Annotated in this window: 109 protein-coding genes and 4 tRNA genes (1 of these 113 cut by a window edge); 43 read left to right on the forward strand and 70 right to left on the reverse strand. The window is 33.0% G+C overall.

All coding sequences use genetic code 11. The features are described from left to right. Nucleotides 1-1,907: 1,907 nt before the first annotated feature. Nucleotides 1,908-3,569: a T9SS type A sorting domain-containing protein gene (locus ASE40_RS11575; RefSeq protein WP_057117127.1), complete on the reverse strand. Its 1,662-nt coding sequence runs from the start codon at nt 3,567-3,569 to the stop codon at nt 1,908-1,910. 420 nt (nt 3,570-3,989) lie between these two features. On the opposite strand from ASE40_RS11575, the gene ASE40_RS11580 reads away from it, so the two are divergent. From ASE40_RS11580 to ASE40_RS11590, 5 genes are all read left to right on the forward strand, one after another. Next, nucleotides 3,990-7,211 (forward strand): hypothetical protein, encoded by a 3,222-nt coding sequence (locus ASE40_RS11580; RefSeq protein ID WP_057117128.1) that lies wholly within the window; start codon nt 3,990-3,992, stop codon nt 7,209-7,211. Between the two features lie 364 nt (nt 7,212-7,575). Further along, nucleotides 7,576-7,731, forward strand: coding sequence for a hypothetical protein (locus ASE40_RS22125; RefSeq protein ID WP_166669266.1), 156 nt, complete (start codon nt 7,576-7,578; stop codon nt 7,729-7,731). A gap of 141 nt (nt 7,732-7,872) precedes the next feature. Further along, nucleotides 7,873-8,088 (forward strand): PRC-barrel domain-containing protein, encoded by a 216-nt coding sequence (locus ASE40_RS22360; protein WP_241774359.1) that lies wholly within the window; start codon nt 7,873-7,875, stop codon nt 8,086-8,088. 114 nt (nt 8,089-8,202) lie between these two features. Continuing rightward, nucleotides 8,203-8,379, forward strand: coding sequence for a hypothetical protein (locus tag ASE40_RS22365; RefSeq protein ID WP_241774360.1), 177 nt, complete (start codon nt 8,203-8,205; stop codon nt 8,377-8,379). A 388-nt stretch (nt 8,380-8,767) separates the two neighbouring features. Then, nucleotides 8,768-8,839: transfer RNA gene (locus ASE40_RS11590), tRNA-Glu, on the forward strand. A 110-nt stretch (nt 8,840-8,949) separates the two neighbouring features. Here ASE40_RS11590 and ASE40_RS11595 read toward each other — a convergent pair. Then, nucleotides 8,950-9,255: a hypothetical protein gene (locus ASE40_RS11595; protein ID WP_057117129.1), complete on the reverse strand. Its 306-nt coding sequence runs from the start codon at nt 9,253-9,255 to the stop codon at nt 8,950-8,952. Nucleotides 9,256-9,779: 524 nt separating this feature from the next. On the opposite strand from ASE40_RS11595, the gene ASE40_RS11600 reads away from it, so the two are divergent. Both ASE40_RS11600 and ASE40_RS11605 read left to right on the forward strand, forming a co-directional pair. Further along, the gene (locus ASE40_RS11600; RefSeq protein WP_057117130.1) at nt 9,780-10,268 is read left to right on the forward strand and encodes a DUF1761 domain-containing protein; all 489 of its coding nucleotides are present in this window, start codon (nt 9,780-9,782) and stop codon (nt 10,266-10,268) included. A gap of 118 nt (nt 10,269-10,386) precedes the next feature. Beyond that, nucleotides 10,387-11,532 (forward strand): GNAT family N-acetyltransferase, encoded by a 1,146-nt coding sequence (locus tag ASE40_RS11605; RefSeq protein WP_057117131.1) that lies wholly within the window; start codon nt 10,387-10,389, stop codon nt 11,530-11,532. Between the two features lie 12 nt (nt 11,533-11,544). Here the strand turns inward: ASE40_RS11605 and ASE40_RS11610 are convergent, their stop codons facing one another. Beyond that, nucleotides 11,545-12,414 carry a diacylglycerol/lipid kinase family protein gene (locus ASE40_RS11610; protein ID WP_057117132.1) on the reverse strand — a complete coding sequence of 290 codons (870 nt, stop codon included), beginning with the start codon at nt 12,412-12,414 and terminating at the stop codon, nt 11,545-11,547. Between the two features lie 61 nt (nt 12,415-12,475). Between ASE40_RS11610 and ASE40_RS11615 the strand changes: the two genes are divergently transcribed. Then, nucleotides 12,476-13,438: an App1 family protein gene (locus tag ASE40_RS11615; RefSeq protein WP_057117133.1), complete on the forward strand. Its 963-nt coding sequence runs from the start codon at nt 12,476-12,478 to the stop codon at nt 13,436-13,438. Nucleotides 13,439-13,657: 219 nt separating this feature from the next. Here the strand turns inward: ASE40_RS11615 and ASE40_RS11620 are convergent, their stop codons facing one another. The 18 genes from ASE40_RS11620 to ASE40_RS11710 form a co-directional block, all read right to left on the reverse strand. Then, on the reverse strand, nt 13,658-15,571 hold the full coding sequence (locus tag ASE40_RS11620; RefSeq protein WP_057117134.1) for an ABC-F family ATP-binding cassette domain-containing protein: 1,914 nt from the start codon (nt 15,569-15,571) through the stop codon (nt 13,658-13,660). A gap of 233 nt (nt 15,572-15,804) precedes the next feature. After that, complete coding sequence (locus ASE40_RS11625; RefSeq protein WP_057117135.1) at nt 15,805-16,803, reverse strand: TerC/Alx family metal homeostasis membrane protein; 999 nt, start codon at nt 16,801-16,803, stop codon at nt 15,805-15,807. A 30-nt stretch (nt 16,804-16,833) separates the two neighbouring features. Continuing rightward, the gene (locus ASE40_RS11630) at nt 16,834-18,345 is read right to left on the reverse strand and encodes a helix-hairpin-helix domain-containing protein (RefSeq protein WP_057117136.1); all 1,512 of its coding nucleotides are present in this window, start codon (nt 18,343-18,345) and stop codon (nt 16,834-16,836) included. Nucleotides 18,346-18,347: 2 nt separating this feature from the next. Beyond that, nucleotides 18,348-19,757 carry a PP2C family serine/threonine-protein phosphatase gene (locus ASE40_RS11635; protein WP_057117137.1) on the reverse strand — a complete coding sequence of 470 codons (1,410 nt, stop codon included), beginning with the start codon at nt 19,755-19,757 and terminating at the stop codon, nt 18,348-18,350. Nucleotides 19,758-19,762: 5 nt separating this feature from the next. Further along, the gene (locus ASE40_RS11640) at nt 19,763-20,815 is read right to left on the reverse strand and encodes a TerY-C metal binding domain-containing protein (protein WP_057117138.1); all 1,053 of its coding nucleotides are present in this window, start codon (nt 20,813-20,815) and stop codon (nt 19,763-19,765) included. Between the two features lie 249 nt (nt 20,816-21,064). Next, nucleotides 21,065-21,556, reverse strand: a complete 492-nt coding sequence (locus ASE40_RS11650; protein ID WP_057117140.1) for a hypothetical protein — start codon at nt 21,554-21,556, stop codon at nt 21,065-21,067. Between the two features lie 2 nt (nt 21,557-21,558). After that, nucleotides 21,559-22,194 carry a vWA domain-containing protein gene (locus ASE40_RS11655; RefSeq protein WP_057117141.1) on the reverse strand — a complete coding sequence of 212 codons (636 nt, stop codon included), beginning with the start codon at nt 22,192-22,194 and terminating at the stop codon, nt 21,559-21,561. An 81-nt stretch (nt 22,195-22,275) separates the two neighbouring features. Beyond that, a complete protein-coding gene (locus ASE40_RS11660; protein ID WP_057117142.1) occupies nt 22,276-22,914 on the reverse strand; it encodes a vWA domain-containing protein in 639 nt (212 codons plus the stop codon). Nucleotides 22,915-22,926: 12 nt separating this feature from the next. Beyond that, a complete protein-coding gene (locus tag ASE40_RS11665) occupies nt 22,927-23,340 on the reverse strand; it encodes a hypothetical protein (RefSeq protein WP_057117143.1) in 414 nt (137 codons plus the stop codon). Next, nucleotides 23,340-23,999: a TerD family protein gene (locus tag ASE40_RS11670; RefSeq protein WP_057117144.1), complete on the reverse strand. Its 660-nt coding sequence runs from the start codon at nt 23,997-23,999 to the stop codon at nt 23,340-23,342. Before ASE40_RS11670 ends, ASE40_RS11665 begins: the two co-directional genes overlap by 1 nt. Nucleotides 24,000-24,020: 21 nt before the next feature. Beyond that, on the reverse strand, nt 24,021-24,572 hold the full coding sequence (locus ASE40_RS11675; RefSeq protein WP_057117145.1) for a TerD family protein: 552 nt from the start codon (nt 24,570-24,572) through the stop codon (nt 24,021-24,023). Between the two features lie 8 nt (nt 24,573-24,580). Next, a complete protein-coding gene (locus ASE40_RS11680) occupies nt 24,581-25,546 on the reverse strand; it encodes a hypothetical protein (protein WP_057117146.1) in 966 nt (321 codons plus the stop codon). A gap of 28 nt (nt 25,547-25,574) precedes the next feature. After that, a complete protein-coding gene (locus ASE40_RS11685; RefSeq protein ID WP_057117147.1) occupies nt 25,575-26,660 on the reverse strand; it encodes a toxic anion resistance protein in 1,086 nt (361 codons plus the stop codon). Between the two features lie 4 nt (nt 26,661-26,664). Further along, nucleotides 26,665-27,273: a TerD family protein gene (locus ASE40_RS11690; protein ID WP_057117148.1), complete on the reverse strand. Its 609-nt coding sequence runs from the start codon at nt 27,271-27,273 to the stop codon at nt 26,665-26,667. Between the two features lie 3 nt (nt 27,274-27,276). Next, complete coding sequence (locus ASE40_RS11695) at nt 27,277-27,831, reverse strand: TerD family protein (protein ID WP_057117149.1); 555 nt, start codon at nt 27,829-27,831, stop codon at nt 27,277-27,279. Nucleotides 27,832-27,834: 3 nt separating this feature from the next. Continuing rightward, a complete protein-coding gene (locus ASE40_RS11700; protein WP_057117150.1) occupies nt 27,835-28,641 on the reverse strand; it encodes a phosphoribosyltransferase family protein in 807 nt (268 codons plus the stop codon). Nucleotides 28,642-28,643: 2 nt separating this feature from the next. Beyond that, on the reverse strand, nt 28,644-29,309 hold the full coding sequence (locus ASE40_RS11705) for an HAD family hydrolase (protein ID WP_057117151.1): 666 nt from the start codon (nt 29,307-29,309) through the stop codon (nt 28,644-28,646). 72 nt (nt 29,310-29,381) lie between these two features. Next, nucleotides 29,382-29,957: a TerD family protein gene (locus tag ASE40_RS11710; protein WP_057117152.1), complete on the reverse strand. Its 576-nt coding sequence runs from the start codon at nt 29,955-29,957 to the stop codon at nt 29,382-29,384. Between the two features lie 311 nt (nt 29,958-30,268). On the opposite strand from ASE40_RS11710, the gene ASE40_RS11715 reads away from it, so the two are divergent. Further along, nucleotides 30,269-30,652: a DUF983 domain-containing protein gene (locus ASE40_RS11715; protein ID WP_057117153.1), complete on the forward strand. Its 384-nt coding sequence runs from the start codon at nt 30,269-30,271 to the stop codon at nt 30,650-30,652. On the opposite strand, the gene ASE40_RS11720 is transcribed toward ASE40_RS11715, so the two are convergent. From ASE40_RS11720 to topA, 8 genes are all read right to left on the reverse strand, one after another. Then, nucleotides 30,633-31,706, reverse strand: coding sequence for an NAD(P)/FAD-dependent oxidoreductase (locus tag ASE40_RS11720; RefSeq protein ID WP_057117154.1), 1,074 nt, complete (start codon nt 31,704-31,706; stop codon nt 30,633-30,635). The genes ASE40_RS11715 and ASE40_RS11720 overlap by 20 nt on opposite strands. Before the next feature lie 71 nt (nt 31,707-31,777). After that, nucleotides 31,778-32,767, reverse strand: a complete 990-nt coding sequence (gldN, locus tag ASE40_RS11725) for a gliding motility protein GldN (RefSeq protein ID WP_057117155.1) — start codon at nt 32,765-32,767, stop codon at nt 31,778-31,780. Nucleotides 32,768-32,955: 188 nt separating this feature from the next. Next, entirely contained in the window at nt 32,956-33,945 is a 990-nt protein-coding gene (gldN, locus tag ASE40_RS11730) for a gliding motility protein GldN (protein ID WP_057117156.1), read from the reverse strand. A 44-nt stretch (nt 33,946-33,989) separates the two neighbouring features. Next, the gene (gene gldM, locus ASE40_RS11735; RefSeq protein ID WP_057117157.1) at nt 33,990-35,531 is read right to left on the reverse strand and encodes a gliding motility protein GldM; all 1,542 of its coding nucleotides are present in this window, start codon (nt 35,529-35,531) and stop codon (nt 33,990-33,992) included. A 51-nt stretch (nt 35,532-35,582) separates the two neighbouring features. After that, a complete protein-coding gene (gldL, locus tag ASE40_RS11740; RefSeq protein ID WP_057117158.1) occupies nt 35,583-36,230 on the reverse strand; it encodes a gliding motility protein GldL in 648 nt (215 codons plus the stop codon). 60 nt (nt 36,231-36,290) lie between these two features. After that, nucleotides 36,291-37,691, reverse strand: a complete 1,401-nt coding sequence (gene gldK, locus ASE40_RS11745; protein WP_057117159.1) for a gliding motility lipoprotein GldK — start codon at nt 37,689-37,691, stop codon at nt 36,291-36,293. Nucleotides 37,692-37,954: 263 nt separating this feature from the next. Continuing rightward, on the reverse strand, nt 37,955-39,106 hold the full coding sequence (locus tag ASE40_RS11750; protein WP_057117160.1) for a formimidoylglutamase: 1,152 nt from the start codon (nt 39,104-39,106) through the stop codon (nt 37,955-37,957). Between the two features lie 6 nt (nt 39,107-39,112). Further along, nucleotides 39,113-41,629 (reverse strand): type I DNA topoisomerase, encoded by a 2,517-nt coding sequence (gene topA / locus ASE40_RS11755; RefSeq protein WP_057117161.1) that lies wholly within the window; start codon nt 41,627-41,629, stop codon nt 39,113-39,115. Nucleotides 41,630-42,009: 380 nt separating this feature from the next. Here topA and miaB point away from each other — a divergent pair, with 380 nt between their 5' ends. From miaB to ASE40_RS11800, 9 genes are all read left to right on the forward strand, one after another. Then, on the forward strand, nt 42,010-43,455 hold the full coding sequence (gene miaB / locus ASE40_RS11760; protein ID WP_057117162.1) for a tRNA (N6-isopentenyl adenosine(37)-C2)-methylthiotransferase MiaB: 1,446 nt from the start codon (nt 42,010-42,012) through the stop codon (nt 43,453-43,455). Between the two features lie 98 nt (nt 43,456-43,553). Beyond that, nucleotides 43,554-44,813 (forward strand): sigma-54 interaction domain-containing protein, encoded by a 1,260-nt coding sequence (locus tag ASE40_RS11765; protein ID WP_057117163.1) that lies wholly within the window; start codon nt 43,554-43,556, stop codon nt 44,811-44,813. A 96-nt stretch (nt 44,814-44,909) separates the two neighbouring features. Beyond that, nucleotides 44,910-45,416: an LptE family protein gene (locus ASE40_RS11770; protein WP_057117661.1), complete on the forward strand. Its 507-nt coding sequence runs from the start codon at nt 44,910-44,912 to the stop codon at nt 45,414-45,416. An 85-nt stretch (nt 45,417-45,501) separates the two neighbouring features. After that, nucleotides 45,502-47,184 carry a tetratricopeptide repeat protein gene (locus tag ASE40_RS11775; RefSeq protein WP_057117164.1) on the forward strand — a complete coding sequence of 561 codons (1,683 nt, stop codon included), beginning with the start codon at nt 45,502-45,504 and terminating at the stop codon, nt 47,182-47,184. Nucleotides 47,185-47,187: 3 nt separating this feature from the next. Then, a complete protein-coding gene (secG, locus tag ASE40_RS11780; RefSeq protein WP_057117165.1) occupies nt 47,188-47,529 on the forward strand; it encodes a preprotein translocase subunit SecG in 342 nt (113 codons plus the stop codon). Between the two features lie 142 nt (nt 47,530-47,671). Then, nucleotides 47,672-47,947 (forward strand): co-chaperone GroES, encoded by a 276-nt coding sequence (groES, locus tag ASE40_RS11785; RefSeq protein WP_012023920.1) that lies wholly within the window; start codon nt 47,672-47,674, stop codon nt 47,945-47,947. Nucleotides 47,948-48,028: 81 nt separating this feature from the next. After that, nucleotides 48,029-48,385, forward strand: a complete 357-nt coding sequence (locus tag ASE40_RS11790; RefSeq protein WP_057117166.1) for a four helix bundle protein — start codon at nt 48,029-48,031, stop codon at nt 48,383-48,385. A 128-nt stretch (nt 48,386-48,513) separates the two neighbouring features. Then, nucleotides 48,514-50,145: a chaperonin GroEL gene (gene groL / locus ASE40_RS11795; RefSeq protein WP_057117167.1), complete on the forward strand. Its 1,632-nt coding sequence runs from the start codon at nt 48,514-48,516 to the stop codon at nt 50,143-50,145. 301 nt (nt 50,146-50,446) lie between these two features. Beyond that, nucleotides 50,447-51,646 carry an ectonucleotide pyrophosphatase/phosphodiesterase gene (locus ASE40_RS11800; protein ID WP_057117168.1) on the forward strand — a complete coding sequence of 400 codons (1,200 nt, stop codon included), beginning with the start codon at nt 50,447-50,449 and terminating at the stop codon, nt 51,644-51,646. A gap of 253 nt (nt 51,647-51,899) precedes the next feature. Here the strand turns inward: ASE40_RS11800 and ASE40_RS11805 are convergent, their stop codons facing one another. From ASE40_RS11805 to ASE40_RS11825, 5 genes are all read right to left on the reverse strand, one after another. Beyond that, nucleotides 51,900-52,739: an oxidoreductase gene (locus ASE40_RS11805; RefSeq protein ID WP_057117169.1), complete on the reverse strand. Its 840-nt coding sequence runs from the start codon at nt 52,737-52,739 to the stop codon at nt 51,900-51,902. A gap of 91 nt (nt 52,740-52,830) precedes the next feature. Next, nucleotides 52,831-53,739: a helix-turn-helix domain-containing protein gene (locus ASE40_RS11810; RefSeq protein ID WP_057117170.1), complete on the reverse strand. Its 909-nt coding sequence runs from the start codon at nt 53,737-53,739 to the stop codon at nt 52,831-52,833. Between the two features lie 361 nt (nt 53,740-54,100). Next, the gene (locus ASE40_RS11815) at nt 54,101-55,630 is read right to left on the reverse strand and encodes a SulP family inorganic anion transporter (protein WP_057117171.1); all 1,530 of its coding nucleotides are present in this window, start codon (nt 55,628-55,630) and stop codon (nt 54,101-54,103) included. Nucleotides 55,631-55,873: 243 nt separating this feature from the next. Further along, entirely contained in the window at nt 55,874-56,113 is a 240-nt protein-coding gene (locus ASE40_RS11820; protein ID WP_241774361.1) for a hypothetical protein, read from the reverse strand. Nucleotides 56,114-56,121: 8 nt separating this feature from the next. After that, nucleotides 56,122-57,111: a hypothetical protein gene (locus tag ASE40_RS11825; protein WP_057117172.1), complete on the reverse strand. Its 990-nt coding sequence runs from the start codon at nt 57,109-57,111 to the stop codon at nt 56,122-56,124. Between the two features lie 87 nt (nt 57,112-57,198). Between ASE40_RS11825 and ASE40_RS11830 the strand changes: the two genes are divergently transcribed. Beyond that, nucleotides 57,199-58,284 (forward strand): sensor histidine kinase, encoded by a 1,086-nt coding sequence (locus ASE40_RS11830; protein WP_241774362.1) that lies wholly within the window; start codon nt 57,199-57,201, stop codon nt 58,282-58,284. Next, on the forward strand, nt 58,257-58,970 hold the full coding sequence (locus ASE40_RS11835; protein ID WP_057117173.1) for a LytR/AlgR family response regulator transcription factor: 714 nt from the start codon (nt 58,257-58,259) through the stop codon (nt 58,968-58,970). Before ASE40_RS11830 ends, ASE40_RS11835 begins: the two co-directional genes overlap by 28 nt. A 74-nt stretch (nt 58,971-59,044) precedes the next feature. Here the strand turns inward: ASE40_RS11835 and ASE40_RS11840 are convergent, their stop codons facing one another. Then, on the reverse strand, nt 59,045-59,461 hold the full coding sequence (locus ASE40_RS11840) for a hypothetical protein (protein WP_057117664.1): 417 nt from the start codon (nt 59,459-59,461) through the stop codon (nt 59,045-59,047). A 288-nt stretch (nt 59,462-59,749) separates the two neighbouring features. Here ASE40_RS11840 and ASE40_RS11845 point away from each other — a divergent pair, with 288 nt between their 5' ends. The 6 genes from ASE40_RS11845 (at nt 59,750) to ASE40_RS11880 (ending at nt 64,272) form a co-directional block, all read left to right on the forward strand. Then, complete coding sequence (locus ASE40_RS11845; RefSeq protein ID WP_057117174.1) at nt 59,750-60,214, forward strand: hypothetical protein; 465 nt, start codon at nt 59,750-59,752, stop codon at nt 60,212-60,214. A gap of 398 nt (nt 60,215-60,612) precedes the next feature. Next, entirely contained in the window at nt 60,613-61,842 is a 1,230-nt protein-coding gene (locus ASE40_RS11855; protein ID WP_057117176.1) for a TMEM143 family protein, read from the forward strand. Nucleotides 61,843-62,182: 340 nt separating this feature from the next. Continuing rightward, nucleotides 62,183-62,698 carry a DUF2199 domain-containing protein gene (locus ASE40_RS11865; RefSeq protein ID WP_057117178.1) on the forward strand — a complete coding sequence of 172 codons (516 nt, stop codon included), beginning with the start codon at nt 62,183-62,185 and terminating at the stop codon, nt 62,696-62,698. 47 nt (nt 62,699-62,745) lie between these two features. Beyond that, nucleotides 62,746-63,210 (forward strand): DUF962 domain-containing protein, encoded by a 465-nt coding sequence (locus tag ASE40_RS11870; protein WP_057117179.1) that lies wholly within the window; start codon nt 62,746-62,748, stop codon nt 63,208-63,210. A gap of 80 nt (nt 63,211-63,290) precedes the next feature. Next, on the forward strand, nt 63,291-63,824 hold the full coding sequence (locus ASE40_RS11875; protein ID WP_057117180.1) for a hypothetical protein: 534 nt from the start codon (nt 63,291-63,293) through the stop codon (nt 63,822-63,824). A gap of 253 nt (nt 63,825-64,077) precedes the next feature. Continuing rightward, nucleotides 64,078-64,272, forward strand: a complete 195-nt coding sequence (locus ASE40_RS11880; RefSeq protein WP_057117181.1) for a hypothetical protein — start codon at nt 64,078-64,080, stop codon at nt 64,270-64,272. 38 nt (nt 64,273-64,310) lie between these two features. Here ASE40_RS11880 and ASE40_RS11885 read toward each other — a convergent pair. The 16 genes from ASE40_RS11885 to mraZ all read right to left on the reverse strand — a co-directional run bounded on the left by ASE40_RS11885 (nt 64,311) and on the right by mraZ (nt 81,721). Then, nucleotides 64,311-64,384 (reverse strand) — tRNA-Arg (locus ASE40_RS11885). Between the two features lie 94 nt (nt 64,385-64,478). Continuing rightward, on the reverse strand, nt 64,479-64,928 hold the full coding sequence (locus tag ASE40_RS11890; RefSeq protein ID WP_057117182.1) for a GatB/YqeY domain-containing protein: 450 nt from the start codon (nt 64,926-64,928) through the stop codon (nt 64,479-64,481). 204 nt (nt 64,929-65,132) lie between these two features. Next, the gene (gene ftsZ, locus ASE40_RS11895; RefSeq protein WP_057117183.1) at nt 65,133-67,109 is read right to left on the reverse strand and encodes a cell division protein FtsZ; all 1,977 of its coding nucleotides are present in this window, start codon (nt 67,107-67,109) and stop codon (nt 65,133-65,135) included. Between the two features lie 86 nt (nt 67,110-67,195). Next, the gene (ftsA, locus tag ASE40_RS11900; protein WP_057117184.1) at nt 67,196-68,605 is read right to left on the reverse strand and encodes a cell division protein FtsA; all 1,410 of its coding nucleotides are present in this window, start codon (nt 68,603-68,605) and stop codon (nt 67,196-67,198) included. Nucleotides 68,606-68,611: 6 nt separating this feature from the next. Then, on the reverse strand, nt 68,612-69,334 hold the full coding sequence (locus ASE40_RS11905) for a cell division protein FtsQ/DivIB (RefSeq protein ID WP_057117185.1): 723 nt from the start codon (nt 69,332-69,334) through the stop codon (nt 68,612-68,614). Then, the gene (murC, locus tag ASE40_RS11910; RefSeq protein WP_057117186.1) at nt 69,321-70,670 is read right to left on the reverse strand and encodes a UDP-N-acetylmuramate--L-alanine ligase; all 1,350 of its coding nucleotides are present in this window, start codon (nt 70,668-70,670) and stop codon (nt 69,321-69,323) included. The genes ASE40_RS11905 and murC overlap by 14 nt, the downstream gene beginning before the upstream one ends. Nucleotides 70,671-70,872: 202 nt before the next feature. Further along, a complete protein-coding gene (murG, locus tag ASE40_RS11915) occupies nt 70,873-71,958 on the reverse strand; it encodes an undecaprenyldiphospho-muramoylpentapeptide beta-N-acetylglucosaminyltransferase (RefSeq protein WP_057117187.1) in 1,086 nt (361 codons plus the stop codon). Between the two features lie 42 nt (nt 71,959-72,000). Beyond that, the gene (locus tag ASE40_RS11920) at nt 72,001-73,311 is read right to left on the reverse strand and encodes an FtsW/RodA/SpoVE family cell cycle protein (RefSeq protein ID WP_057117188.1); all 1,311 of its coding nucleotides are present in this window, start codon (nt 73,309-73,311) and stop codon (nt 72,001-72,003) included. 78 nt (nt 73,312-73,389) lie between these two features. Further along, complete coding sequence (gene murD / locus ASE40_RS11925; RefSeq protein ID WP_057117189.1) at nt 73,390-74,721, reverse strand: UDP-N-acetylmuramoyl-L-alanine--D-glutamate ligase; 1,332 nt, start codon at nt 74,719-74,721, stop codon at nt 73,390-73,392. A gap of 63 nt (nt 74,722-74,784) precedes the next feature. Continuing rightward, nucleotides 74,785-75,135, reverse strand: a complete 351-nt coding sequence (locus tag ASE40_RS11930) for a four helix bundle protein (protein WP_057117190.1) — start codon at nt 75,133-75,135, stop codon at nt 74,785-74,787. Between the two features lie 52 nt (nt 75,136-75,187). Continuing rightward, nucleotides 75,188-76,423 carry a phospho-N-acetylmuramoyl-pentapeptide-transferase gene (gene mraY, locus ASE40_RS11935; RefSeq protein WP_057117191.1) on the reverse strand — a complete coding sequence of 412 codons (1,236 nt, stop codon included), beginning with the start codon at nt 76,421-76,423 and terminating at the stop codon, nt 75,188-75,190. Nucleotides 76,424-76,535: 112 nt separating this feature from the next. Further along, nucleotides 76,536-77,999: a UDP-N-acetylmuramoyl-L-alanyl-D-glutamate--2,6-diaminopimelate ligase gene (locus tag ASE40_RS11940; RefSeq protein WP_057117192.1), complete on the reverse strand. Its 1,464-nt coding sequence runs from the start codon at nt 77,997-77,999 to the stop codon at nt 76,536-76,538. Continuing rightward, nucleotides 77,996-80,005: a penicillin-binding protein gene (locus tag ASE40_RS11945; RefSeq protein WP_057117193.1), complete on the reverse strand. Its 2,010-nt coding sequence runs from the start codon at nt 80,003-80,005 to the stop codon at nt 77,996-77,998. The genes ASE40_RS11940 and ASE40_RS11945 overlap by 4 nt, the downstream gene beginning before the upstream one ends. Continuing rightward, entirely contained in the window at nt 79,996-80,343 is a 348-nt protein-coding gene (locus ASE40_RS11950; protein WP_057117194.1) for an FtsL-like putative cell division protein, read from the reverse strand. Before ASE40_RS11950 ends, ASE40_RS11945 begins: the two co-directional genes overlap by 10 nt. A 21-nt stretch (nt 80,344-80,364) precedes the next feature. Beyond that, nucleotides 80,365-81,273, reverse strand: a complete 909-nt coding sequence (rsmH, locus tag ASE40_RS11955) for a 16S rRNA (cytosine(1402)-N(4))-methyltransferase RsmH (RefSeq protein ID WP_198530118.1) — start codon at nt 81,271-81,273, stop codon at nt 80,365-80,367. After that, nucleotides 81,248-81,721, reverse strand: a complete 474-nt coding sequence (gene mraZ / locus ASE40_RS11960; protein WP_057117195.1) for a division/cell wall cluster transcriptional repressor MraZ — start codon at nt 81,719-81,721, stop codon at nt 81,248-81,250. The genes rsmH and mraZ overlap by 26 nt, the downstream gene beginning before the upstream one ends. A 377-nt stretch (nt 81,722-82,098) precedes the next feature. Here mraZ and ASE40_RS11965 point away from each other — a divergent pair, with 377 nt between their 5' ends. Next, nucleotides 82,099-82,863, forward strand: a complete 765-nt coding sequence (locus tag ASE40_RS11965) for an alpha/beta fold hydrolase (RefSeq protein ID WP_057117196.1) — start codon at nt 82,099-82,101, stop codon at nt 82,861-82,863. Nucleotides 82,864-82,906: 43 nt separating this feature from the next. Further along, nucleotides 82,907-83,539: a ribosome biogenesis GTP-binding protein YihA/YsxC gene (gene yihA / locus ASE40_RS11970; protein WP_057117197.1), complete on the forward strand. Its 633-nt coding sequence runs from the start codon at nt 82,907-82,909 to the stop codon at nt 83,537-83,539. 929 nt (nt 83,540-84,468) lie between these two features. On the opposite strand, the gene gldC is transcribed toward yihA, so the two are convergent. Both gldC and gldB read right to left on the reverse strand, forming a co-directional pair. Further along, nucleotides 84,469-84,807, reverse strand: a complete 339-nt coding sequence (gene gldC / locus ASE40_RS11980) for a gliding motility protein GldC (protein WP_057117199.1) — start codon at nt 84,805-84,807, stop codon at nt 84,469-84,471. Continuing rightward, nucleotides 84,807-85,763 (reverse strand): gliding motility lipoprotein GldB, encoded by a 957-nt coding sequence (gene gldB / locus ASE40_RS11985; RefSeq protein ID WP_057117200.1) that lies wholly within the window; start codon nt 85,761-85,763, stop codon nt 84,807-84,809. Before gldB ends, gldC begins: the two co-directional genes overlap by 1 nt. Nucleotides 85,764-85,863: 100 nt before the next feature. On the opposite strand from gldB, the gene nadE reads away from it, so the two are divergent. After that, nucleotides 85,864-86,670: an NAD(+) synthase gene (nadE, locus tag ASE40_RS11990; protein WP_057117201.1), complete on the forward strand. Its 807-nt coding sequence runs from the start codon at nt 85,864-85,866 to the stop codon at nt 86,668-86,670. Between the two features lie 93 nt (nt 86,671-86,763). After that, nucleotides 86,764-87,393, forward strand: coding sequence for a response regulator transcription factor (locus ASE40_RS11995; protein WP_008467169.1), 630 nt, complete (start codon nt 86,764-86,766; stop codon nt 87,391-87,393). Between the two features lie 98 nt (nt 87,394-87,491). On the opposite strand, the gene dnaG is transcribed toward ASE40_RS11995, so the two are convergent. The 4 genes from dnaG to ASE40_RS12015 form a co-directional block, all read right to left on the reverse strand. After that, on the reverse strand, nt 87,492-89,558 hold the full coding sequence (gene dnaG, locus ASE40_RS12000; protein WP_057117202.1) for a DNA primase: 2,067 nt from the start codon (nt 89,556-89,558) through the stop codon (nt 87,492-87,494). Nucleotides 89,559-89,686: 128 nt separating this feature from the next. Next, nucleotides 89,687-90,715 (reverse strand): hypothetical protein, encoded by a 1,029-nt coding sequence (locus tag ASE40_RS12005; RefSeq protein WP_057117203.1) that lies wholly within the window; start codon nt 90,713-90,715, stop codon nt 89,687-89,689. A 113-nt stretch (nt 90,716-90,828) separates the two neighbouring features. After that, the gene (locus ASE40_RS12010) at nt 90,829-91,569 is read right to left on the reverse strand and encodes a hypothetical protein (RefSeq protein ID WP_057117204.1); all 741 of its coding nucleotides are present in this window, start codon (nt 91,567-91,569) and stop codon (nt 90,829-90,831) included. Then, on the reverse strand, nt 91,556-92,116 hold the full coding sequence (locus tag ASE40_RS12015; RefSeq protein WP_057117205.1) for an RNA polymerase sigma factor: 561 nt from the start codon (nt 92,114-92,116) through the stop codon (nt 91,556-91,558). The genes ASE40_RS12010 and ASE40_RS12015 overlap by 14 nt, the downstream gene beginning before the upstream one ends. A 301-nt stretch (nt 92,117-92,417) precedes the next feature. Here ASE40_RS12015 and ASE40_RS12020 point away from each other — a divergent pair, with 301 nt between their 5' ends. Then, complete coding sequence (locus ASE40_RS12020) at nt 92,418-93,029, forward strand: hypothetical protein (protein ID WP_057117206.1); 612 nt, start codon at nt 92,418-92,420, stop codon at nt 93,027-93,029. 126 nt (nt 93,030-93,155) lie between these two features. Further along, a complete protein-coding gene (locus tag ASE40_RS12025) occupies nt 93,156-94,052 on the forward strand; it encodes a hypothetical protein (RefSeq protein ID WP_057117207.1) in 897 nt (298 codons plus the stop codon). Between the two features lie 4 nt (nt 94,053-94,056). On the opposite strand, the gene ASE40_RS12030 is transcribed toward ASE40_RS12025, so the two are convergent. Further along, the gene (locus tag ASE40_RS12030; RefSeq protein ID WP_057117208.1) at nt 94,057-95,034 is read right to left on the reverse strand and encodes a polyprenyl synthetase family protein; all 978 of its coding nucleotides are present in this window, start codon (nt 95,032-95,034) and stop codon (nt 94,057-94,059) included. A gap of 161 nt (nt 95,035-95,195) precedes the next feature. On the opposite strand from ASE40_RS12030, the gene ASE40_RS12035 reads away from it, so the two are divergent. Continuing rightward, nucleotides 95,196-96,056 (forward strand): hypothetical protein, encoded by an 861-nt coding sequence (locus ASE40_RS12035; RefSeq protein WP_057117209.1) that lies wholly within the window; start codon nt 95,196-95,198, stop codon nt 96,054-96,056. Nucleotides 96,057-96,347: 291 nt separating this feature from the next. Here ASE40_RS12035 and rlmN read toward each other — a convergent pair whose 3' ends face one another. Next, nucleotides 96,348-97,394, reverse strand: a complete 1,047-nt coding sequence (gene rlmN / locus ASE40_RS12040) for a 23S rRNA (adenine(2503)-C(2))-methyltransferase RlmN (protein WP_057117210.1) — start codon at nt 97,392-97,394, stop codon at nt 96,348-96,350. Between the two features lie 318 nt (nt 97,395-97,712). Here rlmN and ASE40_RS12045 point away from each other — a divergent pair, with 318 nt between their 5' ends. The 3 genes from ASE40_RS12045 to ASE40_RS12055 all read left to right on the forward strand — a co-directional run bounded on the left by ASE40_RS12045 (nt 97,713) and on the right by ASE40_RS12055 (nt 99,653). After that, nucleotides 97,713-98,111 carry a hypothetical protein gene (locus tag ASE40_RS12045; RefSeq protein ID WP_057117211.1) on the forward strand — a complete coding sequence of 133 codons (399 nt, stop codon included), beginning with the start codon at nt 97,713-97,715 and terminating at the stop codon, nt 98,109-98,111. A 112-nt stretch (nt 98,112-98,223) separates the two neighbouring features. Beyond that, nucleotides 98,224-98,865, forward strand: coding sequence for an O-methyltransferase (locus ASE40_RS12050; protein WP_057117212.1), 642 nt, complete (start codon nt 98,224-98,226; stop codon nt 98,863-98,865). Nucleotides 98,866-98,930: 65 nt separating this feature from the next. Then, on the forward strand, nt 98,931-99,653 hold the full coding sequence (locus ASE40_RS12055; protein ID WP_057117213.1) for a phytanoyl-CoA dioxygenase family protein: 723 nt from the start codon (nt 98,931-98,933) through the stop codon (nt 99,651-99,653). A 165-nt stretch (nt 99,654-99,818) separates the two neighbouring features. On the opposite strand, the gene ASE40_RS12060 is transcribed toward ASE40_RS12055, so the two are convergent. The 7 genes from ASE40_RS12060 to ASE40_RS12090 form a co-directional block, all read right to left on the reverse strand. Continuing rightward, the gene (locus ASE40_RS12060; RefSeq protein ID WP_057117214.1) at nt 99,819-100,382 is read right to left on the reverse strand and encodes a phosphatase PAP2 family protein; all 564 of its coding nucleotides are present in this window, start codon (nt 100,380-100,382) and stop codon (nt 99,819-99,821) included. Continuing rightward, the gene (locus ASE40_RS12065) at nt 100,382-100,729 is read right to left on the reverse strand and encodes a twin-arginine translocase TatA/TatE family subunit (RefSeq protein ID WP_057117666.1); all 348 of its coding nucleotides are present in this window, start codon (nt 100,727-100,729) and stop codon (nt 100,382-100,384) included. Before ASE40_RS12065 ends, ASE40_RS12060 begins: the two co-directional genes overlap by 1 nt. A 153-nt stretch (nt 100,730-100,882) precedes the next feature. After that, entirely contained in the window at nt 100,883-103,126 is a 2,244-nt protein-coding gene (locus ASE40_RS12070) for a M1 family metallopeptidase (RefSeq protein WP_057117215.1), read from the reverse strand. A gap of 65 nt (nt 103,127-103,191) precedes the next feature. Then, the gene (locus ASE40_RS12075) at nt 103,192-103,698 is read right to left on the reverse strand and encodes a DUF6702 family protein (protein ID WP_057117218.1); all 507 of its coding nucleotides are present in this window, start codon (nt 103,696-103,698) and stop codon (nt 103,192-103,194) included. Beyond that, the gene (locus ASE40_RS12080) at nt 103,695-104,450 is read right to left on the reverse strand and encodes a hypothetical protein (RefSeq protein ID WP_057117221.1); all 756 of its coding nucleotides are present in this window, start codon (nt 104,448-104,450) and stop codon (nt 103,695-103,697) included. Before ASE40_RS12080 ends, ASE40_RS12075 begins: the two co-directional genes overlap by 4 nt. After that, the gene (locus ASE40_RS12085) at nt 104,440-105,069 is read right to left on the reverse strand and encodes a carboxypeptidase-like regulatory domain-containing protein (protein ID WP_241774363.1); all 630 of its coding nucleotides are present in this window, start codon (nt 105,067-105,069) and stop codon (nt 104,440-104,442) included. The genes ASE40_RS12080 and ASE40_RS12085 overlap by 11 nt, the downstream gene beginning before the upstream one ends. Nucleotides 105,070-105,154: 85 nt before the next feature. Next, nucleotides 105,155-105,925 (reverse strand): carboxypeptidase-like regulatory domain-containing protein, encoded by a 771-nt coding sequence (locus ASE40_RS12090; RefSeq protein WP_057117224.1) that lies wholly within the window; start codon nt 105,923-105,925, stop codon nt 105,155-105,157. A 162-nt stretch (nt 105,926-106,087) separates the two neighbouring features. Between ASE40_RS12090 and pepE the strand changes: the two genes are divergently transcribed. Further along, nucleotides 106,088-106,795: a dipeptidase PepE gene (pepE, locus tag ASE40_RS12095; RefSeq protein WP_057117227.1), complete on the forward strand. Its 708-nt coding sequence runs from the start codon at nt 106,088-106,090 to the stop codon at nt 106,793-106,795. A 147-nt stretch (nt 106,796-106,942) separates the two neighbouring features. On the opposite strand, the gene ASE40_RS22035 is transcribed toward pepE, so the two are convergent. Together ASE40_RS22035 and ASE40_RS22040 are read right to left on the reverse strand one after the other, a co-directional pair. Next, a tRNA-Gly gene (locus tag ASE40_RS22035) sits at nt 106,943-107,001 on the reverse strand. A 109-nt stretch (nt 107,002-107,110) separates the two neighbouring features. After that, nucleotides 107,111-107,168, reverse strand: a tRNA-Gly gene (locus ASE40_RS22040). Between the two features lie 129 nt (nt 107,169-107,297). On the opposite strand from ASE40_RS22040, the gene ASE40_RS12100 reads away from it, so the two are divergent. Continuing rightward, nucleotides 107,298-107,735, forward strand: a complete 438-nt coding sequence (locus tag ASE40_RS12100) for a GNAT family N-acetyltransferase (protein ID WP_057117229.1) — start codon at nt 107,298-107,300, stop codon at nt 107,733-107,735. Nucleotide 107,736: 1 nt separating this feature from the next. Then, nucleotides 107,737-109,320, forward strand: a complete 1,584-nt coding sequence (locus tag ASE40_RS12105; protein WP_057117230.1) for a murein L,D-transpeptidase — start codon at nt 107,737-107,739, stop codon at nt 109,318-109,320. Here the strand turns inward: ASE40_RS12105 and ASE40_RS12110 are convergent. After that, complete coding sequence (locus tag ASE40_RS12110) at nt 109,309-110,034, reverse strand: murein L,D-transpeptidase catalytic domain family protein (RefSeq protein WP_057117231.1); 726 nt, start codon at nt 110,032-110,034, stop codon at nt 109,309-109,311. The genes ASE40_RS12105 and ASE40_RS12110 overlap by 12 nt on opposite strands. A 541-nt stretch (nt 110,035-110,575) precedes the next feature. Here ASE40_RS12110 and gpmI point away from each other — a divergent pair. Then, nucleotides 110,576-112,093, forward strand: a complete 1,518-nt coding sequence (gpmI, locus tag ASE40_RS12115; protein WP_057117233.1) for a 2,3-bisphosphoglycerate-independent phosphoglycerate mutase — start codon at nt 110,576-110,578, stop codon at nt 112,091-112,093. 133 nt (nt 112,094-112,226) lie between these two features. Here gpmI and ASE40_RS12120 read toward each other — a convergent pair whose 3' ends face one another. Then, a complete protein-coding gene (locus ASE40_RS12120) occupies nt 112,227-113,480 on the reverse strand; it encodes a DUF445 domain-containing protein (protein ID WP_057117237.1) in 1,254 nt (417 codons plus the stop codon). Between the two features lie 255 nt (nt 113,481-113,735). On the opposite strand from ASE40_RS12120, the gene map reads away from it, so the two are divergent. The 3 genes from map to ASE40_RS12135 all read left to right on the forward strand — a co-directional run. Continuing rightward, nucleotides 113,736-114,554, forward strand: a complete 819-nt coding sequence (gene map, locus ASE40_RS12125) for a type I methionyl aminopeptidase (RefSeq protein ID WP_057117239.1) — start codon at nt 113,736-113,738, stop codon at nt 114,552-114,554. Between the two features lie 72 nt (nt 114,555-114,626). Next, nucleotides 114,627-115,001, forward strand: coding sequence for a GxxExxY protein (locus ASE40_RS12130; RefSeq protein WP_057117242.1), 375 nt, complete (start codon nt 114,627-114,629; stop codon nt 114,999-115,001). Between the two features lie 82 nt (nt 115,002-115,083). Beyond that, nucleotides 115,084-115,343: the 5' end (the start) of a class I SAM-dependent methyltransferase gene (locus tag ASE40_RS12135; protein WP_057117668.1), read on the forward strand. Its footprint extends 514 nt past the window's final position; only the first 260 of its 774 coding nucleotides appear in the window; it begins with the start codon at nt 115,084-115,086; the stop codon falls past the right edge of the window.

Below are 115,343 nucleotides of genomic sequence, written 5' to 3' on the forward strand. Positions count from 1 at the left end.
CCGTATTTGGATTTAATGAGCTGTCTGCATCATTGCAATCGTAATTATTACTTACAAAACCTCCAGGCATATAACTGTAATACACATAAACAGATGGATTTCCGTAACCATCCCCATCTGCATCCTGATAGAAATAGTTTGGAGCAACATTGGTTATGTTTGCTGTAGAATCATTATAGTCAGCTGCGTTTCGGACATATCCTGCAGGTTGCATACAAGAATGCGTATAGGCACTTGCGTTTCCGTAACCATCTCCGTCTGCGTCCTGATACCAAACTGTATTTGGATTTAAGGAACTGTCTGTATCATTACAATCTGCATTGTTGTTAACAAAACCTCCCGGCATATAACTATAGTAAACGTAGATCGATGGATTTCCGTAACCATCCCCATCAGCATCCTGATAGAAATAGTTTGGAGCAACATTAGTTATGTTTGCTGTAGAATCATTATAATCAGCAGCGTTTCGAACATATCCTGCCGGTTGCGTACAGGATGGTGTTGATACGCTTCCGTTTCCATAACCATCCCCGTCAGCATCCTGATACCAGTGTAAATCCGGATTCACAACTACATCGGAATCATTGCAATCTAAATTATTAGTTACATAACCTCCCGGCTTATAACTATAATAGACATAATCCGAAGGATTTCCGTAACCATCACCGTCATAATCCCTAAAAAAATATTGCGGTGCAATGTTTGTAATATTCGAAGTTCCATCATTATAATCTGCAGCATTTCGGACATATCCATAAGGCTGTCCACAACTTATCGTGGTAACCGCTCCATTTCCATAACCATCTCCATCGGCATCCTGATACCAGACTGTATTTGGATTAACGGATACATCATAATCATTACAATCGTAATTATTGGTAACATAACCTGCCGGTTTTGCACTAAAGTAAACACTACTGCTAGGATTTCCATAACCATCTCCGTCAACGTCCTGATAAAAATACTGCGGTGCTATGTTGGTAATATTGGAATTATTGTCATCAAAATCTTCAAAATCCAAAACATATCCGGATGGTTGTGTACAGCTTTTTTTAGTCACTGCGTACCATCCAAAACCATCCCCATCAGCATCCTGAAACCAGACTGTATTAGGATTAATGCCCGAATTTGAATCGTTACAATCTGATCCATTTGTAACATAGCCGCCTGGCATATAACTATAATAGATATATGCAGATGGGTTTCCATATCCGTCACCATCAGCATCCCGATAGAAATATTGCGGTGCCACATTGGTTATATTGGGTGTAGAATCATCATAATCAGACGCATTTCGGACATATCCTGCCGGCTGCAGACATTGCTTAAGAGTTGCTGATGCGGCTCCATATCCATCTGCATCTGCATCCCGATACCACATAGTATTAGGATTAATTGTCGCATCAGAATCATTACAATCTGAATTGTTTGCTACATAACCAGTAGGCTTTACACTATAAAGTCGCCCATCGGTACCACCAAATGTATCCTGATCCGAATCCCTGTAATACATAACAGGTGGGATATTAGTAATCCTATAATCATTATCATCTATGTCAAGATTATTTGAAACATAACCTGGGGGCTGATTTACACTGGTAATAGGTGGTGCATCAATTTCACTTGCTCCATAACCATCACTATCTGCATCCTGATACCATTTTGACGAACCTCCAGGTCCAACTGCTGGTGCTGCCATAATTGAAGATGGAGCCTGAATTGAGTCGTTTTTAACCTGACTGTAGCAAAAACTTATAATTAAAAATAAGATACCTGAGAATAATTTTCTTTTCATAAATAAGCGAATCTAATTTTTATTAAATCTCAATTCATCTTGTTGTTTTCTTCTAAAAACAGAATTGTTTTTTATATTTATTAAAACTATTCCTAAAATTGAATGCTTCATTTTATTTGCCTGTTATTCTTTTAATTACTTTAACCGATTCGGTTTTAACATCTGTTTTTATGACAATAAGATATACACCTTCCGAATACCTGCTTAAATCTACCGGAACTGTTCTGCTTGAGATTTCAAAACTCTGAAGCGTGCGCCCTAACATATCCACAACACTTGCAGTTCCTTTATTGAAATCATAACCAATTATAACATTGGTATAAGTAGATACTGGGTTAGGTATGGCTTCTATACTGGCTTTGACTTTTTCTAACTTGGTTTTATCTTTTAACTTTACAACCCAAAAATCATTGGAGCCAATATTCGAATTTTTATCTTTTGATGTCCCATTAGATGTTCCTGCCATTAAATAACCGCCGTCTCTTGTTTCTATTAACTTTCTAAGGATATCTTCTCCGCCGCTTCCCACGGTTTTACTCCAGATTTCTTCTCCCTTCTCATTAATTTTCAAAGCGATGTAATCGTTTATACCATCTTTTTCTTTTACAACTAATCCTACTGCTTTTGAAGCCAAACCGCCTCCACCAGCTCTTGTTGCTGAATTTCGGGCATGTCCTCCAATCAAAAAAGTATCATCATTATTTTCCACCAAAGACGTTAAAATGTCAACTTTCCCAAAATCGAATGTTTTACTCCATACCACACTTCCTTCCTCATCCAGTTTAAGAATCCAGTAATCTGTACCATTTCCAACAATCCCTCCTTCAGTTGTCAAAGCGTTAGAACTGTTTGAATTTCCACCAACTATATAACCTCCGTCTTTTGTCTGATGAATAACATAGGGCTGGTCATCACCATCTCCTCCATAAGTTTTCTGCCATTGAATAACTCCTTTGTCATCTATTTTGAGAATCCAATAATCTCCAACCCCTTTTCCAGATTCTGTCTTGTCTCCTGAAATTGGAGAATTAGAATAACCTGCCAGAACATAGCCGTTATCAGAAGTCTGTTCCATACTTCTGAGTATATCAGAATATTGGCCACCATATGTTTTTTGCCATTCAACAGCACCTTCTTTATTTAATTTGACGATCCAGTAATCCATATTTCCTCTGCTCTTTTCCGATTTAGTATAGAGATCAGTAGTCAATGATTTTTCGTCAATTTTCGAAGTTGTAATAGAATGCGGGCTCGAACTTGAAGATCCGCCCAGGATATATCCACCATCTTTGGTCTGAAAAGCACAAAGTAATTCTTCCTGACCATCGCCGCCAATAGTTCTCTGCCATTGTTCATCTCCGGCAGCGTTAAGTTTTATTACCCAAAAATCAGAGAGACCTTTACAATTTTCTTTCTTTTGAGATCCCTTAGATGAGCTTGAAGTTCCGGCAAGAATAAACCCGCCATCGCTGGTATTTTTTATACTTTGAAGAAGATCAAAACCGGAACCCCCAAAACTTTTTTGCCAGTCCATTTCTCCATTTTCTTTCATTTTCCAAATCCAGTAATCTAAATCACCATGATTGTCTTCTGCCTTATTACCTGTTTTATTAGACAAGGAGCTGCCTGCCAGAATAAATCCGTAATCGGCTGTTGGCTGGGCATCAAAAAGATAATCGGAATGTGTACCTCCGTAAGATTTCTCCCAAAGAATATCCTGGGAATGTGTAATGATTGATACTAAAAAAGAAGTTAGTAAGTAAAATTTCCGCATAAGCCGTTTGGAATTTGATAATTATTTTATTGCAATGGCGAAACTAACAGTTTTTTTTATCACTTCTTTACGGCATTCCGTAATAATTTAACTTATGTTTATTTTATCTTTGGCATCGAAAAAATAAAACAGATAATATTCCTGTAAACTCATTGAGTATGTAATTAGATATAACAGCAAATATCCATTTACACATAATAGTTTCAATAAAACATCACAAATATTAGTAAATATTTAAAGATTTGAAAAGACAAACCAAGTAGAAAAAAACAAGAAAAAGTCATTGAAACATATTGAACGATAGTTAAAAAAAATACAAATTTTATAAGAATTACAATTTTGAATTACCTAATAAAACAAAAGAAGCCCCTTTCTTTCAACACAAAAAAAAGAACAATCCTATTTTTAGCACTTTCAACTATGTGGGTGCACTTATTATCTGCACAAGTTGGAGACAAAGACAGTTGGGCAACTATTTCAGATTTTACCCCAAAATCTCCAGAGGCGCAGGCATTTCAAAAATATGGAGATTATAACGTCAATTTAGCGAAAGGTTTAGTGAACATTTCAGTTCCAATTCACACATTAGAAACAAGCGATTATAAACTGCCAATCAGTTTAAGTTACAATCCGACAGGAATAAAAGTAAATCAGGAAGCTACATGGGTAGGACTCGGGTGGAGTCTTCAGGCTGGTGCCCAAATTACACTCGATGTAAGAGATACGCCTGACGAAGCTGTTGACGCCACTATGCCTTCTTTCGAAACAATAGAAAACTATTTAGGTCAGGCAGAGCCATGGGATTATTGCGATGAGTACATGTCCTTTCTTAGGAATAATTCCTGGATCAAAGATGTTTATCATTTTAGTTCTCCTACTGCACAAGGTAAATTTATAATTGGAAATTCTCAGGGAGATGGTATTATAGTATACCCTCCCGACGCTTTTAAAGTAGAAAGCTCCGGAGGTAAGCATGATAGAAAATTTAAAATCACTGATGCACAAGGAAATATTTACTTTTTCAATGATACACGTGAAATTTCATGCTCAGTTGGTGTTCAACATAATACAAGTTACTATACCACTGCATGGTATGTTGATCAGATTAAAACCCCTTCCAATAATACTATTGATTTTGGTTATACCAATGATGGCTGGCACTCTAATACCAACATTAATGATCAGATAAGCATATCGAGAAGTTTCAGCGATTGTCCTCAGGGATCAGATCAAAGTGAAACAATGACCACATCTCCCCGAAACTCTATAAATGCAACAAAAACCTATAAGTTGAGCGCTATTAGCCACAAAGATTTTAGAATTTTGTTTATTCCACAAAGCGGAAGATTGGATTTAGCCTCACCTAATTTGGTAGATAAGATACGTTTTCCAGACATATATGCTGTACCTTCTTATCTAAAATTTATCAAAATTCAAAGTTTTGACAATGGTACATATGTTGATAATAAAAGATATGAATTAAAATATAGTTATTTTGATCCGGGAGGAATACAACTGGACTATATAAGGAAAAGGCTTAAACTTGAAGCCGTAGTTGATATGATCGATGAAAACATCGCTACAAAATTCACTTACTCGGATGCTGTTTTACCAACTAAAAATGCAAAGAGTATGGATGCCTGGGGATATTGCAACGGCGCAGATAACTTAACTTTGATACCTCCGCAGCATATTTGGTTCAATAACGGAAAAATAACCTTAGGATCGGCTAATCGTAACGTAAACACAAATGCTCTGATGGCTGGAATGCTTACGGAGATAAAATATCCGACCAAAGGCAAAACAAAATTTAATTATGAATCCAATAGTTACTTTGGAATTGATGAACTAAGCAGAAACAGAGAAGTAAATATTAATTCGCACATCGTTCAGGGAAGTGGATTACCCGATAGTGACCAAGAAAGTAGTTGTGGACCAACATGTCTTGTTGAAAATGTTATTCCTTATAATTTAAATGGAACTGCCAGTGCCAGATTAATTTTCGATATAGTATATAGTGGAGCTAACTATTTAACCATTAACAAGTATCAATATGCAAGAGTAACTGTTTTTAAAGATGGATCCAGCACTCCATTTTTTGATAGTTCTAAAATAAAAGACAACAGGTCTTTTGATAAATCAGTTGAATTGAGTGGATCTGGACAGATTATACTTGAGGCTTATGGACAGTATATGAGTGTTAATAATTTCCAATGCAAATACATTAATATAGATGACACTCAAAAAAATGTTCTTGGACCAGGACTTAGAATTGAATCTGTAGAAAACTATGATGACAATTCTAAATTAGTTACTAAAAAACAATATTCGTACACTATTCCGGGACAAGGAGATAAGAGTAGCGGCAGGTTGGTTTTCGATGCTGTTCGTAAATATGATCCGGAAACATTTCATTCTTATCAGACAACAAAATGTGAGGGTTTTTACGGAGTATTTTGGATTACTAGTAATACAACTGTATACAATGGTCAATCTCCTTATAATTTGATGAACGAAGTCTATTACACAGATGTAAAAGAAGAAACTATCGATTTTACAAATATGTTGAAGAATGGTTACACTACTTACAATTACGATTTCACGCCTTCATTTAGCAGTCAGGAAGGTTCTGTAAATGTAGAATTTGATTGGCTCCGAGGCAATTTATTAAATAAAAAAATATTCAATTCTAATAATAAAATAATACAGGAAGAAGTTAGTAATTACAATGATGATACCTCTAAAACCGCAACTGTTTCAGGAATCAAAATCTTCACAAGAGAAACTTTTATCACGTGTCCTAACATTAATGCTCCGCCACCAAATTTAGTACCTTACCAAAATATGGGATATAGACATATCATCCCATGGCGATATTTAAAATCTAAAATGGTTACTGAGACATTCTATGACAAATCTAATGCTGTCAGCGGAACACTTGTAACTAATACAGTTTATAATTATAACAACCCTGTTCATATGCAGTTAACCAGTCAGACAACTACATCCTCTAAAGGAGAAACTTTGGAAAACAGATTTTTTTATCCTGGCGATACTGATACAGCAGGAGAACCTCTGATGAACATCTTATTAGAAAATAATAGACTAACTCCTGTAAAAACTCAGAGTTTTGTAGATACAAATAAAACATCTGAAAGTAAAAAAATATTCAAGGACTGGGGGAATGGACTCATACAGCCTGAAATCATTCAAACCTCTAAGGGTTCAGCAACGCTTCAAAACCGTATAAAAGTAGTTGAGATAGATAATACCAATGGGAATTTGTTGCAGCAAAAGATGGAAAATGGAATGGATATAACTTATTTATGGGGGTATATCGGTACATATCCTATAGCTAAGATAGAAAATGCATCTTATGCAGATGTAAAATCTGTTCTGGGAATAAATGATGAAGCCATTAGATTATTAACCGAGGTGCCACAAAATTTAAGAACGCTTTTACCAAACGCTTTTATTACGACTTATACTTATAAGCCTGGTGTGGGAATAATTTCAACAACAGATCCTAAAGGAATAACCAGCAAGTTTGAGTACGATGTTTTGGGTCGTCTAAAACTTACTAAAGATCAAAACAATAAAATAATTTCAGAAAATCAATATAATTACAAACATGAAAATTGATTTAAGAAATTTAAATGTTTTAAAAATATTTATTATAATTTAAAATAGATCATCTAGTGTTATACTATTAAATTTATTTTTTTTCAAATCACCTGCAAAACGGTTCGAGAATTGTCCCGTTAGGACTACAAGGTAAAAGCTTCAGAGAAATCTGGAGCTTTTTTTGTTTATATTATTTTATAATTTATTCACTTAAAAGAATTAAGTATCATCTTTACTCAAAACAAACACCTTGCCTTCTGATAATCAATTACTCTACTGGGAATTGTGTAACATCCTGCTGAAATTAAATACTTTCGAATCTTTTCTCATTTGTACCTTTAATAGTAATTAAAAACTATTCTATAATCAAAAAAAATACGTTATGGCAGAGATTAAAATTGAGAAAAAGAAGCCGATATGGCCATGGATTGCAGTAGTGCTAATCATAGCAGCGCTTGTTTACTACATATTTGTACAAGATCATGAAACTACAACTGAAAACAATGTAGAAGTTGAAAACACTACAAGTGGACAATAAACATTATTAAGAAAAAGCAGGAATTAATTGCTTTGTACATCTATTAAAGCTTTGTACAAGACATTTTTTACATATCTGCTAAAAGTTTGTTGCAGTTATATGTAGCATACATATGAATATATAATATTAAAAAAAGAATTTATGGAAAATAAACATAGAAATTTATACAGACTCGACGAACTCTCTGATTATAAGATTGCTTCCAATTATTCAGACGTAAGAGGATGGAAAATTGTAGACTCTGATAACCGCACCATAGGTACAATTGATAATTTGTGGGTTAATAAAGATATGCAGCGCGTTGTCTACTTAGACGTAAAAATCGATAAAACACTAATAGACGATAGCCGAAATTAAGTACACGATGCTATAGCAAACGACAATGGAAAGGAATTTATCTATCAAGATGGAGACAGTCACATTATTGTACCTATTGGATCTGTAAGCATTAATAAAGACACGAAAACTGTAATGGCCAATACCATAGGATATGATACATTTAGACATACAAGCAGATATAGCAGACAGCATAATTTTGACAGAAATTACGAAAGAAGTGTAATGAAGTCTTATTATCCTGAAAATGACTCCAGTTTCCTATCCGATGATGATACTTTTTACAACCGCAGGGAGTTTGACAGCAAATAGCACTAAGACTATTTTATGAAATATTACAAAGATCAAACGTTAAAAATGTTTGGTCTTTTTTTATGGATAGAGACTGTCTCTAAATTATTTGAATACTTTGGCTAGAACTTTTCAAAAGGAAGACACTAAATTCTAAAAGAATATTCTTTCAAAACATAAAAAGGCAAATATTTTTTAATCATAACAAAAATATTTCTTTGATAAATATCTTTTTTCCAAACAAAAAACAACCAATTACTAATCAAACAAATACACTTTAATTAATTCCATTTATTTACAATTGATGATCTAAAATCTGAAATTATCGAAATAAGAGAATATTTTTTTTGCAAAAGACACTTGTATATTTGAAAATTAGTTATAGTTTTGCACCCGCATTACAAAAGCAGGTCCGTTCGTCTATCGGTTAGGACGCCAGGTTTTCATCCTGGTAAGGGGGGTTCGATTCCCCCACGGACTACTTACCAAAATAAAAGCTTCAGAGAAATCTGGAGCTTTTTTTGTTTCTATTTAAAACAAAAAAAGACCTCTTTTCAGAAGGTCTTTTTCATATTAATATTTTGAGAAAAATTATGCTCTAAACAAAGCATATTTATTGTAGTTATACAAAACCTTATCATACGGAACATAAAGCGAAACAATCTTTTCTGTTGATTCATCAAATTTGATTCCGTTATGTTTTCTGAACAAATAAATCTCTTTTAAACAATTAGAAAGACTTTGGTGAATTTCACTTGTAAAAGTTGGCAGTTTTTTATCTCCAACCAAAAGGTCAATTTGATAATTTGAACTGCTTTTTGATAAGTTATTACCAATAATTCTTATTGTAAAAGTTGTTGACTTTCCGTATTGTTCACCTTGGTATTGTAGTGTCATAATTTCTGTTTATTAAGTGATTAATAATACCGACCATCAATCGGTTTTTGCTTCTTGGAATAGTTATATTAAAGTTATAAAAAATTTGGACAAACATAAAAAATCCTTTCTAAATTAAATGTTATTTTTTTTAATACCCTTTAAATTCTAAAAACAAAAAACCGTAACGAATTACGGTTTCAGCAATTAACTAAATATATTTAATCAACTTTTTTAACGAGTGTAAAATTCATTCATAAGCACGATTAATTTTGGGTAACTATTGTAATTTATTTTCAAGATTTATGGATTTCGACTGAATAAAACAAAAACTAGCGTATTGGTAAAAAACGCTAAAGTTTAATGATAGATTTTAGTTTTTAATTCTTCGACTAAATTATGCATTTCATAGATATAATGCACATAATGTCGACAAACTGTTAATAAGTAAATAATTAATACGATTTATTCTTCCTTTATTAAATAATAGATGTGAATTATTTTTTTGATTACATTTGACTAACTAATTCTAAAAACCTCATATTATGGAAATTAACTTCGTTGCACTTCTTTTAGCAGCAATTGTCACTCTTGTTGTTGGATTTATTTGGTATAATCCGAAAGTATTCGGAACGATCTGGATGAAAGAAAATAATCTTACTCAAGAAGAATTAAGAAAAGGCAGTATGATTAAAATCTTTGGATTAACGTACATTTTTTCTTTAATGATTACGATGACTTTAATGTCGTTGACAATTCATCAGTCTGGCGCGGTGGGTATGGTTGGCGGACCACCGTTAATTGACAGTGCAAAACCATCATTCGCTGCTTTTATGGCAGATTACGGAATGGCGTACAGAACTTTCAAACACGGCGCGCTTCACGGATTTATGTCTGGGTTGTTTTTTGCGTTTCCCCTAATTGGAATTAATGGTTTGTTTGAAAGAAAATCTTGGAAATACATATTTATTCACGCTGGTTATTGGATAGTTACGCTGACTTTAATGGGCGGAATTATCTGCGGTTTCGCATAAATAAAAAAATATATAACCCGTTTGAAACCTAAAGTCAAACGGGTTTTTCTTAATAATAACTTAAAGAAAATGAGTTATTGCAAATATTATCTAATTTTGACGAAATTAGTTCACTCTCTTGAATACAACCTATTCTTTCCAGATTTACAAAAGCGCTTCATTACTGCCTGTAGAATGGAATTTGCTTGCTGCTGATAATATTTTTTTAACGCGAGAATATCTCGAAGTTCTGGAAAACTCTTCTCCAGTTAATATGACTTGTCATTTTATCGGAATTTTTGAAGAAGAAAAACTGATTGGAATTGTTTTAACGCAGTTTTTATTTGCCGAAAAACTAGAATCGTTTGGGGAGCGTGATAAATGCTTAAAAACATCTGTTCGAAATTTTGCTTTAAAGAATTTTGCATCGCATGTTTTATTCATTGGCAATAATATGCTTACTGGTCAGAATGCTTTTGTTTTTGATAAAAATATCAAGCAGTCAAAAGCTATTAAAACACTTCATAAAGCTATCAATCAGCTTAAAAAAGATTTAAAGGAAAGCGGAAAAAAAGTTCATATAACGAGTATAAAAGATTTTACTGCGAAAGAAATAGAACCTTTACAAGCTGAATTCAAAAATAACTATACGTTTTCGACACAGCCGAATATGATTTTTGAAATTCCTAAAAATTGGGAAACAGAACAAGATTATATTGATGCTTTATCTAAAAAATACCGTGACCAATACAAACGCGCCCGAAAAAAATCTGACGGTATCTTGAAACAAAAAATGTTTTTAGATGACATTAAAAAATATGAAGATGTTATTTATGACTTGTATTTTCACGTTGCCAAAAACGCTCCTTTCAATACTTTTTTTCTAGCTCGAAATCATTTTAGCTTTTTTAAAGAAATAATGGGTGAGAACTTTTTGCTATATGGTTATTTTTTAGACGAAAAATTAATTGGTTTCAACACTTTGATTAAAAACGGCGATGTAATGGACACCTACTTTTTAGGCTATGATGAAAGTGTACAGCGCGAAAAAATGCTGTACTTAAATATGCTGTACGACATGATTGCCTATTCTATTAAAAAAGGTTTCAGAGAAATTGTTTTTGCTAGAACGGCACTTGAAATTAAAAGTTCTGTTGGAGCAAAACCTGTAAAAATGTATGGTTTAATTACACATAGCAATGCATTGATTAACCATAACATTTCTAGGTTTTTTAATTATCTGGAACCAAAAACAGAATGGCAGGAAAGAAATCCTTTTAAATAATACACTTTACCGCTAAGGAACAGCCAATTTCATTTGCTTGTGCAAAATATGAATTTCTAAAGATTTCTGTGCCCCGCAATATTCTCCGTCAATCTGAAAATTTACTGGATAATCTGTTTCTATAGTGGCTTTGTCTGTTGAAATAATGACAATATCATCAGAATCAATTGGCATATTTCCCGTAATAATTTTTCCAATTAAAAGTAAATCCAGGCTTTTTAAAATTACCAATTCAAACTTTCCGTCATTCATAGAACCATTAGGATTTATGATTACTCCTGTTCCATATTTCTGCGAGTTGGCAACTACAATCATTCTTGCAACGTGCTGAACTGTTTTGTTGTTTGCCGTAATAGTTGCTACAAATGGTTCTTCTGCCTCTTTAAGAGTTGTAAAAGCTTGTAATGCATATCCCCAAAAACCCCTCACATCACTTTCTTCGTAGTTTTTTACCAAGTTTGCGTTTAAACCAAGATCGCTTAAATGAATACTTTTTTTGCCATTGATGCAAATCATGTCCATTTCGATATAGTTGTTTAAAAAGGCTATTTTAAGGTTCTCTTCGATTCCAGCCGGAAGATCTAGATCTACCGAAAGTCCGTTTGCAGAGCCAGCTGGCAGAATACCGATTATGACGTCGTGATCTTCCATTGCTTCTGCAACCATTTTTATAGTTCCATCGCCTCCTGCTACAACAATTCGTTCAGGATTATGCTGATTATATATAGTTTGTATTGCTTTCAAATCGTTTTTCCCTGTGGTTTCATAAACCTCCAGATTAAAATGATGTGTCGACGCAAATTCTTCAACAGATTCGATTAAATCCGATTTGTCTAAATCTCCAGATATCGGATTTACAATAAATAGTATATTCTTTTTCAAAATTTTATTTTTAAAACCAATTAATTTAAGTAATTTACAGTTACCTAAATATACGTAATTAATGAAACCAATTCTACAATTATATCGAGGTTATGCAAATGAGCAAGAATTAATTGTGATGGGGCATGTTTTAAGAAGGGAACACAATTACGATTTTGAAAAAAAGAAGTTAAAAAATGCCACCTCGATTCTCAAATTATTCCGAATAAAAACCATTAAAAATTTTGATGTTTATCTTCATTATAATGAGGAAATAATTCACACCAAAACTTTAGATGATGGTTATTTTAAATTTTGTATTCCGCTTGAAAAGGAAACGCATTTTGGCTGGATGCCTTATGAAGTAAGCCTGAAATACAATGACATAAAAACGAGCTGCAAAGGCAGTTTTATAAGACCTCATAAAGGCAAACTCGGAATTATATCAGATATCGATGATACTTTTTTGATCTCGCACACCAATAATTTCTTTAGAAAAATCTATATTTTACTTTTTAGAAATGTAAACGACAGAAAGGTTTTTAAAGATGTTGTTTCGCATTATCAGGCGTTGAGCCAGTCAGGAAGAGAGAATCCAGAAGAGGCAAATGCTTTTTTCTATGTTTCGAGCAGTGAATGGAATTTATATCGATTTATTGCAAAATTTACCCGAATTAATAAACTGCCAAAGGCGGTTGTGCTGCTTAAAGATATCAAAAGAGGAATTACGGATTTTTTTATGAGCGGAAGAGGGAATCACGATCATAAATTTGAAAAAATAAAACACGTTGTAGAATTCTACCCTACTCTCAAATATATTTTAATGGGCGATGATTCCCAGCATGATCCTGTATTGTATGAACGAATCTGCAAAATATTTCCCGTTACCGTGATCGCTGTTTACATTAGGCAGACTGGTAAATATCAGAAAAAAGAAGTTCAAAAAATTCTTAAAAACCTTGAAAGCCTAAATGTCTCAGTTTGCTATTTTAAAGACAGCAGTAAAGCGATTGAGCATTCGAGGTCTATTGGGATCATTAAGTAGTTTGTTTTAGGTTTTAGGTTTTAGGTTTTTGACCAACTTGAAACCTGAAACCTGAAACTTTTTCTAGCCCAGATTGCAGTGGAAAGCCCGGAATAAAAAAAGCAAAAGTTTCTTGTTCTAAAAAAGCGACCAACGGAAGCTCTTTTTAGAACATTAGAAACTTTGCTTTTTTTATGAGGACTTGAAACAGAAAGCTGGATCAGCTGCCGAAAAATTATATTATGCAGTAAAATTATCAATTTCTTCTTGAACGACTTCCCAATCTAAAAGTAACTGATCTAAATCTTTTTTCTTTTTGTTGTAAGCTGTAAAAAATGAGGCGTCTTCTATATGTTTATCATAATTAGAAGCCAGCAGTTTATCGTCGTGCTGAATGTCTTTTTCTAATTGCTGAATCTGACTTTCAATTTTACTTAATCTGTTTTGAAGTGCTTTTCCTTTTTTCTGGTCTTCGTATGATGTTTTGTTATTTTCTTTTGGAGCTGTTGTTTTTACAACATCTTTTTTCTCTACTTCGCGCATGTTTTCTAGATTACGCTGTTCTAAGAAAAAGTTGATGTCTCCCAAATATTCTCTGATTTTTTGATCTTTGAATTCGTAAACAATGTTCGACATTCCTTGAAGAAAATCCCTGTCGTGAGAAACCAATAACAGTGTTCCTCCAAATTTTTGAAGTGCGGCTTTTAAAACATTTTTAGATTTGATATCTAAGTGGTTTGTCGGCTCATCCATCAGCAATACGTTGATTGGCTGTAACAGTAATTTACAAAGTGCCAAACGGTTACGTTCTCCTCCAGAAAGTACTTTTACTTTTTTCTCGACATCGTCTCCACGGAATAAAAACGAACCTAACATATCGCGAACTTTCATACGATTTGTATCAGTCGCAGCATCTTCCATAGTTTGCAGCAAAGTGATTTCGCCATCTAAGTATTCGGCCTGATTTTGTGCGAAGTAACCCAATTGAACATTATGCCCTAATTTGATGTTTCCTTCGTACTCAAACTCGTTTACAAGTGCTTTGATGAAAGTAGATTTACCTTGTCCGTTTTGACCAACAAATGCAATTTTACTGCCTCGTTCTACCAATAAACTAATATCTTTTAGAATCGTTTTGTCTCCGTAGCTTTTGGTAACATTTTCTGCTTCGATTACAACTTTTCCCGGCTCTTTTGAAACTGGGAAAGAGATATTCATTACAGAGTTATCATCTTCGTCAACTTCGATTCTTTCTACTTTATCTAATTTTTTAATCAACGACTGCGCCATCGAAGCTTTTGAAGCTTTGGCACGGAATTTCTCGATTAATTTTTCTGTTTCTTCAATTTTTTTCGCCTGATTTTTTTGAGTTGCTAATTGCTTTTCGCGAATTTCATGGCGTAATTCTAAATATTGAGAATAGGGTTTATTAAAGTCGTATGCTTTTCCTAAAGAAATTTCGATTGTTCGGTTGGTAACATTATCCAAAAACATTTTATCGTGCGATACAATAACCACAACGCCAGGATAATTACGAAGGAAACTCTCTAACCAAATAATACTTTCGATATCTAAGTGGTTGGTTGGCTCATCCAGAAGCAATACGTCATTTGACTGCAAAAGTAGTTTTGCCAATTCGATACGCATTCTCCAACCTCCAGAAAATGTTTCGGTTTGATTATTAAATACTTCTCTTTTAAAACCTAAACCTAAAAGGATTTTCTCTGTATCTCCAACATAATTATAACCGCCTAAAAGCTCAAAGCGATGTGTATAATCAGATAAGTCTTCGATAATCTGGCTGTATTCTTCACTCTCATAATCGGTTCTTGTAACCAATTGATGATTGATTTCTTCTAATTTCTTTTCTACAATTTTGATCTCTGTAAAAGCCTCATATGCTTCTTCCAGCACAGTTCTTCCCTGCTCAAAATCAATATCCTGACGTAGAAAACCCATTCTGATATCTTTCTCTTGCGAAATAACTCCTGAGTCTGGTTTAAAATCTCCTGCCAGCATTTTTAGCATTGTAGATTTACCTGCTCCGTTTTTACCCACAAGACCAACTCGGTCTCCTGCACCTAAACGAAAAGTAACTTCTTCAAATAAATATGTTCCTCCAAAAGAAACCGAAAGATTGTGTATGTTAAGCATAATTTGAGCAAAAGATAAAGGCTGAAAAACCTTTATTTTATTAATAAAAAAAACAAAATGTAAATAAACTTAGGTTTTACAATTTTGAAAGTGCAAAAGTATAACTTTTAATTGAAGTTTTTACATTGAAAAACAATAGCTTTACAGTATTCGAAAACAAAAAACGGATTAAAAATTACGTTTAATTTTCAATCCGTTTTAAATTTTAATTTTTTAGGTTAAAAAACCTTTATTTATGCTTCTTTAGGTTCTGGCATTAAGATCGAAGCTAAAACCGAAATTAAAAGAACGCCTCCTATTACCAATAAAGAATAAATTGAATCTATATGATAGAATGGAGAAATGATCATTTTTATTCCGATAAATGATAAGATAATTGCCAAACCATATTGTAATTTGCTGAACAAGTGAATAAAGTTATCCAAAAGGAAGAACAACGCTCTAAGTCCTAAAATTGCAAAAATATTAGAAGTATAAAGAATAAATGGATCGCTTGATATTGCAAAAATTGCAGGAATAGAATCTACCGCGAATAGTAAATCTGTAAACTCAATTACAGCTACAACTACTAAAAGCGGTGTTGCTATTTTTTTTCCGTTTTCTATCGTAAAAAATTTGTCTCCATCATATTTATCGCTGACATTGAAAAACTTTCTAATCAATCTTGCTCCTCTTGTGTTGTTGTAATCTTCCTCATCATCATCGTCTCCAGAAGACCATGATTTAATACCTGCGTAAACAAGGAACAATCCGAAAGCGGTCATGATTAAGTTAATATCATATTTAAATCCTTCTAATCCTGCAAGGCCTAAAAGTTTGTTTAAATAGGTAAGTTCGATTAAGAAAGCTCCAGAGAATATAAAAATAGCTCTTAAAACTAATGCTCCAATAATTCCCCAAAACAGAACTTTATGTTTGTTTTGATTAGCAACATCAAAAAACTTAAACACTAAAATAAATACAAAAAGGTTATCAACAGATAATGCTTTTTCAATCCAATAGGCCGATTGGAATTCGTAGAATTTTGCAGGTCCAGCAAAATAATACACTAAACCGCTAAAAAGCATTGCTAAACTAATCCAAACTAATGACCAAGTAATAGCTTCTTTATTTGTTACGACATGGCTTTTTTTGTTGAAGATTCCTAAATCCAGCAACAGCATGATGACTACTGCAACCGCAAAAACGATAATTAAACCGGGATGTTCCGAAAAAATTGGGTGTTGATTCATTTGAAATATTAATTAAGTTAAATTTTAAAATTATGTATTAGCCATTGTAACCATGATTACTCTTCCTCCTTCTTCATTAGAAAGCAGTATTTTTTTTCCGTGTGTAAGTTCCACCATTGTACCAATTGGAATTTCTTTGTCTTCGGTTAAATCTTTTAGTGAAGTCAATTTTTGATTAACCAGCACCCACTTACCATTGAAAAAAGTAAAATAGCCCACTGGTACCTTTTGCTGCTGGGTTAATTTCTCATTTCTCGCAATATTACGATTAACATGCCACTGAAACAAATACTGGTCATTATAGACCATTAGCCTATGATTCTCGGGCTTCCAAGTAGTTTCTTGAAACTGATAATACAAGTCTAAAATAGGAAGTGTCCCTTGATGTGCCGTACCGCAGAAAGGACATTTTGGAGTATTTGTATTGTCAAAAACATACCATTTCTGCTCACATGCTATGTTGTGGCATTTCTGCATCAAATCGGTTGTTTTGAGGAGTGCTATTTCCCATTCTTCCGCATTTGGGCGCTGCATCGGATTGTGTAATCCATCTACAAACACTTTATCGAATAATGTTTTTAAATAGGGTCCAGCTATGGTGTATGGTAATTTAGTTATATCTGCCCACGGCAGATCCCATTTAGAAACCTGATTCAGTTTTGGTCTATTTGTGTCATCTGTTGGGTGTTCAATAAACATTGCTTTTTCACCCATAGATAATAAATCGTCTTTTTCGGTATCTAAATCATGGACTTTCCCTCCTTTTAAAGGATGTCTGTGCAATAGAAACATATAGATAAGTACTGGAAGCGCATGCAGATCTGTCAACCTATTGGGCAGTTTTCTGTTTGGATCATTTTTATCTAAGTGTTTGGTCGAAAGCACTTCTGGAGCAATAAATTCTGCAGTACCAATTACTTCTGCTTGAAATAACCCTGGTACAACCAACCCGTCCAAATCTATCATGCAGGCAGATCGTTCAATAGGATCTATCAATACATTATTGTACGATAAATCAGAGTGCGCCAATCCCATAGCGTGCATTTTTTTTACTCCTCTGGAAAGATTGACACAAACCTGAAAATAGCTTAACCAATCTCCCAACTCAGAATTTGCAATACGGAGTGGAAAATGCGGATTTCTAAATTTCGGCCCTGCAAACCATTTTCCATTTTTTTCTTTTCCAAGAATTAGTTCGCTAGTTTGATACCCTTTCTTAAAGAAAAATTTAGATTTATAAATGGGCACGATTATTCCAGTCGAATTATTATATTCTATAACATCTGTCGGCCATCTAAAAACTTCATTTAAATAGTAATCTCCTGCCTCTCCGTTCTGGATTTGAGCATAATATTTATTAGTTATTTTTTGAAGTCTTTCTTTTTGGTTAAAGTCTAATTTGTCTCTAAAAATAGCAACAACATATTTTCTATCTGGACTAAAATAAACATCTTTCACACCACCGCGCATGGGTTCGCCATTATCAACAAATTGATAAGTTTTTGCGGGGTCGTTTATCGATTTTACTGTAACTACACTCATATTTAATAAATTATAGCAAGAGTTCTATCATCATGATTTCCGGGACTCCAAAAATCCATCCAATTAGAAAGCTGGGCTGCAACATCTCCGTTTTCATCATCAAAATCAACTTTAGAATTGTCTTGATTATTCCCTTTTAAGTCAGATAAAAACTCGTTCCATTTTTCAATTTTTTCCAAATTGGCCTCAACTACAAATTTTGGATCGTAAATTCCATCAGTCATTAGCATTAAATAAGAGAAATCATCAACTAATTTAAAGCCGAATCGGGAAGAAAGTTTCTCACTTTGAAAAATCTCCGGCATAGTAATAAATCTTGTACCGCCCCCAAATTCGCCAACGTCTATAAAATTCATTAATGTCACTTCAGTCAAATCTTTATTTAATAAACCTATCGGACAATCTCCAACTCCAAAAGTTAAGATGGCATATCCGAAATCATATTTTTTAACTAAAGCGAAAATTAAAGTCGCATGAAATTTTTTCAGTTCTTCATCAATATTACCAGCAAATTCTTCGATTTTCTGATTGACGAAATGAGTTGCTTTTAATAAAGTGTTATAGACAAAATGACTTATTTTTTTTGATGTTTCTAAATCTGTTTTTTTATAGTGCTCTAGCAAAATTTCGTCAAAATCCTTTAGATTTTCCTTATCAAGATTTTGTTCAAAATAGTCAACTACAGTATCGCAAGCCAATTTTGAACCTTTTCTGGATAACGCTGCAGAACCTGCTCCATCAGAAACTGCTAAGACACTCCAGCCATTTGAATCTAAATTTTTGAATGCAAAATCGTCTTCTCTAAAAGAGCCGACATTTGCATGACTTCTTCCTCTTTTTGAGGCCACAACAATTTTTTTATCTAAAAAAGTGCTCGAAATTGCAACATGATCATCTTTGGCAAAAGGAGCATTTTTATCGCTTTCTATATTTTTCCAAAGGGATTTTGGATCTGGATTTACAATAACCGTCAATATCTTTTCATGTGATGGCGTTTCCTCAGATTCGCCTTCAATTTTAAAAAGGAGTTTTATTTTTAAATCACCACTTATTTTTGGGCTTCCAAAAAGCAATTTACTCTCATGGTCAAAAGTAAGTCCCGTTTCTTCTAAATTTTGAATTTCGAAAGAAGTAAAATCAATCCAGCCCAGCTGCGCAAAATCAATTTTAGCCTCGTATATTTTATTTACAGTACCGTTTGGCAGAAAAACAGATTGATGTGTAATATCATCAATTCGATTTTTTAAATTCCAATTTTGCATAATCATCCGCTGTTTTTCTTTAATTATTTTTACTGCTGTGATATTGTTTTCATTATTAATGAAATCTTCAAAAAGAGTTTGTTTACTTTCGGGAATATCGATTTTATTTTGGAATAATAAAGACTGCAGGTATCTTTTGGTCTCCTCCATACGTATTATCCTTGTGTTCTGTTTACATCAAAACCGCCTTCTCCATATCCATAAGATCCTTGATTATTACACCATGGACATGTACTGATTTGCTCGTCGCCAATACAATGAATTTTTTGACATACACAAACTGCAAAAGCAATTTGATTGCCGCAGCAAGGACAGGTTGGCGCTCCAAATAGTTCTTCGGTATTTACTTTATTGTTGAAATTAGAGTTATCTGCCAATTCAAAATAATTATTATCAACCTGATAAGCCCCTACTAGTTTGTAATTTTTTGAAGCCAGCTCAATTCCTGCATATATTGAAGGCGCAATGTTCTTGCGGTATTTCATCAAATAAGGTCTCTTTGTATTTTGGCATTTCCCACTAAGAACAACGTAATTATCATCAACATACTGTTTGTTTGGTTCTTCTTTCGTTAAATCAATTTTAGAAAGTGTTTCTCCATCTAATTTTGCCAATTCAAATCCAGATGAGTTATTTTCAACACTAATACTGCTTGTTTTAATAGAATCTGTAACCCATTTAAAAAACTCTTTATACGATTGAACGTTTGTATTTTTAAAGTGAAGTACATTTTCTGTAAGCTGTCCCAATAGTTTTGTATCTGTTTCGTTTCCAAATGAAACCGCAATTAAATTTGCAGTTCGCTGCCAATTATTTTTCCATTCGTTTATTGCTGCCTGCGTATCATCTGTCGGAACTCCATCTGTAAATAAGAATACTATTGGTTTCCAATCTCCTTTTACTTCATAAGTGGTTTTAACGATATTACTTCTTAATTCATACATTAAATGTCCAAGCCCCTTACTTAGTGATGTACCGCTTCCTATTGGGAATTTAGGAGGATAAAAACTCACTATTTCTTGTAAAGGCACCAATGTTTTAGGCTGTCCGGCAAAGACGATAATGGAGACATAAACGGTTTCCAGCGCATGCGGATCTGTTTTTAATGCCTGAATTATAGTGGCCAATCCTTCTTCAACCTGTTGAATTGGTTCTCCAACCATTGATTCAGAAATATCGATTAAAAAATATATTGGTAATCTTCTCATTTTAAAGGAATTTTAATAGCATTAAAAAAATAATTAATAGTACGATCTGTGTCATATCAACTGCAAGACCTACACCTACTTGAAAAGGTTTTATTGTGGTTTTTAAGAAATTGAATATGGGAGAAAATATACTATTGAAAAAATCAAAAACCGTTTTGTATTGAGGATTCAATTTATCTTTATAAGGCAATAATTTTGAATATAAAAACAGACCGACAATTAAAACGTTGATAAATATTTTAAATAAAATCATCTTGAAAGTGTGGCTAATAATTCCGTTGAAATAGCTTTAAAAGCTGCAACTTCTTCTTTATTTATTTTGTCCATTCCATAGACAGAAAAACTATTATTTGGCTCCATATAATTGATAGAGAAAGCCGCTCCATAACATTTATTCCATTCTGAAAATGGTATTGCATGCATTACTTTTACATAAATACAATTTCTTCGCACAATGATATCTTTTATTACCAAATCGCTTTGGTGGATATTATAAGTTAACGATTGCACAGCGCTTTTAATTGAATGATTAGCAGCAATAGTTGAATTATAGCAAACAACTAAATTATCAATATTCATATTGTCTAATTTTTCCTCTTCGCTAAATTCATAATTATCTAAATAATGATTGCTTGTATCCACATGACGATGCGAACTGCCACTATCTGAAGCTTCACTTATTGAAGAAATTATTTTGTACAATAAGGATACAACAGATATTATTGTTAAAATTACTTCCATAATTAAACCACAACTGTTATTTCGCTTGGCGGTGGCGGCAGCGTTACACTTTCTCCCGTTCCCTGACTTTTATTTCCTTGTTCGATGGTTTCAGAAACCCATTTAAAAAATTGCTTCAAAGTAGAACTATCAGCAGAATCTAAATGCACAACATTGTCTGTAAGCTCTTTTAAAATACTGTCGTTTGCCATATGTCCGGCCGCACAACCTACAACTGCACCAAAATTTAAGGCTTTTATTTCTTGAATTTTTTCTCTGTAGAATTGAATATCTGATGGTTTTCCATCAGTAAAAACGAATAATAATGGTTTCCAATCACCTTTTAGAGTTGCAGATCCTTTTATAACTTCTGTTTTTACTTTCTGAATTACAAAATCTAAACCTGCGCCCGTATTGGTCGGACCACTTTGCGGACAAGTTATTTCAGGAAGCTGAAAATGAACCAATTCTGTCAAAGGAACAATTTCTTTTACTTCTCGATCGTAAGTTATAATACTAATCCAAAGCGAATCAAGAGCCTGGGCATCTGAACGCAATGTGTTAATCATACCGCTTAAAGCATTATTCAAGGCTTGAATCGGTTCTCCATACATTGAACCTGAAGTATCTAGCAAAAAATATACTGGTAGTCTTCTCATAATGATTTATAAAAACTAGTAAACAATAAATTACCGAACTATTTTATTAAGACGGTATTATAAACTCCGCCTTCCCTAAACTTAAACTACAATGTTTAGTTCAGATGGCGGCGGAGGTAATTCTTTTACATTTGTAAATTCTCTGCCTAAATCTTCAATTTTTGTAGATGTTACACCAATTGAAGCTGTTACCCATTGAAAAAACTTTCCAATACTAGCGCTATCTGCGTTTTCTAAACTTACTACAGTATCTGTTATTTGTTTCAATACACTGGTATCTGCTCCGCCCCCTGCAGCGCATGCAACAGTAAAAGCTGTTTTTACTTTTTTAAATTCGGCTAGACCACTTTCCCAGTTATCGGTCGGAATTCCATCGGTCATAATAAAAACTAATGGTTTCCAGTCACCTTTTTGCTCTGTTGTTGTTTTTGCAACTTCAGTTTCTATTTTCTGTGCAGTTAATTTTAAAGCTTCGCCTAAAGCAGTTACTCCAGTTGCTTTTAAATCAACCATTTGAAAAGAGGCTAAATCCGTCAACGGAATAATTTGCTGTGCAGTACTGTCAAAAGTAATCACACTCAAAAAAGCAGTTTCAATAGCTTGTGGATTTTGACGAAGTGAACTAATCATTATCTGCACGCCGTTTTTAACAGCTTCGATGGGCTCACCAGTCATTGAACCAGATGTATCTAATAGTAAGTAAACAGGCAGTCTTCTCATGGTATAATTTATTTAAACAGGGATATTATAAGTTGGTGTTTCAGAGGCATTACTGCCCTGATTAGAGCTTTCAACTCCACCAATATTATAAGTACTTGTATTAGCTTCAGGATCATTTTGTATCAATTCACTCATTACTAATTGAGTAAGGTCTTTACCTCCTACTATATGATGATAAAGTGAGCCAATTGTATAAATTGGTCCCCATGGAAATCCCCACCATCCGATAAAGAAATTTAATAAAACATATCCATAAGAATACTTGAAAGTATTTTCGTCAGGTCTGATAAAATAGATATCAGAGCTTCTTTTTAAAGTCATTATAACAAATGAAATGGTGTACGGAAAGATCACAAACTTCCCGCCTTGATCGACTAGGTCTCTTACCTGAGAAACTCTTAGTCCTTCGATATTTTTGATTTGCATTATAGGTAAGACTGAACGATTTTGTGAATAGTTTGTCCTAAAAACGTATCATCTGTTGGATCACCAATTGCGCTGAATTTCCATTCTCCGTTACGTTTGTACAATTTACCCATAATAATAGAACGCTTATTTACGTATTGACGGTCTGCGGCTACATTATACGAAGCAAATTCAGAAACTACTCTTGTTGGAGTACCTTCATACATTCTGATTTTTGCATATGGAATTTGAGAGAAATCTTCTTTTCCTGCATTATTCAAAAAGAAAAATATTTGATTCACTTTGGCATCAACTTTAGAAAGGTCAACTGTGATAATTTCATTATCTAATCCGTCATCCCCTCCAGTATCTCCTGCAAGGTCATCGCCAGTATGCTTTAAAGCTCCGTCAACACTAACTAATTTACCTTTTGGTAAACCAAATTGTTGTAAAACTTCCACTCTATACAAAGGAGAATATAGGTGATCACAAAGTTTATTTTGATCATCGATCAATACGCAGCTTAAATCTAAATCGATATCTACTACATTTTTTGATAATCCTAAAAAGCCTTTCGTTTCGATTGCTCCCCAATTTACTCCAACACAGAAGTTTGTTAAAGTTTCTCCACTCGTTTTTCTTAAATCAATTTTTTGACCTTTGGTTAAGTTAATTGCCATTTTGAGTTAATGTTTTTTAAATTAATTATATTTATTTAAGTAATCTTGTAAACCGCCTTTCATTCCGATACCAACAGCTTCAAATTTCCATTCGTCATTTCTTTTGTAAATTCTTCCAAATTCAACCGCCGTTTCTATAGAAAAATCTTCATCAAGTTCATACTTAACCAACTCAACGTTAGACTGATCCAAAATTCTGATAAATGAATTTCTGATTTGACCGAAGTTTTGTCTTTTTGTATCTGCATGATGAATTGTAACTACAAAACAGATTTCATAAACGTCTGGAGAAATTTTAGACAAGTCGATGTAAATTTTTTCATCATCGCCGTCGCCATCTCCTGTTAAATTGTCACCTGCGTGAGTAACTGCCTGATCTGGAGATTTTAAATTATTGTAATAAATAAAATGATTGTCATTTGGAATTTTTCCATTTGCACCAACTAAAAAAACTGAAGCATCCAAATCAAAACTTGATCCTGTGCTGCTTGAATTACTATCCCATCCTAATCCTACAGTAAATTTTGGAGCATCGATACTTTGTCTTTGTCCTTTCTCTAAGTTAATTGCCATTTTATTCTTTAATTAATATTAATATTCAACATTGTTTTTAAAATATTGGTCTGTTCATCAACATTCTGTAATTCATCCAGAAAATCTACAGACGAAATTTTTTCAAGATATTCACTTAACACCTCCAGCACACTTTCTGGCAGAGTTGTTTTTATTGTACTAAGCTCATTTTTCAACTCAGCATTTTTATTTTTAAGGCTTTTTATAATTGTTTTTTTAGAAGAATCATTTTTTGAAATATCGATTCCTTTAACTGCTTCTTCATTTAGAAAATAAAATGCTTTTTCGTTTGCTACAAAAACAAACTTATCATTAGAATCCCTAAACTCATAAACCTCAATAATTTCATTATTACAAACCAAACCGCAGGAAAATTTAATTTTAAAACCCAGGATATTTAATCGTCCTAAAAGTTTCCTTTCGAATTTAGCATATTCATTTTCGTAAACGCTTTTATTAAACTGCGAAAGCTTTTCGTACTGATCAATTGTTATTTCTCTGTAATACTCAGCCTGAACACTTTGTGAGAATGCTAACAAATCATTCCAATTAAAAAAAACATCATTTTCTGTTACGAATAACTGATAGAGTTCTTCTATCTTTTTTGACATATTCTGAGCGTGCAGCTGCATTTGTTTTGCCAGCTTTGTCTCTCCCATCTCTAATTTTAATTTCGACAGAATATCATCATTAATATAAATCTCATCCGAAATTAAAACGTACTGCTGTTCTTTTGATTTTTTAATTTTTTGAAATAAATCAATAAGACTATTTGTATACTGAATATGAAATAATTCCAGCTTATTAATATCCAGTATTCTATTGTTTTGAAAGAGTGTGTGAATGATTTTTGTCCTTACCAATACTCCAACAAGATCCTTGTGATTAAAGAAATTGGATAACAATTCTAAAATCACAAGCTTTCTGTTGCTTTCTTTTATTATTTGAAGATATCTTTCCTCTTCCTCCTGCATTAGTTTTACAAATATTTTACGCTTATTTTTAGCTTATAACGCCTTTTTTCAATTCTTGTTCAAGACTTTGTAAACCAGCATCAAGCTGTCTTCTAGTTTCCGTACCCTGCTCGTGAATTTGTTTTACTTCTGTCAAAGTATCAATCAAAGATTTCGTTGTCATTTTAAGAGTTTCAAGAGAAACGATAGTATTTTCGTTTTCTTTGGCAACTTCAATACTGTTTTGTTTCAGCATTTCTGCATTTTTCTGTAAAATAGTATTTGTCGTTTCTGACACTCTTCTTTGTACTTCAATATTTTGCTTTTGTCTTTGTAAAGCAACCGCCAATGTCAGCTGATTTTTCCAAACCGGCATTGTTGTCGTTAGTATAGACTGCGCTTTTTCGGCAATAGAGGTATTGTTATTTTGTACAACTCTAATTTGCGCCAAAGATTGAAGCATAATAAAACGTACAATTTTCATATCGGCAAGACGCTTGTCTAGACGATTAATGAAAGTTCTTTTATCAGAAATTTGATAATCCTGATATTGTGCACTATTACCTTCCATTACAGCAAGTTCTTCGTTCAATTCTTTAAAACGAATTTGACCTGCAATAATGTGTTTTTCCATTTCTTTAATAAGGTTCACATTCCCATCAAACATTGTTTGAAGAGCGCTGTTGTCTTTTACAGAATTAATCATTCCTGCCTTAACTTTATTACTGATTTTGTCAATGTTTACAGTAATTCTATCGTATTCTTGGAATAATTTTTTTACATCTATAATAAACTTATTAAGCAATGGAATTTTTGATAAGAATCTTTTAAAGGGACCTTGATCTAATTGATCAACATCTACATAATTTAATTCTGTCAATAAATCATTAATCAAAGAGCCTACTTCTCCTGAATTGTAAGTTCTTACATTCGTTAAGAAATTATCACTTTGTTTAGCTATAGAATTTTGAATTTCTGCACCATAATTCAAGATTGAATTGGCATCATTTTCATTTAACTGATTTGAAATGCTTTTATAGCTGTTTACTTCTGCTTCTGTAATTGAAGCCAAGTTCACATTTCCATCTTTATCAATTAAAGCAGAATTCTCCTGAGTAACTAATTGGTTTTCCATAATTTTATAGGTGATTCTCTTGAATCGTAACAATAGTTTGTTCTAGTTTTTTATCGTTTGTTGGTACTCCAACTGCGTTAAATTTCCATTCGTCGTTTCTTTTATAAAAAACGCCTAAAACCATCGATACATTTCCTGCAAAAGAAGCATCGTTTGCAATATCATAACGAGCAAATTCTTGACTTACCCTTGTTGGAGTTCCTTCGTAAATTCTAATAGATGCGAAAGGAATGTCTTTAAAATCCTGGCCTCTAAAACTATTTATAAAAAACGCAACATAACTTGCAGCAGGTGTTAACTGAGAAAAATCTAACGTAATAACTTCATTATCTAATCCGTCATCACCATTTAAATCTCCTGTTAAATCGTCCCCGCTATGTTTAATAGCACGGTCATTAGAAATTAATTTTCTAAAGTTTACCGAATCGATATGATTTTTTTTGTCATCATAAACGGCGCAACTTGCATCTAAATCTACTGCTTCTTTTTTACTGCCAAAAAATCCTTTTTTTTCGATTGCTCCCCAATTCACACCAACACAAATGTTTACTAGTTTTGAACCGTTACTTTTTTCAAGATTAATACGTTGTCCTTTTTCTAAATTAATTGCCATATCTTAGTTATATTTATTTAAGTAATCCTCTAATCCGCCTTTCATTCCCACACCCATTGCTTCAAATTTCCATTGGCCTTCTTTATTGTAAATTCTTCCAAATTCAACTGCAGTTTCAATTGAGAAATCCTCTTCTAATTCATACTTAACCATTTCAGTATTATTAGAATCATCTACAATACGAATGAATGAATTACGCACTTGTCCAAAATTCTGTTTTCTGTCTTGAGCATCATGAATAGTAACAACGATACAGATTTCTTTTACAGCACTGTCAATTTTAGTTAGATCGATTTTGATTTGTTCATCATCTCCATCCCCATCTCCTGTTAAATTATCTCCTGTATGAATAACCGATTCGTCTGGAGCTTTTAGATTATTATAAAAGATAAAATGAGCATCAGATAATATTTTTCCATTTGCACCTACAATAAAAGCTGAGGCATCAAGATCGAAACTAGTGCCTGTGCTGCTAATGTTTGTATCCCATCCTAAACCAATGGTAAATTTTGGTGCATTAATATTTTCTCTTTGTCCTTTCTGCAAATTAATGGCCATAATCTAATCTATTTTTATTACGTTAATATTGTTTTTGTATTCTAAAATTTGATGATAATTATTACTGATAGCCAGATGAAATAACTCATTGCTTTTTTTTCTGGAAATGTTCGATATTAAGTACGCAAACTGCTTATTTTCGAGACTTAATATGTACTTTACAATTCTTGTGTTGTATTGGAAATCTTCGCTGTTTACAATAGATACGATATCTTCTACGTTTTTTACAGCAAAATAATTGTAATGATTTTCTATTTTTGGATGAACCTCTTTATTGACTAATTCTGCATAATAAACAAACAGAAAATCACCCTTTACTTCATATTGATTTAATATTTTATTGACAGTGTGCTCATGACTTCCCGTAATTTTAATATCATCTACAAAAACGCATAATTTGTCTTCAATAAAATTACGATCGATATAATAGGTATCATTCGATATTAATTTTACTCTTTGTTCAAAATCTAAATTTCCGTAATCTGTTACATAGGTTTGGTTCCTGTAAATCTTAGATTCAATACAAGCTTTTTTTCCATTTTTAAACAAAAAGCTATTCAGCTCTTTTTTAAAATAGTAGCATAAAAAGTTGGATGCTGTTGGAATAGATAAATAAGGACTTGGCAGGATAACGATTTCTTTATCTGATAAAATTAAATCTCTATGTTGATCAACAAACCCGTCAAAGAGTTCTTCAGCAAATTTCTCTGCATAAAATTTATCTCCAAACTTAAATCTGCTGTAATCTGCTTCTTTAAAAGGACAGATTTTTTCATCAGCAATTTTATGTAAACTGTAGCTTTTATTCACTTTTATATTTTTAATAGATGAGCATTAAAGCCAAATTTTGTGGCTCCATCATAATCAGCAATACTATTATCGCCAACATGCAAAACATCTTTTTTTTCTATTGGTTTATATTTACTTACTTCGTTAAATACTAACTGAAAAATTTCAGTATTTGGTTTTGAAAATCCTACTTCATCAGAATAAATCTGAAACTTAAAATATTGTGACAGGTTATAATATTCTAATACTTTTCGCAAAGTATTTCCTTTAATGAATGCCGTATTACTTAAAATATTTATAGACTTCCCTTCATCTGTCACTTTTTTGAATACTTTTTCGATATCAGAATATATTAAAACTGGTTTATATTCCAAAAACAATTCTTCTGTATGACCATAGAATTGTAGAAAACGATCTGTTCCATTTTTATTTAAGTCAACATCAAGAGCGCTTAAAATTAAGTAATAAATTTCGTACGTATCTATATTTAATCCTGTTTTTTCATTAATATTATTGCATAAAACATCGTAATATCGAATCACTTCATTTACTTTCTCAATTCCGTGTTCAATTTCAAAAAAATCTCTAAACAATAAATTTCTTTTTTGCTTAAATTCTGGATGTGATTTTATTAATGTGAGCCATAAATCAAACGAAAGATGACTGTAATTTTCATAATTTATTTTCAAAAGTCTGCATTTAAAATTAACATCATAAAGTAATTTTACCGAAATTACTTTTTTACAAAGGCGAACTTTTAGTTATTTTATTATTTCTCCAGAATAATATTTCTCTAAAAAATAACTTAAATCGGCTCTGTAACCAATTCCAGAAGCTTCAAATTTCCAATTGCCATTTCTTTTATACAACCTTCCAAATTCAACACCTGTTTCTATAGAAAAATCTTCTCCCAGTTCATACTTAGCAATTTCCTGCCCATTAGAATCATCAACAATTCTGATATATGAATTTCTTACTTGTCCAAAATTTTGTTTCCTGCGTTCAAAATCTTCAATTGTAACCACAAAAAGAATTTCTTCTACAGCTGGATCAATTTTACTTAAGTCTACTTTTATAGCCTCATCATCGTCACCGTCACTATTTCCTCCCGTAGGATCATCACCTGTGTGTAATAAAGCACCGTCTGGAGATGATAAATTATTATAAAAAACAAAATAGCTTTCACCTAAAAGTTTTCGGTTTGCATTTATCATTATCGCTGACGCATCTAAATCAAAATCATGCCCTGTGCCCTCATTAGGATCCCAACCTAAACCAACAGTAATATTAGACAATCCGATATCAATTTTTTGTCCTTTTTGTAAATTTATTGCCATTATAATATTTTATATTAAAAAATTAACCTGTACAATAATACAAAAAAGAAGACCATTAAATAATGAGGGATTCCGTAAAAACGAAAATATTTATCAACAAAAACAGACTAATTTTATATCATAACTAAAAATTATTTATTTTATACAGGCAGATGATCAAAAAAAGAAGCAACTAAATCATCCATTAATGAAAAGTAAAAAAAGACAATCATATTAACTATCTTTACATTTTAATAAATGGTGAATAAATAAAGAATTTTAATACCTCACTAATCTTAATTGAACCATCATTTTACACTCAATAAATAAAAATGTTAAAAAAAGGATCCAAACTAAATAGTATTTTAACAGGAAGTTGTCCAAAATGCCAAAAAGAAAGCATGTATGAAGACAAAAATCCGCTTCATTTGACTAAAGTTCTAAAAATGAACGAAAAATGCAGTCATTGTGGATTTAAATATCAAATTGAACCTTCGTTTTTTTATGGCGCAATGTATGTAAGCTACGGACTAAATGTGGCTGTTGGAATTGCCGCATTTATTGTTTCTTTTGTCTTTTTTGGAGCTACTATCGAACAATCGTTTGTATCAATTATTCTGACTTTAGTGGTTTTATTTCCTTTTGTGCTGCGCCTCTCTAGAAACTTATACATAAATATGTTTGTTTCTTATGATCCTAAGGCCGGTCAGAAATAATACTTTTTAAATATCTTTTATGAAATCGCTTAATATCTGCTTCGCGATCTATAGGAATATTGTTTTCGATATGATCGTATAAAGCTTTAGCCATTGCCGGGCCCAGCATTACGCCGCGGGTACCAAGTCCGTTGAGGATGTGTAGTGATTTATAAACTTCATGTGTTCCCAAAAGAGGTCTTCTATCCGAAACGGTAGGTCGTACTCCTCCAAAGTGCTTTACAATTTCAAAATCACACGTAATAATTTCTTTTATACGCTCTAGAAGTTCTTGTTTACCTTCTTCTGTGGGTGTATCTGTTTTATCCTGCCAATTGTACGTCGCACCTACTTTGAACAAATTTCCACCCAGCGGTAAAATGAAAACACTGGTATTTACAATTACATCAATATTTAATTTTGGTGCTTTTATAATAAATAATTCTCCTTTTGTACCATCCAGAGGCAGGTAACTGAAATAAGGATTTTTATGCATTCCGAAACCTTCTGCAAAAATAATATGACGCGCTTTTATATTTTTATATTGAATTCCAGAATCTAAAATCTCTAGGAAACTGCTGTGAAAAGAATCCTCAAGTAATAAATTATTTTCAAGCAAATATTCTCTATAACTATCTAATAATAAAGCAGTCTTAACATAACCAGTATGCAAAACCTCTCCATAATCAAAAGGAGAATCGATGCTATTATATTTCTTAGTAATTAATTTGGTAGATAGGAAAGGTGCCAAATTAATTTTATCAGAAGCTGCAAACCAGTTGTTCTGCTCTTCAATTGAAAAGAACTTTCTTAAAACCGGCATTTTAAAATTGAATTTCTCTTTTAATTTATCTTCTACCTGGTCATAGAATTCATTCATGAGAACTAATTGTTCTTGTGCCTTCCACACTTCACTAAAACGCTTTAGAATAACAGGATTGTACAAACCTCCTGCTACTCTAGATGAGTTTTGCGATTTGTTATCCAAAACCAAAATAGTTTTATTGTTTTTAAGTGCAGTTTCGGCAAAAGAAATTCCAGCCAATCCAGATCCGACGATTAAATAATCAAGCATTGCGAAGTGTATAAATAAAAAACTCTTACTACAAAGGTAGCAAGAGTTTTTCTATAATTTGATTTGAGTACTTAGTAATTCCACATATCTTGCTCGAAATTACGTATCTTTTCTTTTAATCTTTCTGATTCTAATAACTGACTCTGTGCATCGTCACGAATATAATCTTTGATCTCACGATCTCCGTACATATTCTCTTCTTTATAAATAACCGCATTAAATCTTCTCGAATTCAATATTTGATCAAATGAAATTGGAAGTGCTGAATTTTGATCATTAAAGGCTTTAGCCTCGTGTAAAACTTCCCTCGCATTCGGGAAAAATACCCAAAACAATTCAATGTAATCCTTCTCGTCACTATTCATGGTATAAACATCTGGGGTTACCGGACAAATGCCAAGTAAACGATATTTCAATTCACTCTGACGTTTATCAAAATACCAAAATCCTTTAATCTTATATTGACTAACATCTGCTGCAGTAAGATCTTGCTTCAATATATATTCAGCAGGAACAGTTCTAGTTGGTCCAACTGTTCGATCTTCATACGTTACTTTTTTGTTCTTTCCCGTACCAGTAACAATCTTTTTCTTAACCACACGTGTTTTGTAGTCATCTGGATATTGATTGATTAATTCTCTACCTGCATCTGTTGTATCTACACGAGATAATGCCCCTTCAATGTCTTTTAAAGATTTCTTTATATTAAAATAACTGTCTGCATAAACTTCCGTTATTCTACCATTCTTTATAGCCTTCGTCAAAACATCGTAAAGTGAGCGTCTATCGGGGCCAATGTTAGCAGTATCCACAGGAAAATATAATGGAAAGTTGATTTTTTCATTTAAGTCAATGATTTCCCAAGTAGTTTTCCCCATCAAAATATCTCTATCATCTACATAACCATAAGCAAGGGGCTTATCGTTATCAGATACCATCTGTGCAGGTGTTTTAATTCCTATCTGATCTGCAGTTTTTGCATTAAGTAAATTAGACTGCGCATTAGAAGCTAAGCCTCCAGCGATGGAAACAATAGCTATTAAAAAATTTCTTATTTTCATCATAATATTTATTACAAGACATTAAACGAAAATTTATTATAAATATTGTTATTTTTCTTACATAAATAAATTACTATAATTTTGAAAGCTTTTAATTCAGCTTAAAAGCTTTTTTAATTTATTACATAAAAAAAAACTCTTACTACAAATGTAATAAGAGTTTTTTAATTATTATGTTATGTATCAACTTAGTAGTTCCACATATCTTGTTCGAAATTGCGAATTTTCTCTTTCACTCTTTCAGATTCTAACAATTGATTTTGAGCATTGTCTTTCATGTAATCGCTAATAGCTCTGTCTCCATAAAGATTCTCTTCTTTGTAAACAACAGCATTAAAACGTCTTGAATTTAAAATCTGATCAAATGAGATTGGAAGAGCTGAATTGTTATCATTGAAAGCTTTTGCTTCATGCAGAGCTTCTCTGGCATTTGGGAAGAATACCCAAAATAATTCAATATAATCCTTTTCATCACTATTCATTGTATAAACGTCTGGAGTTACTGGACAAATTCCAAGTAAACGATATTTCAATTCACTTTGACGTTTATCAAAATACCAGTATCCTTTAATTTTATACTGAGTAACATCTGCAGCCGTAAGATCTTGTTTCAAAATGTATTCAGCAGGAACCGTTCTTGTTGGTCCAACTGTTTCTTCAACATAAGAAACACTTTTATTTTTACCTTTACCTGTTACTACTTTTTTCTTCACAACACGAGATTTGTAGTCATCTGGATATTGGTTAATTAACTCTCTACCTGCATCTGTTGTATCAATTCGAGATAATGATCCTTCGATATCTTTCATAGATTTTTTGGTATTAAAATAACTATCAGTATACACTTCTGTTACTTTTCCACCTTTAATAGCTTTAGTCAAAACGTCATAAAGAGAACGTCTATTAGCACCAATATTAGCTGTATCTACAGGAAAGTATAATGGAAAGTTGATTTTTTCATTTAAATCAATGATTTCCCAAGTAGTTTTTCCCATCAAAATATCTCTATCATCTACATAACCATAAGCCAAAGGCTTATCATTGTCAGATATAAGTTGAGCAGGAGTTTTAAGTCCAATCTGATCAGGCGTTTTTGCGTTAAGCAAATTAGATTGCGCATTAGAAGCAAAACCTCCAGCGATAGAAACAACGGCTATTAAAAAATTTCTTACTTTCATCGTGGTATCATTATAAGATATTGAACGTAGCTTACACTACTTTATTATTGTATTTCGTAAATTACTGGAGCAGTTCTTGGCAATAAATAACTACCTGCACCTACCAGTTTAGTTTTAATTTCAGAAATAGTAACTTGGTCTCCTTTACCTGCTCTTGAAAGTACTTGTTTACATTGTGCATTCATTTTGTTTCCTGAAACAACAACTGTAGGTTGTCCAGCAATTTTCATATTGAATCCAACAACATCTAAACCAACCTCAAAATCAAAATCAAGAAGTTTAGCTCCAATAGTAGCAATCTCAAGGTTAGATTTAGGTCCTTTTACAACACCCATTTCTCCTCTAATTGTTCCTGTTGGACCAGGAATACCTTTAATTCTGAATGTTTTCTTGTCTGTTACTTTATCACCGTTTGGTAATGTACCAGTTACAGAAATTGTAGCTTCAGTACCTTGACCTGGGCTCATGTTATATTTTCCTGGTTTTCCAGCTGAAGATAATCCTGGAGCACTAGCAACGATTTTGTTAGCATCAACACCAGCGAATGATACAGAGATTGGGTTAACAACTCCTCTATATACAACATTCATTTTATCTGCAGAAATTGTAGCAGAGTTTGGTCTTGGAACTACAACATATTTTCCAGAGAATTTTAATGGAATATTTTTTCCATCTTCTAAGAAAGTAAATTGCCCATTGATATCTTGTTCTCCAACTCCACCAGCAGTTAAAGAGATAACAGCTTGTCCGTTTACGATTTGTCCTGGACCTTGGAATGAAGTAGGTTTAGTGTTTTCGTCATAACGACCTAAAACAACTTTACCTGTAACTTTTTCACCTTGGAAATATGCATTTTTGTCTAAAACAACAATTGCTTGATAATTACTGTAAGAAGCAGCAGCAACTGCAGCTTTTCCTAATGCGCTGTTATAAACATCAGTTTCAACTTTTTTAACATCATTCTGCCAAGTTGAAAGTTTTGCAGCAGATGCGATTGCAGGAAAACCTTTGAAGTGATAAGCTAAATACTTTTCTTTAATTCCTTCTTTGTTTTTCACATCAGAAACATCAAATTTCTTTTCAACCTCAGCAATAATTGCTGCGTATTTTTTGTCTGTTCCTAAAGCACCTTTAATATCTGCTTTGTATTTTTCGATTTTAGAAATAATTTCGTTACCTTTTTTAGTGTAACCGTCTCCTGTAAACCAGTCGTCGATATTATCTCCTCTATCCATTGACTCATAAGGCATTTTTCCAGTTTCTTTATCAACTTCGAAACCTTTAACTGCCTGAGCTTTTAAAGTAGCTATATAATCATAAAAATCTTTTGTAATTGCTTCAACTTTATGAGCTGTAACTGCAGCAATAGCGAATTCTCCTTTTGCTTCAGCAGCTTTTTGATCTAAAGATGTTAATAAACCTGCATTTGTTTCTGTTGAACTTGTATTTGCACTTTCAAATTTTTCATTCATCAAACCAAAAGCAGAAATAACTTCTTTTGATACGTTCATTGCTAACATTGCGATGAAAACCAGATACATCAGGTTAATCATCTTCTGTCTAGGGGTTAATTTTCCTCCTGCCATTTTTTTCTAATTAGTTCTTTATTAATAAATTTAATATTAGTTAAAAACTAATTATCCTTTGTTACTCATTGCAGAAAGCATACCACCGTAAACACTGTTTAAAGAAGCAATGTTTGCAGTCATAGATTGCATTTGCTCTTTTAATTTAGAAGCGTTTTCAGCGATTTCTTTGTTAGCTTCAGCGTTTCTAGAAGCGCTTTCTAACTGTACTTTATATAGACTGTTTAATGATTCCATTTGAGCAGCAGCAACAGATAATTCTTCAGAATATTTCTTTTGACCTGCGATTGAATCTACAGTTGGAGCAATTCCTTTAGCAGCAGATTCGAAGTTTTTGATGCTGTTTCCTAAACTTGACATTAATTCACCGTCAATTTTAGCTTCTTTTAATAATGTGTCTAATTTTTGAGATAATAATCCTTGAGCTTCAGTTGGAGCTTCAACTTTAACCTCTTTTTTTCTAGCTTGTCCGTTAGCTAATTCAGGGTAAACAAGAGTCCAATCTAACTCGTCTTCAACAGGTTCGAAAGCAGAAAGTGCAAAGATTAACGCCTCAGTAACCAATCCTACTGAAAGCATAACTGTTCCTGTTAATGGTCCAATTTCAAAGTGAGTAATTTTGAATAAAGCTCCAACGATTACCACTGCCGCTCCCATACCATAAGCGAAATTCATTGCTTTTTTACTTAATAATGCCATAATACTTTTTTTTTAGGTTTTAATTTAAATAGATTTGTTGGATATTGATAAAATTATAAATTACTTTCTTTTGTTAGAGCTTCCAGTTACTTGAGTTCCCATGTAATCTTGTACAGTTCTAAATCCGATATAACTTCTAGCTGAATCAGCATATTCGTGGTCACGAGTACTAACTTGTAAGAAGTAAGCAACATCTTTCCAAGAACCTCCACGAACCACTTTTCTTTGATTTTTACCATCAATTACGTTTGGATTCATTGTTGAAACATATTCGTAAGCATTTGGATTATAAGCTGAATCAGTCCATTCTGAAACGTTTCCTGCCATGTTATATAATCCGTAACCATTTACGTCGTATGATTTCGCTTCAACAGTATATAAAGCCTCATCAGCAGCATAATCTCCTCTGCTTGGCTTAAAGTTTGCTAAGAAACAACCTCTATCGCTTTTAGTGTAAGGACCTCCCCAAGGATAAGTAGCAGATTCTAGACCACCTCTTGCAGCATACTCCCATTCTGCTTCAGTTGGTAATCTGAAAGCATTAACTAAGTCACGCCCTTTTTTCTTAGATTTGATATAACTATTTTTATTTAAAGTTCTCCAAGCACAAAATGCTTTTGCTTGTTTCCAAGTCACACCTACTACAGGATATTCTCCATAAGCTTTGTGCCAGAAATAATCATTATGCATTGGCTCATTATATGAGTAAGCAAAATCTTTAATCCAAACTGCAGTATCAGGATAAACATTTACCTGTTCTGTTTTTACGAAATCACTTCTTTTTCCAACTTTAGCTTTTGCAGCAGCTTGAATATCCATCCAAGAATAACGGAATTTCAATTTATTTACATCAATTGTTCTTAAACCATTGTATGATTCTTCAATTGGTAAATACATAGAGTCCATTACTTCAGCATAATACTCATCTGGATACGCTTTTGTATCTTTAATTAGTTTAACTTTTCTGTTTAATTTTCTTCCAGCATATGGATCATCTTTTGTACCAACACTATAATAGTTATCGTACATATATTTATCATAAGCTGTCATTTTTTCTGGATCAGAATCGTTGAAAGCATAGTCAGAAATACTTCCGCCTTTTTTTCCTTTTCCGTCAGTAGCTTTCTGTCCTGTCTCATCAGCCAAGATTGCTAAACGAACTCTCATTGTAGAATCTTTTACCCACTCTACGAATTGACGGTACTCACTATTTGTAATCTCAGTTTCATCCATATAAAATGAACGAACAGTTACAGTTTTAGTTGGAGCATCTTCTACGTTAGCTAAATCAGCATCTGATTTACCCATAATAAAAGATCCACCCGGAACTAATGTCATTCCATAAGGCTTCTCGGGATGCCATTTCCCTCCTGTAACACCAACTAATTCACCTTTGTCACCTGACTTACCACAGCTGATTACTAGTGTTAACATTGCTGCAAATGCAATAAACTTCTTCATATAAATTTGGGATTATCTATTCATTATTAAAAGTCCGTAAACGTATTTATTATTTATCTAAAAAACAATACTACTTGCGAAATTTATTTTACCGTTCAAAAATAATGTTAAATAAAATAAAAAAAAAATATTTTATCGATAAACTGTGTCAAAAAATCGATGTAAAACGTTAATTTTTATGGTTTATAACAATATTCTTACTAATTTATTTTAACTTTTTTTAATTAATTTTAAAAATTTAAGATTCCGCTTAAATTTTCTCGCTACAAAGCGTTTTTTCGCTGTGCTTTCCACCATCTTTCTGGCAATTCTTGATTACAAGCTGACAAATATTCGTCATAAGAACAGGGTAATAACGTATTTCTTTTTAATTTATTGTTGCCATTTGATTCAAAAGGAATTTCTATCCACCAACGGTCAGTTTTATCACTTTTATAGAAAATCAATTCTTCATCTTCAAGAGGCACTATATATTTTAAATAGTTAGCACGGCTTCCAAATGGATATTCTTTTGAGCGATAATGATAACCTTCAATAAAATACCATACAATTTGTGAAATTATTACCGATTCTGCCATTGTACTATTGTGATTGAAGATTCCAAAAGAGGATACTTTATCACTAATTCCAGCGTATCTTGACAAAGCACAAATTTCTTTCCCATTAAATCCGTTCGGCTCAAAAGTAACAGTATTTCCTGAAGCAGAAGACTTTACAGAGTTCAAATCGATACTAACTAAATCTGCATCTCTAAAAACCGGTTCTGCTAAGGTTATTTTATTTGAAATTTCTCCCAGACGATATGCATCAAAAAATAACTTTTCGATCAAATCAATTTCTTCTTGAGAATTATAATAGGTCTGATATCCTATATTACAATAATTAAAAAGGTTATTTGGCTCATCAATAATAATTTTCGTCAGGTACGAATTAGCTGATACTGACTCATTTTCCTTTCCGAAATCAAACCTATTATCAACAGCAACCAAGTTAACCATTTGCTCTAGATCGTCATAAGCACGATACAAAGCATACGTTAAATCTTGAGAACCTCCCAGGACTATAGGAATGACTTTATTCTTAATTAATGCAGCTGTAACTTTCTTCACTGCAAAATAAGTATCCTCTACTGAATCTCCGGCAAGTATATCTCCTAAATCGGCAATCGATGCATCCCAGTTGCCTGGAAACATTCCATATAGCTTTTTACGTACCGCCGAAAGATTAACTTCATTAACCATATTAATGTTGGTACGATCTTCTAAAACACCAACTATGGCTATATTAATTTTTTCAATATCAGGAAACTGATCTTGGGTGTGAAAGACAACTTTACTCCCAAGCTCTTGTGAAGACAGTGCGCTGACGAATTTTACAATCGCATCATTAACTGGTTCTAGAAAATCAAATTCCATCTATACTTATTTCTTTTTAGCAGCTGTTTTTTTAGCTGGTGCTTTTTTAGCAGTTGTTGTTTTTTTAGCTGCCGTTTTCTTTGCAGGTGTTTTAGCAGCAATCATTTCTTGAACTTGAGCTAATGTCAATTGCGATGCATCAACATCTTTACTCAACTCAATTTTGATTTTTCCTTTTAGAATTACAGAACGTCCCCAACGGGCTTTTTCTACTACAATTCCTTCATCTTCCCAATTATGAATAACTTTATCGATGTTTTTCTGAAGTTTTTCTTCAATAAGTTCTTCAACATCTGATTGTGATAAATTATCAAAATTGTATTTCTTATTCACATTAATAAAAAGACCATTCCATTTGATGAATGGACCAAAACGCCCCACTCCTTTTTGAACTGCTTCTCCTTTATAAACTGCAATCGGCGCATCTGCAAGTGCTTTTTCGTCGATTAACTCTTTTGCTCTTTCTTTAGAAACACTTAACGGATCTTCTCCTCTTGGCAACGAAATAAAAACGCTTCCGTGACGAACGTAAGGTCCATAACGACCGTTACTTACTTCTACTTCTTCACCTTTATATTCACCTAAACTCTTTGGAAGTAAAAATAAATTTAGAGCTTCTTCGAGTGTAATGTTTCCAATATTTTGATCTGCCATTAAGCTGGCAAACTTTTTATCCTCATCATCCGCTTCTCCAATTTGAGCCATTGGTCCAAATTTTCCTAAACGAACAGATACTTGTCTTCCATCTGCATCTTTTCCTAAAATTCTCTCGCCGCTTTCACGTTCAGCATTTGCTTCAACTTCTTTCACATTTGGATGAAATTGGTTGTAAAACTCCTGCATCATTTTAGCCCAGTCGATATTTCCTTCAGCAATTTCGTCAAAATCCTGTTCTACTTTTGCCGTGAAATTATAATCTAGAATGTTTCCGAAATTTTTCACTAAGAAATCAGTAACAATAGTTCCGATATCAGTTGGAACTAATTTTCCTTTATCTGAACCTGTGTTTTCTTTCAGCAGTTTTTCTCCTACTTTACTGTTTTGCAAAGTAAGTTGTGTATAATTACGCTCCTGACCTTCAAGCGTTCCTTTTTCAACATAATTTCTATTGATAATTGTTGAAATTGTAGGTGCATAAGTAGAAGGACGGCCAATTCCAAGTTCCTCAAGTTTTTTTACTAAAGAAGCCTCAGTGTAACGTGCCGGCGGTCTTGAATATCGTTCTGTAGCTGTAATATAATTGTTTACTAACTTTTCGTTTACTTTTAATGCAGGAAGCATTCCTTCTTGTTCTTCTTCGTCATCATCATGACCCTCAAGATATACTTTTAAGAAACCTTCAAAAAGCAAAACTTCTCCAGAGGCTGTAAAAATTTCACTGTGATTATCTGCTTCAATTTTCAAATTTGTTCTTTCCAACTGTGCGTCGCTCATTTGAGAAGCCAGAGTTCTTTTCCAGATCAAATCGTATAAACGAGCCTGATCACGATCGATATTTACTGTATGACGAGACATATCAGTCGGACGAATTGCTTCGTGGGCTTCTTGAGCTCCTTTGTTTTTATTAGCAAAAACACGAGGTTTTGAATATTCTTTTCCGTACGATTTTATGATTTCAGCTTCTGCGGCATCCATTGCTTCTTTAGAAAGATTTACCGAGTCGGTTCTCATATAAGTAATAAGTCCGGCTTCGTATAGGCGCTGTGCTAACTGCATTGTGATTCCAACAGGCAAATACAATTTTCTTGCTGCCTCTTGTTGAAGCGTAGAAGTTGTAAAAGGAGATGTTGGAGATTTTTTGGTAGGTTTTGTTTCTAAATCAGCTACCTTATATTTAGAACCGATGTTTTGATTTAAGAAATCTTCGGCTTCTTTTTTTGTATTGAAGTTTTTTGGCAGCTTTGCCTTGAAAACCTTTCCTGCTTCATTTACAAACTCTGCAACTATAGAATAAGATGCAACTGCAGTAAAGTTTTGAATTTCGCGTTCTCTTTCTACAATCAAACGAACAGAAACAGATTGTACACGACCAGCAGAAAGTCCGCCTTTAATTTTTCTCCATAAAACTGGAGATAATTCGTATCCTACTAAACGGTCTAATACTCTTCTAGCCTGTTGCGCATTTACTAAGTTGTAATCAATTTCTCTTGGATTATCGATTGCTTTTAGAATCGCAGATTTTGTAATCTCGTGAAATACAATTCTTTTGGTTTTTTTAGTATCTAATTTCAGTTCTTCCGCCAAGTGCCAAGAAATAGCCTCTCCCTCGCGGTCCTCATCGCTTGCTAACCAAACCATTTCGGCATTTTTAGATAGTGTCTTAAGTTTACTTACCAAAGCTTTTTTATCCGGAGAAACTTCATATTTAGGTTTAAAACCATTCTCTACATCTACTCCTATTTCTTTGGATGGTAAGTCTGCTATGTGACCATAACTTGACTCCACCTGAAAATCGCTCCCAAGAAATTTCTCGATCGTTTTCGCCTTTGCAGGTGACTCCACTATTACTAAATTCTTTGCCATTGCTCTATTTTTCTGCAACAAAAGTATCTATTTTTTTTAAATATTAACCTTGCTAATGAATTTTTGAAGTATTTTGATATTATGAAACTTAAAATTGCAGATTTATCTGTAATAATCTCGATAATATATATAGGTATAACTTTTAATCGATTATGACCTATTAAATGTGCTTTTAAATTTTAGTCCCGAAGCCTCGGGATAGATTTTAGATTTTAGATTTTAGATTTTAGATTTTACTTAAAAAAAAGCTTTAGCTTTTTTCTGGGATTCTTTCAATCTGCAATCTATCCCGAGGCTTCGGAACTAAAATCTAAAATTTCTCCTCTGCCATCTTGTCATATGATCGTATTTACGCTATCTTTGCACTTTGAAATTTTACAATGGAAAAGATTATTGAAGAAAGCAAGCAGGGCGAAAGTCTTGTTTTAGAAAATAAACCTGAGAATACTAAAAAACTTTTTATAGAAAGTTACGGCTGTGCGATGAATTTTTCGGACAGTGAAGTCGTAGCTTCCATTTTGTCTGACGGAGGATATAACACAACTTCTGTTCTAGAAGAAGCCGATTTGGTTTTGGTTAACACCTGTTCTATTCGAGACAAGGCTGAGCAGACTATTCGCAAGCGTTTAGAGAAATATAATGCCGTAAAACGCACGAATCCAAAAATGAAAGTGGGCGTTTTGGGCTGTATGGCCGAGCGTTTAAAAAGTCAGTTTCTGGAAGAAGAAAAAATAGTTGATCTTGTTGTTGGCCCTGATGCTTATAAAGATCTTCCAAATTTATTGGCTGAAGTTGAAGAAGGACGTGACGCCATTAATGTAATTTTATCAAAAGAAGAAACTTACGGAGATATTTCGCCTGTTCGTTTAATGAGTAACGGAATCACAGCTTTGGTTTCGATCACTCGCGGATGCGATAATATGTGTACCTTCTGTGTTGTACCTTTTACGCGCGGTCGTGAACGCAGCCGTGAGCCGCAAAGTATTATGGCTGAAATTCAGGATTTATGGAATAAAGGTTTTAAAGAAATTACGCTTTTAGGCCAAAATGTGGACAGTTATCTTTGGTACGGCGGCGGTTTGAAAAAAGATTTTGTAAATGCTTCTGAAATGCAAAAAGCTACTGCAGTCGATTTTGACCAATTATTAGAAATGGTTGCGGTTGGTTTTCCTAAAATGCGTATTAGATTTTCGACTTCTAATCCGCAGGATATGCACGAAAGTATTTTACACGTTATTGCGAAATATCCAAATATCTGTAAACATATTCACTTACCGGTTCAATCTGGAAGTAACAGAATTCTGAAAGAAATGAATCGTCTGCACACGCGTGAAGAATACATGGCTTTGATTGACAAAATTAGAGCGATTGTTCCAGATGCATCAATTTCGCAGGATATGATTGCCGGTTTTCCAACAGAAACAGAAGAGGATCACCAAGACACTATGAGTTTAATGGAATATGTAAAATATAATTTCGGTTATATGTATTCATATTCTGAACGCCCAGGAACTTTGGCCGGAAGAAAAATGAAAGATGATGTTGAAGAAGAAACAAAAGCCAGAAGATTACAGGAAATTGTCGATTTACAACAAAAACACGCTTGGTTTAGAAGTGAGGAATTTGTGGGCAAAACGGTTGAAGTTTTAGTAGAAAAAGTTTCTAAAAAATCTAAAGATGAATTCTCTGGAAGAAATTCTCAAAGTATAACGGTAGTTTTCCCAAAAGAAAATTACAAAATTGGAGATTTCGTAAACGTAAAAATCACAAGCTGTACTTCAGGAACTTTAAAAGGCGAAGCTGTCGGATTAAGTGAGATGAATTAAAAAAATTAGTTTCAGGTTTCAAGTTTCAGGTTCTTTGCGTAACTTGAAACTTGAAACAAAATACAAGCCAGCTCAATAAAACTTGAAACAAAAAATACATGGAAACAGTTCAAGCAATAAAACAACGATTTGAGATTATTGGTAATGATCCAAAATTAAATCGCGCCATCGAAAAAGCCATTCAGGTTGCTCCTACTGATATTTCGGTAATGGTGACTGGGGAAAGTGGTGTTGGTAAAGAAAATATTCCAAGGATTATTCATTCACTTTCACATAGAAAGCACGGAAAATATATTGCTGTAAACTGTGGAGCCATTCCAGAAGGAACAATTGACAGTGAACTTTTCGGGCACGAGAAAGGAGCTTTTACAGGCGCTACAAGTACGCGTGAAGGTTATTTTGAAGTAGCCGACGGCGGAACTATATTTCTAGATGAAGTTGGCGAATTACCACTGACAACACAGGTAAGACTGCTGCGTGTTTTAGAAAATGGTGAATTCATAAAAGTGGGTTCATCTCAGGTTCAAAAAACAAATGTTCGTATTGTTGCAGCAACCAATGTGAATTTATTCAATGCTATTGAAAAGGGTAAATTCCGTGAAGATTTATACTATCGTTTGAGTACTGTCGAAATTACTTTACCTCCTTTGCGTGAAAGAAACGACGATATTCATTTGTTATTCAGAAAGTTTGTGGCCGATTTTGCTCACAAGTACAAAATGCCGCCTTTAAAATTAGACGATGATGCTGTTCAATTATTACAAAAATTCAGATGGAGCGGTAACATTCGTCAGCTTCGAAATGTCGCTGAACAGATTTCTGTTTTAGAAACCAATCGTGACATTACACTTGCAACTTTAAAATCGTATCTGCCTGCAGAAGGAAGCAATTTACCTTCTGTTATTAATGACAGTAAAAAAGAAAGTGACTTTAGTACCGAGCGAGACATTTTATACAAAGTCCTTTTTGATATGAAAAGCGATTTAAACGACTTGAAAAAACTGACTTTGGAATTAATGAAAAACGGTACTTCTAAAGTACAAGACATTAATCCGAATTTAATTCAGAAAATATACGGGAACCAGCAAAACGACAGCGAAATTGATTTTGAAGAAGAACCAAGAACAGCTGTTATGACTGCTCCTGCAGTTAGAGAAGAAAATTACCAAATTCCAGATGATAACTATTTGTTTGCCGAGACGATTGAAGAAGAAGAGATTCTGCGTTTGGAACAAAAAGAAATCGAAATGATCAAAAAATCATTAGAAAAAAACAAAGGAAAACGTAAAGCTGCGGCAGATGAATTAGGAATTTCTGAAAGGACTTTATACCGCAAAATCAAACAATTTGATCTTTAATTTCTGCAAAGAAGTTAAGACTTGAAATTGTTTAAACGAAATGAATATCTTTGACCGAGCGTCAGCTGGATGGCGAAGAAATACTTACAGATTAAAATGAAACACTTAAAATATCTTTTACTATTATTAGTTGCATCAACTTTTAGCAGTTGTACTGTAAAATACAACTTTACTGGAACGGGAAAAATTGATGCCAAAACCTTTCAGGTAAATTTCTTTCAAAATAATGCAGACTTGGTTGAACCTGGAATCGACAGGACTTTCACATTGGCCCTACAGGATTTGATTATGAATCAGACCAACTTAAACTTAGTAAGTAATGGCGGAGATTTGAAGTACGAAGGAGAAATTACAGATTACCGAATAACTCCTATGACAGCAACTGCAGATCAGCAGGCAGCACAAAACCGTCTATCTATACGTATTAATGTAAGATTCTCTAATAAGAAGAAAGAAACAGATGATTTTGAAAAATCTTTTGAATTCTATTATGATTTCCCAGGAAGAGATCTTCCAACGGGATCTGTTTTAAATGAAGCAATCAGAGTTATTTTTGAAAGAATTACGCAGGATATCTTTAATGAGTCATTAGCTAAATGGTAATTCTTTATTTATTTGTTGAAATCATTTAATTGATTTTAAAAACTAATAAAAAGTTAAACTAAAAAAACGATTAAACAAACAAAAAATGAACGTTACTGATTATACCTACTTAATGAACAAACCGGAAGCTATTACTGAAAAGCAGGCGGACGCATTAGGAAGTGTTTTGAATGAATTTCCGTATTTTCAAAGTGCGCGTGCACTGCGATTAAAAGGACTTTACAATCAAAACAGCTTTAAGTATAATTATGCATTGAAGGTTACGGCCGCTCATACTTCCGATCGTTCTGTTTTGTTTGATTTTATTACTTCTGAAGCTTTTACTTCTATTCAAAATGATTTCTACGAACAAAAACTTAGAGACCTTCTTGAAATTACTGTTTTTGACAGTGAGATAATTTCGCCAGAGCAAATTCAGAAAGCACTTGAGGTAAAAACAGACACTCTTGAACAATCTATTTTGAATTCTATTAAAGAATCAGAAACACCTTCAATAGATCAATTTGTAAAAGTTGAAGAACCTTTAAAAATAGAGGAACCAATAAAATCTGAAGAAACCAAAAATATTCCAGAAATAGATCCGTCAATTTTTACTGCAATCAAAGAAGCTCAAACTGTAACTTTTGAAAAGCCAATAGAAATTGAAACACCAAAAGCTCTTCCAGAAATAGATCCTTCTATTTTTAGTGCGATCAAAGAGTCGCAGTCAATTACTTATGAAAAACCAGTAATTGAAGACGAAAATAAGATTGATACAATTGAAGATTCAACTTTAGATATTACAGAAGAAACTAAAACTCCGACTACAACAGAACCAACAAATATTGAAGTTCCTAAATTTGATCGTGTTGAAGATTCTATTTTAAGTTCAATAAGAGGAGCTGAAACTGCTTCTACACCTGAATCTGTAAAAGTTGAAGAGCCTAAAATTGATCCCGCAATTGAGCGTTCGATTTTAAATTCAATTAAAGAAGCTGAAGCTGCAACTTCTCAAGAACCGAAAACTGAAGAAGCAAAAATTGATATTATTGAAGAGCCAGTTTTAAATTCAGCTGAAGAAGAGGAAGATGATAGTGTCATCGAAGAAATGATAATTCCTGAATTTAAAATTAATCCCGTTGAACGATCAATTCTTTCTTCAATTAAGGAAGCTGAAACTGTAATTCCTGATGAAACTAAAGAAGAAATTCTGAAAGAAACTAAAGAGGAAATCACAGAACAAGTTCAAGAAGAAATTCCAGTAGCGACTGAAGAAGAAGTTCAAGAAGAGAGAACCGAAGCTGTAATAAATGCAGAAGAACATTTAGAAATTGGAAAACCTTTAGATTTTTCGCTTAACGAAAAACACTCTTTTCAAGAATGGCTTCAACTATCTAGAACAGAACCAATTGATCGTTCAGACGAAGTTTCGGCAGATGAAGAAATTAAAAACACAACTGTTGAAACCAAAAAAGAAGAGCCGTCAATTAATGAAGAGAGACTAAAAAAAGCTGAAATTATCGATAAATTTATCGAAACCAATCCGAAAATCTCTCCAATTAAACCTGGAAACAGCGCGCCGGTGGTACAAATTGAAAGCAATACCGAGGATAATTCGTATTTGATGACTGAGACTCTGGCTAGAGTTTATCTGGAACAAAAGAAATATACAAAAGCAATTCAAGCTTATGAAATATTAATTTTGAAATATCCAGAAAAAATTACTTTCTTTGCAGACCGCATATCGGATATAAAGATTTTACAACAAAATAACAATAACAATAATTAAGTAATGAGCACATTTTCAATTTTTTTAGTTTTAATCACAATAGTTTGTTTTCTATTGATCGTAGTTATTATGGTACAAAACCCTAAAGGAGGCGGATTGTCTTCTACTATCAGCGGAACGCAGATGTTAGGCGGAGTACAAAAAACAACTGACTTTTTAGATAAAAGTACTTGGACTTTAGCTACTGTTTTAATTGTGTTAATTTTACTTTCTAGCTTAAGTTTCTCTGGATCTTTAAGCGACACTGATTCTAAAATCATTGATAAAACTGAAGCTCCTGCAAATACACCAGCAGTTCCAGCACAAGGAACTACTCCTGCTCCAGCAGCACCAGCAGCTAAATAATTTCAGCTCGATATAAAATCTAATGCCAGCCTGTCAAAGCTGGCATTTTTTTTAAGAAATAATGTCAGTTTTACCAGCATGGCACAATTTCTGAAAGTTCATAGAACATAAAAAATGTATAACTAATAATAATATAAAAATCATGGCTTTAAACATTAAACCGCTTTCAGACCGCGTACTTATTGAGCCTGTTGCAGCCGAAACGAAAACTGCCTCAGGTATTTTTATTCCAGATACTGCCAAAGAGAAACCACAAAAAGGAACTGTGGTTGCAGTAGGAAACGGATCTAAAGATCATACAATGACCGTAAAAGTTGGTGATACTGTTCTTTATGGCAAATATGCCGGAACTGAATTAAAATTAGAAGGCACTGATTATCTAATCATGCGTGAAGATGATATTCTGGCGATAATTTAATTGCTGTAAGCTTTAAGCCGTAAGCTATAGGCTTCACCAAAAGCTTAAAGCCTATTGCATAAAGCATAAAGCCAAAAAAGAATGAGAGATTTTAAGAAATATGATATTTGGCAGCTAAGTCATTCTTTAACTTTAGAAATCTATAAAATTACTTCTCTTTTTCCAAAAGAAGAATTATACGGATTAACAAGTCAGATCAGAAGGGCTTCTTCATCAATTCCAACTAATATTAGCGAAGGATGCGGAAGAAATAGCGACAAAGAATTCAATCAATTTCTCAACATCGCTTTAGGCTCTGCCAATGAAACAGAATATTTTGTGATTTTAGCTAAAGATTTGCAATATCTTAATAATGAAATTGCTCAAGATCAAATAGAAAAAATCAATAGCATTAAAAGCAAAATTTACAAATTAAAACAAGTATTAGTAAAGCAATAGGCTGTAAGCTATAAATCCCAATAAAAACTTAAAGCCTACTGCCTAAATCTAAAAGCAGTAAAAAAAAATTAACCAAGCAGTAGAAAGGCGTAAAGCCTAAAGCCTACTGCCTAAAGCAAATAAAAAAAATGGCAAAAGATATAAAATTTGATATTGAAGCACGTGACGGATTAAAACGTGGTGTTGATGCATTAGCAAATGCTGTAAAAGTAACGCTTGGACCAAAAGGTCGTAATGTAATTATCGGAAAATCATTTGGTGGACCAACAGTTACTAAAGATGGTGTTTCTGTTGCAAAAGAAATCGAATTAAAAGACCCATTAGAAAACATGGGCGCTCAAATGGTTAAAGAAGTAGCTTCTAAAACCAATGATCTAGCAGGAGACGGAACTACAACTGCTACAGTTTTAGCTCAGGCTATCGTAAAAGAAGGTCTTAAAAACGTTGCTGCAGGTGCAAATCCAATGGATTTAAAACGTGGTATCGACAAAGCTGTTGAAACTATTGTTGCCGACTTAGCAAAACAAGCTAAAGTTGTTGGAAGCGATTCTGATAAAATCAAACAAATTGCTTCTATCTCTGCGAATAATGACGAAGTTATTGGTGAGTTAATCGCTACTGCTTTTGCAAAAGTTGGAAAAGAAGGTGTAATTACTGTTGAAGAAGCTAAAGGAACTGATACTTTCGTTGACGTTGTTGAAGGAATGCAGTTTGACAGAGGATACCTTTCTCCTTACTTCGTAACAAACCCAGAGAAAATGGAAGTTGAATTAGATTCTCCTTACATTTTATTATACGACAAAAAAGTATCTTCTTTAAAAGAATTACTTCCAGTTTTAGAGCCAGTTGCTCAATCAGGAAAACCATTATTGATTATTGCTGAAGATGTTGACGGAGAAGCTCTTTCTACATTAGTGGTAAACAAATTAAGAGGTGCTCTTAAAATTGCTGCTGTAAAAGCGCCAGGTTTTGGAGACAGAAGGAAAGCAATGTTAGAAGACATCGCAATCTTAACTGGTGGAACTGTAATTTCTGAAGAAAGAGGTTATACTCTTGAAAATACAACTATCGAAATGTTAGGAAACGCAAAAAGAGTTTCTATCGATAAAGACAATACTACTATCGTAAGCGGTGCTGGTGAAGCTGATATTATCAAAAACAGAGTAAACCAAATTAAAGGTCAGATGGAAACTACAACATCTGATTATGATAAAGAAAAATTGCAAGAGCGTTTGGCTAAATTAGCTGGTGGTGTTGCTGTTCTTTACGTTGGTGCTGCTTCTGAAGTAGAAATGAAAGAGAAAAAAGACAGAGTTGATGATGCTTTACACGCAACTCGTGCTGCCGTAGAAGAAGGAATTGTTGCTGGTGGAGGTGTTGCTTTATTAAGAGCAAAACTTGCTTTAGCTGACTTAAAAGCTGATAACGCTGATGAGGCTACAGGAATCCAAATTGTTTCTCGTGCTGTTGAAGCTCCATTAAGAACTATCGTTGAAAACGCTGGTCTTGAAGGTTCTGTTGTTGTGGCTAAAGTTTCTGAAGGTTCAGGCGACTTTGGATATAATGCAAAAACTGACGAATATGTAGATATGCTTACTGCTGGAATTATCGATCCTAAAAAAGTAACTCGTGTAGCTCTTGAAAATGCTGCATCTGTTTCTGGAATGATCCTTACTACAGAATGTGCATTAATTGATATTAAAGAAGAAAATGCCGGAGGCGGAATGCCAATGGGAGGCGGAATGCCAGGAATGATGTAATCGTTCTTTTCTTAAAACTTAAAACGCCGGATATTAATCTGGCGTTTTTTTTGTTTTTATTTGCCACGAATTACACGATTTTCCACGAATAATTTTTTCTAAATCTTGCCATTTTTTTTTAGCCACAGATTAAAGGATTAAAAAAGATTATAATCTGTGAAAATCATTTTAATGTGTGGCAACTTTCTTCTAAACAAAGCATTCTTAAAATTTGCGGCAAACATTTCCGTTAGTTTAACATTCTCTTTTTCTTTAAAAAATCTGTTATTTCTACCTTTGCAGTTCTATTTAAAATTGCAAAATGAGAAAATTTACAACTCACCTTTTATCTTTCACATTCTTATTTCTTACTACTCTTTCACATTCCCAAACCAATAAAGATGCTTATGTTGTTTTAGTTTCTATGGATGGTTTTCGGTGGGATTATGGTAAACAATTCAATCTTCCGAATCTTAAACAAATTTCAAAAGAGGGCGTTCATGCAAAATCTATGAAACCTTCTTATCCAACAAAAACTTTCCCTAATCATTATACTATAGTGACAGGACTTTATCCAGATCATCACGGAATTATTAATAATGTTTTTTATGATGCCTCTTTAAACGAATCATTTTCTTTATCAAGCAATGCAAAAAATGATTCCCGATTTTATGGCGGCAATCCGATTTGGAATTTGGCTGAACAGCAAGGCGTAAAAACGGCTTCTTTTTTCTGGCCGGGCTCTGATATAGATAATAGAAATCCGAGTTATTTTAAAAATTACAATGGTAAAATTCCGTATGAAGCTAGAATTGATACGGTTATGAAATGGCTGCAACTACCAGAAAAACAAAGACCACATCTTGTAACTTTGTATTTTGACGAGCCTGACCACAGCGGACATAATTTTGGCCCAAATTCGCCTGAAACCAAAAAAGCAGTTATTAAAATGGACTCTATTATGGGGGAATTATCGCGAAAATTGGATCAACTGCCAATTGGAAAACAAATCAATTTAATTATTGTTTCAGACCACGGAATGGCCAATATCAGCAATGATAAAAAAGTGGCTGTTTTGGATTATTTAAAACCAGAATGGCTTGGCTACAAAGATGTTATTAACCCAATTATGAGTTTACAGGCAAAAGCTGGATTTCAGGATTCGATTTATAATGCTTTAAAGAAAGTTCCACATATTAAATTCTGGAAATCAACCGAAGTTCCAAAGAGACTTCATTACGGCACTAATGCGCGTGTACATGATTTCGTTATTGAAGCCGAAAAAGGATATAGCTTAGTCAGTAAAGAAAGTACGCATATAAAAGGCGGAACGCATGGTTATGATAACAATGAAAAAGATATGCATGCTATTTTTTATGCAAAAGGTCCTGCTTTTAAAATAGATAAAACAGTCAAAACTTTCCCGAATGTTTCTGTTTACCCGCTAATTGCCCATATTCTAGGTTTACAAATTGGAGAGATTGATGGAAAACTGAGTGATGTAAAATCGATGCTTCGTTAATTAGATAATGTGGCAATTAGAAAATTTGATAATTAGAAAATGAATTAAATGTCACCCTGAGCGAAGTCGAAAGGCATTCCAATTGGCACGCGGGCTTCTCCCGAAGTTTCGGGACGCTCAGCCTGACAGTTTATAAACACAACAAACCCGACAGGTTTTAAAAACCTGTCGGGTTTGTTATATTCAGAGAAGACTCACGTAAGCGTCAACAGTAAAATCATTTTCTAATTATCCAAATTGACAAATTATCTAATTAAAAATTAGTCCCAACTGAAACCTCTTTCCATTTACCCAATTCATCTTGGACACTTGCAATTTTCTGATTTGCCATATTAAAAGCATCTTCTCCTAAGAATAAATGCAACGGCGGATTTTCATCTTGGCTCACTTTAATTAATGCATCGGCTAATTTTTCTGGATCTCCTGGCTGATTTTCGTTGATGCTCTCTTTGTGAGCATTTTCAGATTGTCTAACTTCTTTGTAAGCCGCAATCGGATTTTCTGGCAATAACAGAGAACTATCTTTTAAGAAATCTGTTCTAAAATAACCTGGATAAACAATTGTTGCATGAACTCCGAACTCTTTTACCTCAGCAGATAACGATTCTGTTAAACCTGCAACGGCAAATTTTGTAGAACAGTAAATTCCCCAGCCTGGAAAATTCCCAACATAACCTCCAACAGAAGAAATATTAAAAATATGTCCTGATTTGTTAGCACGAAGAATCGGCATTGTATTTCTAATTACATTCAATAATCCGAAAACATTTACCTCGAAATTTTTTCTAGATTCCGCATCTGTTAATTCTTCCAAAGCTCCCAATAAACCATAACCCGCATTATTCACTAAAACATCGATTGTTTTAAAATGACTTATAGTTTTTTCAATAGCATTTTTAACGCTTTTTTCATCAACCAAATCCATTTCTAAAGGAAGAAAGTTTTCAGATGTATTTCCTAATACTTTCATCAAAGCCTCTTCACTTCTAGAAGTTGCAGCAACTTTAAAACCTTCTGCTAATAATTTTTTAGCTAATTCTAATCCAAGTCCTTTTGAAGCACCTGTGATAAACCAAACTTTGTTATTTTCCATGATTTTAATTTTTTACGTTTTAATTACAGGACAAAGTTATGAGCGAAGTGCTTCTCAAACATTAAAAGAATCAAACCAGAAATTGCAAAAATCAAACAATTTCTACTTGACGATAGTTTTTTGGTGAAACCTGAACATTTTTTTTGAAGAAATTAATAAAATGAGATGATTCTTCGAATCCCAAACACCATGCAATTTCGCTAATATTCCAGTTGGTTTGTTTCAATAAAATCATTGCTTCCTGAACAATTCTTTCTGAAATAATCTGAGAAGTTGTTTTTCCAGTTGTTTCTTTTAAAGATTTATTCAAATGATTAATATGCACATTTAACTGATTCGCAAATTCAGAAGGCGAACGGAAATTGATTTGCTGCGTAATAGATTCAATTGGAAACTGACGCTCTAATAATTCTAAAAACAAAGATGAAATTCGGATAGTCGCATTCGATTTACTGTATAATGAAGTAGTTACAGTCTGCGTTTTGAGTGCCAAATGAATAATCTCAAAAACTAGATTTCGAAGAATATCATATTTAAAAGCATAATCAGAATTAATTTCATCGAACATTCTTAAATAGATGGCTTTAAGAGATTCTGCTAATTCTGTTGAAACTGGAACTACGGGATTTCCGCCAGGCTGAAATAATGGATATTCTTTTAAATTGCCAAATTGACTAAAAAATGCATCTGTAAAAATGCAGAAAAATCCAGTTTGATTCTCATCTATATGTTCCCAGCTGTATGGAATCTGCGGATTTGCAAAAAATAAAGCCTGATCTTCAATGACTGCTGTTTTATCTGCATAATGAACTTTGTTTTTACCAATAATCAAACTTATTTTATAAAAGTCTTTTCGGGTATAAGGCAAAGGATTACAAGTACTTCCAACATAATCATCCAATTTAAAAACATTAAAATGTCCCATTTCTTTTTTAAGATTCTCGGGCATTCCTTTTATTTTAATTGTATAAAAATCTTCTAGTGTTTCTGTCAGTTTCATTTTGTAAAGTTACAAAAATCAAATTATTTTAATTAGAAATTTTGTCAATTAGAAAATTAGATAATTGGTGTGTGGCTTCTCCAGAAGTTTCAGCACGCTCAGCCTGACAAACTTAACACATTACAAAAATTTTAATCATAATCCAATTACATCTGTAGAGACGCACCGCAGTGCGTCTTATGCGCAGAAACAACGCAACAATATAACGCAAGAAACCCGACAGGTTTTAAAAACCTGTCGGGTTTAACCTATGATAAGAAGCGATTTACAAACAGTAAGCAGACGCACTGCAGTGCGTCTCTACAGAAAATTGGATCGCAACATTAAAAATTCACCATTAACAATTCACAATTCACAATTATCAAGACACTACTTTATAAGTTGGATCTTCAATCACATTCACCTTAATAACGGCATCCGCATTTTTAAGTAATTGCCTGCAGTCTGGACTTAAAAGCTGTAATTCTATTGTTTTATTTTGTTGATTGTATTTTTTAGTCAGATTATTTAAAGCTTCAATTGCCGACATGTCTGAAACGCGGCTTTCTTTAAAATCAACAATCACATGATTAGGATCGTTTTGAATATCAAACTTTTCCATAAAAGCAGTTATGGATCCGAAAAATAAGGGACCATAAATCTCATAATGTTTTACTCCATTTTCATCAATATAATGTCTCGCACGAATTCTTTTAGCACTTTCCCAAGCAAAAACTAGAGCCGAAATAATTACACCAATTAAAACCGCCAAGGCTAAGTTGTGCAATACAATCGTAATTACGGCTACCAAAATTCCAACAAAAATATCGTGTCTCGGCATTTTGTTGATAATCCTGAAACTTGCCCATTCAAAAGTCGTAATCGCAACCATCATCATAACGCCGACTAAAGCTGCCATTGGCAATTTTCCAATTACAGGCGCTCCAAAAAGTATGATTATTAAAATCGTTAAAGCTGCAATAATTCCAGAAAGTCTTGCTCTAGAACCAGCACCAAGATTTACCAAAGTCTGTGCGATCATTGGGCAGCCGCCCATTCCGTAGAAAAATCCGTTTAATATGTTTGAACTTCCCTGCGCAATACATTCGCGATTACTGTTTCCGCGAGTTCCAGTAATTTCGTCGACTAAATTCAGCGTAAGCAAACCTTCAGTTAAACCAACGGCCGCGACAATTACAGAATATGGAAATATCACTTTTAAAGTGTCAAAAGAAATCGGAATATTTGGTATATGAAACGGAGGAAATCCGCCTTGAACAGAAGCAATATCTTCTACCGTTTTGGTTTCGATATTAAATACAATTACCAACGCAAAGACAATCATAATTGCTACCAGAGATGCGGGAACTGCTTTTGTGATTTTTGGAAAAATTAAAACAATAGCAACTGTAAGTGCGACCAAACCCAGCATAATATACAGTGGAGTTCCCTGAAGCCAAGAAACCTGACCATTTACAACGGTTTTAAACTGCTCCAGCTGCGACATGAAAATTACAACCGCGAGTCCGTTTACGAAACCAAACATAACAGGCTGCGGAACGAGCCGAATAAATTTTCCAAGTTTAAAAAGTCCGACACAAATCTGGACTACTCCGCCAAGTGCGACGGCTGCAAAAACATATTCTATTCCGTGCGATTTCATTAAAGCAATCAAAACAATTACAGTTGCCCCTGCTCCACCAGAAATCATTCCGGGTCTTCCTCCAAAAATAGCTGTTATTAAACCCGCTATAAAGGCCGCATATAACCCAACCAAAGGCGGAAATCCTGCAAGAATAGCAAACGACAAAGATTCTGGAATCATGGTCATTGCCACTGTTAAACCAGCTAAAATTTCATTTTTATAATTGACTTCTTGGGTAAAATCGAAGAGTTGGAACGCTTTTTTCATGGCACAAAATTAGAAAAATAATATGCAAAAAAAGAACAAACCTTTTCGTGGTGAAAAAGCGGCAAGAAATTAATGCGATAAGCAGAACAGCTGTATTAGCGTAATTGTTCTAAGAGAAAAATTAAAATGTAAAGAATAAAACCTGTCATCTTGATAATTTATCTTAAATTAAAATTATTAAGCAAAAATACTTACAAAAGAAACAAATACAGCTGCGTACTTACACCTGTTTTTCAATATAAATTAATCAAGTCTTACACAGGTATAACCTAGGCAATGCATATAATCCACTATATTATCGCACTCCAGATCTATACCTTCTACCCTTAAAATTTTATCGCAGTCTTCAAGATCAAAATTTATTTTATAATCTGGAAATTGAGTTTGAATAACGGCGATGACATAATTTTTATCAGATTCTTTCTGAACATTCGTTTTAAAAATTTCCACAACCATGGGTGACTCTTTTAATTCTTTAAACATATACATTCTTACTTTCTATTAAAAAGATTATAAGATACTCCGAATCTAAAATAGCCCTGTGTATCTTCATTTTGATCATAAACATAGCGATTGGTGCGTTCTCCCTTCTCGGTAATTCGAGCGCTGACAACATTATTAAAACCGCCTTTTACAAATGCAATCAGCTTTGGGGTAAAGCTGTATTCATAAGTAATGCCGGATTTTAATTCTAATTGATTGAGTTCGTAAACTCCATGTAAATTTGAGGAGTTTAAATTTAGATAAAAACTTTCAGTATTTAATTCCGTTCCTAAGGAAATTCTTCCATTTTCTAACAATTCTCTTCTAAATAATAATCGCTGTGGGAGAATAAAATCCATATCCCATTTTGAGTTTTTAAATTTATGATTCATCGAGAAAAGCGGCGTTAGCGGTACAATAGAAGACGGATCCAGCAATACCAAAACTCCAGCAGTAATTGTCGTAGAAGGAGTTCTCGTAAGCACCAAAACTGACGATGCAAATCCTTTTATACGCTGTAAATTATCTTCATTTCCATCAACTGATGCCGTAGCACTGTAAATAACAGGTTTATTAAAAAGAGATGCCATATAAGTTGCCGTCACAGCACCTGCCCAGTAATGAATGTCTTCATTTTCTCTTCTATAAGTTTGGGTTGTGGCATAACTATAAATGTCTCCAAACTGATAACTTTCATATTTATAACGAAGCGAAGTTGTCAAAACAAAACGCTTTGATTTTGAAGCATAAAATGGCAGATTAAAAGCTGCTTTAAAACGACTGTGATTTTCAACTCTTCCTCTTTCAAATTTATTCCCAAATAATTCAGAATCGTAATTAGAAGGTCCTAACTGTTCATATTGCAAATCAAAAGTTCTGGTTGTAGGGAATTTGTCTACTATTGCTTTTCCTAGTGTTTTTATACCTGGCTCTTTTTCCTGAGCAATAGCGTGCACGGAAATAAACACAACGAAAACTGAAATGATTTTAGACTTCATAATTGGTATAAATTGTTTTTGGAATAAATTATAAATTCGGCTCAAAAGTAATTTACAAGCTCATATTCTAATAGTAATTTTATACCAGTGGCGTATGATTTATACGAATGGCGTTTGTATAATTTCCCTCTTACAATTGGCTTAAAACTATACGATTATATTATTTTTGCCGTTATGACAATCGCTAAAATTTATCAGAACTTTTTTTTACGAAATCTCTTTGTAAATACACTTGTTTATTTGGTTATTCTTGCTTGTGTTTACGACGAAATAAGACTCGACGGACACAGCTGGGCATATATTTTGAGCAAAATTGCCGTCGGATATTTCCCTTGCATTGTCTGGATAACATTTTTTAATGTTTTCATCATCAAACCTATTTTATTCAAAAAGAAAGTCAAACTCTTTTTCACACTTCTTGTTGGGTATTGGACTTGTTTTTACTTTTTTATGAATTGGTTTTTTCCTCTGGTGGGATTAGGAAATTTTAAGACACTTCAAATATTATCTTTAATAATCAACGGAACATTTTTTTATTTCATTCATGTCGTTATCACCAAAAAAATCATGGATGCCGATAAAGATATTATGAATTTCAAATCGGAACTTTCGTTTTTAAAACAGCAGTTAAATCCGCATTTTCTACTCAATGCGATGAATAATCTTTACGGCGAAGCCCTGGCCGAACCCGATAAAGTTCCAGATCGAATCCTGAATCTTTCGGATATGCTGCGTTATCAGATTGAAGCTTCTAAAAAAGATTTTGTTTTGGTGGAAGAAGAAATTGCTTTCGTAAAAAAATATATTGAATATTATACCTTTAGAAACGAACGTTTGAATGTAACCCAAAATCTAGACGGTGCATTTGACGAAATCGAGATTCCACCCTTATTTTTTTTACCATTGGTAGAAAATGCCGTGAAGTTTTCTGCCGAAACTGCAGAACCTTTTATTAATCTGGATTTAAAAGTAAAATGTCGAAATTTGTCTTTTACTTTAAAAAACAATTATCTTGATTCGGGTTCGCGTCTTTCGAGCACAGGAATCGGAATTGAAAACCTAAAAAGACGTTTAGAAGTTTACGGCTTAAAACACGATTTAAGCTGTAAAAAAGAAAAAAACATGTTTGTAGTAAAATTAAGTATATGGCATTTACCTACCGCTGTCTCATAATCGATGACGAATCGCCGGCGCACAAAGCGCTGATTTCGCACATCTCGAAATTTGACGAACTGGAACATTCCGGAAGCGCTTTTAATGGTATGGAAGCCATAAAACTACTTAACGAAAACCAATATGACATTATTTTTCTAGACATTAATATGCCTGTAATTTCAGGTGTAGAATTAATGGAATTGCAGCCCAACCGACCGCTTACAATTGTCACAACAGCTTATTCTGATTTTGCGCTTTCGGCTTACCAAAACGATGCAATTGATTATTTAATGAAACCCATTTCGTTAGAAAAATTTTCAAAAGCCATAGAAAAAGCCAAAACTTATTATTCTGGAAATACTCTTAAAAAAGAAACAAATAGTAACGAAAAAGTACTTTCGTACCGTTCTAATGGGCAATTACTAGAAACTCCGCTCGCTGATATTTTATATATAGAAAGTCTGGGCAATTACATGAAACTGCACAACTGCAAACTAAAATCGCCAATTATTATTTACGGTTCACTCGCCAGCATAAGTACAGAGATTGATTGTTCAAATTTCCTTCAAGTACATCGTTCTTATATCGTCAATACTGCTAAAATTACCTCCGTTACTTTTAAAAATCTCACTATGTCTAATGGCGAAATTATTCCTGTGGGAAGGAAGTATCAAATTTTGCTAGATAACATTTCAATTAGATAATTTGTCAATTTTGATAATTAGATAATTTTTTGAAAAGTTGAACTTCATGCTTTAATTTTAAACCCATTTTGGATTTACTTCTTTTTCCTTAAATACTCAATCGCCCCAGTAGACCATAACGCCAACCAAATCAAAACAGGTTGAAAAAACAATCGTATCAAACGCGCTTGATCTGTGTTCATGCCCAGCGCATCAATTCTATTTAAATATTGGGCAATATTGCCTGGAAAAACCATTACATAAAATACGGCAAGGAAAATTCCCATGTGAACTTTATATTTTGTCAAAAAAATGAGAGCAAGCCCAAGTATTAGTTCTACAATTCCAGAAAGAATCACTACTAAATCTTTATCCATAGGAACCCAGTTAGGAACCTGCGCCTGAAAATCTATTCTTTGAAAAGTAAGATGCCCAAAAGCAGCGGTTATCATAAAAAGTCCCAGCAAAATTCTAAAGAAATTTTGTGTTTTAGTTGTGTGTATATTTTCCATAGTAAAGATCATTAATTAAAATTTGAAAGAATTATCTATCAAATTTAAGGTATTAAATGACAAACTCCATTTCATGCAATTTATCTTTTCATTACATAATATCTATGTCTTAAACCTAGTGAAACATATTAAAAACCTTTTGCATAACCGATGTTTTAGACATTATAAAGCAATTCAGCATTCGTTGTTTATTCTTTTCTTTAAAAAAAACATTTTATCTGAATAACTTTTCTTACTTAATTGGTTAAATTCGCATGCTACAAAACCACTAAGAATATTTTATAACCAATGAGCATATTCAATTTATTTAAACGATCAGATATAGAATGCCCGAGGTGTCTCGGCAAAGGATTTGTTGAATGGGAAGACATTGTTCGTTTAAATAGACAATTAAAATGGGTTCCTGCACCCTGCGCTTATTGCAATGCAGTTGGAAGGGTGCCTAAAGAAATGCTGTCTAAAGTTACTGTAGACTGCATGTATCTCACTATAGATCTCCCAGAATCTGTAATCGAAAAAATTAAAGAAGGTGATCAAGAAACAATAGAGAAAGGAAAACAACGCGAACTTTTTGTTGATCATCTTATACAATTTGCAGAACACCACTATTTAACACAAAATATGGACGCAGAAAGCATCGCCAATTTGTATTTAAACACAGAAGAAGAATCTGCTCTTTTTTCTGTAAATAAAGACGAATTAATCAAGTACATTCAAGGCGTAATCGAATTAAAAAAATCCGGACAAAATTAAACCAATTTGATTCATAAAAAACAAACAATCACAACCTTAGCATCCTAGTAACTTAGCACTTAAAAAAACACGTATAAATACCTATAGTCACAATTTTATTATGTACTAATATTGCTAAGAATAATTTTTTAGTTAGAATATAAGTTTTCTTCGAGAGGGCTTTTAAATTTTTTGTCACTTTTTTTTTGGAACACAAAGTGGGATTTCAAATCGCTGGTAACGATTAGAAATCCCACTTTTTTTGTTTTGATAGTAGCCGCAAAGCACAAGATGTTTTTCCTTTCAAACCTTTGTGCCTTTGTACCTCTGCCATTTTGCCCCTCTCTTCTCTTTGCCCCTCAAAAAAAAGAAGTATTTTTGCGTTTAGTAAACGCCACGAAATTAAAGCCCAAAATCAAATGACACGAGAACATTATATTCCGTTTAATAAAGAATTTTTACTCGAGCAGCAGATTGCAGCTTTCGCGGAAGATCAACAAAAGGCTGCAGATTTTAAAAAGTTTTTTGATATTATAGAGCATTATTATCATTACGAATCTTTTAATCTTAACCGAAACTTAAAGCAGCATTACGCGCTTTACGATCCAGATTTGAGCGAAAAAGAACGTGAAGGTTTTATTGGTAAAAGTGATTTTGGAGTTTTTAAAAAAACCTTACTTAAAGTTTTAGAACGCGGCAACTATTACAGAATTAACGAAGAAATTTTAAAAGAAGCCTTTCAAGAATCTGATTTAATTGGTTTAAATCTCGCAATAGATTTTAATGCTTTCAAAGATTACGAACTATACGCACGTGGCCATCATAAGGCAAAAGAAAAAGTCAAGAAATATTTTTTCTGGAAAAAAGAAGTGGAAATCGAATATTACGATCGTGTTCTTATCTACCTCAATTACAGCGACGCAGATTATCTAACGGCAAAAAAAGTCAAATTAGGAAAGATGCCCATTGATCCAGGTTCAATTGCCTTGAAAATATTTAAACGCGTTCCTAAAAACGATCTTGAAACGATATTTCCGAATGCAATTCCGAAAATGTCATTGAAAGACAAAATGCTGCTTTGGGTTCCTGGAGTTTTTGGTGGAATTTCGCTTTTAAGTGCCAAAGTAATTCCTGCGCTTATCAATATGTACGATGCATATCAAACAGGCGAAACCATTGATTTATTAAACAGTAAAACTTCCTTAAATCAAGGATTAATTGCTTTAGGGATTTTAGCAGCTTATTGTTTTCGTCAGTACAATAACTTTATAAATAAGAAAATTAGATATTCTAAAACACTTTCGGATAGTTTGTATTTTAAGAATGTCGGAAACAACAGCGGTGCTTTTTATTCATTACTAAATTCATCAGAAGAAGAAGCCTTAAAAGAAACAATCTTAGCGTATGCATTTTTAAATAGAAGTCAAACCCCATTAACTGCCGAAGAACTAGACTCACAAATTGAATCTTGGTTTTATTCTCATTTAAAAACCGAGTTGGATTTTGATGTAAACGATGCATTACTAAAATTAAAAAGTATTGGAATAGGAATAGAAACTAACGGGAAATGGGAAGTTATTCCGCTAAAGGAAGCACTTATCAAAATCGATGAATTGTGGGATAATGTTTTTGAATATAATCAGAAATAAGTTAAAAAAATGAATAACTTAAAGTCATTTTCTATTTTTACAATAACCTTATTTATTTTGGCTTTTATTATGATTAAAAGCACGCAACAATTTAGGTATATTGACAAATTAAGATGGCTTTATCATGTTGGCTGGATTTCATGTTATATCTTCCATCTCATTTCTTTAATCTTATCTTTTCTCTTTTTAATTTTTGTTTTAAAAAAAGATTTTAACTTAAAAGTACAATATAAATTCATCTGGATTGCTTTAGGATTGTGCCCAAGTCTATTTTGGGCAATTTCAATTCTACTACTTTTAAATCATTTATAATTCGTTATATTCCCAAAAAAAATAAAAAATGTACACTTACAAATGCTCCTGCTGCGGAGAAATTTACGACGAAATTCCCTTATGTTTTGGCAACGAATATCCTGCTTACTATTTTTCTATTCCGACCGAAGAAAGAGAACAGCGCATAGAATATGGCGGCAGCTGGTGTTATGTAGATGAAGAACATTTTTTCCATCGAGGAAGATTGACTATACCGATAATTGATTATCATGAAGATTTCGTTTTTAATGTCTGGACCACAATAAGCGAAGAAAATTTTTGCCTGCGAATGGATTTATGGGAAGATCCAAATAGAATTAATCAAGAACCTTATTTTGGCTGGATGCAAACCGATGTGCCTACTTATGGCAAAACAATTTCACTGAAATCAATTGCCATTGAACAAGAATTAGGATTAATTCCAGAAATTAAAATGATCGAAGAAAACCATCCTCTAACCATTGATCAGGAAAATGGAATAACCTTTGAAAAAGCCATTTCAATCGTCGATGAAATTATGAAAATACAGCACGGTAAAAGCTAAAAGAAATTTTATTAGATTTACTTCAACTAACTATAAACCAACAAAAAATGAGAACATTAGAGCAATGGTTTGCAGAATATGCCGTAAGCCACCAAAACCCAACAAACAAAGCGATACACTATATTTGTGTTCCTGCTATTTTCTTTTCTATTGTAGGTTTATTAATGAGTATTCCGAGCGGAATTATCGCTGATACCTTAAAATTAAATTTGCCAATTATTGAAAATTGGGCATTTGTAGTTTTACTTTTCGTTCTTATTTTTTACATCAGATTATCAGTTACAATGGCGATTAAAATTGCTATTTTTTCTGCAATTTGTTTGGTTATTAATTATTACATCGGGCAAATTGTTCCGCTGTGGGCATTCTCAATTGGCGTTTTTATTATTGCCTGGATCGGACAATTTTACGGACACAATATTGAAGGCAAAAAACCTTCTTTCTTAAAAGATCTTCAGTTTCTATTGATTGGTCCGGCTTGGGTGGTAGAAAACTTGTTTTCTAGAAAGTAACTTATATGATTAGTAAAAAATAAGTATTATCTTATTTTAAAAATATTATTTATATTTTTGATTTACCAAAAACTAATCTTATGATACAATTAATCTGGGCAATACTAAACATTGCCATCATACTTTACTTTATTATTCTATGTTTTAAAGCTGTTAAACTGATCCGTGATAATATCGGTATATTTGCTGCCGTAGTATTTTCATTTGTTTTATTATCTTTTATTACAAATCCAAAAAAAGATAAAGATACTGAGAGTCAAAGTTTAAGATTTGACTCTAAAAAACAAAAAAATAAAGAGGTAATTAAACCATTTCTCAACACTTATTTGTCCAAAACAACAATTGACGAAGATTTAATATCAACTATTAATCTAACTGTAATGTATGATGCAAAAAAAGTACTTTCAGCAAATGTAAACAAAACTGGATTTACAGGTGGTACAACTTGGAAACCATCTTTTATCGATGTTCAAAAAATAGACAACAAAAATAAATGTAAATATATTATTTATGGTGTTAACGAATGGAGGCTGGCTGGTTTTCTTTTATACTCACAATCTAAAAATTACGAAGGCATAACAGAGTTAAAAAATGACTTTTATATACCAAAGTAAAATCACAGGTTAATAATAAAAAACAAACTTATATTAAAAAAGGCGTACAATATTTTATCGTTTTTAAACCAAAAATATAATTTAAATATTTTTATACTAGCCAGATAATCCCATTTTAGGCAGAGAAAATCTTCCTATCGATTGCTTGCGGAATTTTAAAAATTCCACCTAATGCGTGCAGAAAAAGATAAATTCTAAATTGAAATTTGGCGTAAAAAATCTTTTAACAACTAAAACTATAAACATTTAAAACATGGAAAATAAAAAACCAATTACATTTATTTTTTGGGTTATCGCTATCATTTTAGGTGTAACCTTATACAAGCAATTTGACTTTCAAAATTTAAAATTTGAGAAACCAGCACTAGCAGTTGTGTATATAATTGTTTTTGTATTTTCTGTTTTTGTTTTAATTAAAAACTTTAAAAAGAAGCGTTCTGGGAAATAAAAAAAGCGCAAACTCTTAAAGATATGCGCTTTTTTTTGTGACCGCGGAGGGGTTCGAACCCCCAACCCTCAGAGCCGAAATCTGATATTCTATCCAGTTGAACTACGCGGTCAGTTTATTTATGATTTCAGATTATAGATTTTAGATTATAGATTTTAGATTACTGATTGGAATCTAAAATCTACATTCTAAAAATCTAAAATTAATTATGACAATAATTTTTTCACAATTGTAGAAATAGTTTTTCCTTCAGCAGTTCCGCCTAATTGTGCAGAAGCTAATCCCATAACTTTTCCCATTGATGCAATTCCAGAAGCACCTGTTTCTGCAATAATTTTAGCAATAACAGCTTCTACTTCTTCTTCGCTTAATTGAGCTGGTAAAAACTTCTCGATTACTGCAACCTGAGCCAATTCTGGTTCAGCTAAATCAGGACGATTTTGTTCTGTAAAGATTCTTGCGCTTTCTTTACGTGTTTTTACCAATTTTTGAAGTAATTTAATTTCTTCATCTTCTGATAATTCTTCTTTTGATCCAGAAGAAGTTGCTGCTAGTAACAATTCAGATTTAATAGCTCTCAATGCTTCTAATGCAACAGTATCTTTTGCTTTCATGGCCGTTTTGATCTCGTCCATGATCTTTGCTTGTAAACTCATCTTTGTCTTTTTATTTGAATAAGCAGTGCTTATAAATTGATATTTATATTGAAAGTTTGTTCTCGACTTCGCTCGAACTGACAATAGAATTAACTTTAAAAATCAACTTAAGAAGTCAAATTTTTAAATTCTGTGCGAAGATAAAAAAAATAACCCGAAAATTAAATCCAATTTTCGGGTCATCCTAATATTATGATTCTAAAATTAATCTACGTTGTCGTGCAAAAATGAATTGTTTGAACGCAATTGTAAATCATTGTTACTGTCTGTTCCAACAGAGATTCTAGAATTAGTATTATTTGACTGTGAATTCGATAAATCAATTCCTAATCTTTTGTAAGCTGGTTCTTTTTCCAACTCGTCAATTCTAGAAACATTATTATGGAATTTATAGTTAAACTCTTTTAGTTTCTTTCTTCTTTCTTCTGCTCTTAAACGAAGTGTTTCTTCAATTGTTAATTCCATTGGAGAAACTTCAGAAGTCGTTGTAAAATCGGCTTGACTTGCAAAGTCTGTTCTTGGTTTCAAAGTAATGTTTAATTCCTCTGGAACAACATCTTCAACCACTTTTTCAACTGGTTTAGAAGTAATCAAGTCGTTTTCAACTTCCATATATTCTTCTAAAGAATATTTGATGATTCCGTTATCAGAAACTTCTGTTACCGGCACAAACTGCACTGGATCATTTACTTTTATCTCACGTGTTTCGTTTGTTAATTCAAACAAAACTTTATTATCTTCAATAACTGGTTCTCTTTTTACAGGCTCTGATTTAAACAAAGGTAGATCAAAAGAAAAAGTAGTCTGCTCTTCTCTTTCAAAAACTCTTTGTTGCTGCACAGGCTGTTGTTGTACTTGTTGTACAACTGGAGTTTCTGGTGCAGAAATTGTAAAATCGATATCTGTAATTGGCGAAACAATTTCGAAAGTCACATCCAAATTTTTAATAAATTCAGACATTACCACTAACTCTTCCTGATTGATTGCTGGAGCAACAGCTTGAGGAGTTGGCGCAAATGTTTCGTCATCATCCATTAAATCAAAAACAACTTTATCTTCAGTTTTTGCTGTAGGTGTATCAACTGTTAAGTCGAAAGAAGTAAGTGGTCTACTAGTTAAATTATGAACACTTCTCTGCTCATCTTCTAACGTATGAATGATTTTTTTAGGTTCTGTATTAACAATTTCATTTTGTTGTTCTACATCAAAACCTGTAGCAATAATAGTTACAGCAATAGCTTCACCAAGAGTTTCGTCTTCACCAACTCCCATGATAATATTTGCATTGTAACCAGCCTCAGCTTGGATGTGATCGTTGATTTCTCCGATTTCATCAAGAGTAATCTCATTAGTTCCAGAAACGATAAGCAACAATACGTTTTTGGCACCTGTAATTTTATTGTCGTTTAACAAAGGAGAATCCAAAGCCGAAACAATAGCGTCTTTTGCTCTGTTTTCACCTGTTGCCACAGAAGATCCCATGATAGCTGTTCCACTGTTAGCCAAAACAGTTTTTGCATCACGTAAATCGATATTTTGAGTATAGTGGTGCGTAATTACTTCGGCAATACCTCTAGAGGCAGTTGCCAAAACTTCATCCGCTTTAGAGAATCCAGCTTTAAAACCAAGATTTCCGTATACTTCTCTTAATTTGTTGTTGTTGATTACAATTAATGAATCGACTTGCTTGCGTAGTTTTTCGATTCCAATAATTGCTTGCTCCTGACGTACTTTCCCTTCAAATTGAAACGGAATGGTCACGATACCAACTGTTAGTATTTCTCTTTCTTTTGCTAATTGAGCGATTACCGGAGCAGCACCTGTTCCTGTTCCTCCACCCATACCAGCAGTAATAAATACCATCTTAGTATTTCTATCTAACATTTTTTCAATATCAGAAATACTTTCGATAGCAGATTGCTGTCCAACATCTGGGTTTGCTCCTGCTCCTAATCCTTCAGTTAAATTAACTCCTAATTGAATTTTATTTGGTACTGAACTATTTTGCAGCGCTTGTGAATCGGTATTACAAACGATAAAATCTACGCCCTTAATACCTTGCTTGAACATGTGGTTGATTGCGTTACTTCCGCCTCCGCCTACACCTATTACTTTGATTACATTTGATTGATTTTTTGGTAAATCAAATGAAATACTTCCAAATTCTGAGTTGCTCATCATCTTTTTGGTTTTTGAAATTCTTATTTAGTACATTTTTTACTTCTTGACTTGGGGCAAAAAGTAATTTCCTTCTCTTGTTATTCTAATTATTCTGCGTTGTCTAAAAATTCTTTGATTTTATCAACGTATCGATCAAAAAATGATCTTCTTATTTTATTTTCAGTAGACTCGTCTTTAGCTGCTTTATGACTCACAACTTCTCTTGTCTCTTCAATAGCTTCTACTCTCTCAACGTAGTTTTCTTCTACTTCGTATCGCTGTACTGGAGTTGGTGCATTTCTGTAAACCACTTTTGGCTGTTCATTAACCAGTTCCATTCTAACAGCACTTTGAGAACTGTTTTCAATACTGTTCATTACTAATCCAACCGCTGTTGCAAATAATGGACTAGAAATTTCTTCTCCAGAATTCCCTGCTAAATGCTCATTTGGATAACCAATTCTAGTATCCATTCCTGTAATGTATTCTACCAATTGTTTGATGTGCTTTAATTGCGCACCGCCGCCTGTTAATACAATACCAGCAATTAGTTTTTTACGAGGATCTTCGTGACCGTATGCTTTTATCTCAGCAAAAACCTGTTCTACAATTTCCACGACTCTTGCGTGAATAATTTTAGATAAGTTTTTTAATGAAATTTCTTTTGGTTCTCTTCCTCTTAAACCAGGAATCGAAACGATCTCATTATCTTTATTTTCTCCCGGCCAAGCAGATCCGAATTTGATCTTTAAAAGTTCTGCTTGTTTTTCGATAATCGAACAGCCTTCTTTAATATCATCTGTAATTACATTTCCACCGAAAGGAATCACCGCTGTGTGACGAATGATACCATCTTTGAAAATAGCCAAATCTGTTGTTCCGCCACCAATATCGATAAGCGCAACACCAGCTTCTTTTTCTTCTTGACTTAAAACTGCATCTGCCGAAGCTAATGGCTCTAGTGTTAAACCAGATAATTCAATTCCTGAACTCTGAATACATCTTCCAACATTTCTGATTGAAGAAGCCTGCCCAACTACAACGTGAAAACTAGATTCTAATCTTCCGCCGTACATTCCGATTGGCTCTTTAATTTCAGACTGTCCGTCGATTTTAAATTCCTGCGGTAAAACATGAATAATTTCTTCTCCTGGTAACATCGCCAGTTTATTTACCTGATCGATTAGGAGCTGAATATCATTTTCGCCAATAACCTCTTCTGGATTATTTCTGCTGATGTAATCAGTATGCTGTATACTTCTGATGTGCTGCCCGGCGATCCCTACAACAACATCTTTTATTTTGTAACCTGAATTATTTTCTGCTTCGATTATCGCTTGTTGAATCGATTGAATCGTCTGCGTAATGTTGTTTACTACTCCTCTGGCAACACCCAAACTTTTGGATTTACCAATGCCCAAAATCTCCAACTTACCATATTCATTTTTCTTGCCAATCATGGCAACGATTTTGGTTGTTCCAATATCTAGACCTACTGCAATGTTATCTTTTTCCATTTTCTATTATTTAGTGCAAACTACTTGTTCCGTAAACCTAAGGTCAATTTTACTGTATTTATATAACGAACTATCTAAAACTGCTTTTTGAAAAAAGGCTTTATAGTTTCTAAATTTCTTATCAACATTCATTGTTCTGCCGAAATCTATGAAGTAATCATAGTTACGATTAAACATTTTTAGGCTTCCATTCGGCATAATCTCTATTGCAATGATGTTTTTTTTCAAAAACGCATCGTCATAAATTGTGCGAAATAAAGCTGCTAAATCTTCGTTATTTTTTTTATTAATTGCCCCTGAAACAAGCGGAACTCTTGCAGTAAAATTGTCAGACAAAGGCATTTTATTACCCTCGTAATCAATATAAAAAGAAGCGTCGCCGTCATAAACTCTTGCTATGGGCGTCTTCTGTTTTACTACTGCTTTTAGAACTCCATCGATACTTACAAAAACATTTGACTTCTCAATCATCTCTTGTGTATCGAGGGTTTTCTCTATCTTATTCAAATCTACTTCATCTTTTCTAATACTTGAAGCGTCTCTTTTATTTTCTATCAACAATTTATTAACCGTTTCAGGCTTCACAAAAAGCGTATTTTCTCCTACAAAAACGACCATCGATTTTTTCAATTTTCGATCGCCATTTCGATGTTGTGCGAATGAAAATAAAAAAACTACAAGACCTAAAATAAGTACTAATCGAATATTTGTCCAATTAAATATTTTCATTTAGCATTTTTTTAATTGACGGAACCATTTCTCCTATATCACCAGCTCCAATTGTCACAATTATTGGTGCATCGCTGGCTTTGATTTCACGCAATAAATCGTTTTTTGCAACAATTTTTTTGTTCGAATTTGTCATTTTACCCAAAAGCCATTCAGATGTTACTCCTTCCATCGGAAGTTCTCTAGCTGGGTAAATATCCATTAAAAACACTTCATCAAATTTTGATAAGCTTTCGGCAAATCCATCAGCAAAATCTTTTGTTCTGCTAAATAAATGAGGCTGAAAAATGGCCAGCACTTTACGACCTGGATACAATTCCCTAACTGCCTGATGAACAGCATTTATTTCTGTCGGATGATGTGCATAATCATCAATATATACTAATTTTTCACTCTTAATTTGATACGAAAAACGTCTTCTGATTCCGTTGAATGAAGCAATGGCTTTTGCAATAGACTCGGTCGGGGTGCCAAAAGTGTTAGCCATCGCAATAGCCATCAATCCATTCATTAAATTGTGTTTCCCAGGCAGCCCAAAACGTAGGTCTTTCATAATTTCTGACGGTGTCTGCACATCAAAAACATAAGCGCCATCTTCTATTCGAACATTAAAAGCCTTATATACAGCATCTTCATTTATAGCACATTGAACGCCCTCAAGAGGTAATTCTTTTGTTATGAAGAGATTGTTTTTATCTTCTACTTTTGCCGCAAATTCTCTAAAAGAATCCTCAATTGCCTCACTAGTTCCATAAATATCCAAATGATCTGCATCCATAGACGTTACACACGCGATATCCGGACGTAAATGCAAAAATGATCTGTCAAATTCATCGGCTTCAACAACAGTTACTGTTTTTCCACTTCCAATTAGGTTTGAATTATAATTTTCAACAATTCCTCCAATAAAAGCTGTTACATCTGCACCGCTTTGAAACAAAATATGACCAAGAATACTAGAAGTTGTTGTTTTTCCGTGTGTTCCAGCAACTGCAAAGCAAAATGTATCTTTACTTATAATTCCAAGAACTTCTGCACGTTTTTTAACCTCGTAATGTCTTTCTATAAAATAATTCCACTCAGAATGGGTTTTTGGGACCGCTGGTGTAAAAATTACCAACGTATTCTCAACATAATAATCGGTTGGAATTAAACTAATATTATCTTCAAAATGAATATCAATACCGCTTTCAATCAATTCACTTGTCAGCATAGAAGGGGTTTTATCATAACCTGAAACTTGTTTTCCAATATATTTGAAATAACGAGCCAAGGCACTCATTCCGATTCCTCCGATACCAATAAAATAAACGTTCTGTATTTGATTTAAATTCATCTTAATTTCTTCTTTAAGTATTAAGTTTCAGGCGCTAAACCATAAACTTTATGCTTTATAATTGTGTTAAGCTTTCATCTTGGTTTTCCTTAAAAAACTAAAAACTAAGCCATTATGTTTTTATACTTATAAGAATCGAAAGTCCCCTAAAATAGCGTTCTTCTTTTCTCTTGATGTTGTATAATTTTCGCCAAAATTTATATTATAACAACTTTTTTATTTCTTCTACAATTACTTTCGTAGCATTTGGCATTGCTAATTTTTTGATATTATCACTTAATTGTTTCTGTTTTCCCTGATCTTTCAGCAGCGCTTCAAAAACAATGCTAAACTGGCTTTCCAATTCAGATTCTTTCAATAAAATTGCACCTTTTGCATCTACAATTGCCTGCGCATTTTTAGTCTGGTGATCCTCAGCTACATTTGGAGATGGAATAAAAATTACAGGCTTTCCAACAATACATAATTCTGATACTGACGAAGCTCCTGCTCGTGAAATTATTACATCTGATGCTGCATATACAAAATCCATTCTTTCAATAAAATCAACCACTTTTACATTTGGCTGATTGTATTTTTTATAATCTTCAAAATATAGTTTTCCACATTGCCAGATTACCTGAACATCTTGCGAAAGAAAATTTTGCAATTCTTTTTCAATTAACTGATTGATTCTTCTTGCTCCTAAACTACCTCCTAAAACCAATAATGTTTTTTTATTTAGATCTAAACCATAAAACGAAATTGCTTCATCACGTTTACTGTCGATATCAATTAAATCCTGACGTACTGGATTTCCAGTTAAAACAATTTTTTCTTTCGGAAAAAAACGTTCCAAATTTTGATAAGCGACGCAAATTTTATTCGCTTTTTTACTCAATAATTTATTGGTAATTCCTGGAAATGAATTCTGCTCTTGAACCACTGTCGGAATTCCTGCCGAACCTGCCGCTTGAAGTAAAGGTCCGCTGGCAAAACCACCCGTTCCTATTACTACATTTGGTTTGAATTTTTTAATAATTCTTCTTGATTCCAATAAACTGCTTGCTAGTTTAAGAGGAAACATCATATTTTGTAAAGTCAATTTTCGTTGTAAACCAGCTATCCAAAGACCTTTTATTTCGTAACCTGCCTGAGGCACTTTCTGCATTTCCATTTTATCTCTGGCACCAACAAAAAGAAATTCTGCATCAGGAAATTGTAATTTTAATTCATTTGCAATCGCAATCGCAGGATAAATATGTCCTCCTGTTCCTCCTCCGCTAAGTATGAATTTATACTTTGTCATCATTTAAAAAATTACAACGTTTTAAAAACTATTTTTTTTATTTTATTTGTTTAAAACTGCATTCATCGGATTCCTTGAATTATCTTCTATAGAATACATTTGTTCTTCTTCATATATTTCTTGAGGAACTACATCTTCTTCTGCCAATTCTTTATCAATCAATCGCTGTAACGCTTCTTTTCTTTTTTCTTTTTCCTTTTTTTCTTCGGCAATTTCTTCCTCTTTTTTCGTAACACTGATTATTATTCCCAGCGAGAAACAAGTCATCCAGATCGAACTTCCTCCACTACTTATCAATGGCAGTGTCTGTCCAGTTACGGGTAGCAGTTCAACCGCTACCGCCATATTAATCATCGCTTGGAATATCATCGGAAATCCGAGACCGACGACGACTAATTTTCCAAATAAGGTGTTTGCTTTATGAGAGGCAATCACAAATCTGAACAACAGCAATAAATACAGAAGTAATATCGAAACTCCTCCAACTAAGCCATATTCTTCAACTACAATTGCGTAAATAAAATCGGAAGATGATTGGGGAAGAAAGTTCTTTTGAACACTTTTTCCAGGTCCTAATCCGCCTAATCTACCTGAAGCAATCGCAATTTTTGCTTTTTCTATCTGATAATCATCTTCATCGGGTTTATCGGTTGTAAAGTTCATAATACGACTTTCCCATGTTGAAACCCTGCTGAAAAACCTAGAGTCTGGAAAAGCTTTGGCTACCAAAAGGAAAAATGCCAGCATTGCAATTCCTGAACCTATAATAAAACCTATATATTTTAATGGATATTTACCAATGAACGTCAGCATCATAACCATCGAAAAAATCAACGCTGTGGTCGAAAAGTTGGCTGGTAATATTAGTGCCAAAGTGATAAATACTGGAATCCAAAGCTGAATAAATGAGGTTTGAAACGGCTCATTTTCTTCTTTCTTTTTTGACAAATAACGCGCAACATAAATAAACAATACACTTGCCGCTAAAGTCGAAGTCTGAAACGTAATTCCGATAAACGGAACTTGGATCCATCGACTTGCATTTGCGCCCGCAATTACGGTTCCTTTTAATAATGTGTACAATAATAGAATCCAAACTACTGGAAGCGCTATTTTAGAAATCGCTCTAAAATAATGATACGGCACTTTGTGAACCCAGTATATAATTAGAAAACCTATACAAACGTGAGCCAAATGTTTTACCAAGTAACCCAATGTATTACCGGTTCCATGACCAATATAAGCCAGATTACTACTCGCACTAAAAACAGGCATAAACGAAAATAACGCCAATAAAGCCACAAATGACCATATTACCCTATCTCCTTTTAGTTTGTTTACTAATTGCTTCATTGTTTTTAGTTTCAGGTTTCTTTTGTTTCAGGTTTCAAGTTCCTCATAACATGAAACTTGAAACTTGAAACTTTTATTCTACAAGTTGTGTACCGCTTGCTTAAATTGTTTTCCTCTGTCTTCGTAGTTTTCGAATAAATCAAAACTTGCGCAGGCTGGAGACAACAATACTGCATCACCTTTTTCTGTTAATCTTTGAGCAGTTTTTACTGCATCGTTCATATTGTTCACTTCAACCATAATATCAACAACGTTTCCAAAAGCATCTATAATTTTACGGTTGTCTACTCCTAAACAAATAATCGCTTTTACTTTTTCGCGGACTAATGACATTAATTCGTTATAATCGTTTCCTTTGTCAACACCACCCACGATCCACACGGTTGGAACATTCATACTATCTAAAGCAAAGAATGTAGCATTTACATTGGTCGCTTTTGAGTCGTTGATGTATTGAACGTTTTGTATTTTTAATACTTTTTCTAAACGGTGCTCAACACCTTGAAAATTAGATAAACTTTCACGAATAGTTGCATTTCTAATCTGCATCAATTTCGCCACAGAGCTTGCTGCCATTGCATTTTTCATATTATGTTTTCCTTCTAACGCAATGTATTCTGTTTCCATTGTAAACTCTTCTTGGTTAATCTTTATTTCCATTTTGTTGTTATTTATAGAAGCCCCTTCATCGAATGTTTTTGTCAATGAAAAAGGAATTAATTTTGCTTTTGTTTTGTTACTCTTTAACCATTCTGTGCTTGCCTCATCATCTGCATCGTAAATGAGATAGTCACTTTCGGTCTGGTTCATCGTTATCCGGAATTTCGAATTAATATAATTTTGATATTTATATTCGTATCGATCTAAGTGGTCTGGACTAATATTGGTTATTATGGCAATATCTGGTCTATAATCTATTATTCCGTCTAACTGAAAACTGCTTAATTCAAGAACATATGCGTCAAATTTATTCTCGGCAACCTGCCAGGCAAAACTCTTTCCTATGTTACCGCCTAAGCCGACATTTAATCCTGCCGATTTTAGTAAATGATAAGTCAGCATTGTTGTTGTTGTCTTACCGTTACTTCCAGTAATTCCTATTGTCATTGCTTCTGTAAAAGGTGCCGCAAATTCAATTTCAGAAATCACCTTAATCCCTGCTGCAACCAGCTTTTTTACTATTGGTGATTTATCTGGAATTCCTGGGCTTTTCATTACGACATCGGCATTCAAAATCAAATCTTCTGTATGCTGCTCTTCTTCCCAGGCAATTTTATTAATGATAAGAACTTCTTTGTAACTCTCTTTTATCTTTCCAAAATCTGACACGAAAACATCGTATCCTTGTTTTTTCCCGAGGATTGCGGTTCCAACTCCACTTTCTCCTCCTCCTAACACTACTAATCTCATAGTTTTTTTAATTAAAAATTCAGAATTAAAAATTAAAAATCAGTTGTGACTTTCAATGAATTCCTATTTTCCTTTTAGGGTTAGTATAATTTTCGCTAATATTCTGCAAATTTCATTAGCCTCACCAAAGATGCTGTCAAATTCATTTACAGAAATATAATCTGTTGCTTTTAATAATTTCAACCAATAAATTGTTTCTCTAGCTTCTTTATATGAAATTTCAAGCTTGAATAAAAACTCCTTATTAGAACGTCCTCCAATCGATTCTTCGATGTTTGCTCCAATTGAAGTTCCACATCTTAAAAGTTGTTTACTTAAAATAAACTCCTTTTTTGTATTAGTTAGATATTTATATAAATTGATTATTCTAACCGCAAAGAGAAATGATTTCTCTTGAACAATATTCTCCTTCATCTACAAGAACGTGCAACCTTTAATTTTTAATTCTAAATTTTTAATTTAAAATTTATCTCAGTTTTAATGTAATAATTGACAATATGGCTAACATCACTGCAACAATCCAGAAACGGGTCACGATTTTACTTTCATGATATCCTTTTTTCTGATAATGATGATGAAGCGGCGACATCAAGAAAATTCTTCGACCTTCACCAAACCTCTTTTTTGTATATTTAAAATAAGATACTTGAATAATTACTGAAGCACTTTCTGCTAAGAAAATTCCACAGAACAATACAATTAATATTTCTTTACGAACTGCAATTGCTAAAACAGCGATAATTCCTCCAATTGTTAAACTACCTGTATCACCCATAAAGACAGATGCCGGATATGAATTGTACCAAAGAAAACCAATCAGCGCTCCAACAAATGCCGAAATAAAGACAGTCATTTCTCCCGAATTGGGGATATACATAATATTTAGATAATTCGAGAAAATAATATTTCCAGAAACAAACGTGAATATACCGAGGGCAAGGACAGAAATGGCCGAAGTTCCTGCGGCGAGTCCATCGATTCCATCTGTTAAATTAGCTCCGTTTGAAACCGCTGTGATGATAAAAATTACAACTGGAATAAATATTAACCAAGCCCATTTTTCATATCCATCTCCCATAAACGACAAGATTTCAGCATAGTCAAATTCATTGTTTTTTACAAATGGAATTGTTGTTGCTGTTGATTTCTCTTCTACAGGTGCAGGTAACACAACAGTTGTATTTGCAGTGCTTGTTTTAAAAACATCCGTACGTCCTGTATCTGTTCTTACTGTAACAGCAGGGTTAAAATAAAGAACAGCTCCAACGATAATTCCTAATCCAACCTGACCAATAACTTTAAAAATACCTTTAAGTCCTTGTTTATCTTTTTTAAATATTTTGATGTAATCGTCAACAAAACCAATTGTTCCCATCCATAATGTAGTTACAATAAGCAATACTATATAAATGTTATGTAATCGAGCAAATAACAAAACTGGAACTAATGTGGCAAAAATGATAATCAATCCGCCCATTGTTGGTGTACCAGCTTTTTCATTTTGACCTGCAAGACCTAGTTCACGAACAGTTTCTCCAACTTGCTGGCGTCGAAGAAAATTAATTACCCTTTTACCATAAATTGTTGATAAAAGCAATGAAAGCATAAATGCCAAAGCCGATCTAAATGTGATGTACTGAAACACTCCTGTTCCAGGTAAATCTAATGTTTTGTCAAAATATTCAAATAAATAGTATAGCATATATCTTTTATTTTAAATTCCAATTTTGAATTAAAATTCCAATTTTTATCCCGAAACTTCGAGACCAATTCCAATGCTGCATTGGATTTTGGAATTTGGAATTTTGATTTTGTTATTTGTTCAATTGTTCTAAAATTTCCTTTACTGTTTCCATATCATCAAAATGATGACGAACACCATTTATTTCCTGATACGTTTCATGCCCTTTACCGGCAATCAGAATAATATCTTTTGGCTGAGCCAATTGACAAGCTGTTTTAATTGCTTGTTTTCTATCTGTAATTCGCAGCATTTTTTTATAGTTCTGTGGCTCAACTCCCTGCTCCATTTCATCCAAAATAACTTCGGGATCTTCATTTCTCGGATTATCCGAAGTCAGAATAGCTTTATCACTCAAATCTGAAGCAATTTTCGCCATAATAGGACGTTTCGTTTTATCTCTATTTCCGCCACAACCCACAACAGTGATTAACTGTTCGTTTTTGGTACGAATATCATTTATTGTTTTCAAAACATTTTCTAAAGCGTCTGGCGTATGTGCGTAATCTACAACAGCCGTAATTCCCCCGTCTGATACAATATACTGAAAACGACCCGAAACACTTTCTAAATCAGATAGTAAGCGCAACGCTTCAAGGCTATCAATTCCAAGCTCTACAGCTGTTCCATAAATAGCTAAAACATTGTATGCATTAAAAGTTCCAATTAGCTTTACCCAAACCTCATTATCATTAACTTTTAATAATAATCCTGATAATTGGCTTTCTAAAATCTGAGCTCTGTAATCGGCATACGATTTTAAAGCGTAAGTCAATTTTTTGGCAGCTGTATTTTGCAGCATTACAGTTCCGTTTTTATCATCTATGTTAGATAAAACGAAAGCTGATTTTGGAAGTGAATCAAAAAACGACTTTTTAACATCTCTGTATTCTGCAAAAGTTGGATGATAATCTAAATGATCGTGTGATAGATTCGTAAATATTCCACCTACAAAATGCAATGCTTCAGTACGTTTTTGATGAATTCCATGCGAACTCACTTCCATAAAACAATGTGTAACTCCAGCTTCGACCATTTCATTTAAATAATGATTAATTGTTAGCGAATCTGGCGTTGTATGCGTTGCTGGATATTCTTTTTCATCAACCATGATTTTTACAGTTGATAATAAACCAACTTTAAAACCTGCTTTTTGAAACAATTGAAATAATAAGGATGCAATTGTTGTTTTTCCGTTTGTTCCAGTTACACCAACTAATTTTAGTTTTGCAGATGGATCTTCAAAATAATTAGCGGCCATAAAAGCCAAAGCTGTATTGGTATCTTTTACCTGAATGTACGTAACATCTTTGGTAATATTTTCTGGAAGCGTATCGCAAATGATTGCTTTTGCTCCTAATTGAATTGCTTTTTCAATATAATCATGTCCATTTGAAAGTGAACCACGAATTGCCACGAAAACATCATTTGCTTCGACTTTACGTGAATCAAATTCAATTTTCTTAATAGCAGTTTCTGTTGAACCTTTTACAGATTCAATAGCTACTTTATATAATATGTCTTTTAATATTTTCACGATAATTCTAATACAATTGTTGTGTTTTTGCTAATATTGGTTCCCGCCTGAATCGATTGATTCTTTACTTTCCCCATTCCATTTACTTTTACTTTTAAACCTAAATTCTCCAGTAAAGCAATTGCATCCATTCCCGGCATTCCTTTTAAATTCGGAATCTGATTAACCTTTTTATTGGCCTCCGCGATATATTTATCATAACTAGCATCCTGTTTTGGAATTCTAGTATCTAATTTTTTAATCTTATTTGTTGAAGGCGCATCAGTAAAAATCTTTTGAGCGATTCTTTTAAAGACTGGCCCTGCAACATCTGCTCCGTAATAGTTATTCTTAGCCGTATTTGGCTTATGAACCACTACAATACAGGAATATTTCGGGTGATCTGCTGGAAAATAACCCACAAAAGAAGAAGCATAGTACAAGGCTGATTTCCCTTCTTTTCCTCCATAATTCATTTGAGCTGTTCCTGTTTTTCCTGCCATCGAAAAATCTTTCGAATACAATTTAGAACCTGTTCCTTTCTTCACCACATTAAGCAGTACTGCTTTCACTTTCTTTAATGTTTCTGGCGAACAAACTTTTGGATTTATAACTTCAACATCAAATTTCTTGATAGTTTTATTCCACTCTTTAATTTCAGACACAAACTGCGGTTTTACCATCACACCATCATTTGCAACTGAATTGTATAATGCCAAAGTCTGCATTGGTGTAACTGAAACTCCATATCCAAATGCCATCCAAGGAAGCGAAACTCCTGACCAATGTTTGTCTCCTGGCTGTGGTATATATGGTCTTCCTTCTCCTTTGAAATGCAATCCCAGCGTCTTATTTAAGCCATAACTATTGACATGATTTACAAACTTAGATGGGTTATTTTTGTAATTTTCATAAACCGCTTGAACCATTACAGTATTTGATGAAAGTTCAAATCCACGTGCTAATGAAACCTTTCCATAACCTCCGTTGTGCGAGTCACGAACCGATCTTCCATAATATTTAACTACACCATTATGGCTGTCATAAACTGTACTTGTATCAGCTACTTTATCATCCAAAATTGCCATTAAATCAACCAACTTGAAAGTTGATCCCGGTTCATGAGATTCGGCAATTGCGTAATTTGTTGTTTCGTAATACGATCCGTCCTCTGCTCTTCCTAAATTTGAAATTGCTTTCACATGGCCTGTTTGTGTTTCCATAACTACAACACAGCCGTGATCTGCTTCATAATCTTGCAATTGTTTCAGCAAAGCATGATGCGCAATATCCTGAATAAAAACGTCTATAGTCGAAATAACATCATAACCATCAATTGGATCTACTTCATTCAAATCACGAATTGGTTTCCACTGCCCTTTTGCAATTTTTTGTTTTAGAATTTTACCGTCTTTCCCGTTCAAATAACTCTTAAAAGCCCACTCAATTCCTTTTCCAACTTCTACACCAGTTGCAGGATCAACCCGATCGTAACCAATTGTTCTTTCTGCAATTTTTCCAATTGGATGTTTTCTAACAGTTTCTTGTTCAACTATAATCCCACCTTTAAAAGCGCCTAAATTAAATAATGGAAAACCTTTAATTTTCACATATTCGGTATAACTTAAATTGCGGGCAATCAAATAATAACGGTTTTTATTTTCGCGCGCTTTTCTTAATTCTTTTTCGTAATAACCTGATGGTCTGTCTAAAACAGTTTCTAAAGAATCTGCTAATTGCTTTACATACTTCTCAAAAGTTTCTTTTTTTGGCGCTTTTGCATCAAAACGAATTTCATAGTTCGGAATTGAGGTTGCCAATAAACTTCCATCAGCAGAATAAATATTTCCTTTGTTTGCCGGAATTACAAAATTTCTAACTGTACGCTGTTTAGCCAGTTTTCTATAATAATCTCCTTCAACCCACTGAATATTGGTTAACTTAACTACAATAGCAATTGCCATCAAAAAGATGAAAACTGCTACGAGGTAAATTCTGTAGGATATATGTTTATCTTCTACTGCCATATTCTTTTAAAGAAATTTTTTTCTTCTTCTTTTGTAACTTCTATTTTAACTGGAGGAACTGTAGAAGGAAAGATTTGTTTTTCCTTCATTTTATCAGAAATCGTTGACTCCATTTTTAATTTCATTAATTCTGAACGTCGATCTACAAATTCAGACCTCAATTCTTTTACTTCATTGTTTAATTTCGCTATTTCAAAAACCTTTTGCTCGTATCGCTGTGTATTTGCAATCATCAAAATGGCCAGCAGGATTATAAAAACAATAAAACGCCAATTTTTTACCGCATCATCATGTATCAGAAATCTTGCTTTTAATATGCTAAACACGCCGCTTTTCATTTTTTCCTACCTTAATATATATTATATCTTTTCAGCAACTCTTAATTTGGCACTTCTTGCTCTATTATTGATTTTGATTTCCTCATTATCTGGAACAATCAATTTTCCTATTGTTTTAAATGGAACTGAAAAATTTCCGAAAAAATCTCTTTCTGGTTCTCCTTCAAACATTCCGTTTTTGATAAATCTTTTTACCAGACGATCTTCTAAAGAATGATAAGAGATTACAGAAAATCTTCCTCCTGGTTTTAAAACCTCCAATGACTGCTCGATGAATTCTTTCAAAACATCCATTTCCTGATTTACCTCAATTCGAATAGCCTGATAAATCTGGGCCAATATTTTATTTCGAACTTTCTCTGGTAAATATTTCTTCAAAACATCTTTTAATTCGTCTGTCGTTTTGATCGGATAATCTCTTCTTGCCTCTACAATTGTTCTTGCTAAAACTGGTGCATTCTTCAACTCCCCATAATCAAAAAAAACACGACGTAAATCCTGTTCTTCATATTCATTAACCACTCGATAAGCATTCAAATCATTTTTTTGACTCATCCGCATATCTAGTTCGGCATCAAATCTGGTTGAAAAACCTCTTTCTGGAACATCGAACTGATGTGACGAAACTCCTAAATCTGCCAAGATTCCGTCTACCGATTTTACTCCGTGAAAACGTAAAAATCTTTTTAAAAACCTAAAATTCTCATTTATCAAGGTAAACCTTTCGTCTGGCAATGCATTTGCAAGTGCATCTTCGTCTTGATCAAATGCAAACAGCCTTCCGTTTGGCCCTAATCTTTTTAAAATTTCTTTTGAATGACCACCGCCTCCAAACGTAACATCTACATACACACCATCAGGTTTAATATTTAAACCATCTACTGTTGGATGAAGCAAAACCGGATTATGATATTCCATTGTCGTCGTCATTAATATTTCCCATTACTTCTTCGGCTAAATCTGCAAAATCCATATCTTCGCCGCTTATTGATTTTTCGTATAAATCTTTATCCCAAATCTCCACAATATTAACCGCAGATGAAAAAACCACATCTTTAGAAATACTTGCAAACGTTACCAAATCTTTTGGAATAAGCAGTCTTCCTAATGCATCAACCTCAACCACTTTAACACCAGCAGTAAACCTCCTAATGAAATCGTTATTCTTTTTTACAAAGCGATTAAGCTTGTTTATTTTTTTCATCATCGCATCCCATTCTTCCATTGGATACAATTCTAAACACGGCTGAAAAACAGAACGCTTCAAAACAAACCCGCTTTGAAGAGAAGCCGTCAATTGCTTTTTCAAAGGTGCAGGCATCATTAGCCTCCCTTTAGCATCGACTTTACATTCATATGTTCCAACAATTGTGTTCAAAAAAACTAGTTAACATGTTATACAGCAAAAATATAAAAAATATTACCACATTTTACCACTTTATACCACTTTGTTAATAAGTTTAACCACATTGGTACCACTTTCTATAATTAACAAACAATCAATACATTAACTATTAATTAACAGATTAATAAATACGTTATTCATTCGAAAAAATAATGCGCTAATTTTCTTAAAAAATTGATTATAATGCAGATTTATTAACATTTTAAGATTTTAACAAAACATGCATTAATTACTGGTTTTTAACGGATTAGAAATTCTACCGAAATTATCTAGTTAAAAAATGGCAGCAAAAATTCATTTTTATTTATTTAACCCTATATTTGTCGAAATTGAAATTGGCATTAGATTAGATGGACAAACACTACAAAAAAGAAGGCAAATACAGCTATTTTGAAGCTGGAGAAGGTACACCTATCGTTATTCTGCATGGGTTAATGGGAGGTCTTAGTAACTTTGATGGTGTAGCACAATATTTCCCAACAAAAGGATATAAAGTTGTTATCCCGGATTTGCCAATATATACTCAAAGTATTTTAAAAACTAACGTAAAAAGTTTTGCCAAGTACGTAAAAGATTTTATTACTTTTAAAGGATTTGACAAAGTAATTCTTCTGGGAAATTCTTTAGGAGGACATATCGCATTGTACCACACAAAGCTTTATCCCGAAAAAGTTGCTGGACTTGTAATCACTGGAAGTTCTGGTCTTTACGAGAGTGCAATGGGAGACAGTTACCCTAGAAGAGGCGATTACGAATACATCAGGAAGAAAGCTGAAGATGTATTTTATGACCCAAAAATTGCAACTCCTGAACTTATTGATGAAGTTTACGCAACCGCTAATGACCGCATCAAATTAATTAAAACTTTAACAATTGCTAAGAGTGCAATTCGTCATAATATGGCTAAAGATTTACCAAAAATGGATGTAGAAACCTGCATTATTTGGGGTAAAAATGACTCTGTAACGCCGCCAAATGTTGCAGAAGAATTTGATAAATTATTGCCAAATTCAACTTTATATTGGATTGACAAATGTGGACACGCCGCTATGATGGAACATCCTGATGAATTTAATGAAATTCTAGAGAAATGGCTCACTGAGCAGAAATTATAGCCTCTGACTTTCGATTTTAAGAAGGTTTTAAAAAACAAAATACATGAAAATTAATAGCGCCGAATTTATTATCAGTAATTCTGATGCTTCAAAATGCCCAGCTGAGTTTCTGCCGGAATACGCATTTATAGGCCGATCAAACGTAGGTAAATCATCGTTGATAAACATGATTACCAACCATAAAAATTTAGCAAAAACATCTGGAAGACCAGGAAAAACTCAATTAATAAATCACTTTAAAATCAACAATAATTGGTTTTTAGTCGATTTACCAGGTTACGGTTATGCTAAAGTTTCAAAAAAAACTAAATCTGTTTTTCAGCAGTTTATTACTGATTATTTTGAAAACAGAGAACAACTTGTTTGTGCTTTTGTTTTGATTGATATTCGCCACGAAGCCCAAAAAATAGACATTGAATTTATGTCTTATATGGGAGAAAGCGAAATTCCGTTTTGTATTATTTTCACTAAAGCTGATAAAATCAGTAAAGTAAAAGTAGACTCTCATATTGCTGCTTACAAAAAACAAATGTACGCCAACAACTGGGCTGAAATGCCGCAATATTTCGTAACCTCATCTACAGAATCAATCGGAAAAGAAGAACTTTTGTCTTACATTGATGAAGTAAACCAAGAGGTTTTTAAGAACAACAGCGGATTTTTAAATTCTATTTAAAACATCAATTCTAAATATTTAAACTCCAAATTCCAAAGTATTAAAAATGGAATTTGGAGTTTTTTTATTATTAGTCATCAGTTTTAGAAAATTAGAGAATATCTTTCAACTTGAATTCCTTAGCATTCCTTTTATATCTTAAAACTTTCCATTCTTTAAATATTAAGAATTGATACAAGATGTAAAACAAAGAATTAAAAAACCAAAAATCAAGTACAAATGGTTCAGTAAAAATTACTGAATCGGTATTACCACTCAAAAAAATACTTAAACTGCTGATAAGGTAAATTATCAATCCATTAGAGAAATACAAATAATCTAGTTTAGCAATTCGAATATTTTGTATCACAAAAGTAAGTGCATATACAATCAGTAACACTGAGGTAACACCAATTTCAAACAAATTAAACTTCCAGTAAAGATCTGGTTTTCTGTAATATTGTATCGCCAATAAAATTAAAACCAGTACAAGAAAAAAAAGTACTGTATTTTTCAACCTAACATTTGTAAACAAAGTCCAAAAGAATATACTTAAAGCAATAAATTGAAAAATAAAGTAGTAATGGGAAAGGAAAAAATTTGATCCCGGTCTATAAAACCCAATAATATTACAGCACAATTCCTGCACAAATAAAAACATCAGATAAACCGTAATTATGAAATACTGGACATCTTTGTTTTTTCGCGTCGTATAAAAAAGAATGCTATTTAACAACAAAAAAAATAATCCGACAAGACTTACTAGAAATGGGAACAGCATACAATCTAATTTTACCTTACTAAAGTAATCTATAAAAATAAACCTCCTTAAAATTTTTGATTAATTTTATTTTAAAAGCGAAAGAAGATCCCTTAAAGAGGAAATAAAAAATCCCAAATTCCAATTTTTAAAGCTTGGCATTTGGGATTTCTTTTTTTTATTAGAATTTTTATTGTTTTGTCAGCTCCAATTTTTCAGCGAAATAATCACAGAAATCTTTCATGGTGTCAGACATTTTTTCATCGTCTGTAGCACGTTTAAAAGTATCTGACATTGCTACTAGAGTCTGGTGGAAGAAAATCTTCATTTCGTCTACCGGCATATCTTTTGTCCATAAATCGATACGCATTGTTTCTTTTGCTTTACTGTCCCAAATAGACAACATTATAGCTTTTGCTTCTTCAGCGTTAACTCCGCCATCTTGAGCGCTCCAAGTTAATTTTTCGGGAACGCGGTTTTCGTCTAATTCTACGTTGAATTTAATCTCTGAATTTATTGTGTCTGCCATTATTTCTTAGGTTTATATTTTGATTTTTCGAAAATTTCTTTGGGCTGAACTTTAAATAATTCAGCTAAAGAAACATTATTATTTTTCATATAAGAACGCACCATCTGCCACCCAATCCAAGCGCCTACACGGCCTGGAGAATCGTTGTCTATTTCCAAATAAAATTTAGAAAAAGGAGCTGGTGTCATAAATCGCGTCGTCAATTTTGGATCATCGCTGTACAGCATTTCATTTTCTATAAAATAACGCCACATATAGGCTTCATTTTCTTCACACCATTTAATCTGCTCTGGTGTATAACCCATTTTTTCTGCATCTGTATAATCTGGAAGAAGCAGGTCTTTTGCATAAAGCTGTTTTCCTTCAAAAACCATTTGAGCCACTAAACTCCTGTCTGGTAAATTTGGGATATTTCGGTAAGAAAAACTCGAAACTACATCTGGCATAATCTGTCTTTCCTCAAAATTCTGTTTTAAATAGTTTGGAAATTCATAAAACTTATGATCTTTCCCCAGATAGAGTTCTAAAGCTACAATTACAAGGCTATCTGCATAAATTGCTTTTGCACTATAATCCATCTCACCAATAACTGTAATGACTTTTGGAATTTTAGTTTTAGGGAAATAATATTTTACGTGTTGAAAAAGAGCATCAAACTCTTTACGAACTGGTTCAAAATTGCTGTATTTTTTTTGTACCTCTTCATAAACTTCCTTCCAGATCGGATCGTTCATTTTCTGCAGCCAAATATTGTCATCATTGCCGGCAGGAAAGAAAAAAGGATATTGTTTTTTCACCTTTGCAAGATCTTGAGGTTTGGTCTCAAAAAATACCTTATCAAAACGTTCTACTTTTATATCAACGGGAATTTCTTCTACTTCTTTTTCAACCTTAGATTTTTGATCGCAAGACAAAAAAAACAGGCACAGAACCACTGCAAAGCGATAAATTTTCATTTTATTTTAATTAGATTTGTGTTACCAGAATTTAAAGTAAATGTATACTTTGAAATAATTCTGCAAATATACATCCCTGCATTTTAAAACTTAAACTATTATGGCTAAAAAAAGTACAATTCAGACAGAAAAAGTAAATACGCATATTGTAGAGTGGTTAAAAAATTATGCCAATAACGCAAAAGTAAACGGTTTTGTAATCGGAATCTCTGGCGGTGTAGACTCTGCGGTAACTTCAACTTTATGCGCGCAGACAGGACTGAAAGTATTGTGTGTAGAAATGCCTATTCATCAGGCAGAAAGTCAAGTAAGCAGAGCAAAAGAACATATTGAACAGCTAAAAAAGCGTTTCCCAAATGTTTCTGATGTTCAAACTAATTTGACTGAAACTTTTGAATCTTTTAAAAATGCTGTTCCCAAAACAGATGATGATGCAAAAGTAAGCTTAGCATTGGCCAATACACGCGCTCGTATAAGAATGACTTCTTTGTATTACTTAGCTGGTCTTCACGGTTTACTAGTTGCTGGAACTGGTAATAAAGTAGAAGATTTTGGAGTAGGTTTTTACACTAAATATGGAGATGGCGGCGTAGATTTAAGTCCGATTGCCGATTTAATGAAATCTGATGTTTATGCATTAGGAGAATTTTTAGAAATTCCGCAGTCAATTTTAACAGCAGCACCTACAGATGGTTTATTTGGAGATAATCGTACCGATGAAGATCAATTAGGGGCAAGTTATGATGAACTCGAATGGGCAATGTTAGCCGCGGAGTCAGGAAAAACGGCAGATGACTTCGAGGGGAGAGAAAAATCTGTCTTTGAAATTTATAAAAGATTAAACACCAGCAACAAGCATAAAATGGACCCAATTCCGGTGTGTACTATACCAAAAACGTTAAAATAATTTTTTTTAACATTTGTCTGCAATTAATTACAGAATTTATTTATTAATTTTACAGTTCCAAAAACATGAACAATTCTAAAAAAGGTAAAAATTATGATTAAAGTATGTCTAGCAGACAATCATCCTGTGACGCACTTTGGCGTTAAGTCTTATTTTAAAGACCACGATCAAATTTCAATTGTTGCCAACGTAGGCAATTTTTCAATGGTTAGAGACATTCTTCAGACGAAGGAGATCGACATTTTAATTTTAGATTTAGAATTAGAAGGTCTTTCAAGCATCTTTGAAATTAAATCTATCCTAAAAAATTTCCCAAAAACAAAAATTGTTATTTTCAGTGATCTTGCTGAGCAAATGTATGCTCCAAATGCAATTAAAGCAGGAGTTTCCGGGTATGTACACAAAACAGAAAAACTAGAAACACTAGGACATTCTATTATTAAAGTACACGAAGGAAAAATTATCATCAACGAAACAGTACGCAAAAACATGGCTCTTATTGCGAAACAAAGCAAAAGCGAGCGTCTGTACAGAAAACTTTCAAATCGCGAGATCGAAGTTTTGCGTTACTTAAGTGATGGAAAGAAAAACAATGAAATCTCTAAAATCTTAAACCTGAACGAAAAAACGATCAGTACTTACAAACTGAGATTATTGACTAAATTAAATGTTACTAATTTAGTTGACTTAGTAAATAAAGCGAAGACTTTAGAAATTATTTAATTACAAATCGAAGATCTTAATTTTTATTTTTTAAGTAAATCGGAAATCTTTATAAAAACTCTATCTTTTGATTCATCATTAGATAGAGTTTTTTTCTTTTAATGATATGGCACTACTACTCGCCCTAATTTCTTAGAAAAATTATTTAATAATTTAGAATAATCCACAACCATACTCAAAACTTCAGAATTATCTTCCTGCGGATTTGTCAAAAGAGAATTTTTCAATTCTGCAATAATTCCAGATACCAAATACCATCGCATTGAAAAAATAGTTTCAGAAACATTTTGTTCTATGGTTTCGCTTTTATGTTTTGGATAAATATTCTGACCTTCCCAATTATGAATGGTAACTCTTTCGTCTTCCATTAAAATATTGGTTACTTCCTGAGCAAATTCGGGCTGTAAATGCATCAAATATTTATCTAAACTAAAAGTCTCATTTTGATTGTAGAAATCAATTATATTGTTGTAAATATTTTGAAATAATGTATTCGACAATTCTACCTCATCTTCTTGTAGACTTAAATACACTTTTTCAAATACTTTATATTCTCTTTTTTCAGAAACCTCTTTTATGTTTCCTTCATCATCTGTCTTTAAGAAAACATCTTCGAAATTTTCGACCACACTTCCGTACAAAAGAAGAATTTCAATAATTTTTCTTTCAAAGCCGTATAAAATATTTACCTTTTCTGCTGGTGCTTCTGGATAATAACCCGGTTCTCCAGGATAATCATCTGGCGGTCCGGTTCTTGGGTCTTCTGGATCACCTCCTGAAAATCCTGCATTTTTTGGAGGCTGATTTCTATGAACTTCAAAAGGCTTTTGATCCTGTTTTTGTTTTTTGTTCGCTTCTGCAATATCTTTTTGAATTAACTGCGCCAGCGTACTTACCAAAACCTGCTCCGAAATATCCATTATTCGTGCACATTCCTGAATATATACTTCTCGCTGAATACGGTCTGGTATTTTAGAAATACTCGTAACCATATCACGAATCAGGTCGGCTTTTTTGATTGGATCATTTTTAGCTTCACCCATCAAGATCGAAGCTTTAAACTGTATAAAGTCTTTACTGTTTTCTTCTAAATAAGCAACTAATGCATCATGCGAATTTTTACGCGCAAAACTGTCTGGATCTTCTCCGTCAGGAAAAGAACAAACCCTAACATTCATTCCTTCTTCCAAAATCAAATCGATTCCTCGAATTGACGCTCTTAAACCTGCAGCATCTCCATCAAAAAGTACTGTAATATTTCTAGTCAGACGATTTATCAAACGAATCTGGTCTGGCGTTAAAGCTGTTCCTGAAGAAGCCACAACGTTTTCAATTCCTGCTTGATGAAACTGAATTACATCGGTATAACCTTCAACCAAATAACAATTGTTTTGTTTGGCTATAGATTGCTTGGCATGATAAATTCCGTAAAGGACTTTGCTTTTATGGTAAATATCACTTTCTGGCGAATTTAGGTATTTTGCCGCTTTTTTATCATTGGTTAAAATACGTCCGCCGAATCCTAAAACACGTCCCGACATACTTTGAATTGGGAACATTACACGTCCTTTAAAACGATCAAAAGGACGGTCTTCTCGGGCAATTGTTAATCCTGTACTTTCTAAAAATTCTAATTTATATCCTTTTCCAAGGGCTTCTTTCGTCAAAGCATCCCAAGTTTCTGGAGAGTATCCTAAGTTGAACTTTTTAATCGTTTCATTGGTAAAACCTCTTTCTTTAAAATAAGATAAACCAATTGCTTTTCCTTCTTCACTATTGAGGAGAACATCCTGAAAATATTTGGCCGCAAATTCAGAAACCAAATACATACTTTCGCGGATGTCTGTATTTGCTTTTTCTGCTTCTGATTGTTCTGTTTCTTCAATTTCGATATTATACTTTCTGGCTAAATAACGAATGGCTTCTGGATACGTAAACTGCGAATGTTCCATCAAAAATTTAACAGAGTTGCCACCTTTTCCCGTACTAAAATCTTTCCAAATCCCTTTTGCCGGCGATACCATAAACGAAGGAGAGCGCTCATCTGAGAATGGACTCAATCCTTTGAAGTTACTTCCTGCACGTTTTAAATTCACAAAATCGCCGATAACCTCCTCTACTCGAGCAGTTTCAAAAACAGAATCTATGGTATTTTGTGAAATCAAAGTCTAATATATTTTTAAAGTTGAGAGCTTGTAAAAATACGCAAATCCTATTTGAATTTTAATCATTTTTAAAACAAAAAAGCATCTCGTTTGAGATGCTTTTTTTACTAACTAAACGACCAATTCTTTTAGTTTAAATCTACTCTAAGTCCTAACGAAATGTTATTCTCTTTGACTAAATTATTCTGAAATAATGGATTTAAATCGTATTTAAAATATAAACTCAATTCTCTATAACCGATATACGAACTCAGACCGTAAATAAAATTATTTACATTGTAATCGCCTTTTATTGTGGTTTTATATTTTAAATCTTCGTCTTCAAATTTTAAAATCTGTTTTGACTTTACATTGATTCCCGCATAGCCTCCAATTCCAAAACGGAAACTTCTATGTGTTTTAAAATAAGTTTTTCCGTTGCTTTCTACTGGTCTTGAAAAATCAAACTCTAAATGTACAGGCGCAACCAAATAGACATTTCTAAAACGAGATTCATTTAAATTAACCGAATTCACTTCCAGATTAGTCTGATCGCCATTTACAACAAAACTCCTGTTGTCTGTCGGACGGATATTGTTGTACATTAATGAAAGTCCGTATTTGGCATGAAGCAGATTATCATTTTTCAATAATCTTGAGTTATACGTAAAACCCCATTCGTAAAAATGCGAACCGATAAAACTGTAATTGGAATCCTGAAGCTTTCCATCGACCATCATATTATTCAATCCCATTGCAAATACAAATTGAGAAGTGGTTCTTTTTTCGCCGTGGATAGAATCTTTGGTGTCTTTATGAGATTTCCAGCGAATCATATAGACTTTAGAAGAATCTTCTTTTATCTTTCCATCTACTTTTTTCTGCACCAAATCATTTAATTCATTTTGTGCCAAAGTAATTTTTTCTTCAATAATTACAGCTCGAGCTTCTGCAAGTTCTTTTTTGCGTTTATCAGCCTGTTCCTGCGTAATTTTACCTTCAGATAATTGAACATTTACAGCTTCAACTTCTTCTTTTAGAGCTTCTTTCTCTTCTTTAGTAATTTTCTCAATTTTATTAGCGATTCTTTTCGCTTCAGATTCAAAAGTTTCCTGCCCCATTACTTTGCTTATCAGTAAGAAAAAGAATAGAATGAAATAAATAGTAATATTTTTCATGATTGATTGATTTTAAAAATGATTGATGATTGATTTTTAATTATTAATTGTTGATTGTTAATGGTTAATTTTTTGATATGAATTTGATATTGAAATTGCCATTGTCATTGCCTTTATTCTTTTTGATTTCTATTTGATAAAGCAACTTTGACATCTTGAAAGTTCTTGTTTACTTTTGTAATCATTTTTTCTCTAAAAGAAAGCTCTAATTCGCCGTCTACCTGATTCAGTAAATCGCTCGCATTGATTTTTACTTTAGCTTTTTTAGTTGAACTTTCTGCTAAAACTTTATTTTCTGCAGTTTCTAATAACTGATCTACATTGGAATTTTTAGCATTCTCTGTAATTAAGACTTGATTGCTGGCTGATTGTTTTTCTTGATTGTTTTTGATGATGACTGAAGACTCCGCTATTTGATTTGATTCATTTTTATTGGTTTGATTTAAAATTTGATTGTTTACTTTTTCTTGTTTTGCTAAAGCCTTTTCTGAAACTTGTCTTGAAGCTCCTTCTGCGATTGTAGTTTCAGTTTTAATAGAATCTATATTATTTACAGCTGGTTTTGTAACTGATTCTTTTTGGATTTCCTTTTCAACCACTACTGTTTTTGGAACTTCAACTGCGTTTTTATTTTGATTGAAAAACAGAGTTCCCACCAATAGAAATCCGATAAAGCTGGCAGCGATGTACAACCATTTTCTTTTCGATTTTTTATTTGAGTCAATCGTAATTGGTTTCTTCTCTTCTGCTACACTCAACATTGCATCCAATCGATCCCAGGCTTTATTGCTTGGTTCAATTTTTCGCTCGTTTAGCTTATCACGGAAATCCTTTTCAAAATTATTCGGTTCCATTATCTTGTTTTTTTAAAATAGTAATTTGTGTTTGCAGCATTTTTCTAGCGTGCGATAACTGCGATTTTGATGTTCCTTCATTAATTCCTAACATCTTGGCAATTTCATTATGTTTATAACCTTCGATTGCGTATAAATTGAAAACCATTTTATAGCCATCTGGCAGAGCGTCAATTAAATATTGAATCTGTTCTACAGTAAACTGGCTGTCGATTTCATTAAAACTTTCTTCTACAAAAAACTCATCTTCGGCAAATTTTACTTTTTTCTGAACTCTCAAATACGAAATGCATTCATTAACCATAATTCGGCGGATCCAGCCTTCAAAACTTCCTTTGTGTTCAAAGTTTTTTAAATTCGTAAACACTTTCATAAATGCTGTTATCATTACATCTTCTGCCAATTGAATGTCTTTTATATATTGACGACATACACTTAACATTTTTGAAGAAAACTTACTGTAAATCTGCTGTTGGGCCTGACGATTGTTTTCGACAGCCAACTTTATGATTTTGGTTTCTTCTTGATGTAAATGAATAATTTTCATTTATATGCTTTTGGTTTTTGGTTTGTTTTTGGTTTTAGAAACAGACTTCTATTAGCATAGACGATTGTCGATTTGAAATGGTTGCATGAGAGTAAAAAAAAATAAAATTTTAAATTCCAAATTCGAAAAATTGGATGTATTCTTTTATTTCATGCATTGTCAAGCTCACATAAAAACAAAGAAAATCAAAACAATAGCTTCGTTTACTATTAATTTGAAATCTTTTAAAATATTTTCTGTTTCATTTATACTTTTTTAACAATTTGTAAGTTTTATTTTATAAAATAAAAATAAGACCCGCATGAAAATTAGCAGAATTATACTAAGCATCATTATTCTAAACATATCTTGTTCTGATATTAAAAAAAATAAACCAATTCAAAGTACAGAAATTGACTCAAGCCATGATACTGTAAAGAAAGCATTAGAAACCGCATATACTTGGGACATTCAAAAGACAGATAAAGGAACGTTGATGTTTTTAGATGTTGGATATCAACATGATGAAAGCTCACAAGAAGAAGAATTTTTAACATTGACAGTTGCAAAAAATAAAACAAAGCAACGACCTGAATTTATAAATATTATTCTTCCTAATAATATTGAGAGGTCAAATGGTGTCCTTATTGCATTTGGTCAATATTCAGATAAAGACAAAAATCCAGAAGTTAAGTTAATAGATGATATCAAAGTTAAAGTAGAATTCAAGGATTGTAATAATGAAGATTGTACTGCCCGTTTGCTTGATGGTTTCGCAAGTAAAGAAGATGGGCAAAAAGAAGACATTTTTAATGATTTTCTTAAATATAATTTCTTGTTTTTACTTTTTACATATCCAGACGGAAGTCATAAATCAGTAATGATTCCACTAGCTAATTTTAAAGAGCAGTTTAGAAAGATAGACAACAAATAAGATTTAAATAAAATTGAGATTTATCTAAAGTAATTAATATTTCAACTTCAATTTTCTTTTTATAATCCAAATTATTCAAAATCTTATTTTGTAAGTTTTATTTATAATTTACTTTGAACTTAAATAATGATCAAAAAAATCTACATCATAACTCTTTTCCTAATTTGTTCCTGCCAACAAAAGAAATTTGAACAAAAAGAAAATACGAAAATAGATTCTACATCTAAAGAGCATAACACTTCAGAAGAAAATATTGAAGTGGATTCTAAAAAATTTATCGGTACAAATTGGTTCAAAGTTTTTAAAACAGATACAATTATTGCCAGTGAAATGTACTGGAAAAAAATAATTGAAAAAGATTCATTAATTAAAATATTTAAAGCTGACTTTATTAACTCACCTCCTTTAAAAGATAAAATGATAATTTTCTTGCAAGAGGGAAAAGATCATAAATCTTTAATAAATGAAAATTACTGTAAAATGATATCTGAGCCTGAGCGGGCAGTTTTAGGATATTTAACACTTCTTCACGGTACTTTAAACTATTGTTATTATAATAATGCAGTCAATAAAGAATTTACAATGAGAAGCGCTATAAACTTAGACAATGAGGACAATATCAATTTAGATAACAAATATCCTGAAAGATTTAAATCTTATCTGAGATTTTGGTTCCGAAATGACTCAAATTCATTAGAAAAAATAAATGATGATTATTCTTCAACAGCAATTTTCTTTGGACAATCTGTCTATGATTACTTTTCTAAAATCAATTTGACAGTAAAAGGAAATAAGATTTATGCCAAATTTAATATTAAAGGTTTTAACAGAGATATTTGGGAGAGCTTTCGTACTGAAGAAATTATTTTTTTAGTAGATAAGGACAATATTAAGGTAATTGACAAGAAAGAGTTAGAAGAAGAATTTGTATATTTTTATCCTAATGGAAGTGGTATAGAGCCTCCATCTGGTTATAAAAATAATGGAAAAGGAGAATATTATTTAGTCAATAAAAGAAAATAAATATTTACTTCTTCCTCTCAATAACATAATTCACCATCAAAGTTAGCGCCTCTTTATACTCAGAATCTTCGAAGTTTTGAAGCAGAGAAAGTGCTTCCTGCTGGAATTGCACCATTTTGTCTTCGGCGTAAGCCAAACCATTGTTATTTTTTACAAAGGCAATAACTTCTTTGACGCGTTTTTTGTCTTTGTTGTGGTTTTTGATGGAGTTTATCAGCCACTTTTTTTCCTGCGGAGAACAAGTATTTAAAACGTGAATTAAAGGCAATGTCATTTTTTGCTCTTTAATATCGATTCCGGTTGGTTTACCGATGGCTTCTTCACTGTAATCAAATAAATCGTCTTTGATTTGAAAAGCCATTCCGATCAGTTCACCAAACTTTCGCATGTTTTCTACCTGAGCGTCATCTTCTATTACAGCTTTCGCGCCAAGCGCACAACAAGCTGCAATAAGTGTTGCGGTTTTCTTTCGAATAATTTCGTAGTAAATATCTTCGGTAATATCAAGTCTTCTTGCTTTTTCTATTTGAAGCAATTCTCCTTCGCTCATTTCGCGAACGGCAACAGAGATAATTCTCAGTAAATCAAAATCACCATTATCAATAGAGAGTAATAAACCTTTAGACAATAAATAATCTCCAACCAAAACGGCAATTTTATTTTTCCAAAGCGCATTGATAGAGAAAAATCCACGGCGGCGATTACTATCATCCACAACATCGTCATGTACTAAAGTTGCGGTATGAATCAGCTCAATTACTGAAGCTCCGCGATAGGTTCTTTCGTTTACAATACCGCCAGAAACCATTTTTGCAGTAAGAAAAACAAACATCGGACGCATTTGTTTTCCCTTACGGTTCACGATATAATAAGTGATTCTGTTTAGTAACGCAACCTTCGAAGTCATCGATTCATGGAACTTTTTTTCGAAAAGTTCCATCTCGTTAAAAATAGGCTGCTTTATTTGAGACGTAATATTCATTTAGACTTCAAATATACTATTTTAAATAAAAATACGTTGTGTATTTTAGGTTAGGATTATAATATTTTATGTCTTAATCTAAATATTCCCACCAAAAATAGCTCTAACTAATACTGATTTGAATTCATTAATTTAAAAGAAGAACCCAAAACTATTTATTTATGAAAACAAAATTTTTATTACTTAGCACTTGTATTACAATGTCTTTTTTCATCAGCTGTAATTCTGATGAAAAAACAAATGATGGATCTGCAAAAACGATTACGAACGAAGAAATTATCACAAATTCAAAAATCGATGCCTCTGTAGATGATGTTACCAATATTGCCGAAGATCAATTTAGCTCACAGATTAATATTAACGCAAAACCTGGCGGACCTATTAAAAACTTTCTGCCAAGCTGCGCTACCATAACAACAGTTTTAACCAATAATACTTGGACAAAAACAGTAGATTTTGGTGTTGAAGGCTGTACTTTGAATAACGGAAATACGGTTAAAGGAAAAATGATTGTTTCTTTTTCTAATGATTTTAGTTCGTCTACCCAAACTATAAGTTACACTTTTGAAGGATTTTACCATAACGGACGAAAACTTCAAGGAAGTAAAAGTATTGTGAGAACAATTAAAGAAACTAATTTGCTAGTGACAGCGCATCCTGTTTCTACAGCTTCAATTGATTTGACTATTACTTTTGATGACGGAGGCGTTTACACCAGAAAAGGAACTTTGATAAAAGAAATGACTTCTGGTTACGATACTTGGTTTGATTGGGATGATAACGTGTTTGTGGTTACAGGAAGCGGTACAACAACTTTTCCTAACGGCGATACTTACTCGGCAGAAATTACTACTCCTTTAGAGTTTAATGCTTTGTGTAGAAAATCTTTTGCTGTAAAAGGAATTGTTTCGATTACTAAAAACGGCGCTTCGGCAACTATAGATTATGGAAGCGGAGAATGTGATACTCTTGCAACAGTAACTAAAGATGGCGTTACAGAAGAAATAGATTTGAAAAAATAAAATCCTTTTTGCCCGAAAAAAAAGCATTAAGAACAAGATTGATCCTTGTTTTTAATGCTTTTTTTATTTGTGTTATTTTTCAAATGTTCCTACGGAACATATTTTCATTGTCATTATTTTTTTTCTACCGATGATATACTCCTACGGAGTATATCTGCTGAATATTTATTCGGTTTCTGTTTTTTGAGCAATGAAATATTCCTAACGGAATAATAATTTCAGCGAATATCTACTCTAATACTTTTTTTCTACCAATCAGATATTTCTAACGGAATATATTCTGGCGAATATTTATTCTGCTTCTTTATTGGCTAGCTGGCCGCATGCGGCGTCTATGTCTTTACCTCTGCTTCGTCTTACTTTTACAACTATTCCGATATTCTCTAATGCTTTAATATAAGCAGCAATAGACTCTTCTGAAGCTTGCTGGAATTCGCCGTCATCAATTGGGTTATACTCAATCAAATTGACTTTGCAAGGCACATATTTACAGAATTTTACTAATGCATCAACTGAAGCTTTATCGTCGTTAATTCCTTTCCACACTACATATTCATACGAAACTTTGCTTTTGGTTTTTCTGTACCAATATTCTAAAGCTTCACGTAAATCTTTTAAAGGGAAATTTTTACTGAATGGCATGATTCTCGCGCGAGTTTCGTCAATTGCAGAATGTAGTGAAACTGCTAATTTAAACTTCACGTCATCATCTGCCATTTTTTTGATCATTTTAGGAATTCCAGAAGTCGAAACCATAATTCGTTTTGGAGACATTCCTAAACCTTCTTCAGAAGTAATCATATCAATTGCTTTAATGACATTATTGTAATTCATTAAAGGCTCTCCCATTCCCATAAAAACGATATTCGAAAGTGGATGATTATAGTACAAACGGCTTTCTTTATCAATAGCCAGGACCTGGTCGTAAATTTCGCCTGGTTGGAGATTTCGCATTCTTTTTAATCTTGCTGTAGCACAGAAATTACAATCTAAACTGCATCCTACTTGACTAGAAACACAAGCTGTCGTTCTCGTGTCTGTTGGAATTAAAACAGATTCAACAACAAGTCCGTCATGAAGGCGCACAGCATTTTTTACAGTTCCGTCGCTGCTTTTCTGCATCGTATCCACTTTGATATGATTGATCACAAAACTGTTTTCAAGCATAGATCTTGTAGTCTTCGCTACATTTGTCATATCTTCAAAACTGTGAGCACCTTTGCTCCACAGCCATTCATAAACCTGATTTCCGCGAAAAGCTTTATCTCCATTTTCAACAAAAAAATCGCGAAGCTGCTCTTTTGATAAGGCTCGTATGTCTTTTTTCTCCATTTGCATGCTGCAAAGTTAATCACTTTTGTCATTTTTTACCTCTTTTTAGTGCATTCTTAACAAGAACTCAAAAACAGTGAAGAAAATCAGGGCAAATTCAAGTATAATTAAATTCTTCATTCTTTATATAAAATTTATAACGACTAAAATTTTTTCGCCATAAAAAAATCGAACGCCAAGCTAAAAAGTCAAAATTTGGCACAAGAATTGTTTTGCTCTCAAAAGAAAAATAATCTTACAAAGAGCTCAATCATTTTAAAATTTGTACTTTTATTTTTCAGCCATATAACCTTTAAGTTTTATCAACCTAAAAAAAATGTAATTATGAAAAAACAAATTTTAAGCTTAGCTGTTGTAGCTTTATTAGCATTTGCTGTTCAATCTTGTGAGAAAAAAGAGCCTAAACCAGCAGAAGAAGAATTAACTCTTGGAAACAAGGTTGACTCATTAACAACAGATATTAAAGAAGTAACAGACACTGCAGTTAGTAAAGCCGAAAGCGCTGCTGCAAAAGCGAAAGATGCAACAGAAAATGCAGCAAGCGACGTAAAAGATGCAACTAAAAAAGCTGCAAATGATGTTGAGAACGCTGCAAAAAAGACAGCAACTGATGTAAAAGACGCTACTAAAAAAGGTGCAGAGAAAGTTGAAAACGCAGCAAAAGCAGCGAAAGACGGAACTGTAAAAACAGCAAAAGAAGTAAATGAAGCTTTGAAAAAATAAATTTCATCTAAATCTAAATTGAAACCATCTGCCAAAGCGGATGGTTTTTTTATGCAAAAAACTACGCCGATATTTTTTGTACTTTTGCTTCAAAATTACAAGATATTACAACATGCATTTCATATCACAAGAATTAGAAGATTATATCGAACAGCATTCTGAAAATGAACCAGAATTGTTAGCCAAACTCAATAAAGAAACTTACCAAAAAATACTTTTACCGAGAATGTTAAGCGGTCATTTTCAAGGACGTGTTTTAAGCATGTTGTCTAAATTGATTCGTCCGGTAAATATTCTTGAAATTGGAACTTACACAGGTTATGCTGCCTTATGCTTATGTGAAGGCATGCAGGAAAATGGTCAATTACATACTATCGATATTAAAGAAGAATTAGTTGATTTTCAGCGAAAATACTTTGATGCATCTCCTTGGGGAAACCAAATTTTTCAACATTTAGGCGAAGCTGTAAATATTATTCCAGATTTAGATGTAAAATTTGATTTGGTCTTTATTGATGCTGATAAGGAAAATTACCTCAATTACTGGGAAATGATTGTTCCAAAAATGAACAAAGGCGGCATTATTTTGTCTGATAACGTTTTATGGAGCGGAAAAATCCTCGAACCTGTTCATCCAAATGATGTAAGTACAAAAGTTCTTTTGGAATATAATCAACTCTTAAAAGATGATCCAAGAGTCGAAACAGTTTTACTGCCAATTCGTGATGGATTGACGGTTTCGAGAGTGTTGTAGATTTTTAAGATGCTAAGAGACTAAACTTTTTCGTTTATTTATCTGTCATTAAAATTAGTTTTCAAATGAATAATTCAAGAGAAATATATTCTGAAGGTTTTACAATAATAAATAATGTTTACGCTGAAAAAGAGATCGATAAACTAATTTCATTAATTGAAAATAAAACCAAAAATGATTCTGACAATGCTACTTTTAGAAAGTCTCAAGATTTATTTGCTATTAGACAGTTTCACAAAGAAATACCTGAGATATTAGACTTTATTTTTAATGAAAATTTAAAAAAAATTATTGAATCTAATTTTGGAAAAGGATATTTCATAACCAAATCCATATATTTTGACAAGCCTGAAAAATCAAATTGGTTTGTGGCATATCATCAAGATTTGACCATTTCTGTTGACCAAAAAATTGAGGTTGAAAATTTTGAGAATTGGACTTTAAAACAAAATCAATTTGCTGTTCAGCCTCCTAAAGAAATTTTAGAAGATAATTTCACGATCAGAATTCATATTGATAAAACTACAAAGAATAATGGAGCTTTAAAAGTGATCAATAATTCGCATTCGAAAGGAATTCTGAGAATTGAAAACCTAAATTTTGAGACTGAAAAAGAAACGATTTGTGAAGTTGAAAAAGGCGGAATAATGATCATGAAACCATTATTATTTCATGCTTCGAATAAAACTACAAATAACGAACGAAGAAGAGTTATTCACATAGAATTCAGTAGACAACAACTTCCCGAAGGATTAGATTGGAGTGAAAAAATGATTTATAAAAATTAATTCATATATTAAAAAAAGAAAAAGGCTTTAGCGAAAATACAGTAAGTATTTGGCTAAAGCCTTTTTCTTTTAAACCTAATTATCTTCAGCTAAGGATAGAATTCATATAATTTTAAGAACTCAGTCTCGGGATAGTTCCTTAGAATTTGAGAACCTTAAAAAGAACTATCCTGGGAAATATTGCGGTTTTAATTTTCTATACACTAAATAAAGTAAAGATCCAAAAAGCGCTCCGAAGAAATACCCTGCTAGAATATCACCAGGATAATGCAATCCTAAATAAATACGGCTGTAAGCGAAAATTAGAGGCCATAAAAATAAGAATCCAAAATATTTGAAGTGACGTTTTAAAACTAAAAACAAGAAAGTTGCAACCGCCATTGTATTTGCCGCATGTCCAGAGAAAAAACTATAGGATTGTCTAACCTGTACGATTCGAATAATCGAAGCTAAATCTGGATTATTACAAGGACGTAATCGTTGAAAAGTGTGTTTGAACAAATTGCAGGTTTGATCTGTAAAAGCAATCAAAACTGCTATAAAAAGCAATAGATACAAAGTTTGTTTTCCTCCTATTTTTTTATAAATAAGAAAAAACAGTAATAAGAAAAATGGTGTCCAATACAACTGATTGGTAATGAAAAGCCAAAATTTATCGTATGTTTCAGAACCAAGTCCATTAAGATATATTAATAGATTTGTATCTAATTCCTGTATTTTTTCAAGCATTATCTTTGGCGTTTAATAGGTCCGGAAATGGTATCAATATCTTCTTTTACTTTGTCGATTTCATTGGCTGTATCTCCTAAGAGACTTCCATTTTCTCCAAGTATATTAGATTTTGCATTACTAATTTCTGCATTAATATTTCCAGTAATATCCGTCAAAGATTTAGAGTCAAGACCATTAGCCTCTGCTCCCTTTTGAATTTCACTTTTAATATCATTAGTCGCATTTTTTAATTGAGCCATAGCTTTACCCATCGTGCGTGCAATTTCTGGTACTTTATCAGAACCAAAAAGCATTAGTACAATAAACAGTATAAAAACTAATTCTCCTCCTCCTATACCAAACATAACTTTTATTTTTGTTGTCGCAAAGATATTAAATTTTGCAGCGTAGAGTTTTAAAATTAACTTAAAAAGTCCTTTAAAATGTATTTTAATAAAAAAGAAAAAGTTCATCAAGCTTTTACAAACATGATGAACTTTTAATTATCATTTATTAGTTTAGTCAAATTTTGACTTTGTCTCAACTTTTGGCCAAGAATTATTAGTAACATCGATATCTGCTGTTAACAGTTTTGGATCGACTTGAATACTCTTAATTGCTTTTGTTGTAGCATACACTTTTTTAGCCGTTTCGTTACTTTTTCTCCAGATTTGTGCTGGATATTGGTAACTATCTTTAGAACCGTCTTCATAAGTAATCTCAACTAAAATAGGCATAATCATTCCGCCTGGTTTGTTGAATTCAACTTCGTAGAAGTATTTAGGCGATTTGATACTAGCTTTTTCTTCAGCAGTAAAAGTCTGATCTACATAATCTGCCAAAGGCTTGAAATCTTCAATTTTTAAAGCTTTTTTCTTTGATTGATTAACTTCTGCATTATCTCCAGAAACTAAATAAACAAAAGGTCCTTTTTCATATCCAAAACGTCCTTTTCTTACTTTGACATCCTTAATATCTGCAGTTGGAGTATCTGAAACATAATATTGTTTTACATCTTTAATTCCGATATCTACAAAATCTGTTGAATAAAACCATCCTCTAAAGAACCAGTCAAGATCGACTGCCGAAGCATCTTCCATAGTTCTAAAGAAATCTTCAGGCGTTGGGTGTTTGAATTTCCATCTGTTTGCATACGTTTTAAAAGCATGATCAAACAATTCTCTTCCCATAACCACTTCTCTTAAAATATTAAGACCCGTTGCTGGTTTTCCGTAAGCATTATTTCCAAATTGGTGAATTGTCTCTGAATTCGACATAATTGGCTCCAAAAACTTTTGATCTCCACTCATGTAAGGAACAATATTTTTTGCTGGTCCTCTTCTCGAAGGGAAATTTGGATCTAATTCCTGCTCAGCTAAATACTCTAAAAATGAATTTAAACCTTCATCCATCCATGTCCATTGACGTTCATCAGAATTTACAATCATTGGAAAGAAAGTATGTCCAACTTCGTGAATAATAACACCAATCATTCCGTTTTTAACTTCTCTGCTTGTTACGCCATTTTCGTCAGGACGACCGTAGTTCCAGCAAATCATTGGATATTCCATTCCTTGATCTTCCGCAGAAACTGAAACTGCTTTTGGATAAGGATAATCAAAAGTATGAGATGAATAACTTTTTAAAGTATGAGCTACAACCATTGTAGAAGTTTCTCCCCAAAGTGGATTTGCTTCTTTTGGATAAACAGATTCTGCCATAACAGTTCTGTTGCCAATTTTAACAGCCATTGCATCATAAATGAATTTTCTTGAAGAAGCAATTCCAAAATCACGAACATTTTTAGCACTGAATTTCCAAGTTTTTTTCTTTTCAGAAAAACCTTTTTCAGCAGCTTCCGCTTCTGCCTGCGTTACAATAACCACTGGTTTATCAAATGATTTTTGAGCCTGCTCGTATCTTTTTACTTGTTCTGCCGTAAATACTTCGCTTCTGTTCATTAATTCTCCTGTAGCATCTATTACGTGATCTGCAGGAACAGTAATATTTACATCAAAGTTCCCAAAAGGAAGAGCAAACTCTCCGCTTCCCCAAAACTGCATATTCTGCCAGCCTTCAACATCATTATAAACTGCCATTCTTGGATAGAATTGAGCAATTACATACAGCTTGTTTCCGTCTTTTTCGAATAGCTCATATCCAGAACGACCGCCTTCTTTTCTATAATTATTGATATTGTACCACCATTTTATTGAGAAAGAGATTTTTTCTCCTGGTTTTAAAGGTGAAGACAAATTAATACGCATCATTGTTTCGTTGATGGTATATGACAATGCATTTCCTTTAGCATCTTTAACTTGCTCAATATTAAAACCGCGCTCTAAATCTTTTTTCAAATATTTAGACGAAAAACCATCTAGAGGTAAAACCTGATTGATTTTTTCACCTTCTGCTAATGAAGTTTGTCCATTGGCTCTTGCTTGATTTTGATCCAGCTGCACCCATAAATACTCTAAACTATCTGGCGAATTATTCGAATAAGTTATAGTTTCAGATCCGCTTAATCTTGAATTTTTATCGTCTAATTCAACATCAATTTTATAGTCGGCCTGCTGTTGGTAGTAAGCTGGTCCTGGAGCTCCAGAAGCTGTACGAAACATATTTGGAGTTGCCAGCAAATCGTACATCTGGCTAAATTTATTGGTATCGTATTTTCCCTGCTGTCTAACAGGCGTGGTTGTTGCTTTTTCCTGTGCAACTAACATTGCAGGAAAAAGTAATAATAATGAAAGTTTTTTCATAAAAATCTAATGGTAATTTATCAGGCTGTGAAAATAGCAATTAAAATAATAATTCTAGAAATCCATTAATACTTTAACACTTCTTTTCTTGAAGATTCTGTAAAAAGAACACTTCTTTTAGTATCAAAAGCTGAAATATGTGTAATGTTTTGTTGTTCTGCATTCCAATCTACTAAAAGAGTGTTTGAAATTTCTAATGTTTTAAACTTCTCCACATCTTTAATCCTTGAGTAACAAACTAAAACATCATCTGCTTCTACTTCTTTAGATAAAAAAGTTATTGCTTTTGGCTGCCCATTTACTTTGATCAAAAAATTTTCTGAGAGATATTTTTTTAATAAGTCAATATCTGCCTGCGTTTCTTTGCTTGTGCCAACGAATGTTTTTTTGTGATACTTCTTTTCCATTGCATTGTTCAAATCATCAATAAAAATGCGGGAAGTAATCTGCAGCATTTTTTTTTCGGCAGCATAATTTACTTGAAAAACCCCAACATAAAATTTATGAAAAGTAAATGCAGATGATAATACAAACAAAACTGCCAGAAGACAGTAAACTAATTTATTTTTCATTTTTGAACAGCAGCAGCTTTCTTAAATTCTTTATTCTTATTCACCATAAAATCCATTAACTGGAATTTTTCATCAGGCTCTAAAAATTGTTTCGAAGCTGCATCATTAGAGCAATACATCAAAAACAATTCTATTTCATCTTCTTTAAGTCCGAGAGTTTTGGTATAGAAATCTTTTGTAAAATTATCTTTAGCATATTCTACAAAAGCAATATCCGTAACCTCTTCTTCTTTTACATCTTCTTTTTTGCTTAAAAGCTTTTTAACATCTTTAAAAATTCGAACAAAGTCCATTCCATATTTAATGGTTTGATCAGAGAGCATTGCTGTGTTTTTGGCTGTCGATTGCTTGTCATCTTCAAACTGCATATCCACTATTCCCTGTGAACCACCTTGCAATGATTTTACTTTTAATTCTTTGTGAACAACAACTTCTTTAAGCTGATTATTCACCAAATCAAGTTTTATTTTAAAAAGAACCTCGGCACAATCTTTTTCTGTCAGAACAATTTTTTTGGATTGAAATGCCAAACCAGAAAACAACAAAGTGTCTTTTGGGCGAGCCATAATATCAAATAAACCACCTGCACCGATAAATGTTCTTACATTTGCATTAATATTCATTACATAGCCACTTTCTATCGCTAGAAAATCATTTATTACTTGACCATGTAATGGCTTTCTTGAACCGTTTTGCCCTAATACAATTTGACAAAATAAGCAGACAACGAGTACTCCTAATTTATTTTTCATTTTCGAGAATTGTTAGATATTTTCTTGCTAGATCTGTGATTAAAAACATACTCATTGTTTTGTTTTTAGTATTCAAAGATACAGCAAATTCAGCATCTTCCACACAAAATAATTGAAATCCTTTTATATAATCCACAGGTATTTTCAATCTTTCGGTATAATAATTCTCGTCAAAAAGGTATTCTAATTTTCTAAAAAGGGCTTCTTTTTTCTCAACATTGACCTCTTTTTTCAACATTGCAGTCCGGCCAGAAATCGCATTTAAAAGCTTATCAACCGAAGTCGAAGTTGCAGTATAAACTTTTCGTTCAGCAGGCGTATATTTTTTCTGTCCGTACGGAATAATACCTAAATTTTCGGCAGTAATATTGGCATTTTCATTTACAACAACCTCTCTCAGCTCCACCTCTTTTGCGGTCATTTTAACAACCAGTAAATTAGACGCCAAATCCTCTGTTGTAATCCTGCGCTTAAGCGGATCTAAATTCACAGCAGAAAAGACCAAAACATCTCCTTCTCTTACTGCAATCGAAAAATTACCATCAGAATCTGAAATTGTTGCAACCTGAGTTGTATTGTTAATAATATTTACTCCCTCAATCGGTGTTGATTGTTCCATTATTTTACCTAACAACTCTTTAGAATTGTTTTTTTGCCCAAAACCAATCTGAACAAAAATCAAAAGCATTATAACAGTTATTTTTTCACTTATTTTCACTCGCAATTATTTCTTTATACTTTGCCGCTAATTCCCCTAAAAGAAATTCGGTAGAAGTTTTGTTTTTAGAATTCAAAATGACGGTAAATTTTTCATTTTCCACAGCATAATATTCAAAACCTTTTACATATTCTGCCGGAATTTTTAAGCGGTCAATAAAATGATCCAAACTAAACATATTCTCCAGAAGTTTCATAAAAAATTCTTTTTTCTCTACTGCCACTTCTTTTTTAAGCATTGCCGTTCTTCCCGAGAAGAAATTTAACAGCGGATCTGCAGAAATAGATCCGCCAGCCATTGTTCCAGCATTTGCTGTAGCATTCAAAGCGGTTGCTGTTTTTAGTTTTCGCTCGGCTGCTGTATATTTTTTTTGGCCTTCAGGAATTATTCCTAAACTTTCTGCATTAATATTATCATATCGTTTTATCACAACTTCTTGCAGCTGATACATTACCATAGTAAGCTTAACCGCAAAATTAAGATTGGTAAAATCCTCAGGTTTTAGCATAATTCTTTTTTCTTTAAAACTTATAGAAGAAAATACTAATACATCATCGGCTTTTGCCAAAATCGAAAACGATCCAGACGCATCTGTTGTTACTGTTTCTTCTGTCTGAGCATTAATCACATGAACGCCTTCTAAATCTGAGGTATTAGAGGCTATTTTACCATTTAAAACAGAACGATCTTGGACTTGAGACAAGCACGCCTGCCCTACCATCACAACAATTAAAAAACAAGTAATTTTCTGAAACAAAATGAAATAAATTAAAAATATTCTTAAAAGGTAAAAATATCTTAATATCCTCCAAATTTAGTATTAACGACTTGGTAAATATATGTTAATTAAAACCATAAAAATTTATGCTAAAAGAGAGTTTTTAATACCTTTAGCAACAAAATTTGAGTTAAAAAAATTATGAAAAGCATTATTATTGCCAGCACATCTACTCTACACGGAAGCAAATACTTAGAATATCTTTTACCTGCTTTAAAAGAGCATTTTAAAGACTGCAAAACAATTTTATTTATTCCTTACGCACGACCTGGTGGCATTACGCATGAAGAATACACGCAAAAAGCTGCCGAAGCATTTGCATCAATTAATATTGAGGTTAAAGGGATTCATGAATTTGAAAATCCGCAAGATGCTGTAAAAAATGCAGAAGGAATATTTACTGGCGGAGGGAATACTTTTTTACTAGTTACTCAGTTGTACAAAAACAATATCATGCAGTTACTCTCTGAAACTGTAAAAAACGGAACTCCATATTTAGGCTCAAGCGCCGGAAGTAACATTTGCGGTTTATCAATGCAGACTACAAACGATATGCCTATTATTTACCCGCCAAGTTTCCAGACTTTAGGATTAGTTCCTTTCAATTTAAATCCGCATTATTTAGATGCCGATTTACAATCTAAACACATGGGAGAAACTCGCGAAACAAGAATTAAAGAATTTCATGCGTTCAATTCGATTCCGGTTTTAGGATTAAGAGAGGGAAGCTGGCTGGAAGTTAAGGGAGAAAAAATTACCCTAAAAGGCGATTTGAAAGCGAGACTTTTCAAGAAAAACGAAACACCACAGGAATTAGAAACCGAAAGTGATTTGAGCAACTTAAAATAAAATTCCAATATTTAAATTTCAAATTCCAAATATTTAGCATTTGTCTCTTTTTAAACTTGGAATTTGGAATTTAAAACATTGTAATTTGCGTAATTGCATAAAAACAAAAAAGCCTCAAACAATGTTTGAGGCTTTTCAAGAGCGAAAGACGAGGCTCGAACTCGCGACAACCAGCTTGGAAGGCTGGAGCTCTACCAACTGNAACAGGGTGCAAATATAAATAATTTAATCTTTAAAAAAAACTAAAATCAAAAATTATTTACTTTTGACAAAAAAAAACGAAATCTAAAAGATTCTGTTTTTTTTAGAGCGAAAGACGAGGCTCGAACTCGCGACAACCAGCTTGGAAGGCTGGAGCTCTACCAACTGNGGTGGTGCAAATATAAAAAGAAAGTTCAGTTCAAAACAAGCTTTTTCGCAAAAAAAATCAATAAAAATCAACAATTATTTATAACTGATTTAAAATTAAAAAGTTATAAATCCAATATTTTTCAAAAAAATCATGATTACAATTAAAGAAATTACATCAAAAGAAACTTATGCAGTACGTCAACCCGTTTTAAGAAAAGGAAAACCTATAGAAAGCTGCATCTTTGAAGGAGATGATCTGGAGACTACGCATCATTTCGGACTATTTGATAATGAAAATTTAATAGGAATTATTTCCTTGTTTAAGAAAATCAACACTATATTTGCCGAACAAAATCAAGCACAAATTCGAGGGATGGCCGTTTTAGAAACGCATCAAAAAATGGGATTTGGCGAAGCTTTGGTTAGACATTGTGAAACCTACTGCAATGAAAACAAAGTTGATTTGATTTGGTTTAACGCCAGAACAGCTGCTGTTGGTTTTTATCAAAAAATGAATTATCACCCCCTAGGTAAACCATTTGATATTAAAGATGTTGGCGAACATTATTTGATGTTTAAAAAATTATAATATGAAGAAATTTTACTCTTTAGTAGTAATATGCATTTTTATGGGGTGTAAAAAAGATACTCCAAAACCCAATCCTGTCATCAAAAAAACGGTGCCAGCAATCATACTTACCGACGAGAGAAAAGTTGAAATAGATACCGCTGTAATAAGCACTTTTAAAAGCGAAACCCTGAAACAATTTTATATCGCATCTGAAAATAAAACGGTTTGGGGAAATCTAGAAAAAAGAACTTATGTTTTATCTCAACTAGAAAAATCTGATAAATTAGGCTTAGATCCAGAAGATTACAAAGCATCTCAATTAAAAAAAATCGAAAGCAAAATCAGCTCTCTAAGTGATACTGATTTAGCTACTTATGATATTTTACTGACTTATAATTTTGAAAAATACCTGAATCATTTACACAAAGGAAAGCTAGATCCCAAAAAACTTTACACCAATTGGGATTTGGATGAAAAGGTATTTGATATAAACTCTGTTTTAATAAAGGCTTTCAACAGAAACAAACTTGATAGTATTGTTGAAAACATTCAGCCTAAAACGCAAACCTATAAACAGCTTTTAAAAGCACTTGAAATTATAAATACTTTTCCAGATGAGGGTATAAAAAATATTGAATCTGCTGAAAAAATCACTTTAAACGACACTAATCCTGCTTTAATAAACATTAAAAAAAGACTTTTGTACTGGAATGACATGACTGGAAAAGACAACCTTACAAGCATTTACAACAAAAAGACTTTCGAAGCAGTTAAAAAATTCCAAGAAAGACACGGTCTTGCTGCAGACGGAGTTATCGGTGCAGGAACCATTAGTGCTTTAAATTATTCTAAAGAAAGAAGGAAAAAGCAAATCATTGCCAATTTGGAACGCTGGAGATGGTATCCAAACGAATTAGCCGAAAACTATTTTATCATTAATATTCCTGATTACAGTTTGAACGTTGTCGAAAATAAAGACACTACTTTAGTTAGAAATGTTGTTGTTGGAACAAGCAAAAGAAGAACTCCTGTTATTACTTCGTATTTAAAAACAGTTGTTTTTAATCCGACATGGACTGTACCTCCTACAATTTTAAAAGAAGATGTTGTTCCTGCGATGAAACGAAACCGAAATTATCTAGCTAAAAAAAATATTACTATATATGATTCGTCAGGAAATGTTGTGGATCCAATCGCGTGGAATGAGAACAAACCTAATAGATATCGTTATGTTCAAAGCCCCGGATATTCTAATTCATTAGGATTAATGAAAATTTTGTTTCCTAATCATCATAGCGTTTATCTGCACGACACCAATCACCGTAATATTTTCGGACGAAACAATCGTTCTATGAGTTCTGGCTGTGTCCGTGTTGAAAATCCGCTAGAATTGGCTAAACATATTTTGGACGAAGATGGAAACTGGCCGCAAGATAGAATTGATACTATTATTGCCTCTAAAAAAACAATGAGTTTCAAAATCACAAAAAAATATGCTTTGTATCAATGGTACTGGACAGCATGGAGCAAAAAAAATCAGCTCCTGTTTAGAGCTGATATTTATGATTTGGACTCGGACTTATATGCTAAATTAAGAAATTAGCCTTTCTTCCATCGCGAAACTTCTAGATGGATGATAGATATATAAACACGATTTGTCTTTTATTAATTGAATTATTTCATTTGTCATTTCAACAGGAACTGCAGGACAACCTTGGCTTCTGCCTAATCTTTTGTGATCTCTAATAAATGATTCAGAAACATAATCTGCTCCGTGCATAACAACACCTCTTTCGCGAGCATTGTCATTTACACCATTTTCTAAACCATCTAAACGCAAAGAAGCACCATGTTTTCCTTGATAGATTTCGCCAGTAGCATAAAAGCCTAAACTGCTTTTGAATGAAGAATTAAGATTTGAAAATGCTGAAGCAAATTCTTCTCCCGTATTTCTTCCGTGAGCTACAAGTGAATTAAACAAGATTTTATTAGTCGTCAAATCGATTACCCACAAACGTTTTGTGTTTGATGATAAACTGAAATCGATAAGCGTTAATATATTTTTCTTGATAACTCCTTTTTCTTTCAACAAATAAAATCCTTTTAAAGCTTCCGAGAAAGTTTTAAGTTCCGGCATTTTAAAGTTATTAGAATTTAAAGTGTTATAAACGCTTTCGATTTTAGAATCAACTGTAACTTTTTCGACTTTAGCAATCGTTCTTACAGCGGCGTTCGTTTTAAGATCGGCAGTGCTTTTTGAATCTTTTCCAAAAGATAATAGCAAAAACACAAATAAAGGATAAATTTTGTAAATCATTGAATTTCTTTAGGTTAAACAAAAACTTGGGTAAGGCAAAAGTATTAAAAATATATTGCTGACAAAATAAAACACAGGTTATCAAGCGCTTTTTGTTTAAACTTTAACAATTTATAAGTAAATAATTAGGAGAATTTCAAAAAATATTCATTTTTATCGCGTATTTACCTACAAATAATCAAAAAGCATCTTTCGAAAAATTGTAATTATATAAATTAATAAAATTTAAGTATAACATTTGGAGAAATATGAAGATTTAGTCTTCTAAAAATATTTTGTTTAACTTTTAGGATTAATTGATTTTCTAAACAATTAATACTTTAAAAAACACCTTTTTAGATAAGTACAAAATATTTTGTGACTACAATGCTGTCAAAAATAAAGCTAGAATGAGAGCTTAGTGTGAATTAATTTTAAAAAATAAAGACTTCTATAATTAAATTAATATTTTTTATGAAGCTTCATTTTATTAAACATAAATGTAACAAAGCTTTCTTGCCAATTTTAGAAATGACTTATCTTTGTAGAAAACAAAAAAGTAATGAACAAAAAAGTTATCCTTATGATTTTAGATGGTTGGGGAAAATCTCCTGACCCTAAAGTATCTGCAATAGACAATGCAAATGTTCCTTTTATAAACAGTCTTTACAAAAATTACCCAAGTGCACAACTTAGAACTGACGGCTTAAATGTTGGTTTACCTGATGGCCAAATGGGAAACAGCGAGGTTGGACATATGAATCTTGGTGCCGGAAGAATTGTATATCAGGATTTAGCTAAAATAAACTTAGCCGTAGAACATAAAACATTAGCAAAAGAACAAGTTTTAATTGATGCGTTTACTTATGCTAAAAACAACAATAAAAAAGTACACTTTTTAGGATTAGTTTCAGATGGTGGTGTTCACTCACATACTTCACACCTTCGCGGCTTAATCGATGCTTCTCAAGAATATGGCTTAGATCAAGTGTATGTTCACGCTTTTACTGACGGGCGTGACGTGGATCCTAAATCTGGAGCAAAATACATTCACGATTTAGAAGATTATATAAAAGATACTCCGGTAAAAATTGCTTCTATTATTGGACGTTATTATGCAATGGACCGCGACAAACGTTGGGAGCGTGTAAAACTAGCTTATGATTTAGTAGTTAACGGAGTAGGAATTCCGTCTACAAATGCTGTAGCAAGTGTTCTTGACAGTTATGCACATGAAGTTACAGACGAATTTATCGCTCCTGTTGTAATTGTTGATGAAGAGCAAAAACCTCTAGCTACAATTGTTGAAGGTGATGTTGTAATTTTCTTTAATTTTAGAACAGACAGAGGCCGTGAACTTACAGAAGCTCTTTCGCAGCAAGATTTTCACGAGCAAAACATGCACAAACTAAACTTGTATTATGTAACATTGACCAACTACGACGAGACGTACCAAAACGTAAAAGTAGTTTACAATAAAGATAATATTACCGAAACGCTAGGTGAAGTTTTAGAAAAAGCAGGTAAAAAACAAATCAGAATTGCTGAAACAGAAAAATATCCTCACGTAACATTTTTCTTTTCTGGTGGTAGAGAAACTCCTTTTGAAGGTGAATCTAGAATTTTAAGAAATTCTCCAAAAGTTGCCACTTACGATTTACAGCCAGAAATGAGTGCTTATGAACTTGCAGATGCACTTGTTCCTGAATTAAACAAAGGCGAAGTTGATTTCGTATGCTTGAACTTTGCAAATGGTGACATGGTTGGACATACCGGAATTATGGAGGCAGCCATTAAAGCTTGTGAAGCTGTAGACGCTTGCGCTAAGAAAGTTATCGAAGCTGCGCTTGCTAACGATTACACTACAATTGTAATTGCCGATCACGGAAACTGTGAGACTATGATTAACCCTGACGGATCTCCAAATACAGCACACACAACAAACCCAGTGCCTATTATTTTGGTTGACAAACAATTAAAAAGTATTCAAGATGGTGTTTTAGGTGACATCGCTCCTACTATTTTAGAATTGATGGGGATTCAGCAGCCAAATGCTATGACTTGTCATTCATTGTTGTAGAAAATATTTTTCTTTATATAAAAATAGGCGAATTCTAAAGAATTCGCCTATTTTATTTTTATGCATTTTTTATCATTTCGATCCCGAAGCCTCGGGATCGAAATGACAAAACTGTGCACACTTCTTGATAATCTTAGACAATAAAATAATGATACAATTGCTCAACACCATAAATTATTAATCCAATAATTCCGCCCACTAAAGTTCCGTTGATTCTGATGTATTGTAGATCTTTACCGATTTCTAGTTCTAATTTTTCCGAAACTTCTTTTCCGTCCCAGGATTTTACTGTTGACGAAATTAAATCTCCTATTACCTTTTTATTGTTCAAAAGAATTGAAAGCAAATCGTTTTTAATAAAGTTATTGATTTTATCAATCATTACAGGATCTTCTTTGATTCCGTTTCCAAAGGTTTGAATTAAACTTGAAATGCTGTTTTTTATAGAAGATTCATCTCCTTTGTTTAAATCGTTTGTTATGGAGAGTTTTATTTCATCCCAAATTCCATTGATATAGTCTTGGACTTCTTTTTTTCCAACAAAACCCAAAATCATATCGTTTATTTTCACTCTCATTTCTTCTGAGTTTTTTACCTTTTCTAAAAAGTCAAAAATATACTCATCAATCTTTAAGCGAACTGCACTTTCAGGTTTCTTAGCTTCATTTAAAAAATCCTGTAAACCGTTAAAAACACCTTCTGTAATACTTTTATCAGCCAATCCGAAACTTAAAAGCGGTGTTGAAGCTTTTACTTTCTGTCTTATTAAGTCTTTATTATTAGTCAATTCGCTGCTCATTACTTCAAGAAGATTGGTAAGCATTTGATTTTTCAAATCTCCCTTCTGCAAAGGCTCTAATGCGACAGCAACCCAGTTTCCAAAGTTTATTCCTTCAATCTTTTCTCTAAACTGAACTTGAATAAACCTCCTGACGTCTTCGTCTTTTATTGTCCTTAAAATGCCAGGAATAATATTTACTGCAACCGCATTCGCAATTTTGTCTGCATTTTCATGCTGTGAAAGCCAGTCTGATGCTTTTGTCGCAAAATTGAATTCATCTAGTTTGATTTCTAACTTTTCACGATTTAAAAATTCTTCTGAAACAAAATTTCCTAGATTTTCCCCTATCTCGTTTTTCTTAGTCGGAATAATTGCCGTATGCCAAATCGGAATTCCTAATGGATGACGAAATAATGCTACAACAGCAAACCAATCGGCGATTCCGCCTACCATTGCTGCTTCACTAAAAGCCTGCAGCATCGGAATTTTAAAGTAAATCGCAATTATAAATAATAAAACTGCGACTCCTAAAAGCGACAAAGCGTTTTTCTTCATTCTTTTGAGAGCCTTTACTTTGGATATATCTTGATCTATAGTAGTTTCCATGATTACAAAACGTTTTTACTACTAATTTAGGGCTTTTTAGCGAGATATTAAAGCAAAAAAGCCTGCAGGGAATTGCACGAACTAACACGAATTATAATTTGACTGAATTATTGAACAATATTCAATTAGTAGAAATTGGTGAAATTGGCGGCGAAAAAAAATAAATCTTGCTAGAAAGCTTAATTTTAAGCGAAAAATTTTACTTAAAAAATAATATTAAAAATTGTACTTTTGCGAACTGAAAATGGGAAAAATATGATTATCCAAAAAACAAGGGAGGAAATCGAATTAATGCGCGAAAGTGCATTAATCGTATCAAAAACATTAGGAATGATTGCTTCTGAAATTAAAGAAGGAGTTACTACATTATATCTTGACAAATTAGCCGAAGAATTTATTCGCGATCACGGTGCTGTTCCAAGCTTTTTGGGACTGTATGATTTCCCGAATTCGCTTTGCATGAGTCCAAATGCTCAGGTTGTTCACGGTATTCCTAATAATGTTCCGCTAAAAAATGGTGATGTAATTTCGGTTGACTGCGGTGCTTTTAAAAACGGTTTTCACGGAGATCATGCATACAGTTTTGAGATTGGTGAAGTTGCTCCAGAAGTAAAAAAACTTTTAAGAGTTACTAAAGAATCTCTTTATGTTGGAATTAGAGAATTTAAAGCTGGAAATCGCGTCGAAGATGTTGGAAATGCGATTCAAAAATATACAGAAGCTCACGGTTACGGAGTTGTTCGCGAATTGGTTGGACATGGTGTTGGTCAAAAAATGCACGAAGAGCCAGAAATGCCAAATTACGGAAAACGCGGCCGCGGTAAACTTTTTGTTGAAGGAATGGTTGTTGCCATTGAACCGATGATCAACATGGGAACAAGAAACATCAAACAATTAAAAGACGGCTGGACAATCCTGACTGCTGACGGAAAACCAAGTGCGCATTTCGAGCACGACGTAGCTTTAATTGATGGAAAACCAGAATTATTATCGACTTTTCAATACATCTACAAAGCGCTAGGAATCGAGAGTAATGAAGAAGATGAATTTAGACAAGTGCCGTTGGTATTATAACACGGATTTCACGAATTAACACGAATTAGTGTTGTGTGTTAATTTCACTGAAATTATTGTATTGAATGAATGATGAGTGAGTTATATTTAAGAGAGGAGTCTTATAAAATTATAGGAATCTGTATGGAAGTCCATAAAATTTTAGGAAAAGGACATAGTGAAAAAGTGTATGGAGATGCTCTCGAATATGAGTTTCAAAAAAACAAAATTCCTTATAATCGTGAATTAAGATATAACATCGCGTACAAAGACATTATATTACCTAGTTATTATTTTGCTGACTTTGTTATTTTTAATGAAATTATTTTAGAACTAAAAGCAATCACAGCTTTAACAACAAGTGAAATTAAACAAACATTAAATTACTTAGCTGCTTCGAAAAACAAATTAGGTTTACTAATTAATTTTGGAGAAGACAGCCTTAAATACAAAAGAATAATACTTTAAACCCAAATCAAAAGTTCGTGAAATTTCACCACAGTATTAATCCGTGTTAATTTGTGAAATTCGTGTTCAAATTTATTTAACTGTGAAAAAACTTTTCAAATTAGTACTTAATACCATTCCACGTCCATTATTAATTCGTTTGAGTTATGTGGCGCGTCCTATTTTAGCTTTCTCTTTAAGAGGAGATAAATTTACAGATCCAATTGACGGCAGAAGCTTTAAATCTTTTTTGCCTTACGGATATGGGAAACAACGTAACAATGTGCTTTCGCCAAGCACACTTTCGTTAGAAAGACATCGTTTGCTGTGGTTATATTTAAACGATCAGACTGATTTTTTTAC

The sequence above is a fragment of the Flavobacterium sp. Root935 genome (assembly GCF_001429295.1).
Taxonomy (GTDB): domain Bacteria; phylum Bacteroidota; class Bacteroidia; order Flavobacteriales; family Flavobacteriaceae; genus Flavobacterium.

What these genes read in the sequence shown, in the direction of transcription:
- rsmH (WP_198530118.1), bottom strand. Translation starts at nt 81,273, where the DNA reads ATGACGACGACAATGGAATATCATAATCCGGTTTTGCTTCATCCAACA.
- ASE40_RS11655 (WP_057117141.1), bottom strand. Translation starts at nt 22,194, where the DNA reads ATGAGAAGACTACCAGTATATTTTTTGCTAGATACTTCAGGTTCAATG.
- ASE40_RS11685 (WP_057117147.1), bottom strand. Translation starts at nt 26,660, where the DNA reads ATGGAAAACCAATTAGTTACTCAGGAGAATTCTGCTTTAATTGATAAA.
- ASE40_RS12085 (WP_241774363.1), bottom strand. Translation starts at nt 105,069, where the DNA reads ATGGAACAATCAACACCGATTGAGGGAGTAAATATTATTAACAATACA.
- gldM (WP_057117157.1), bottom strand. Translation starts at nt 35,531, where the DNA reads ATGGCAGGAGGAAAATTAACCCCTAGACAGAAGATGATTAACCTGATG.
- ASE40_RS11615 (WP_057117133.1), top strand. Translation starts at nt 12,476, where the DNA reads ATGAAACCAATTCTACAATTATATCGAGGTTATGCAAATGAGCAAGAA.
- ASE40_RS12030 (WP_057117208.1), bottom strand. Translation starts at nt 95,034, where the DNA reads ATGAATATTACGTCTCAAATAAAGCAGCCTATTTTTAACGAGATGGAA.
- ASE40_RS11630 (WP_057117136.1), bottom strand. Translation starts at nt 18,345, where the DNA reads ATGAGTGTAGTTACAGTAAAATCGATAAACGACCCCGCAAAAACTTAT.
- ASE40_RS11870 (WP_057117179.1), top strand. Translation starts at nt 62,746, where the DNA reads ATGAGAACATTAGAGCAATGGTTTGCAGAATATGCCGTAAGCCACCAA.
- gldL (WP_057117158.1), bottom strand. Translation starts at nt 36,230, where the DNA reads ATGGCATTATTAAGTAAAAAAGCAATGAATTTCGCTTATGGTATGGGA.
- ASE40_RS11650 (WP_057117140.1), bottom strand. Translation starts at nt 21,556, where the DNA reads ATGGAAGTAATTTTAACAATAATATCTGTTGTATCCTTATTGTACAAA.
- ASE40_RS12100 (WP_057117229.1), top strand. Translation starts at nt 107,298, where the DNA reads ATGATTACAATTAAAGAAATTACATCAAAAGAAACTTATGCAGTACGT.
- ASE40_RS11810 (WP_057117170.1), bottom strand. Translation starts at nt 53,739, where the DNA reads ATGAAACTGACAGAAACACTAGAAGATTTTTATACAATTAAAATAAAA.
- ASE40_RS11710 (WP_057117152.1), bottom strand. Translation starts at nt 29,957, where the DNA reads ATGGCAATAAATTTACAAAAAGGACAAAAAATTGATATCGGATTGTCT.
- ASE40_RS11715 (WP_057117153.1), top strand. Translation starts at nt 30,269, where the DNA reads ATGTTAAAAAAAGGATCCAAACTAAATAGTATTTTAACAGGAAGTTGT.
- ASE40_RS11680 (WP_057117146.1), bottom strand. Translation starts at nt 25,546, where the DNA reads ATGCAGGAGGAAGAGGAAAGATATCTTCAAATAATAAAAGAAAGCAAC.
- ASE40_RS11905 (WP_057117185.1), bottom strand. Translation starts at nt 69,334, where the DNA reads ATGAAAATATTTAATTGGACAAATATTCGATTAGTACTTATTTTAGGT.
- rlmN (WP_057117210.1), bottom strand. Translation starts at nt 97,394, where the DNA reads ATGCAAATGGAGAAAAAAGACATACGAGCCTTATCAAAAGAGCAGCTT.
- ASE40_RS11965 (WP_057117196.1), top strand. Translation starts at nt 82,099, where the DNA reads ATGGACAAACACTACAAAAAAGAAGGCAAATACAGCTATTTTGAAGCT.
- gldK (WP_057117159.1), bottom strand. Translation starts at nt 37,691, where the DNA reads ATGAAGAAGTTTATTGCATTTGCAGCAATGTTAACACTAGTAATCAGC.
- ASE40_RS12110 (WP_057117231.1), bottom strand. Translation starts at nt 110,034, where the DNA reads ATGATTTACAAAATTTATCCTTTATTTGTGTTTTTGCTATTATCTTTT.
- ASE40_RS11640 (WP_057117138.1), bottom strand. Translation starts at nt 20,815, where the DNA reads ATGAGAAGATTACCAATATATTTTTTAATCGATATTTCTGAATCAATG.
- ASE40_RS12035 (WP_057117209.1), top strand. Translation starts at nt 95,196, where the DNA reads ATGAAAACAAAATTTTTATTACTTAGCACTTGTATTACAATGTCTTTT.
- ASE40_RS11840 (WP_057117664.1), bottom strand. Translation starts at nt 59,461, where the DNA reads ATGGAAAATATACACACAACTAAAACACAAAATTTCTTTAGAATTTTG.
- ASE40_RS11790 (WP_057117166.1), top strand. Translation starts at nt 48,029, where the DNA reads ATGAGAGATTTTAAGAAATATGATATTTGGCAGCTAAGTCATTCTTTA.
- ASE40_RS11945 (WP_057117193.1), bottom strand. Translation starts at nt 80,005, where the DNA reads ATGGCAGTAGAAGATAAACATATATCCTACAGAATTTACCTCGTAGCA.
- gldC (WP_057117199.1), bottom strand. Translation starts at nt 84,807, where the DNA reads ATGGCAGACACAATAAATTCAGAGATTAAATTCAACGTAGAATTAGAC.
- ASE40_RS12080 (WP_057117221.1), bottom strand. Translation starts at nt 104,450, where the DNA reads ATGAAAAATAAATTAGGAGTACTCGTTGTCTGCTTATTTTGTCAAATT.
- ASE40_RS11600 (WP_057117130.1), top strand. Translation starts at nt 9,780, where the DNA reads ATGGAAATTAACTTCGTTGCACTTCTTTTAGCAGCAATTGTCACTCTT.
- yihA (WP_057117197.1), top strand. Translation starts at nt 82,907, where the DNA reads ATGAAAATTAATAGCGCCGAATTTATTATCAGTAATTCTGATGCTTCA.
- gldN (WP_057117155.1), bottom strand. Translation starts at nt 32,767, where the DNA reads ATGAAAATAAGAAATTTTTTAATAGCTATTGTTTCCATCGCTGGAGGC.
- ASE40_RS12060 (WP_057117214.1), bottom strand. Translation starts at nt 100,382, where the DNA reads ATGCTTGAAAAAATACAGGAATTAGATACAAATCTATTAATATATCTT.
- pepE (WP_057117227.1), top strand. Translation starts at nt 106,088, where the DNA reads ATGAAAAGCATTATTATTGCCAGCACATCTACTCTACACGGAAGCAAA.
- ASE40_RS11920 (WP_057117188.1), bottom strand. Translation starts at nt 73,311, where the DNA reads ATGAAGCAATTAGTAAACAAACTAAAAGGAGATAGGGTAATATGGTCA.
- ftsZ (WP_057117183.1), bottom strand. Translation starts at nt 67,109, where the DNA reads ATGATGAGCAACTCAGAATTTGGAAGTATTTCATTTGATTTACCAAAA.
- ASE40_RS11815 (WP_057117171.1), bottom strand. Translation starts at nt 55,630, where the DNA reads ATGAAAAAAGCGTTCCAACTCTTCGATTTTACCCAAGAAGTCAATTAT.
- ASE40_RS12070 (WP_057117215.1), bottom strand. Translation starts at nt 103,126, where the DNA reads ATGAAAAAACTTTCATTATTATTACTTTTTCCTGCAATGTTAGTTGCA.
- ASE40_RS12120 (WP_057117237.1), bottom strand. Translation starts at nt 113,480, where the DNA reads ATGGAAACTACTATAGATCAAGATATATCCAAAGTAAAGGCTCTCAAA.
- ASE40_RS11670 (WP_057117144.1), bottom strand. Translation starts at nt 23,999, where the DNA reads ATGGCAATTAACTTAACCAAAGGTCAAAAAATTGATTTAAGAAAAACG.
- ASE40_RS12020 (WP_057117206.1), top strand. Translation starts at nt 92,418, where the DNA reads ATGAAAATTAGCAGAATTATACTAAGCATCATTATTCTAAACATATCT.
- ASE40_RS12130 (WP_057117242.1), top strand. Translation starts at nt 114,627, where the DNA reads ATGAGTGAGTTATATTTAAGAGAGGAGTCTTATAAAATTATAGGAATC.
- murG (WP_057117187.1), bottom strand. Translation starts at nt 71,958, where the DNA reads ATGACAAAGTATAAATTCATACTTAGCGGAGGAGGAACAGGAGGACAT.
- murD (WP_057117189.1), bottom strand. Translation starts at nt 74,721, where the DNA reads ATGAGATTAGTAGTGTTAGGAGGAGGAGAAAGTGGAGTTGGAACCGCA.
- ASE40_RS11580 (WP_057117128.1), top strand. Translation starts at nt 3,990, where the DNA reads ATGTGGGTGCACTTATTATCTGCACAAGTTGGAGACAAAGACAGTTGG.
- ASE40_RS11875 (WP_057117180.1), top strand. Translation starts at nt 63,291, where the DNA reads ATGATACAATTAATCTGGGCAATACTAAACATTGCCATCATACTTTAC.
- ASE40_RS22365 (WP_241774360.1), top strand. Translation starts at nt 8,203, where the DNA reads ATGGCCAATACCATAGGATATGATACATTTAGACATACAAGCAGATAT.
- topA (WP_057117161.1), bottom strand. Translation starts at nt 41,629, where the DNA reads ATGGCAAAGAATTTAGTAATAGTGGAGTCACCTGCAAAGGCGAAAACG.
- ASE40_RS12055 (WP_057117213.1), top strand. Translation starts at nt 98,931, where the DNA reads ATGAATAATTCAAGAGAAATATATTCTGAAGGTTTTACAATAATAAAT.
- ASE40_RS11690 (WP_057117148.1), bottom strand. Translation starts at nt 27,273, where the DNA reads ATGGCAATTAATTTAGAAAAAGGACAACGTATTAATCTTGAAAAAAGT.
- ASE40_RS11805 (WP_057117169.1), bottom strand. Translation starts at nt 52,739, where the DNA reads ATGGAAAATAACAAAGTTTGGTTTATCACAGGTGCTTCAAAAGGACTT.
- ASE40_RS11765 (WP_057117163.1), top strand. Translation starts at nt 43,554, where the DNA reads ATGGAAACAGTTCAAGCAATAAAACAACGATTTGAGATTATTGGTAAT.
- ASE40_RS12065 (WP_057117666.1), bottom strand. Translation starts at nt 100,729, where the DNA reads ATGTTTGGTATAGGAGGAGGAGAATTAGTTTTTATACTGTTTATTGTA.
- ASE40_RS11825 (WP_057117172.1), bottom strand. Translation starts at nt 57,111, where the DNA reads ATGAAGTCTAAAATCATTTCAGTTTTCGTTGTGTTTATTTCCGTGCAC.
- ASE40_RS11855 (WP_057117176.1), top strand. Translation starts at nt 60,613, where the DNA reads ATGACACGAGAACATTATATTCCGTTTAATAAAGAATTTTTACTCGAG.
- ASE40_RS12075 (WP_057117218.1), bottom strand. Translation starts at nt 103,698, where the DNA reads ATGAAAAATAAATTAGTTTACTGTCTTCTGGCAGTTTTGTTTGTATTA.
- ASE40_RS11820 (WP_241774361.1), bottom strand. Translation starts at nt 56,113, where the DNA reads ATGTTTAAAGAATTAAAAGAGTCACCCATGGTTGTGGAAATTTTTAAA.
- ASE40_RS11930 (WP_057117190.1), bottom strand. Translation starts at nt 75,135, where the DNA reads ATGAAGGAGAATATTGTTCAAGAGAAATCATTTCTCTTTGCGGTTAGA.
- gpmI (WP_057117233.1), top strand. Translation starts at nt 110,576, where the DNA reads ATGAACAAAAAAGTTATCCTTATGATTTTAGATGGTTGGGGAAAATCT.
- ASE40_RS11575 (WP_057117127.1), bottom strand. Translation starts at nt 3,569, where the DNA reads ATGCGGAAATTTTACTTACTAACTTCTTTTTTAGTATCAATCATTACA.
- ASE40_RS12010 (WP_057117204.1), bottom strand. Translation starts at nt 91,569, where the DNA reads ATGGAACCGAATAATTTTGAAAAGGATTTCCGTGATAAGCTAAACGAG.
- map (WP_057117239.1), top strand. Translation starts at nt 113,736, where the DNA reads ATGATTATCCAAAAAACAAGGGAGGAAATCGAATTAATGCGCGAAAGT.
- ASE40_RS11660 (WP_057117142.1), bottom strand. Translation starts at nt 22,914, where the DNA reads ATGAGAAGACTGCCTGTTTACTTACTATTAGATACATCTGGTTCAATG.
- miaB (WP_057117162.1), top strand. Translation starts at nt 42,010, where the DNA reads ATGGAAAAGATTATTGAAGAAAGCAAGCAGGGCGAAAGTCTTGTTTTA.
- mraY (WP_057117191.1), bottom strand. Translation starts at nt 76,423, where the DNA reads ATGCTATACTATTTATTTGAATATTTTGACAAAACATTAGATTTACCT.
- ASE40_RS12015 (WP_057117205.1), bottom strand. Translation starts at nt 92,116, where the DNA reads ATGAAAATTATTCATTTACATCAAGAAGAAACCAAAATCATAAAGTTG.
- gldN (WP_057117156.1), bottom strand. Translation starts at nt 33,945, where the DNA reads ATGAAAGTAAGAAATTTTTTAATAGCCGTTGTTTCTATCGCTGGAGGT.
- gldB (WP_057117200.1), bottom strand. Translation starts at nt 85,763, where the DNA reads ATGAAAATTTATCGCTTTGCAGTGGTTCTGTGCCTGTTTTTTTTGTCT.
- ASE40_RS11625 (WP_057117135.1), bottom strand. Translation starts at nt 16,803, where the DNA reads ATGAATCAACACCCAATTTTTTCGGAACATCCCGGTTTAATTATCGTT.
- ASE40_RS11880 (WP_057117181.1), top strand. Translation starts at nt 64,078, where the DNA reads ATGGAAAATAAAAAACCAATTACATTTATTTTTTGGGTTATCGCTATC.
- ASE40_RS12005 (WP_057117203.1), bottom strand. Translation starts at nt 90,715, where the DNA reads ATGAAAAATATTACTATTTATTTCATTCTATTCTTTTTCTTACTGATA.
- ASE40_RS11720 (WP_057117154.1), bottom strand. Translation starts at nt 31,706, where the DNA reads ATGCTTGATTATTTAATCGTCGGATCTGGATTGGCTGGAATTTCTTTT.
- ASE40_RS12105 (WP_057117230.1), top strand. Translation starts at nt 107,737, where the DNA reads ATGAAGAAATTTTACTCTTTAGTAGTAATATGCATTTTTATGGGGTGT.
- ASE40_RS11635 (WP_057117137.1), bottom strand. Translation starts at nt 19,757, where the DNA reads ATGGAGGAGACCAAAAGATACCTGCAGTCTTTATTATTCCAAAATAAA.
- ASE40_RS12025 (WP_057117207.1), top strand. Translation starts at nt 93,156, where the DNA reads ATGATCAAAAAAATCTACATCATAACTCTTTTCCTAATTTGTTCCTGC.
- ASE40_RS22125 (WP_166669266.1), top strand. Translation starts at nt 7,576, where the DNA reads ATGGCAGAGATTAAAATTGAGAAAAAGAAGCCGATATGGCCATGGATT.
- ASE40_RS11775 (WP_057117164.1), top strand. Translation starts at nt 45,502, where the DNA reads ATGAACGTTACTGATTATACCTACTTAATGAACAAACCGGAAGCTATT.
- ASE40_RS11865 (WP_057117178.1), top strand. Translation starts at nt 62,183, where the DNA reads ATGTACACTTACAAATGCTCCTGCTGCGGAGAAATTTACGACGAAATT.
- ASE40_RS11675 (WP_057117145.1), bottom strand. Translation starts at nt 24,572, where the DNA reads ATGGCAATTAACTTAGAGAAAGGACAAAGACAAAGTATCGATGCTCCA.
- groL (WP_057117167.1), top strand. Translation starts at nt 48,514, where the DNA reads ATGGCAAAAGATATAAAATTTGATATTGAAGCACGTGACGGATTAAAA.
- ASE40_RS11845 (WP_057117174.1), top strand. Translation starts at nt 59,750, where the DNA reads ATGAGCATATTCAATTTATTTAAACGATCAGATATAGAATGCCCGAGG.
- ASE40_RS11800 (WP_057117168.1), top strand. Translation starts at nt 50,447, where the DNA reads ATGAGAAAATTTACAACTCACCTTTTATCTTTCACATTCTTATTTCTT.
- ASE40_RS11770 (WP_057117661.1), top strand. Translation starts at nt 44,910, where the DNA reads ATGAAACACTTAAAATATCTTTTACTATTATTAGTTGCATCAACTTTT.
- ftsA (WP_057117184.1), bottom strand. Translation starts at nt 68,605, where the DNA reads ATGGAAAAAGATAACATTGCAGTAGGTCTAGATATTGGAACAACCAAA.
- ASE40_RS11835 (WP_057117173.1), top strand. Translation starts at nt 58,257, where the DNA reads ATGGCATTTACCTACCGCTGTCTCATAATCGATGACGAATCGCCGGCG.
- ASE40_RS11750 (WP_057117160.1), bottom strand. Translation starts at nt 39,106, where the DNA reads ATGGAATTTGATTTTCTAGAACCAGTTAATGATGCGATTGTAAAATTC.
- ASE40_RS11665 (WP_057117143.1), bottom strand. Translation starts at nt 23,340, where the DNA reads ATGCAAATCAAAAATATCGAAGGACTAAGAGTTTCTCAGGTAAGAGAC.
- ASE40_RS11595 (WP_057117129.1), bottom strand. Translation starts at nt 9,255, where the DNA reads ATGACACTACAATACCAAGGTGAACAATACGGAAAGTCAACAACTTTT.
- ASE40_RS11620 (WP_057117134.1), bottom strand. Translation starts at nt 15,571, where the DNA reads ATGCTTAACATACACAATCTTTCGGTTTCTTTTGGAGGAACATATTTA.
- murC (WP_057117186.1), bottom strand. Translation starts at nt 70,670, where the DNA reads ATGAATTTAAATCAAATACAGAACGTTTATTTTATTGGTATCGGAGGA.
- ASE40_RS22360 (WP_241774359.1), top strand. Translation starts at nt 7,873, where the DNA reads ATGGAAAATAAACATAGAAATTTATACAGACTCGACGAACTCTCTGAT.
- ASE40_RS11890 (WP_057117182.1), bottom strand. Translation starts at nt 64,928, where the DNA reads ATGAGTTTACAAGCAAAGATCATGGACGAGATCAAAACGGCCATGAAA.
- ASE40_RS11695 (WP_057117149.1), bottom strand. Translation starts at nt 27,831, where the DNA reads ATGGCCATTAATTTGCAGAAAGGACAAAGAGAAAATATTAATGCACCA.
- groES (WP_012023920.1), top strand. Translation starts at nt 47,672, where the DNA reads ATGGCTTTAAACATTAAACCGCTTTCAGACCGCGTACTTATTGAGCCT.
- ASE40_RS11995 (WP_008467169.1), top strand. Translation starts at nt 86,764, where the DNA reads ATGATTAAAGTATGTCTAGCAGACAATCATCCTGTGACGCACTTTGGC.
- nadE (WP_057117201.1), top strand. Translation starts at nt 85,864, where the DNA reads ATGGCTAAAAAAAGTACAATTCAGACAGAAAAAGTAAATACGCATATT.
- secG (WP_057117165.1), top strand. Translation starts at nt 47,188, where the DNA reads ATGAGCACATTTTCAATTTTTTTAGTTTTAATCACAATAGTTTGTTTT.
- ASE40_RS11950 (WP_057117194.1), bottom strand. Translation starts at nt 80,343, where the DNA reads ATGAAAAGCGGCGTGTTTAGCATATTAAAAGCAAGATTTCTGATACAT.
- ASE40_RS12045 (WP_057117211.1), top strand. Translation starts at nt 97,713, where the DNA reads ATGAAAAAACAAATTTTAAGCTTAGCTGTTGTAGCTTTATTAGCATTT.
- ASE40_RS12050 (WP_057117212.1), top strand. Translation starts at nt 98,224, where the DNA reads ATGCATTTCATATCACAAGAATTAGAAGATTATATCGAACAGCATTCT.